This window comes from Tumebacillus algifaecis (genome assembly GCF_002243515.1).
Lineage (GTDB): Bacteria > Bacillota > Bacilli > Tumebacillales > Tumebacillaceae > Tumebacillus_A > Tumebacillus_A algifaecis.
In genome coordinates, this window is sequence record NZ_CP022657.1 from 1756505 (window position 1) to 1871344 (window position 114840).

Here is a 114840-nt window from a genome sequence, read left to right on the forward strand (position 1 = left end):
AAAGCGATGGATTTGCACGATATTGGGCGCGGCCGCGGTGGAGCGGTTGCAGCGCTGGAGCGGATCGAGGCTGAGGTGCTCTGGGTCGGGATTGACACCGACCACCTCTACCCGCCGCAGGAACAACGGATGTGGGCGGAGCGCCTGCGCCAATCTGGAAAACAGGTGACGTACTGCGAACTGAGTTCACCGTACGGTCACGATGCTTTTTTGGTAGAAGGTCAGCAGTTGAGCAAGTTCATAACAGATTTCTTACGCGAAACGGGAGGGAATTGACGATGATTCAAAAACAAGCACAAAAACAGGTAAAGGTCGGTTTGCTGGGATTAGGAACGGTTGGCGGTGGGGTGTATAAGACCCTTTTAAAAAACAGAGACACAATTCTGACCCGCACAGGCTGTACTGTGGAAGTGGTCAACGTCCTCGTCCGCGACCGTGGGAAAGAGCGTGGCTTTGCGATCGATCCAAGCGTGCTGACCCTTGAACCGCAGGAACTGCTCAGCGACGAGCAGATCGACATTTATATTGAAGTAATCGGTGGCTTGCATCCGGCCAAGGAGATCATCGAACAGGCGTTGAACAGCAAGCGACATGTGATCACCGCCAACAAAGAACTGATGGCGAAACACGGAGCGGAGCTGTTGCGATTAGCACATCAAAACGGAGTCCATCTGTTATTTGAAGCTAGTGTGGCAGGCGGCATTCCGGTGATCCACATGCTGCAAGGCTACCTCACCGCCAACCGTGTGCACGAGATCTCTGGAATTCTGAACGGCACGAGCAACTACATATTGACCGAGATGAGTAAAACGGGGCGCAGTTTCCCAGAGGTGCTGTCTGAAGCGCAGAGTTTGGGCTATGCTGAAGCGGACCCAACCTCCGATGTGGAAGGGTTTGATGCTGCGTACAAATTGGCGATCTTGACCAACCTCGCCTATGACACCTGCGTTGATGTCGCACAGATCGACCGCCAAGGGATCTCGGAGATCAGCGGGCACGACTTGAAGCTTGCCGAGCAATTGGGCTACACGGTGAAATTGATCGGCCATGCGCATGAGCAGGATGGAGCGCTGCGACTTTCGGTGCGCCCGAGCCTGCTTGCGGGGAGCCATCCGCTGGCTCGCGTCGATGATGTGTTCAACGCGGTCACACTGCGTGCCGATGTGGTCGGCGACTTGACGCTGATCGGCCGCGGTGCAGGGGAGTTCCCGACGGCGAGCGCTGTGATCGAAGACCTGACCACTCTGCTGACACAGGGCGAGAACATCCGCCGCCCGAACTGGGATCGCGTTCAGACAGCTGCCTCCCATGCTGAACCGAAGGTGGGCAACTTTTATCTGTCCTGTACGGGCTGTCCGACCCAGACCGATTCGATTGGCCAAGCGATTCAAGCAGGAATCACAACACTTGGCGGGATTCTCGCAGACTATCAATCGATCGAAACGACAGAGCGCCTGCACCAAGCGTGGCTCTTAGGAGGCGTAACAGAAGAGCAGGTGAACGCTTTGATTGAAAATGTCGCGCAAATCGCCCCAGAGCCGCCGATCACGCTCCTTTTGCGTGTTGAAGGAGAAATTAGCACAGGTGTAAAATGGGAGACAGAAGCTTCGGGACTCGAAAAAAATCCCCGCTATGCGTAAAAATTGGCCGAATCGCGCACCGTAAACACAGTGACTCTCAGAAATTGCTTCGAAACTTGTCGGATTTGACAGTTTCTTGACATTCCTTCTATTGAAACAGTACAATTTATGGTGCATTGATTCGGCCGCCCCTGCCCCTCCGGGAAATTGGACGGGACGGTCAAAGTAAAAAAAGGGGGCACCGTATCGCACTGTAAGGGGAGTTTGGAGAGTCGGGCATGTGAGAATCCGTGCATGCCACCAGAGAAAAAGCAACTGTGAATCAATCATTCACAGGTATCTTGGAAGGAGGATCGACACGTGGCCAACAAACAGGCTAGCCGAGAGTTTTTATTTCGCCGGTTGCACTCACTGCTCGGTGTAATTCCGGTCACTTTGTTCCTGATCATGCATCTGAGCATCAACTCGTTCGCCACTAAAGGCGAGCAAGCGTTCAATGACAAGGTGGGCGTACTGGAGAGCATTCCCTTTTTGCCGTTTATTGAATTCGTTTTCATCCTGCTGCCGTTGATCTATCACGGCGTCTACGGCATGTATGTCGCATACACATCTGGCTATAACGCATCGAAGTATTCCTGGGGCCGCAATGTAATGTTTACGTTGCAACGCATCACCGGGGTCTTCACTTTCATCTTTGTGATCTGGCACCTTTGGACGACCCGTTTTTCGGGCGACGCTCCGTCTTTTGACATGGTCGTACAGATCGTGACCAGCCCGGTTGGGTTCTGGTTTATGATCATCGGTACGGTAGCATCTGTGTTCCACTTGGCAAACGGCCTGTGGGGCTTCTTCATTCACTGGGGCATCACGGTTGGCCCGCGCGCGCAACGTGTTTCCGCGTATGTGCTGATGGGTCTGTTCGTCGTGCTGTCCGCAGTCGGCATCGCAGCACTGAATGCTTTCCAAGCAGCAGTAGCGTAAGTTAGCCTAAGGGAGGAAACGCAATGAGTAACCAACGTGTTGTGATCGTCGGCGGTGGCCTTGCGGGCCTGATGGCGACCATCAAGGTTTGCGAGGCCGGGATTCCGGTCGATCTGTTCTCGTTAGTACCTGTAAAACGTTCTCACTCCGTCTGTGCACAAGGCGGGATCAACGGCGCCGTCAACACCAAAGGTGAAGGCGACTCGCCGTGGGAACATTTTGATGACACCGTGTACGGTGGCGACTTCCTCGCCAACCAACCGCCGGTTAAAGCGATGTGTGACGCAGCGCCTGGCATCATCCATCTGATGGACCGCATGGGCGTTATGTTCAACCGCACTCCGGAAGGATTGCTCGACTTCCGCCGTTTTGGCGGTACCAAGCATAGCCGCACTGCATTTGCAGGCGCGACCACCGGTCAGCAGCTCTTGTATGCACTCGATGAGCAAGTGCGCCGCTTCGAATCCCAAGGTCTCGTACAAAAGTACGAAGGCTGGGAGTTCGTACAGGCTGTTGTCGATGAGGAAGGGGTCTGCCGCGGTATCGTGGCTCAAGACCTGCGCTCGATGGAGATCCAATCCTTCGTCGGTGATGCTGTCATCCTCGCGACAGGCGGCCCTGGACTTGTATTTGGCCGTTCTACCAACTCGATCATCAACACCGGTACCGCCGCTTCGGCTGTGTACCAACAAGGTGTAAAATATGCAAACGGTGAGTTCATCCAGATTCACCCGACGGCGATCCCAGGCGATGACAAACTGCGCCTGATGTCCGAGTCTGCGCGCGGTGAAGGTGGCCGCGTCTGGACGTACAAAGACGGTAAACCGTGGTACTTCCTCGAAGAAAAATACCCGGCATATGGCAACCTCGTGCCGCGCGACATCGCGACTCGCGAGATCTTCCACGTCTGCGTCGATCTCGGTCTTGGCATCGACGGCGAGAACATGGTATACCTCGACGTTTCTCACATTCCGAAAGAAACACTTGACGTCAAACTGGGCGGCATCATGGAAATCTACGAGAAATTTGCCGGCGATGACCCGCGCAAAGTCCCGATGAAGATCTTCCCGGCTGTTCACTACTCGATGGGCGGCATGTGGGTTGACTACAACCAGATGACCAACATTCCGGGGCTGTTTGCAGCGGGCGAGTGTGAGTACCAGTACCACGGAGCAAACCGTCTGGGCGCGAACTCGCTGCTCTCCGCGATCTTCGGCGGCATGGTGACCGGCCCGAATGCGGTTTCTTACATCAAAGGTCTCAAGAAAACGGCTGCAGATGTTGAGAAGTCTGTCTTTGAAACGGCTGCGAAGAAACAAGAGCAAAAATACGAGTCGATCCTCAAGATGGAAGGCACCGAGAACCCGTATGCGCTGCACCGTGAACTTGGCCAGTGGATGACCGATAACGTGACCGTTGTCCGTTATAACGACCGCTTGCAGAAGACCGATGAGAAGATTCAAGAACTGATGGAACGTTGGCATAACATCGGCATGGCTGACAAGTCGCGTTGGGAGAACATGATGGCACCGTTCACCCGTCAGTTGTGGAACATGCTCGAACTCGCTCGCGTCATGACCATCGGCGCGCTCAAACGCGATGAATCCCGCGGCGCGCACTACAAGCCTGACTTCCCGGATCGCAATGACGAGCAGTTCCTGAAAACCACAATTGCTGCTTGGACGCCAAACGGCCCGGAAATCAGCTATGATGAAGTCGATGTCTCGCTGATCGAGCCGCGTCTGCGCAACTACGCAGTCGATAAAAACTAAAACTGCGAGGAAAGGGGGAGACATCCATGAGCAAGAAAGAAATTCACGTGATTATCGAACGTCAAGATCGTACGGACAGCCAACCGTATACGCAGGAATTCACCATTCCGTACCGTCCGAACTTGAACGTGATCGCACTTCTGATGGAGATTCAGCGTAACCCGGTTGACAATTCAGGTAAACTGTCTGCACCGGTTGCATGGGAATCGAACTGTCTGGAAGAAATCTGTGGCGCCTGCATGATGGTCATCAACGGCAAGCCACGCCAAGCGTGCTCCGCGCTGGTGGATCAGCTCGAGCAGCCGATTCGCCTGAAGCCGGCGCGCACGTTCCCAGTCGTTCGTGACCTCGTCATCGACAGAAGCCGCATGTTCAAAGCTTTGCAAAAAGTGAAAGCATGGGTGCCGATCGACGGTACGTATGATCTCGGTCCGGGACCGCGCATGGCGGAACGTGATCGTCAATGGGCCTATGAGCTGTCCAAATGTTTCACGTGCGGCGCGTGCGTCGAGGCTTGCCCGAACGTGAACGAGCGTACCTCCTTTATCGGCCCGTTTGCAATTTCGCAGGTTCGTCTGTTCAATACGCATCCGACCGGCGAAATGCACAAAGAAGATCGTCTCGAAGCTTTGATGGGCGAAGGCGGTATTCATGAGTGCGGCAACTCGCAAAACTGCGTTCAGGTATGCCCGAAAGGCATTCCGTTGACCACGTCGATTGCAGCGATGAACGGTGCTGTCAACCGTCACGCGATCTCGTCTTGGCTGAAGCGCTAATCCAAAAAGACCACCTTCGAGGTGGTCTTTTTTTTTGCGTAAAAGAAGTCAGGGATTGTCGAAAATGCTCTTACAGTTTATAATAATGAAAATTAGAAACGTTAAAATTTGGAACGAATGCATATCGAGACAACAAAAGGGGAGATTGTTTCATGCACGGACAGATCATTGTACCGTTTCTGGAATCGGCACAGCAAGTGCTGCAAATGATGACCACTGTCGCATTGACTCCGGGAACGGTTGCGACCGCAGCCCCAGACTTACATTCGCAGCACGTATGGATTCTCATCGACCTAAAAGGCGATGTTGAGGGACAAGTTGCTTTTGGATTAGCACCGGAAATGGCGATGAAGATTGCTTCGGCGATGATGGGCGGATTCGAACTGAGCCAATTTGACGAGATGAGTCAGAGCGCCGTAGCGGAGTTGGCCAACATGATCAGCGGGAATGCGTGCATTCAGCTGTCAAACAACGGGATGTCGATCGATATCACTCCGCCGCAGGTACAGATGGGAGAGTCGCTCGTACAACCGATGCAAGAAATCGCATACGCAGTTCCGCTCGAATTGCAAGAATTAGGCATTCTTGAAATCAAATTATTGATCGCATAGGTGGCTGTTCGTTTCACCAATCGACCCTTTTTTGTATAGGATAGTTCGAGAACAATGGCAATTAACTCACCCAATCCCTAGACCTTGTATTCATGACCCGAGCAAGGAGGGATCGAGAGTGACAGCGGGCAAGGACGCACGAGGAAAATCCCTACTTACCACCCGTGAACGTGAAGTATTTGAACTGCTGGTTCAGGACAAGACGACGAAAGACATCGCGGAGAAGTTGTTCATCAGCGAGAAAACGGTACGCAACCACATTTCGAACGTCATGAAAAAGCTCAACGTCAAAGGTCGTTCGCAAGCGGTGGTTGAGTTGGTACGACTCGGAGAACTGCAAATCTGACGCTCTCTGAATTATTTTTGACACCCTGCTCATCGAGTGAGCAGGGTCTTTTGTTTGTCTTGGAGAATAGAACGTTGGGTATTATATCAGGACGGAGTGATCGTTTGAGCAAGCTCTATCTAGTTCGTCATGCCCAAGTCAAACTTGAGGCGCAAGTCCCGGCACAGGATTGGAATTTGTCTGCGGAAGGGGTGCTTTCCGCCCAACAACTAGCTCGGGAAGAGGGATGGGACGGGGTGGTCGCGATCTGGCATTCGCCTGAGCGGAAAGCATGGGCGACTGCCGTGCAGATCGCCGCACATACTGGACTTCCGCTCCGCATGCATGAGGGATTGCGCGAAGTGGAGTTCAAAACGGGCATTCTCCAGCCCGATCAATTTCAGGCGCGTGTCGGGGCTTATTTTCAAGGGGAAGAGGACCCAGCTTTTGAACGATACGAACTGGCAGAAGCGCGCATCGTCGGCGCGGTGCGCGAGATTGTGGCGTTATCGCAGGACCAAGATGTGGTGATTGTCACTCATGGGCGAATCTTGATGGTGCTTTACTCCTATCTGTTCGGACGACGACTAGGACCTGAGGAGTGGAAGTCGATCGGCTTGCCCGATCTGTCGGTGATCGATACGAAAACATGGAAGGTGGAGCGAGGATTCTTATGCAACGTTTCAAACTGATTCCAGCTGTGCATCTCTTTTTTGTGCAAGAGGGGCAGGTGCTGTTGCTACGGCGCGCGAACACGGGTTACGAGGATGGCAACTACAGCGTGGTGGCTGGACATCTTGATGGGTACGAATCGGTCATTCAAGCCGCGATTCGTGAGGCGCGCGAAGAGGCGGGGGTGGAAATCGATCCGGCTGACGTGCAGATGGTCGGGGTGATGCATCGTTTGTCGAACGATGAACGGGTCGATTTTTTTGTCGAAATTGTTCGTTGGACGGGTGAGATTTGGAATCGGGAGCCAAATAAATGTGATGACTTGCGTTGGTTTGCATGGGACGCATTGCCAGATAATCTCATTCCCTATGTGCGCAGAGCTTTGGACAACTATCGGCAGGGGAGATGGTTTGACAGCGTAGGATTTGAGCAAGTGGAGTAATTGATACACGACTTGGAAACGAAGCTTTTGAACTGCCCGACTTTAGGGGGCCTAGGACTGGTTGGGTGATCCGAATTTTTTGCACCTTCACAGGAACGGGAGCAATGGGGCTAAATACCCGATATGGTCCGCTGTCGAATCTTGCGGTACCCCCTTCTGTTCAAACGGCGTGGACAGGCTTTCAAAAGGCGTTGAAGCCGCTTGGGTGGCAAGTCCGCGCTGTTCGATCTGCATCGCCCGATCCAAGACACCTAAGTTTGCCTGCGCGCCGAATCTCTTCTCTCGGCCAGACGGTGGTGCGCGGCTCCGTTAAGGAACAATGAATACTGGCGGAAATGCTTTGCACAAGCGGTGTCTTCCCTTTTTGCAAGCACACCAATAACGCCTGTCCTCAGGTGGAAGCGGTGTGCTTTTTTGCATGCAAGTTCGGAGATGCGCATTGACGAACATGTAAATACCAGATACGCTAAATCAAGAAACATATGGAATATTCATTATTTTAAAATGTTAGGATAAACGACATGTAGCCAGAACAAGCGGGAGGTACCGTATGAGTAAAGCATCGATCTTTGCACCGCTAAAACATCGTCCTTATCGGATGCTGTTTACGGGGCAGCTTTTTTCAGATCTTGGGGCTTGGCTGGACTTACTTGCCTTGGGCATCCTGGTCGCCTATACGTGGGGGCTCGGCGCGTTCGAACTGGCCGCGCTGACGATCACGATCGGTATTCCATGGGTGCTGATCGGTCCTTTTGCTGCGGTGTGGGCGGACCGTCTGCCGCGCAAAGGACTGATGATCTTCTGTGACTTGGTCCGAATTTTCGTCGTGTTGGGCTTTGTGATCGCTCCCAACTTGTATGTGTTGCTAGTGTTGGTTTTTTTGAAAGAGACGTTCTCGGCGCTGTTTGATCCTGCACGGCAAGGGGCGATCCGAACGCTGGTGCCAGAGGAGGTGCTACTGCAAGCCAGTTCGCTGTCCCAGCTGTCCTTAAATGCGACGAAAGTGCTCGCTCCTGTGCTTGGCGGAATCATCATCGCCGTCTATTCACCGTCGTTTGTGTTTCTGTTAGAAGCGGTGTTGTTCCTCTTCTCGATCTTTTTCATCATGCGTCTACCGCATTTGCCCAAGCCGTCTGCTGATCGTAAGGACGGTGGTGAGCATGACAGGCAAGAAAAGTCTGCTTTTTGGCAGCAATTTAAGGAAGGGCTGCGCTTTATCGGGGAAAATCGAATTCTGCTAACTGCGATCTCGCTGATGGCGGTTCGTTTTTTCTTGATCTTTCTCTATGATGGTCTGCTCGTCTTGTGGGGGAAAGAGGTTGGAATGGGCGAAGCGTATTTTGGCATCTTTCTCGGTGCGGTCGGGCTTGGTACGGTGATCGGGACGCTGCTTGTCGGTCAATGGAGCTTTTGGAGCAACAGGCCGATCCAGATGATGGCGATCACCGGTGCGCTCAGTGGGTTCGGCATCCTCACGCTTGCCTTGGGTTCCTTTCAACTGATCCCCGGCAATGCGATTCTTTGGACATCGATCTTTTTCCTGCTCGGTTGTATCGGGGCTGGCGCGGCCGTTCCATATGGCTATGTTCTGCAAAAGGAAACACCGTCCGACATCATCGGGCGGGTCACAGGTTCGGCCAACGCGATTTCCAACTTTGCCATGTTTGTCGCCCCGGCACTGGGCGCCGTCGTAGCCGAATGGATCGGTACAGGTGGTGTCTTTGCTATCGCAGGCACAGGCACGGTGCTGACCGGGATGGTCGCGATGATTGCGGTGCGCGGCTTGGAAATGACAAAGGGGCAGGCCGAATCAAAGGCGCGCTCCCTTTAAAGGCAAGAGATCGCGGGAAGGAAGTGAGCCGATGTTGGTCAAATGGATGATCTGCACGGTGGAACCAGAGCAAAGAGACGCCTTCTCGCAGGCGCAAGAATCATGGTCACAACTGCATGGCGTGGCAGGATTTTGCGGGCAGGTGGGCGGTTGGAAAGTGGAGGAAGGAGACGTGACAGCTCGCATTGTCGGCCTGTGGTGTGATGAAGCGGCCTACCAGACGTTTATGGATGAGGTGCACGACCTCATCACGGAAGGTAGCGCACAAGGCAAGACGTACACCTCAATACAAGTCAGGCTGGAAGAAATCCACGAAGCGCAACTTCCAGCGCGGCTTCGTTCCTGGATTGAGGGAGTGGCATCCGTTTCACAATGGACGGTGCGTTCCAGCGTGGCGAGATGGGATACGCTGATGCTTCTTGGCTCAAACTAACCTCGTCATTTTAGAGGAAAGGGTGAGCCGATCGGTGGAAGAACATGAGTATCGTTCCTATGTTATCGACTCCATTCGCGATTATAAAATGGGGTTGAGTCATTTTTCGGAGCAACTGCCCGATGTGGGCCGCAAATTTATGGAGTTTACCGCAGCATGCTTTCAGGACGGTGCTGTCTCCGAGAAAAACAAACACCTGATCGCGCTTGGCATCGCCGTCAGCGCGCAGGATGAGACTTGCATCATGTATCATACGCACGCCGCGCTGGCAACAGGCGCCTCTGAACAGGAAGTTCTAGAGACGATCGGCGTCTGCGGCGCGTTTGGCGGCGGTGCTGCCATGTCACAGGGCGTGACGCTGGTGCAACATGTGATCGATGTTTACAATGAGCCACAGCATTGATTGCCAGCTCCTCGGAGAAAGTGCCGGGGAGCTTTTTCGTTTAAAGCTCGTTGCCAAAATGCGCAGCTGAACATAGTAGGTTTCCGTGGTACATCGAAGTATAACGAAGTAGATCGAATGAATCGTGATCTGGTCGTACGCATGCAGGAGGTCTGCACAGCTTACAAAACGGCGAACTGCTCGAATCTGTATAAACGAAACATGCGCAGATAAGTGTGCGCAAGGATGCAATTCGAGGTGGACGAACTTTCTTCATGGCGCACGGCGCAGATCATTTGCCGATCGCTTGCGGGCTGAGGGAGGGGTTATGTCACTTTGCTTTTTACTTAATTATTCGTCTATTTATCTGACTACAATTCCAATTCTCTTTCAGGGTTTTATTTCTTCTCTCATTATGATAAAATGGTAGGCAGTTGTTTCCACGGGAGGATCGATAAATGCCACAGCAAAAGATCCATGCAGATCTCGTTCGCGAGATTGAGCTGTTGCTGCGTCAGATTTCTAAGGAAGTCAGACGCAAAGGACGCGGGATTCTGTCCGATTTTAATATCACGCCGCCGCAGTTTGATGCGCTGGTCTACCTGCACGAATTCGGCGACTTGACGATCGGCGAACTCAGTTCCAAGCTTCATTTGGCGTACAGCACCACGACCGACCTTGTGGACCGAATGGAACGCAACAATCTGGTTGAACGGGTTCGCGACAAGAGTGACCGTCGCGTCGTTCGCTTGCATATGATGGAGAAAGGTCGCGATCTGATCGAGCGCGTGGTTGCCAAGCGCCGAGAACATTTGGGGAATGCATTGCAATTTGTGCATGCAGAAGACTTGCAGCCACTTGTTGTATCGCTTAAAGAAATCTATACTCATATCAGCGATTGACCATAGCAGTCTAGCGTTTTCCAGATGTATGAACTGGAGAACGCTTTTTCTTTTCTGGTTGCGCTGCCAAAGATGAAAGGAAGATTTACGTGACTTCAAAACAGCCGATCGGCTTGCTTGATTCCGGATTTGGCGGACTGACAGTAGCGTCGGAGGTCCTGCGGCAGTTGCCACAGGAAGACATCATCTATGTCGGAGATAATTTACGTTGTCCGTACGGCTCCAGGCAGCCGTCAGAAGTGAAGAGATACCTGTTTCAAATCATGGACGTGTTGGCCGAACAAGATGTGAAGATGATCATCATCGCCTGCAATACGGCGACGGCTGCCGGACTTGATGAAGCCCGCACTCGCTACAGCATCCCGGTGCTCGGTGTCATCTCACCGGGCAGTCGCGCTGCGATTTCAGCGACGCAGACGGAGCGCATCGGAGTGATCGGCACCGATGTGACGATCACGAGCGACTCCTACCGCCGTGAGATCCATCGGATCAACCCGCGTCTGTATGTAGTCAATCAGGCGTGTCCGCCGTTTGTGCAATTGGTCGAAGAGGATCGCACCGATACGGAGGAAGCGCACCAGATCGTTGCCCGTTTTCTCAATCCCTTGCAAGACGAGCAGATCGACACGCTGATCCTCGGTTGTACGCACTACCCACTGTTGGCACCCGTCATCGGTGAGGTGATGGGCGACAAGATCAAACTGATCTCATCTGCGGAAGAGACAGCTCGAGAAGCGAGTACGATTTTGCAGGTCAAACACCTGCTCAATGATGACAACCCGGTGCCGCAGCATCGCTTTTTGACGACGGGTGATCCCGACTATTTCCGCAAGGTCGGCTCCCGGTGGCTGAAGCGCGAGATCGAGGTGACAGGAATCACGCTCCTCCCTTGATTTCAATGGACAAAATACAAGCATATCTCCTCCAAGGGCTCGTATACATGTAACAAGAATCCAAATTGGAGGAGGACAAAAGAAACATGCGAACACGCACAAAATGGGCGGTAGTCGGTGTCCTCGCAGTGACGATCGCTGCGGCTACCGGTTGTTCGGCAACGCCTGAGAAAACGTCGAGCAAAGGGGCAGCGCAGCAGACTGGACAACAAGTTGAAACGCTCATGCCGACCACGGTATACGTAGCCGATCAAAACGGGTTCGTCATTCCTTTTAACATCAAGATGGAACAGACCAAACAGGTGGCACAGGCCACCTTGCAGCACATGATTGCGGGAGGGGTGGGCGAAGCATCGCTCGTCGGTACGGGCTTTCGCAACTTGCTGCCCGAAGGCTCGCAGATTCGCGGCATCTCGGTCAACGATGGTGTGGCCAAAGTGGACTTCACCAAAGAAGTGAACGCGCTGAAAAACGGGGAAGACGAGCAGGCGATGGTAGATGCGGTGGTCTGGAGCCTGACGGGATTGGAAAACATCAACAAGGTGCAGTTCATGGTCGAAGGCCATATCCAAAACACCTTGAAAAATGGTACTCCGGTCGGTGACCCGATCTCCCGCGCCAACGGCATCAATCTGCAGATGACCTCAAACCTCTCGCCATCGCAGACCACGGCGCTCACGTTGTACTTTGAAGGCAAGAGCAACGATGCGAATTTCGCTTATCTCGTCCCGGTCACACGAATGGTGCCGAAGCAAGCGGAACAAAACATGATCGAACTGACGATGGCCGAATTGGCAAAAGGGCCGAACACCGCAGCTCTGGAGCCAGTGATCTCACCCGATCTCAAGCTGTCCAAGTCGGACGTGAAAGATAAAGTCGCGACGCTCGATTTTGCTTCCGAACTGGCGGCAAAAGGTGTCAATCCAAATCGATTGGTCAACACGATCGCGCTATCGGTCGCAGCGAATGCGGCGGTGGACAAAGTCAAGTTCACAGTCGGTGAGAAAGCGCCGACAAGCGATGGTCTCGATCTGAGTCAGCCAGTGCTGATTCCCCAGACGATCAACGAGCAAAAACTGTGATGCGCCTGCCCAACACTAACGGATTGTTGTCTTCCGTTAGTTTTTTTCTGTAAAAGTTTGGGGTAGTGGAATCGGCAAATTAAGGTTATGCTATCAGAGTATCTTATGGGAACAAGGGGAGGTCTTCAAGGATGCGAGTGGACGGACGTCAAGCGAATGAAACCCGCACGATTACGATTGAACGCAATTACATCAAACATGCTGAAGGATCGGTACTGATCTCGGTCGGCGATACGAAAGTAATTTGCACGGCGACAGTCGAGGACAAAGTTCCGCCGTTTTTGCGCAACTCGGGGACGGGTTGGATCACAGCAGAATACGGGATGCTGCCGCGTTCGACCGGAACCCGCAACCAACGCGAGTCTTCACGCGGTAAGGTCGGCGGGCGCACGATGGAGATTCAGCGGTTGATCGGACGGGCTCTGCGCGCAGTCGTCAATCTGAAAGCACTTGGCGAAAAAACGTTGTGGCTCGACTGTGACGTGATCCAAGCGGACGGTGGAACGCGCACAGCGTCGATCACAGGCGCCTTTGTCGCGTTGGCCGACGCCCTGTATAAGCAGGTGGAAAAAGGGTCGCTCAATCAATTGCCGATCACCGATTTTCTGGCGGCCGTCTCGGTGGGAATCGTTAGTAACCAAGCGGTGCTCGATCTCAACTATCAGGAGGATTCGGCTGCTGAAGTGGACATGAATATCGTGATGACTGGGGCTGGCCGTTTCGTAGAACTGCAAGGCACCGGTGAAGAAGCGACCTTCTCGATGGACGAACTGCATCAGATGCTCGACTTAGGCAAGATCGGAAACGAAAATTGGATCGCGCTGCAAAAAGAAGTTCTGGGACCGGAAATTTCGAATTTGATCGCGAAAAACGCGCTGCAAAACGCCTAGGCGCTCTATACATAGGAGAGGTATCGGAGGTCGGGAGATGGAACAGATTCAAACCAAGTTGCTGCTGGCCACGAAGAATCAAGGCAAAGTAAAAGAGATTCAGCATTTTTTTGCCGAACTTGGCTGGCATGTCGAAGCGGTGCCGCAAACGGCTCCCGATGTCACAGAGGATCAGGAGACGTTTGCAGGGAATGCGATCAAGAAGGCGGAGGAGATGGCCAGAGCGTTCCATATGCCAGCGCTGGCTGATGATTCCGGTTTGGAGGTCGATGCCCTGCAAGGACGGCCAGGCGTCTATTCGGCACGTTATGCGGGGGAGCACGCGTCCGATCAGCAAAACAATGAGAAACTGTGTGCCGAACTCGCTTCGATAAGCGATGGGGAGCGGACGGCGCGCTTCGTCTCGGCGATCGCACTGGCAAGACCGGGGCAGGAGACGCTGGTCGCTTTCGGAACGCTCGAAGGCTACATCTTGACGGAAGGGCGAGGGACGGGGGGGTTCGGTTATGACCCGCTGTTCTTGTTGCCTGAGAGGGACAAGACGTTGGCAGAGCTGACAATCGAAGAAAAGAATGGCATCTCGCATCGAGCAAAGGCTCTTACGAGCATGATCGAGATGCTGAAGATGGAAGACCGGCAGTCATGAACAGATCGTTGCGCGTTCTGATCATCTCCGACTCGCACGGTCGCACCGATCGCATCGGCCAGGTGATCCAGCGCGTACAGGAGCAGGTGGGCGGCTATGACCTGCTCCTGCACGCTGGAGATCATGCGGAAGATGTGCTAAACGGAGACTTTGATCGCGCAGTCGCCGTGAGTGGCAACTGTGATCCGGCCGGTTGCGAAGCGGAAGAGAAGAAGCTCGACCTGCTTGGCGTGCCGACGCTGCTTTTGCATGGGCATACTGTGCATGTGAAGACTTCGCCTTTGCAGCTCGGGTATAAAGCGGCCGAGCACGGGGTACAGCTTGCCGTGTTTGGGCATACGCACACGCCCGTCCTGTTTCAGGAAGGAGGCTGTGTGTTTCTCAATCCAGGCAGCTTGTCCTACCCGCGCGGCTATACAGAATGCACTTATGCGCTGTTGCTCTTGACCGAGCGGGCAGACGGGATTGATGCCGACTTTTCTTTCTACACGCTCGACGGTTTCCGCATTCCCGCCTTTGATCTGTCGCACGTCTTTTCGGGATGAGCAGACCGCTGTGCGCATATGCGTCGGCGGTCTGTATCGTTCCGCAATTTTCCTCGCGTAAGCTGTTGACTTTGCGTTTTGTTCTGTTGTATACTAACTCTCGTCGCCTTGATCGCGACCTTCTTCTTACAATCATGCGCGGGTGTAGTTCAATGGTAGAACTCCAGCCTTCCAAGCTGGTCGCGTGGGTTCGATTCCCATCACCCGCTCCATCATGTCTCAGTAGCTCAGTTGGATAGAGCAACCGCCTTCTAAGCGGTCGGTCGGGGGTTCGAATCCCTCCTGGGACGCCATCATGGCGGCCGTGGCGAAGTGGTTAACGCACCAGATTGTGGCTCTGGCATTCGGGGGTTCGATTCCCCTCGGTCGCCCCATAAAATTTCTAGAAAATAGGCACCTCCATCCTGTAGATGGGGGTGTTTTTGTGTTTGAACTTATCTCCATTTGTGATATAATGTAGTGGTTGTGTCGATCTACACTATCTACATGCGTGGACAAGCCACAGTATTACATACAAGGCAGTCTTTTCCGCATTGGTTGATTCAAGGGAGGATTCGCAGATGGCAGTAGCAATTAAGACTTGGGAAAAAATAGAGAAAAACGTAGGTGTTCTTGAATTCGAGGTTGGCGTTGAAGAAGTTAACTCCGCACTCGATAAAGCATTCCAAAAAGCAGCGAAAACGGTAGCAGTTCCGGGCTTCCGCAAAGGCAAAGTGCCGCGCCAGATCTTCGAAAACCGCTTTGGCGTTGAGGTATTATATCAAGACGCACTGGACATCCTGTTACCGGAAGCATACACGGCAGCAGTTAATGAAGCGAACATCACTCCGGTTGATCGTCCGGAGATCGATGTTGTTCAATTCGGCAAAAACGAGACCGCTGTGATCAAAGCGACCATCACCGTCAAGCCGGAAGTTGAACTGGGCGCTTATAAAGGTCTGACCGTTGAGAAGAAAGACTTTACCGTAACGGCTGAAGCGATCGATGCTGAACTTGCGAACCTGCAAGGTTCCCACGCTGAGATCGTCGTTGCAGAAGAGGGCGTTGCTGTTGAAACTGGCGATCTCGTTATCATCGACTTCAAAGGCTTTGTAAACGGCGAAGCATTTGAAGGCGGCGAAGCGGACAACTACCAGCTCGAAATCGGCTCCAACACGTTCATCCCGGGCTTTGAAGATCAAATCATCGGCATGAAAAAAGGGGAAGAAAAAGAAGTCAACGTCAACTTCCCGGAGCAATATCATGTAGCAACTCTCGCAGGCCAACCGGCTGTATTCAAGGTGACCCTGAACGAAACGAAGCGCAAGCAATTGCCGGCGCTCGATGACGAGTTTGTCAAGGACATCTCCGAGTTCAACACCCTTGACGAATTGAAGGCAGACATCGAGAATAAACTCAAAGAAAAAGCGGAGCAAGATGCGAAATTGTACGTCGAGGAAGCTGTGATCTCCCAAGCGGTTGAGAACGCAACCATCGAAATTCCGGAAGCGATGATCGACAACGAGATCGAATTCCTGATGAACGATTTCAAACAACGCCTGCAACAGCAAGGCATCCCGTTTGATGCGTATGTTCAATTCACCGGCGCTTCTACTGAGAGCCTGAAAGACGAGTTCCGCGGTCAAGCGGTCAACCGTGTTCGCACAGGTCTGGTACTGGAAGCAGTAACAGCTGCAGAAGGAATCGAAGCGACTGAGGGCGAAATCAATACAGAACTGGAAAACATCGCAGCTTCCGCAAAAATGGAAGTTGAGCGCGTGAAAAGCATTCTCGAAGCGCGTGATCCGGGTCTGTCCAACCTGCACAACGATATCAAAACTCGCAAGACGATCGCAGTCCTCGTTGAGTCTGCGAAAGTTGAGTAGTTCCCACATAACAAAGTTCCAATACGATCTGGAAGAGACAAGGCACTTGCATAAGGTGCCTTGTTTTTCCAAAATACATAATGCGAGTCAAAGATGGCAGTTGTCAGGTTGTCGCGGGCACTTAACGTAGGGGAGGGTTATGATGTTCAAATTCAATGATGACAAAGGACAACTGAAATGTTCGTTCTGCGGCAAGACACAAGACCAAGTTCGTAAACTGGTCGCAGGGCCAGGTGTTTATATTTGTGATGAGTGCATTGAGCTCTGCAACGAGATCGTGGAAGAGGAGCTCGGGGAAGAAGAAGAGTTTGAGATGAAGGACATTCCGAAGCCGGGTGAGATTCGGAATATCCTCGATCAGTACGTCATCGGTCAGGATCAGGCGAAAAAAGCGCTCGCGGTTGCTGTATATAACCACTACAAGCGGATCAATTCGCAAACGAAGAACGAAGAGGTCGAACTGTCCAAGTCGAACATTCTGCTGATCGGTCCGACCGGGAGCGGTAAAACGCTGCTCGCTCAAACGCTGGCTCGCATCCTGAACGTTCCGTTTGCGATTGCGGACGCTACCTCGCTTACCGAAGCGGGTTATGTTGGTGAAGACGTGGAAAACGTGTTGCTCCGCCTGATTCAAGCGGCCGACTACGATGTGGAAAAAGCTCAGAAGGGCATCATCTACATCGACGAGATCGACAAGATCGCTCGCAAGTCGGAGAACCCGTCGATCACTCGTGACGTCTCGGGTGAAGGTGTTCAGCAGGCATTGCTGAAAATCTTGGAAGGCACGACAGCAAGCGTACCGCCGCAAGGGGGCCGCAAGCATCCGCACCAAGAATTTATCCAGATCGACACGAAAGACATCATGTTCATCTGCGGCGGTGCGTTTGACGGCATGGAGTCGATCATCAAGCGCCGTATGGGTGAGAAGGTGATCGGTTTTGGTCAAGATGGACAGAAGAAGGATGAGCGTGAGTTCGTTCTTTCCAAACTGATGCCGGAAGATTTGCAGCGTTACGGGCTGATTCCGGAATTTGTCGGTCGTCTGCCAGTATTGACTGCGCTCGAACCGCTCGACATCGAGGCGCTGAAGCGCATTCTGACTGAGCCGAAGAACGCGATCGTCAAGCAATACAACCGTCTCTTGCAGATGGATAACGTTGACTTGGAGTTCACCGAAGAAGCACTGGAAGAGATCGCCAAAGAAGCGATCAAGCGCAAGACCGGTGCGCGGGGGTTGCGCGCGATCATCGAATCGACGATGCTCGACGTGATGTTTGAACTTCCGTCGCGTGACGATGTGGTGAAATGTGTGATCACCCAAGAAGCGATCACTGAAGGCAAGACACCGACCTTGGTCACCCAAGGCGACAAAAGCAAACAGGAAGAACCGGCCTAGGCCATTCTGATGCAAAGAACCGATTCCATCATCTGGAGTCGGTTCTTTTTCATTTGGACAAAGGTTTTACTTCGCTTTTCTGAGGACATACTAAATCCAATGCGATGGAACGTGACAGGAAGAGGGGGTAAGCAAGCGATGAGTTTCACAATGATCCTGAGTCTGGTGCAAGTGTTTTTTGCTGTCGTCATCGGACTTTATTTTTGGAATCAGTTAAAAGCTCAGCAAAACAACCGCTCCGCCATCGAGAGCGAGTCCAAAAAAGAGCTGGAGAAACTCCGGAAGATGCGGGCGATCGCACTGACCGAACCGCTCGCGGAGAAAACGCGTCCAGCCAAGTTTGAAGAGATCGTAGGCCAAGCTGATGGGATCAAAGCATTGCGCGCCGCACTTTGCGGCCCGAATCCGCAGCATGTCATCATCTACGGACCGCCTGGCGTCGGCAAGACGGCAGCTGCGCGTCTCGTGCTTTCCGAAGCGAAGAAAAACGGGGTATCGCCGTTTGGAAAAGAAGCCAAGTTTATCGAATTGGATGCTACCACCGCCCGTTTCGATGAGCGGGGCATCGCCGACCCATTGATCGGTTCTGTACATGACCCGATCTACCAAGGTGCAGGCGCGATGGGTATGGCCGGGATTCCGCAGCCCAAACCGGGCGCTGTCACCAAAGCGCACGGCGGTATGCTGTTTATCGACGAGATCGGTGAACTCCACCCGATCCAACTAAATAAGCTGTTAAAAGTACTCGAAGACCGCAAAGTGTTTCTGGAGAGCGCGTATTACTCTTCGGAAGATAACCAGATCCCAAGCCATATTCACGACATTTTCCAAAACGGCCTGCCTGCAGACTTTCGCATGATCGGTGCAACCACTCGAACGGCGGATGAAATCCCTCCTGCGATTCGCTCGCGCTGCGTGGAAATTTTTTTCCGAGCGTTAAAACCGGATGAGATCATGTCGATCGTGCAGACGGCTGCCGAAAAGATTCAGTTTGAGATTGAGGAGGGAGCGGTGCAAACGATTGCCAAATACGCCACCAATGGCCGAGAAGCGGTCAATGTGGTGCAAACATCGGCGGGCATCGCGCTTGGAGAATCGCGCAAGAGCATCCTGACTGCCGATGTCGAGTGGGTGATCAACTGTTCACAGATCTCACCGCGCCCAGAAAAGCAGGTGCCTGACCTGCCGCAGATCGGGTTTGTCAACGGTCTTGCCGTCTACGGGCCGAACATGGGGATGCTGTTGGAGATCGAGGTGACAGCAGCCAAGTCCTCCGAACGGGGAAAAGGTACGATCAACATCACTGGAGTCGTCGAGGAGGAGCAAACCAACGGCGGTGCACGCAGCACCCGTCGTAAGTCGATGGCGAAAGGATCGGTTGAAAACGTGATGACCGTCTTGCGCCGCACGATGGACGTCGATCCGCTCGACTATGACCTCCACGTCAATTTCCCAGGTGGGATTCCGGTCGACGGCCCATCAGCGGGGGTGACGATGGCGACGGCGATCTATTCGGCGATCAAAGGCATCGCCGTAGACAACCGGATAGCGATGACCGGAGAAGTGTCGATTCGCGGCTTCGTCAAACCGATCGGCGGTGTGATTGCCAAGATTGAGGCGGCCAAGCAGGCCGGGGCAACCCGCGTGGTGATTCCTAAAGACAATTGGCAAGATATTTTCAAAACGTTCGAAGGTGTCGAGATCATTCCTGTCGAGCGGATCGAGCAGGTGATCGATCTGTCTTTGGTGCTGGAAGAAGGACCGGAAAAGAGCGCCCTGTCGGCAAGCGCTCCTGCCAATATGCTCACCGTGCCTTCAGTTAACCTGTCAAACGGAATGACATAAGCGATGCAACATGCATAGCAGGGGAGATTCATAAACTCCCCGCTTTTGCATGTTTAGACAAGTGGGTCTACTTTTTAATGGTCAGGATTAGACAAACAACATGGCATACGGTACAATTGGCATACTAGCAAGAAGCAGGTTCTTTTTTCTTTTCATGTCATGGAGGTGAACACGATGGGAATCAGTACAAAGCGCACACTTCCTTTGTTGCCGCTACGCGGACTTATCGTCTACCCCACAATGGTCATGCACTTTGACGTGGGGCGCGATGTATCGGTCAAAGCTGTGGAGCGGGCGATGGTTGGCGAAAATCTGATCCTCCTCGTCTCGCAGGTTGAAACACATATTGATGACCCAGAGCCGGAAGATCTGTTCGATGTTGGCACAGTAGCGAAGGTCAAACAGATGCTCAAGTTGCCCAACGGCACGATGCGCGTCATCGTAGAAGGCTTGAACCGAGCAAAGGTTACAGGCTATGTCGAGACCGACGATTGCTATGTCGTCGAAGTGGAGGAGCTGCCGGAGCCGGCCGATAACGACCCGGAGACGGAAGCGCTGATGCGTGCAGTCCTGCATCAGTTTGAACAATATATCAAGATCTCCAAGAAGATCACCCAAGAGACGCTGGCTGCGGTTACCGATATTGACGAGCCAGGGCGATTGGGCGATGCGATTGCGTCGCACTTGACGCTCAAGATCACCGACAAACAGGAAATTCTTGAAGCGGTCGATGTGAAAGAGCGTTTGGAGCGGCTTTTGAAAATTCTCTCCGATGAGCGTGAAGTGCTGGAATTGGAGCGCAAGATCAACCAGCGCGTTCGCAAGCAGATGGAGAAAACGCAGAAGGAATATTACCTGCGCGAACAGATGAAGGCGATCCAGAAAGAACTGGGCGACAAAGAAGGCCGCGGCGGCGAAGCAGAAGAGCTGCGCGAGCTGGCAGCCAAGAAGAACTTGCCTGAAGAAGTGCGCGAGAAGGTTGAAAAAGAGATCGACCGTCTGGAAAAAATGCCGACCACGTCTGCAGAAGGCGGCGTGATCCGCACTTATATCGACTGGATTTTGGCCCTGCCCTGGACCGAGGAAGGGGAAGAAGATATCGACATCTTGCGCGCCGAAGAGATTCTCGATGAGGAGCATTACGGCCTTGAGAAGATCAAAGAGCGCATCCTCGAATACCTCGCCGTGCAAAAGCTGGTCAAAAAACTCAAAGGCCCGATCCTTTGCCTCGCCGGACCTCCCGGTGTCGGGAAAACGTCGTTGGCACGCTCGATCGCCAAAGCCTTAAATCGCAAATTTGTCCGGATGTCGCTTGGCGGCGTACGCGATGAAGCGGAAATCCGCGGCCATCGCAGAACGTATGTCGGTGCGATGCCAGGTCGTGTGATCCAAGGCATGAAAACGGCAGGCGAGAACAACCCGCTGTTCCTGCTCGACGAGATTGACAAGATGACATCCGATTTCCGTGGCGATCCGTCTTCCGCACTGTTGGAAGTGCTCGACCCGGAGCAAAACAACACGTTTAGCGATCATTACATAGAAATGCCGTACGACTTATCCAAGGTCATGTTCATCACAACGGCTAACGTGTTGCATAACATTCCCCAGCCTTTGATGGATCGGATGGAAGTGATTTCGCTATCCGGTTACACCGAAGTGGAGAAATTGCACATCGTCAAGAATCACCTGCTGCGTAAACAGTTGGAAAATCACGGACTGACTCCTGAGCAGGTGGAGATTACCGATGACACGATCTATGGAGTGATCCGCGGCTATACCCGTGAGGCTGGTGTGCGCAGCTTGGAGCGTCAGATCGCTTCGCTATGCCGTAAAGCTGCGAAACAGATCGTGTCGGGGGAAGCGGAACATGTGACGATCACGCCAGAGAACTTGCCAGATTATCTCGGCGGTGCTCGATTCCGTCATGGCCTGGCCGAAAAAGAGGATCAGATCGGCGTTGTGACCGGATTGGCGTGGACAGCAGTCGGCGGCGAAACGCTGTCGATCGAAGCGACCACCTATCCTGGCAAAGGCAAGCTGACTTTGACCGGCCAGCTCGGCGATGTGATGAAAGAGTCGGCATCAGCAGCCTTCTCCTACATCCGCTCGCGTTCGGAATCGCTTGGTGTCGATCCGAATTTCCTTGAGAAAAATGACATCCACCTGCACATCCCGGAAGGTGCGATCCCTAAAGATGGTCCTTCTGCCGGTATCTCGATGTGCACGGCGCTCGTTTCGCAAATGACAGGTGTTCCGGTCTCTCGCGAAGTGGCGATGACAGGTGAGATCACTTTGCGCGGTCATGTTTTGCCGATCGGCGGAGTCAAGGAAAAGTGCATGGCTGCACATCGCGCAGGAATCAAGAAAGTGCTCCTGCCATTTGAGAACAAAAAAGACATTGAAGACATTCCGGAAACGGTCCGTGCAGAGCTGCAGATCGTGATCGTGGAACATATGGATGAAGTGTTGAAAGAAGCGTTGGTGCCTAACAAATGATGATTCGGGAAGCAAAATTCATTATTTCCGCTGTAAAACCACACCAATATCCGGAAGGTGACCTGCCCGAAATTGCGCTGGCAGGTCGCTCCAATGTTGGGAAATCTTCGTTGATCAATCGGCTGTTGCATCGCCGTGGATTGGCGCGCACCTCGGGGACCCCGGGCAAGACGCAGCAGTTGAACTATTACTTGCTCAATGAAGACATGTACTTAGTAGACTTGCCCGGCTACGGATTTGCCAAAGTGCCAAAGGATGTCAAAGCCCAGTGGGGCAAGATGATTGGTACGTACCTCGACCAGCGGGAGAATTTAAAGCTGGTCATGCAGCTGATCGACATACGTCACGCGCCTTCGAAAGAAGACGTAGAGATGTATCAGTATTTGGCTCACTACGCTCGTCCGCATGCGATCATCGTCACGAAAGCAGACAAAGTTGCACGCGGGCAATACCAGAAACACATCAAGGTCATTCGCGAAACGCTGAATGTCCTACCTGGCACGCCGATCATTCTCACTTCGGCTGACAGCGGACTTGGCAAACAAGAAGTCTGGGATCTGGTCGCCAAGCACATTGGCGTTGAAGAAATCATCGCACCCTCCGGTTGAGCACCGGGGGGTTTTTTGTTGCCCGCAAGATTTTTTTGAAAAAGTGAAGGGTATTGTGATAGGTCGTCGTCTATATGGACAAACGGAAGAATACGGAGGGGTGCAGAGATGAAACTGCATAAAAGTTGGGGCTATGCGCTGATCGTTTTCGGCCTGGTCTTGATGACCGGTGCGGTGGGTAGGTTGCTTCATCTCGATGACGGTCTGGCCGCACATGTGGGACAGCATTACATCGAAGACTCGGTGCAGCTTGGTCAAGACATGGAGCAGTTCGGTGAAGAGATGGATCGGTTTGGCCGGAGCATGGAACAGTTGGCCGAGGGCTATCACGACGGGCACCTGATTACCGATACGGGTGAAGAAACGTTCGAACTGGCCAACATCAAGAAGATTCGCTTGGAGAACAACGTAGGTCAGATCAAAGTGACTGCTGACGCCAAGGCTACCAAAGCAACGCTGAAATTTATCAAAAAGCTGAACACGAACGAAGCAAAGTCTGAGGCAGAAGCGAAGCTCAAGCAGGTAGCGATCGATGTCAACACAACCGACGGCGAAATCCTTCATGTGCAGGCTAGTCAATACTACTCCAACTCTTGGATGAAGCAGTTTCGCGTCGATTATGAGTTGATCGTGCCGCCGACGATGGCGATTGAGCTGAATACGAAAGTTAGCGATATCACCACCGTCGGGATGCTTAGCGATCTGAGCGTAGAAGCAAACGTTGCCAAGATCGACATCGACGGCTTTAAAGGAAAGTTGAGCGTCAAGAACAACACGGGCGCGATCTCGATTAAAGGTGGTCAGGAGATCAAGGAAGTGGAGGTCAGCTCCAACGTAGGTGCGTTGACTCTGCAACTGCCGGAGAAAGCGAATCTGAATGTCGATGCGAAGACGAACGTCGGTGCTCTCGACTCCGAGTTTCAACTGAACGAGCGTCGGATCGGTCCGAGCAAGTCGGTGCAAGGAAAGATTGGCAGCGGCGGAGGGCAGGTGACGTTGAGCACCAATACTGGCGCGATCTCAATTGTGAAACAAAAGTAGAACCAAAACATGGCCGACCCAAAAAGACACCTCTTACGTCCTAAGCGTAAGAGGTGTCTTTTTGTCCTACTTCTTCCTGTCCGCCACCCAACTCTGCGATCAGCATGCCACCTAAGATGCACAGACATCCGATCACCTGCAAGGTGCCAAGTCGGTCCCCCGCCCACAGATACCCAGTCAAGGCAGCAAATACTGGCTCCATCGCAAAAATCAAAGCGGTGCGTGTCGGTGTGGTAAATTTCTGGAATTGATTTTGCGCCACAAAAGCGAAGGCGGTGGCGATTACCGAGCAGATCAACAGCGCAGAGAAAACGGTGAGATCGAACAGCACGTCCGCACTGAATGATGCGCTTACATCTTCGAACAAAAAGCCGCCGATCATGTTGAACAAGCCACAGGACAAAATCTGTACAAATGCAAATGGAAGCGCATGAAAACGTGTTGTATATTTGCCGATACATATAATGTGTAGCCCATAGCAGATGGCACAGAAAAAGACGAGGAGATCGCCCAAGTTGACCTGAAACTGGGTGAGCGACAGGAACGCTAAGCCGATCGTCGCCACGATCACGCCGATTACGGCATTGCGCTTTAAACGTTGGCGCAGAAACCAATAGGCAAAAATAGGCACCATCACCACCGACAGCCCGGTGATAAATCCGGCGTTGGACGCCGTGGTGTAGAGCAGACCAAACGTTTGCAGCGCATACCCGCCGAAGAGCAGCAAGCCAATCCAAGAGCCCACCACCCACAGTTGTTTGGTCATCCCCTTGACGGTGTCACGGAAAAACAGCACCATGATCAGCCCTAAGATCAAGGCGGCAAACAAAAAACGCACGCCTAGGAAGGTGAACGGCGGCATTTTGTCCACCGCTTCTTTGACCAAGACAAAGGTGGCTCCCCAGGAAAATGTTACCCCGAGCAGCACGAGGTCGGCCGCTACGTTTTTTCTCATCGATGTTGTACCCTCCAGGTTGTCCAGACTTGAGAAATTTCGATACTCAAAATATACAGACTCATTCTTCCATAGGAGGCTTGCCCCGTCAATAGTGAAAAGCAGGAGGTGCATGTGCCGCACCTCCTGCTTTTAGTTGCGCCATTTCAACGAGCGTTTTTCGAAATAGGATACAGCGTGGTACATGATCGTCGAGACGATCACGATCACGAACAAGGCTAGCATGACGAGGGTGAGGTTGAACACTTGGAACCCGTAGATGATCAGGTAGCCAAGCCCAGCCTTAGCGACGAGAAATTCGCCGACGATCACGCCGACCCAAGACAGTCCGACATTCACTTTGAGTGTGGACAAAATCGTTGGCAGTGCCGCTGGAAAGACGACCTTTTGAAACACCTGCCAGCGCGTTCCGCCAAACGACCGCACCAACTTGATCATGTTCGAATCGACATCTCGAAACGCGGTGTAGACGACAATCGTTGTGATTACCACGGAGATTGCCAGCGCCATCATCACGATGGAGAGGAATCCTTGCCCAAAGGCCACGATAAAAATGGGGCCGAGCGCTACTTTCGGCATCGAGTTAAAGATGACGAGATAGGGGTCGAAAATCCGTGCCAGCAGCGGCGAGGCCCAGATGACGACGGCGAGCAATGTGCCTGCCGCAGTGCCGAGCAGGAAGCCGACGACCGTCTCCCAAACGGTGATCCACGTGTGATGGAGAAGCGTCCCATCGCTGAGCATGGACAAGAGCTGTGTCCAGACTTTAGATGGTTGGGAGAATAGAAAGGCATTGACCATTCCTTGGCGAGCGCCAAGTTCCCAAAACAGGAGTAAGGCGATCGCGATCAAGAGTTGGACGCTGACGATCACAATCGAGGTCAGCCGTTTTTTGCGTAGAAAGGCCGCATGGTCAGGAGTCTTCGCGCCACGGGTCAAGAGGTTAGTCCGCATCTTGCAAATCCCTCCAGACTTGTCGAAACAGTGCATGGAATTCGGGGTGTTCCCGCGCTGCAAACGGGGAAAGATCGCGAATCTCTTCGGGGATCGGATACACGCTTTTGATCGTGCCCGGATTTTTGCTCATCACGAACACGCGGTCGCACATGGCGATCGCTTCGCCCAAGTCGTGTGTGACGAGGACTCCAGTCAGCCGTTTTTCCTTGAGCGTGCTTTGGATCAGTTCTTCGAGCTGCAATTTGATCTGATAGTCGAGCGCCGAAAACGGCTCGTCGAGCAAGATCACTTGTGGGTTCGCCGTCAGCGTCCGCACGAGCGCCACGCGCTGTCGCATACCGCCGGAGAGTTGGTGCGGGTGCTGATCGGCCGCATGAGCGAGACCCATCTCGTGGAGCAAACGGAGCGCCTGCTCCATGTTTGCTTTGGTCTTTTTGCCTTGAATCTCCAAGCCGAGCAGGATGTTGTCGTGGATCGTGCGCCAGGGTAGCAAGTAGTCCTGTTGTAACATGTAGCCAACGTCGGGGGAGGGACTATGCACCAGCTCTGCGAAGACGCGCACCTCTCCTTGCGTGGGCAAGAGCAGTCCTGCGATCAGCGAGAGGATCGTGCTCTTGCCGCAGCCGCTCGGACCGACCAATCCGATCAGTTCGCCTTCCTCGACTAGAAACTCGATCCCTCGAAGCGCAAGCGTTTCACCAGCAACGGTGATATATTTCTGACCCACCCCCGCAAATGAGATCGCTGTCAATTGCTGCTCACCTCCGTGGATGTATAAAATTTGGAAAAACAGAGAAGATAGTAGGGAAACCCATATTTCTCCTCTCCTTTTCTTGATAGCCTCTTCTTTCTATAGAAGAGGCTCTTTTTTACAACTTCTTACTGTGTGAGCGGGCTCCTATTTTGCCTTCGCTTTTTTTGCGAAAGTGGTGTTGACCAGCTCTTCGTACTTGACGTCCGCTTTCAATTCGCCCGCGTCTTTCATGATCGCTTTCATGTTGTCAAATTCCTCTTGGTCGATCAGCGGGTCTTTGGCCCAGCCGTCCGTCGCTTGGTAGCGTTTGACGACAGCGGTCAGAATTTCGGGAGCGACACCCTCAAAATAAGGGGCGATGACCGCGGCGACCAGCTCAGGCTGGGAAGCGTGGACGAAGTTTTGTGCTTTTTGAACGGCGTTGGTGAACTTTTGGATGGTCGCCGGAGCGGACTTGATCGTGCTGGATTTGGTCATGTATACCGTATAGGGTAGTTTGCCAGAATCTTCACCAAAGGCGGCGACAACATGGCCTTGCCCCGCTTTTTCCAAAATCGCCCCGCTTGGTTCGAACGCTTGCAAGAAATCCCCGGTTCCAGACGAGAAGGCGGTCGCCTGATTGTCGAAGCTGATGTTTTGGATGATGTTGACGTCGGTGAACGGCTGCAGGCCATTTTTCTTCTGGACGTATTCGGACACCATCTCCGGCATCGAGCCTTTGCGCGAACCGATCAAACTTTTGCCTTTGAGCATCGACCAGTCCCACTTGTCAATTTTGGTTCTGGCGATCACAAAGGAACCGTCGCGCTGAGTGACCTGTGCGAAGTTGACGACAGGGTCGGTCGCACCTTGCTGTTGCACGTAGACGGTCGTCTCGGCGCCAATCAGTGCGATGTCCGCTTGGTCGGCCAAAAGGCGAGTCATCGCTTTGTCACCGCCCCAGGCGGTATCCAGTTGGATGTCGAGCCCTTCTTCTTTGAAGTAGCCTTTTTCGATCGCCACATATTGCGGCGCGTAGAAGATCGAGCGAATGACTTCTGACACGCGAACGGTTTGTAATGCTTCGTTCGAGCTGTCTTTGTTCGGGCTACAAGCTGTCAAAGTGAGCGCGGCCGTCAAAATGCCAAGCGTAGCAAACTGACTCCATTTTTTCATCGCTGTCTATGACCTCCTTGATCATGAAGTTGATAGCCAGTGTATGTATGGGCGTCTGTCTTGGTGCATGAGGCGGCTATGATGTCGAAGCGGTCAAAAAGATGTCATATTTCGTCCGTGAGTTGTACGGACGCTATGATATAATGAAAATGTTTGCAGTGGACGGAGCTAATTGTACGAAGGCATGCGGCTTTTGAGATAGATAAGGGAGTGAGAGAGAATGTACATCATGGTCGTGGGGCTGAATTTCCGGTCGGCTCCTGTCGAGATTCGCGAGCGGTTCGCCCTCCCGGCCGTAGGTCTGGAGGAAGCGATCTCACGTCTGAAGCGAAGCGGCCGAATTTCAGAAGTCGTGTTGGTCTCGACCTGCAACCGCACTGAGGTGTATGCTGTGGCGGAAGAACGGATCAACGGACAAGATGAGATTTATTCTTTTTTGAGCGAAATGTCAGGTGTGTCGCGCCAAGCTTTTTTGCCGCACTTGTACCAGTATGGAGAAATCGATGCGGTGCGCCATCTGTTTCGCGTCGTCTCCGGTCTTGATTCGATGGTGCTCGGCGAGACACAAATTTTGGGACAAGTTCGGCAGGCCTTCCTGTTTGCGCAGAAAGAGCAGGCGACCGGGACGATTTTTAACTATTTGTTCCGCCGGGCCGTCACGGTGGCGAAACGTGCGCACTCGGAGACGAAGATCGGGGAGAATGCCGTTTCGGTTTCGTATGCGGCGGTTGAGCTTGCTAAGAAAATTTTTGAATCGCTCGATCATAAGACGGTGCTGGTCATCGGTGCTGGTAAGATGAGCGAATTGACGGCTAAACATTTGAACGCAAACGGTGCAACCAAAGTGTTGGTGGTAAACCGGACCTATGACCGTGCGAAAGAACTGGCCGATAAGTTCCAAGGAAAGGCGCTCGATCTTAATTCGCTCGATCTAGCGTTGAAAGAAGCGGATATCGTCGTTTCCTCCACCGGGGCAGAAGGCTATGTGGTGACCAAAGAGCATGTGCAGGCGACGATGAAACACCGCCGTCACCGACCGCTGTTCTTAATCGATATTGCCGTTCCGCGCGATTTGGACCCGGAGATGAGCAAGATCGACAACGTGTTTCTTTATGATATTGACGACCTGGAAGGGGTCATCAAAATCAATATGCGAGAGCGCCAAAAGGAAGCAGAAAAGGTTGGCGAGATCATCGGTGAGGAGCTGGGGACGTTTAAAATGTGGATGAACCAACAGGAAGCGATTCCGTTGATTCATAAGCTGCGTGAGAAAGCGCAAGCGGCACAAGCGAACCTGATGCACAATCTGCTCAACAAAATGCCGAACCTCTCCGAAAAAGAAGTGCACACGGTCAACAAACTGACCAATGCGATGGTCAACCAGCTCCTCCATGAGCCGATGAAGCAAGTCAAAGAAATGGCTGGCGAGCGCGATGCCGACCTGTATCTGGAAGCGTTCACACGCATCTTCGGTCTGGAGGACGAGCAAAACGAGCAACGAAAAACAAATCAGGGCGAAGTGCGGCAGATGACGACCGTCATCGCGGCGGCAACCCGGCAGATCGAACAGTCCCGCCAAGAGGAAGCTGCATCGTCAGGGGCCAAACGCTCGCTTCTCTCCCGCTTAGGCTCGCGATGAGGCAGACTGGTTGTCCGTTTAGTAGCAAGAATTCAGGAAGGTCGGTGTCATAGAATCAGGCTGGCAAGAAGGAGGTGTTCATCATGCCAAAAAGTCTGTTGATGTATGATCTGATGGTCTTTATTTACGCGGCTGTCGTCGTGTTGTATTTTTTTGATTTTCTCGCACATCGTCGGACGCTCAACCGCATCGCGTTTGGTCTGTTGGCGGCTGTGTGGGGGTTGCAAACTTCGTTTTTCTTGACCAGAATGACGGAGGTAGGCTATGTGCCTTTGGTGACATCTTTTGAGACGACCTTGTTCTTTTCATGGCTGTTGATCTCGTTTTCGCTTGTCATCAACTATTTTTATAAAATTGATCTATTCGCATTTTTTACAAATGTCATCGGTTTTGCGATGGTCGTTTTCGATCTCTTCACCAGAGACGGTGCGGCGCGAGTCGGGGAAAACTTGCAAGGGGATCTGCTCGTCTTGCATATCACGCTCTCCTTCTTGAGCTACGCGGCTTTTTCCATCTCGTTCATCTTCTCGACGATGTATTTGATTCAGTCGAAAATGCTCAAAGAAAAACGCTGGAACAACCTGTTTCGCCGGATGCCTGCACTCGACCAATTGGATGCGTTTACGTACCGTTTGATCGTCGTCGGGTTCCCATTGCTTTTGGTGGGGATGATCCTCGGGGTCAACTGGTACTATGTTAAATTTGGCACGATCTTGATCCTTGACGCCAAGCCGATCGTCTCGGTCATTCTGCTGGGGCTATACGTCGCATGGCTCTACCTGCGCAACGCGAGCGGTTGGTCGGGACGCAAATTGGCATGGTGGAACGTCTGCTCCTTCGGACTTGTCATCATCAACTACCTATTCGTCGGCACCTATTTTTCCGACTTTCACAGCTGGTAGGGGGACAGATGCATGAGTCGGATGTATGGAGCCTTTATACAGCTTACGGGACGCAGGTGTCTCGTGGTCGGAGGTGGCCCGGTGGCGGAGCGCAAGATCACCGGGCTGCTCGATTCTGAGGCCGAGGTGACGATGATCGCGCCGCGTGCGACCTCTTCTTTAGTGAAAATGGCGGAGAATGGTACAATAAGATGGGAGGCTCGTCCGTTTCAAGCGGGTGATACTGCTCCGTTCTTCCTGATCATCGCTGCAACCGCTTCGCGAGAGGTGAACGCCCAGGTGTTCGCAGAAGGGGAGACGCATGGTCGGCTGGTCAATGTGGTCAACGACCCGAAACTCGGCAATTTTACCGTTCCGGCATTGCTCAGGCGCGGGTCGCTAACGGTAGGAATTTCGACTTCGGGAGCTGCACCGGTCGTCGCCAAGAAGCTGCGCGAGGATCTGGAAGCGTATTGGGGGCCGGGGATTGAGCTGTTTGTGGAGTGGGTGTCGGAGGCCCGCAGGCGCATCGCGGCAGAAGTGCCGGAGGAAGCGCAGCGGACCGAACTGTTGCGAAGATTGACCAATTCAGAACTGTTGCAACTGCTGCGCGAAGGCAGACAGCTGGAAGCTGAGCAGTTGCTGAAACGCATAATGGGGGGACGCGGAGGATGAAGCGTATTGTAGTCGGGACTCGAAAAAGTCCGCTGGCGCTGACCCAGACCGAAATGGTGATGGCCAAGTTGCAGGAGCATCACACAGGTCTTGAGATCGGCATGGAAAAGATCGTGACCAAAGGGGACCGCATTCTCGATGTCACACTGTCCAAAGTGGGCGGCAAAGGGCTGTTCATTAAAGAGATCGAGCAGGCGATGTATGAAAAGAAGATCGACTTTGCCGTGCATTCGCTCAAAGACATGCCGACCGAGATGCCGGAAGGGTTGATGCTCGCTGCGATCACCGAGCGCGAAGACCCGCGCGATGTGGTGATCACCAGAAACGGCAGCACATTTGCCGACCTGCCGATCGGGGCGCGCGTGGGGACTTCGTCTTTGCGCCGTGCAGCCCAACTGCTCAATGCCCGTCCGGACATCGAAATCGTCTCGGTGCGCGGGAACATCAACACCCGCATTGCGAAATTGGAAGAGCTTCAGCTCGATGCGATCGTGCTGGCGGCGGCCGGGCTCGAACGAATGGGCTGGGCGGAGAAAATTTCGGAGCGTTTATCGACCGAACTGTGCATCCCGGCAGTAGGACAAGGGGCGCTGGCGATTCAGTGCCGTTCGGAAGATGAGGAGATTCGCGAGATTCTGTCCGTGCTGGACGATGTGAACACCCGCCGCACCGTCACGGCTGAGCGCACTGTGCTCGGACGTCTCAACGGCGGCTGCCAGATTCCGATCGGCGCTTTTGCAGAGCTAGAAGGCGGCGAGTTGAAACTGACCGGAATCGTTGGCTCAGCCGACGGCTTGACCCTGCTCAAAGAAACGGCGACTGGCACCGATCCGATGGCGCTTGGTCATGCGGTTGCAGAGCGCTTGATCGAAAAAGGGGCTGGCGAGATTTTGGCGAAAGTGCGCGAGGAAATCTCGCAGTGAGTGGATTGATCGCACAGCCTTTGGACGGCAAGCGCATCGTCGTCACGCGCTCCCGCAGTCAGGCGAGCGAGTTGAGCCGGATGATCGAGCAACTGGGAGGCACCGCCTTCGAGTTCCCGGTGATCCACACCGACTGGCCGGAGGACCTGGGGCCGCTCGATAAGGCGCTGACCAAGCTTGGCGAGTACGACTGGATCATTCTGACCAGCGTGACGGGTGTTGAAAAGTTTTTTGCGCGCATGAAACAATTGAAGCAGGAATTGCGACCCGATGCACACACCCGTTTTGCTGCTGTCGGTAGCAAAACGGGTGCCGCGCTTGAAAAGCAAGGTGTGACAGTCGCAGTCACAGCTGAGGAATTTGTTGCTGAAGGGCTGTTGCGCGCACTTGAAGAGCAGGTGGGGCCTGGTGACAAACTGTTGTTTCCACGGGCCAACATCGCTCGCAAAATGATGCCCGATGCCCTGCGTGCCAAAGGGTGTGAAGTGACGGAGGTCGATGCGTATCAGACGCTTGCCGTCACCGATGAAGTCGAGACTTTGCTTCGGTTGTTGCAGGATCAGGAGATTCACGCGGTCACTTTCACATCGTCCTCAACGGTGAACAACTTTCTTGCCGCGCTGAAAGGGCAGGACGTTCGGCCACTGCTCGCTGGCGTCGTGCTGGCAGCGATTGGACCGATAACGAAACAGACGGCAGAAGGACACGGGTTGACGATCGATGTGATGGCCGATACATATACGATTCCAGGGCTGGTCGAGGCGCTTGGCCGCTTTTTTGCAACCAGTCGGTAGGGGGACTTACAGATGAACCACTTAGAATTTCAACGTCACCGCCGCTTGCGCAGTTCGGCTGGGATTCGGGCGATGGTGCGCGAGAACCACGTTTCGGTCAACGACCTGATCCATCCGCTCTTCGTGGTCGAAGGCAACAACGTCAAACACGAAATTCCGTCGATGCCGGGCGTGTTCCATTTCTCGCTCGACAATTTCCGGCGCGAAGTGAACAAAGTGTCTGAACTTGGCATTCCGTCGATCATCCTGTTTGGCGTGCCCGATCACAAAGATGAATGCTCCTCTCAAGCCTATGCAGAAGAGGGCATCGTGCAAAAGGCGATTCGGGTGGCCAAAGAAGAGAACCCGAACCTTGTGATCACCACCGACGTCTGCCTCTGCCAGTACAACCCTGCTGGGCATTGCGGCATCGTGGAGAACGGTGAGATCCTCAACGATCCGTCGCTCGAATTGATCGCCAAAACGGCGCTGTCCCACGCTCAGGCTGGTGCAGACATCGTCGCACCGTCCGACATGATGGATGGGCGCATTGCTGCGATTCGCCACACTTTAGATCAAAACGGGTATCTCAACGTTCCGGTCATCTCCTATGCGGTGAAATATGCGTCCGCCTACTATGGACCGTTTCGCGAAGCAGCGCACTCCACTCCGGCCTTTGGCGACCGTAAAACCTATCAGATGGACCCGGCCAATTCGCGGGAAGCGATGCGCGAGGCTGAATCTGATGTGCGGGAAGGTGCAGACATGCTGATGGTCAAGCCGGCGCTTTCGTACATGGATGTGATCCGTCAACTGCGTGACCGCTGGGACCTGCCAATTGTGGCCTACAACGTGTCGGCCGAATATGCGATGGTCAAAGCGGCTGCACAAAACGGCTGGATCGACGAGCGCGCGCTGGTGATGGAGACGATGACCGGCTTTAAGCGCGCCGGGGCAGACCTGATTCTGACCTATTTTTCCAAAGACATTGCAGGTTATCTGAAAGAAGGCTATTGATCCCCGGAGGTGTCCCGATGCATAAAGGCTATGAACGTTCCCAAGCAGCATTTGCAGAAGCAAAAAAGATCATCCCGGGCGGTGTGAACTCCCCAGTTCGCGCCTTTCGCGGTGTTAAAGGTGATCCGGTGTTCATCGAGCGCGGTGCTGGCTCGAAAATGGTGGACATCGACGGAAATGAATACATCGATTACTGCCTGTCCTGGGGGCCGTTGATCCTGGGTCACGCTCACCCGGACGTCATCAAGGCGGTGCAGGAGATGGCGACAAAAGGCACGTCGTTTGGCGCACCGACCGAGTTGGAGACGGAGATGGCGCAACTGGTCACCGAAATCGTGCCCTCGATCGAAGTGGTGCGCATGGTAAACTCCGGCACGGAAGCGACCATGTCGGCGCTGCGTCTGGCACGCGGTTACACCAAGCGCAACAAGATCGTCAAGTTTGAGGGCTGTTACCACGGCCATGCTGACTCTCTGTTGATCAAAGCGGGCTCCGGCGTGGCGACGCTCGCACTGCCCGACTCGCCTGGCGTCCCGGAGTCGGTCGCGTCCAACACGCTGACCGTCCCGTTTAACGATGTGGACAGCTTGAAGCTGGCATTCGAAAAATACGGGGATGACATCGCAGCTGTGATCTTGGAACCGATCGCAGGCAATATGGGCTGTGTGTTGCCGCAAGCAGGTTATCTGGAAGCGGTACGTGCGATCACCACGCAATATGGTGCTTTGCTGATCTTTGACGAAGTGATGACCGGTTTTCGTGCTGCGTATGGCGGTGTGCAGGCGTTGTACAACATCGAGCCTGACCTGACCACGCTCGGCAAAGTGATCGGTGGCGGCCTTCCGGTCGGCGCGTACGGCGGGAAGCGTGAAATTATGGAGATGATAGCTCCGGCAGGTCCGATCTATCAAGCGGGCACATTGTCCGGCAACCCGCTGGCGATGATCGCAGGCTTGGTGACGCTGAAAAAGCTTGGCGAACCGGGCGCCTATCAGCGTCTGGAGTCGATGGGTAAGCGTCTCGTCGAAGGCTTCCTCGCGACGGGGCAAGAGCTCGGCATTCCTGTGACCGGCAGCTATGTTGGCGGAATGATGGGCACGTTCTTCTCTGAGCAACAGGTTGTCGATTACGACACGGCGAAACAATGCAACTTGGATCGCTATGCCAAATATTTCCATGAAATGCTCAAGCGCGGCGTCTATCTTGCGCCTTCGCAACTGGAGGCAGGTTTCCTGTCGCTGGTTCATTCGGATGAAGATATCGACCGCACGCTGGAAGCGTCTCGCGAGTCGATGAAGCAATTGTAAAGAACGATCGCGCCGCCTGTTCACTTTGCTGAACAGGTGGCGTGCTTTTTTCCTAACGAGGAGGGAACCAATTGAGCACCAGAGAATCAACAGCTATGCAACAGCCTCGCGGGGCTCTGATGTGGCTGCAAAGTTTGCAGTGGATGGTATTTTTCTTAGCGAATACGATCGCCGTGCCGATCGTCGTAGGTGCCGCCTTTGATCTGCCAGCGGCAGATATCTCGTCATTCGTTCAAAGGATGCTGTTGGCGACGGGGATCGCGACATTGATTCAAATCTTTGTCGGCCATCGCTTGCCACTGATCGAAGGGTCGGCTGGTATGTGGTGGGCGCTCTTTTTGATCATGGGCGCAATGGCAGTGCCAGGTGAAAAGGGTCTGGTCCTGCAACAATTGGAGATGGGTTTGATGGTCTCTGGGGTGGTGCTCATCATCTTGAGCCTGCTTCCGATCATAGGCAGGGTGCGGGAGCTGTTTACACCGATTGTCACAGGTGTCTATCTCGTGCTGCTCTGTCTCTCGCTAAGCGGCCCTTTCTTTAAAGGGATGCTCGGCGTGTCTCGGTTTGGTCAGATCGATTGGCGTTTGGCATTGCTCTCCTTGCTGGTCATCGTCACTGTACTGACGATCTCACTAAAAGCCAAAGGGATTCTGCGCAGCATGGGGCCGTTACTCGGGATCATGCTAGGCTGGATTTTGTTTACGCTGATCGGCTTTGGTGAGAAAGAAGCGTTGGCCGATGCTGGAGCGTCGTGGTTTGCATTTCCGGAGTTCTTCGCATGGGGGGAGCCAGTGTGGGATTTTGGCGTGGTGCTGACTTCGGTGCTGACCGGGGTGGTCTTGATTTCCAATGTGATTGCGTCCATCGTTGTGATCGGCAACACGCTGGGCATTGAACCGGATGCGGCAACCTATCGCAGAGGTGTGTTTGGCAATGGGGTCAGTTCGTTGATGTCGGGCCCGTTTTCGATTGTTGGACTGGTGCCGCTCTCGGTGTCGGCCGGATTTATGATGACCACAGGACTGCGGGCACGCATGCCCTTTGTGCTCGGTGCTGTGTTGGTCGCGGCGAGTGGACTGTTTCCGATCGTGGGGCAATTTTTCGCAACGTTGCCATACGAAGTGGCCTATGCTGCGCTGTTTACACCGTTTTGTCAGATGATCGGTTTTGGTGTGCGCGACCTGATGGGGGTGGAAGGAAACAACCGCAACCTGCTCGTGATCGGAATTTCGATCATGGTCGGTGTCGGTGTGATGTTTCTGCCGCCGGACAGTTTAAGCTCGCTGGCACCGTGGCTGCGCAACATCGTCGCCAACGGCCTGTTGGTTGGGCTGATCGTCTGCTTGCTACTGGAGCATGCCATCTTTCGAAAAGGAAAAAGCGACTCCTAGGGGAGCCGCTTTTTTGTTACTTAAATCAGGGTACACACGAATCCGCAAGAATCACCGTTTGTTGAAGTACGGATCAGTGAAGGAGCATCAGTTTGCAATACTTGCACATCAAGATCGAAGATCTCTTCCATTAAGAATACCCTCCTTTCCTAGGTAATTAGTAATTTTATATAATAAAGTATAATTCATAGTAGAATTTTTGTCAAATGAAATATTTGTTTTATAAAAAAGAATCGACTAGTAAAATAGAGCCGCTTCTTTTTGTTACTTAGTATTCATCCAGGTGGCAGATGAATGCGCAAGAACCAACTGCTGTACGGGCTGTGATTGCTTAGGTGGTCACATGCAACACTTGTACATCAAGATCAAAGATCTGTCCCATTTTGTCAGATGATCGGCTTTGGTGTGCGCGACCTGATGGGGGTGGAAGGAAACAACCGCAACCTGCTCGTGATCGGAATTTCGATCATGGTCGGTGTCGGTATGATGTTTCTTCCGCCGGACAGTTTAGGCTCGCTGGCACCGTGGTTGCGCAACATCGTCGCCAACGGCCTGTTGGTTGGGCTGATCGTCTGTTTGCTGCTGGAGCATGTCATCTTTCGAAAAGGAAAAAGCGACTCCTAAAGGAGCCGCTTTCTTGTTTCTTAAACCAGGGTACACGCGAAACCGCAGGAATCAGCTCTTGATGAAGATGTAGTAACGATCGGTGCAAGAGCAGAAGTTTGCAATACTTGGACGTCAAGATCGAAGATCTCTTCCATGATGAATTCCCTCCTTTCCTGTGGTAATTAGTATATTTATATAATAAAGTATAATTCACATTAGTGTTTTTGTCAAATATAAGCTAGGTTTGATAAAAAAGAAGCGACTCGTAAAATAGAGCCGCTTCTTTTTGTTACTTAGTATTCATCCAATGTCGCAGACGAATGCGCAAGAACCAACTGCTGTACGGGCTGCGATTGCTTCGGTGGTTACTTCCAACACTTGTACATCAAGATCAAAGATCTTTTCCATTATGATTACCCTCCTTTCCAGTGAATCAGCTGTAAACGAGTCTTGAAAAAAGCGACTCCTGAAATGGAGTCTCTTCTTTTTGTTACCTAGTGATCAAATCATCCATGTCGCACACGAATGCGCAAGAACCAACTGCTGTACGTGCTGCGATTGCTTCGGTGGTTACTTCCAACACCTGTACATCAAGATCAAAGATCTTTTCCATTATGAATACCCTCCTTTCCAGTGAATTAGCTGTAAGCTAGTTTTGAAAAAAAGCGACTCCTAAAATAGAGTCGCTTTTTTGTTACTTATTTCAAGAGATCTTCCGGGTAGCACACGAATGCGCAAGAACCAACTGCTGTACGTGCTGCGATTGCTTCGGTGGTTACTTCCAACACCTGTACATCAAGATCAAAGATCTTTTCCATTATGAATACCCTCCTTTCCAGTGAATTAGCTGTAAGCTAGTTTTGAAAAAAAGCGACTCCTAAAATAGAGTCGCTTTTTTGTTACTTATTTCAAGAGATCTTCCGGGTAGCACACGAATGCGCAAGAACCAACTGCTGTCATGTGTCCTGCGATTGCTTCGGTGGTTACTTCCAACACCTGTACATCAAGATCAAAGATCTTTTCCATTATGAATACCCTCCTTTCCAGTGAACCAGCTGCAAACTAGTCTTGATCAAAAAGCGACTCCGAAAATAGAGTCGCTTTTATTGTTACTTATTTTCAGCATCCGCGTAGCACACGAATGCGCAAGAACCAACTGCTGTACGGGGTCCGATTACTTTAACGTTTGCTTGCACCACTTGCACATCAAGATCAAAGTTCTGTTCCATTACAAATTACCTCCTTTCCAGTGACTCGGCTGTAAACCAGTCTTGATAAAAAAACGACTTCTAAAATAGAGTCGCTTTGTTGTTACTTATTTTACAACAGCATCCGGGTAGCACACGAATGCGCAAGAACCAACTGCTGTCATGGGTCCGATTACTTTGAGGTTTGCTTGCAACACTTGCACATCGAGATCAAAGTTCTGTTCCATTACGAATTACCTCCTTTCCTATGGTAATTAGTGTATTTATGTAATAAAGTATAATTCATATTAGAAATTCTGTCAACTGCAAGCTAGGCTTGAAAAAAAGAGAAACGACTCCTTAAATAGAGTCGCTTCATCAAGTGCTTACTATGGCTTTTTCCAGTCTTTTTTGAATTTTTCCGGATTTCTGTTCACTTCCAGCAACTTTTTGAAAATGGTCAGGAAGATGAACACGAACAGTGCGCCAACAAAACCGTAGACTGCAAAAACGGCGGCATAGTTGAGCAAGCCAGCTTCGAACGGTCCAGCAAATCCACCCCAGATCAAGCCGAGCCCGAGGTACGAATAGAGGAACGTCACGATCATGGCCCACCACATCGAGCGGCGGGTCTGCATGACGAGCGTGACGATGGCACCGAGCAGCAGGATCGTTCCCGGATTGACGAGCGCCACTTTCACGGTCGTATACGAAGCTGGTAAATTTTCGAGCGTCCCGGTGTTCCGATAACCAAACGGGACGAAAAACACCGGAATCAAGGAAAGGAAGAGCAGAATCAATAGTTTTTTCTTCATACCGTAACTGTCACCTCATCCATCATCTTATCACAGCTGTGACTCCAGACTCTTCAACAATTGTGCGAAATCGTCAGGATACGGAGCTTCGATCTCCAACGGCTCGCCTGTGATCGGATGGAGGAATCGCAAAAAGCGGGCATGCAGCGCTTGCCTGCATATTCGCTCGTTCGTTCCACCATACAAGGTGTCCCCGAGCAGCGGATGGCCAAGCCATGAAAAATGGACGCGGATCTGATGGGTTCGCCCAGTGTGCAAGCTCGCCTTGAGCAAGGTAGTGTCAGGGAAACGCCGGAGCACCGCATATTCGGTTTGGGCGGGCTTGCCCGTCTTCGATACTCGACGACGTGTCGGGTGATTGCGGTCGCGTCCGATCGGCTGATCGATCAGCCCTTTGTTGGTTGTAACTACTCCATGGGTCAGCGCATGGTATTCGCGCGAAATGCTACGCTCGTTAAGCATGGCATCGAGCAGCTTGTGAGCGATTGCATGCTTGGGGAACAAGATCGCCCCGGACGTCTCCTGATCTAACCGATGCAACACTCGGCACCGCGTGGCTAAACCCTGCATTTGGTAATGAAAGGCGAGGGCATTGAGCAACGTATCGCTTTCATTCGCCGCATTGGGGTGTACTTTCATCCCGGCCGCCTTGTTCAAGATGAGCAGGTGGTCATCCTCATACAGCACGTCGAGCATGTCCAGCGAGGGCTCGAACTCAAACGCTTCTTCGGGAAACATGACACAGCGCACGCGATCTCCCGCATGGACGATCGTCTCCTGCGTCGCAAACTCCTTACCAAGCAATATCGCCTTGGTGCGCTGCAGTTCCAAGATCACGTTTTGCGGAAGTCCGGCCGTTCCCTGCAACAGTGAGCCGACCGTCCATCCCTCCTGTTTTTTGGTGACGCGCATCTCCAACCATGGTCCGTTCTTTTCGAAATGCATAGGAATGACACCGTCTTTCTTGATCGATAAAACATGTTCTATTTTACCAGAGGCGAGCCTTTCCGCAAAATTTGGGCTTGGGAGCGGGTGACCGCCTACGCTTAACCGGCGTACATTGTGGTGGGCAACGAAATTAGACGCTCAGAGCAAGCGCGATGATGAGAGGAGCAGGAATAAACATGTCTTGTAAAACGAAGATCAAGAAGCTGAAAATTGCATTGGTACTAGATGAAGAGGCACGCTGCAAACTTCGCGAGATGCTCGCAGGGAACTGCGATACGTTGTACCTCGATGAAGTGTGTTTTGAACATCTGTGCATCGAGAAAATGAAAAACGATTGTCTGAAAATTGGAGACATCGAGTTGAAGCACGGTAAAATCGAGTGTCTGAAGATGGAAGTCATCGATCCGAGCTGCTGCTAGCGGTCGAGCGGGTGGGAGACGTATCGATACGGGGGACGGAAAGGTCGAAGCCGAATGCGGTTTCGGCCTTTTTGGCGTATGATAGAGGTAGAAGGAGGGGAGAGGCATGAAAGAACTTCAGCCACTTCACGTCATTTATGATGGACATTGCGCGATTTGCCGCGCTTCGATAAAGAAGATTCAAGGAAGGTTTGGTGATCGGGTGCGTCCCGTCGATTTTCGTATCTTATCGCCGGAACAGATTCACCCTGAACTGAACGAACTGCGCTGCAAGGCGCAGATGCACGTACTGGCCGACGGTCGCCTTTATGGCGGGGCGGCGGCGATGGTGCGGATCTTAAAACTCCACCGAGGGCTGCGTTTGGTCGTCTGGCTCTATCATGTGCCGCCATTGGGCTGGTTGAGCGAGCAAATGTATTCGCTGGTCGCTCGCAACCGTTTTCGCCTCTCGAAGTGGTTTGGTAATGACCTACCCGAATGCACCGATGCCTGTTCGATTCCTCAAAAGGACTAGTGTTTGGTCCTCAAAAGGACTAGTGTTTGGTCCTCAAAAGGACTAGTGTTTGGGCCGCAGCAAGCGGTAGCGCCGACCGCGGATCGTGATCGACACGAACAAATCGTCGCCTGCCTCCAGCGTTTGTTGGATCGTGGGGACGGTTTGTTGAAAAAAATACCACGGCAGCGGCAGGCCATCCTGCTCGATCAAGTGTAAAAATTGAGGCAGTTCATCTTGCAAAAGATAGCCGTAGCGAAGCCCTGTTTTCGGTTGGATCGGGTGATCGAACAGATAGCGTCCGTGCGTGAAGTAGTTCCAGTATTCGCGCAGCAAACTTTTTTTCGGCAGTTTGCGCCACACGTCATGGTAGTCGATCTGATAGTCTTTGTCATCAAATAGATTTTGATAGGACGGCAACACCTGTACGACCTTGGTGAGGGCATCGTTATACTGCTCGTCGCCAAACGCTTCATGATAGAGCAGGCCGTCCCGTAAGATCGCTTGCACGACCGTGTAGAGGTCGGTGTTGCGGTGCAGTAAAAGCTGCGCCTTTTTCAGCAGCAATCGGTCATTCGATCCGATCGCCTCATACAGCTCGCCAATTCGAAACGAATAGTAATAGATACTCATAGTTGTCCCCCTCCCCGTCCACAGCGCTTCGGCTTAGTATCGTCCAAAAGCGTAGGGACGAAACGGGTTGCCTAGCCGTTTCCTTCACCATTCTGCCACTGCCTACATAGGCTGACTGTGAACTGTCAGTGGTTGAGGAGGGAACACAACGTTGGCAAAAGAAAAAGAGTTGACATATGGACTGGAAGAGTTCGCCCCCGGCATCGATCTGGAGGATGCTTACGGGTTGAAGATTCTCGATGTCAAAGCGGTGCGCGCCGTTGTGAAAGTCGAAACGGACCGCGGTACTTTTGCTTTGAAAAAAGTGAGTCACAAGCCGGAGAAATTGCAGTTTATGTATGAAGCGCAGGAGCATCTCTGGAACAATGGATTCCAAAAATTGCCGCGCTTTGTGAAGACACAAGATGGCCGTCCATTTCTGGAACTGAAAGACGGTCTGATCTTCCTCAACAATTGGATCGACGGCAAAGAGAGCAACGTCAATGACACGGAACAATTGATCCAGATCGTGCGTCTGCAGGCCGATTTGCATCGCGCATCGCGTGGCTTCACTCCGAGCGTCGAAGCGCACATCAAAACGCGTTGGGCCGGATGGATCGAACGGTATGAAGGACAAATGGACGACATCGAAAGCATCTATCTGCGCTTTAAGGACCAAGAGCCGCAAAATGAGCTGGAAGCGACTTTCAAAGCGACGATCGAACCGATGCGTGACATGGCAAAGACGGGGGTCGCTCTGCTCAAAGCGTCACCGTATCTGGATGTCCTGCGCCGGGAGCGGAACTTGCGCGGTTTTGTGCACGGCGATTTCACGTATCACAATTTCATTCGCACACCGGACGGCGACATGCAGGTGATCGATTTTGACTATTGCTCCCATGAGTTGAGAGTCCATGATTTTGCCCGCTTTATGCGCAAGATGCTGCGTCGGACCGACTGGTCGGTGGAGATGGGCAATCTGATTCTCAACACCTACCACGAAATCGATCCGCTGTATGAAGATGAATTGCAGGTGCTGCGGGCCGTACTGTTCTTCCCACAACGCTACTGGCGGGCGGTGGAGCGAGGCTTCCTCTCCCATCGTTATACCCCAGAAGGTTCGATCAAGAAAATGCGGCAGGAAGTTGCTCGGCTGGACAACTGGCAGCGTTATCTTGACGACTTTCCGACCCGACTCTAAGCCGCAAGAGGGGGAGCCGTGATGGACGAATTGACAACCTCGCAAGTGCTCGACCTCTGCGGGTTCGCTCCCGATGTGCTCAGTTTGTACGAGGTGGAAGTCAAAAAGGCACAACCTGTGCGCAAAGTGGTGCGCTTCACGGCGCCACAGGGCGAGTACGCGTTGAAAAAATTCAACCTGTCTGCTGAGGAACTGCGCTTTTCGCTGGCGGCGATGGAACATGTCAAAGAAAAAGGATTTCCGGTACCGGGAGTGCTCAAGTCGCGCGAAGGTGAGCTTTTTGTGGAGCGGGACGGGGCGAAGTATTTTGTGATGGAATGGTTGGAAGGGCGGGAGAGCAAGTACGCTCATGTGCTTGATCTCGCCCTCGCCGCCCGTGGACTCGCTCGCTTTCATCTGGCAGCACAAGGGTTTGAACCGCCCTTTTGTGCAGGCAAAGTGCAGTGGGGCACTTGGATGGGACATTTTTTGGAACGGATTGAAGAAATGCGCGATTGGACGGTGTTGGCCGAACAGGGCGGGTCGGTGTTCGACCGCATGTTCGCCGAGCAGGTCGCATATTGTATCCAAGAAGCGTCGCGGTCTGTGGAGCTGCTTTTGTCGTCGCGCTATGAGGAGATCACCAAGTTGGAGTGGGGGCTGAAAGGTTTTTGCCACCACGACTACGCGCATCATAACGTGCTGATCACAGCCGATAAAAACATCTCCCTGATCGATTTCGACTACGCATTGTGCGACATCCGGGCTCATGATTTGGCATCGCTTTTGCTGCGCAATATGAAAAGTGTCAAATGGGACAGTCGAACGGCGTATTTTATCATCAAATCGTATTTTGAAGAAGTCCGGCCGCATGACGGAGAAGAGCGTTTGCTGCACGCGATGATGCGGTTTCCACAGGATTTCTATGAAGCAGGTTACTTCCATTATGTCACCAAAAATCGACCTCCCGATCACTTGGAGGGCAAGTTGCGCAAGTGGTCGGAGCAAAGGGAGCGCCGCGAGCGCTTCCTGAACGAATTTGAAACGGGCGCCCGCTATGTGCTGAAATACGGAAAGATCAGGTAGTACGCTGCATGAAGGGGTGACAGGATGAAAATTGGTCTGGACGCGCGCGGTGCCATCTGGTATCGAGGAACGGGGATCGGCACCTATACGTACCAACTGATCAAAAATCTGTACGTGCATGACAAAGAGAACGAGTACCGATTTTTCTGGCCTGGCGACGAGTATAAAAATCTCGACCCGACAGCCGATGCGGTGTTCAATTCGATTGAGCGGAGCAAAGATAAATTTTGGGAAGAAGTACATGTGCCGATGAGCGTCGAGCAGGAAAAGATCGACATCTACCATGTACCGCAAAACGGTATTGGACTGCCGATGACAAAAGGGTGTCTAAATGTAGTGACGGTACACGATCTGATTCCGTACATCTACCCGGAAACGGTCGGGAAGGGGTATCTGAAGATTTTCCTACAAGAGATGCCGCGCATCATGGAGCAGTCCGATCTGGTCATCACCGTTTCTGAACATTCGAAGCGTGATATCCAGCGCATCTTCCAAGTGCCAGACGAGAAGATCGCTGTGACATATGAAGCGCCGGAAAGCGTCTATCGTCCGATCGAAAAGGATGTGGCGAAGCAGTTTGTCAAAGAGCGCTTTGGCATCGACCGCCCGTACGTGGTTTATCTTGGAGGGTTCTCTCCACGCAAGAATGTCAAAGGGCTGATCAACGCCTTTTATGAGATTCAAGATCAGATCCCGAAAGAGTATGCACTGGTGCTAGTCGGCAAAGAAGCGCGCGACTTTGACGACACGGTAATGTTGGTCGAGGCGCTTCGACTGAAGGATCGCGTGATCTTCACTGGGTTTGCCGCAGTGCCAGAATTGCCGTATCTGTACAACGCGGCCGACCTTTGTGTGTATCCTTCTTTCTATGAAGGCTTCGGTCTGCCGCCGCTGGAAGCGATGGCCTGCGGCGTGCCGACGATCACGTCGAATACCTCTTCGATTCCCGAGGTGACGGGGGAGGCGGCGCTTTTGGTCAACCCGCACGACATGTATGCGTTGGCGGAGCAGATCAAGCAGGTCCTGACCACGCCGCACCTGAGCGCAGAGCTGAGCCAAAAAGGGCTGGCCCAAGCAGCGAAGTTCACGTGGGAGCGCTGTGCAAGGGAGACGCTGACCGCCTACGAACAACTGTATACGCGCACAAAATCAGCAACTCTCTAAAGGCACCCGACTCGGGTGCCTTTTTCATAAGTCATAATCGTACAGGCATTCTCATAAATTGAGAGTGTCGTACTATGATCGAACGAATGAAGGAGGGAACTTGTAGTGAGCGATGCGGAAATGATTCCATCGATTCGCATTCATGTAGATCAGCAGCTGAACGTGGACGCTGTGAGTGGTTCTGAAGACGTGGAAGATGCGACCCTGGCGACAGAAATTACCGGGTTTGATGTAGAGGATGATGCGTATGTCTTAAAAGGAGCTTTGTCGTTTACTGGATTTTTACGGCAGGAAGATACTGCTGCCCTTGCGGAAGCGATTCCTGACGTTTTAGATGATCGCGACGTCTTTGAAGCTGGCGACGATGTGCCGGAGGCGCACGTACTGCCGCTGCACCATCGCCTGCCTTTCGTGCTACAAGTGCCTGTGGCCGCACAGCAGGACTATCAACGTCAGCACGGCATCTTGGATGTCAATCCACGAATCGGAACGTGGAATGCGCATGTGTTGGGCGAAGGTACGCTCCATTTGCGCGCAGAGCTGATCATTCATGGTTTGTCAGGCGGGGAAGGATATGTGTTCCGCTGTGGTACACAGGAGGAAGGCGTTTCGGCGCAAAAACTCGATCAATTGCTCGACAGCGATGAAACACGCCATTATGAAGCGCCGAAAGCAGAAGGAGATGAAGAGTTTGAACCTCCATTTGCACCGGTGTGGACTTTGGAGCAGGCGGCGCGTCATGCTGAAGCGGACACGCTGGAGCCGTATGGCAGCGAAGAGGATGAGTGGGTGATTGAGTCTCCGGTCGGCACAGCAGCAGAGCAACAAGAAGCGTTGGGGCAGGAGGAGTTGTATCGCCAAGAAGAGGAGGATCATGACATCGTTTTCACGCCCGACCCGAGCCTCGTCTTTCCGATGCCGGAGCCGATCAGCGATTGGTCGCGTCAGTCTGAAACGGGTGAACTGTCGGTGGAAACGGGTCAGACGCCAGCGCAACCCGCCCAAACGCTCAGTCATGATGCAGAGATACGGCGCGCACCCTATCGGTTCGATTCACCGCCACCGATCAGCTTCGGCTTCGATCAGACGCCAGGCAGCAATCCGTTCACGCCGCCAGAACCAGATTTTTACGGTCGTCAACTCTTCCGGCCACAGGAAGTGAATCCATCGTTTCACAGTGAACACCGACCTTTACAGGTTGAACAGACGCATCAGGAGGCAGAGCTTGGGGAAGCGCTAGAATCGGATGTTGAGGATGAGAACGCTTTTATTTTGGAAGAGGTGCGCAATGAAGGCGAAGCTGTGGAGATGACAGGCGAAGAAGATCTGCTGCCCGTGGAAGCGCTGGACGAGACAGAAGTGTTGGAAGCGAGAGAAGTGGTAGAAGAGGCAGAATCGTTCGAAGCGACCGAAGTGGTGGAAATGGTCGACTCAGTGCCGGTGGAGCGTGAGGAAGCCCTTCCCCCTCTTGAAGAAGGGGAGAGCAGACCGTTTGAAGCGGAATATCAGTTTGAAGATGAAGTGTCCGCGACGCCGCCGCTGATGCAGGAGCCAAAGCAGTTCATTACGATTGGGCCCAAGCTGTCGGTCAATTCCAAGCAGGGCGAAAAACTTCAAGAAGTTTCTCCGATTAAGTTGTCCACACTGCTTGGCGATTCTCGTGCGCCTGTCGGGGAGAGTTCGTCATCTGCTCGTACGCCACAGGTAGGAAGCCATAGCGAATCCAGTAGCCACTCGCCAAGTCATTCACCTAGTCACACACCTAGTCACACACCTAGTCATTCTCATAGCCATTCATCTAGTCACACACCTAGCCGTTCTCATAGCCATTCATCGAGCCACGCTCCTAGCCATTCGCACAGTCACTCCCATGGCGACTCGTATAGCCAAGCCTATCAGAAAGCGGAAAGCTATGCACATGCGCTCCATGAGTCTTCCGTGCGCCCTGAGGAATCGTATGTGCCCGTGCATACGAAATCGCGGGAGGAGGATTCCTTCTGGAGCGGTGTGCTGACCAGTCATGAAGACAAGAAAGTGACGATGAAGTTTAAGATCGTGCAGGTGGAAGATTCGCTAAAAGGTTTGGCTGATCGATACAACACGTCGGTCAGCGACCTGCTGCGCGCAAACAATTTGCAAGACCAAGTCTTGGATGTCGGGCAAATTCTCTACATTCCTGCCGCGAGACGCTAAAGACACAGAAACAGGCTGACGTTCTTGTCCGCCTGTTTTTTCGTCTACTCCTTGGTTCGTACGCATACGCTTGAATCAAGAGTCAAGGGAGGGGAGACGTATGCAAAGCGAACAATTGGACGTGATTCTCGAAGCGGTGCTGCCCCGCTACGGACTGGGTGACACGGGAGTTTTACCGCTCGATGAGCACACGTTGTTAGTGGATACAGAAGATCGCGGAGTTAAACGACTGCGCATAGAGCGCGATGGGGCCAAAGTTGAGCTCCGTCACGCGTTGTGGGAGCATCTGGCCAAGCAAGGGTACCGCCGCGTACCGCGTCACATTCGCACGTTGTATGGGGATGCGCTCGTCCGGCAAGGTGAGTTGATCTATACGCTGAGCGATGACTGGGAAGGGCGGACGCCCGACCTCTTTCCGCTCGATATGCGGCTGTGTGGCCGCAACTTAGCCAAACTGCATCAGGCTGGAAAAGGGTTGCAACTGGAAGGTGGCTTAGAGCTTCCCAATCGACATGGTACGTGGATCGATCGCTTTGCCAAAGCGGGCGATGAATTACAGGGGCGCTTTCGAGCTTGGTCTGAACTCGGTCAGAAAAATTTGTTGCAGGAACGCTTTTTGACGCACTACGAGTGGATCGCCGAACAGATCGACCGGGCGGTGGCCGGGCTGGTGGCCGGAAAGTACAAAGAACTCGCTCGGCGCTCAGAAGCAGCGTCCGAATTTGCCGTCGGGGACTATCGCTTGAGCGACGTGCGCATCGATGCGGAAGGGCGCATCGCCACCTTGCACATCGACGATGCGATCGCCGACCTGCCGCTCTATGATGCGGCCAAGTTTGCACACGGCCTCTTGGAGCGTGGTGAGCAGGAGATGGCGCGCGTGTTTCTCGATGCTTATGGCGAAGCGGCAGAGATGACACAGCAGGAAGTGATCGTGCTCGACTCCTATCTGGCTTTCCCGCATGCTGCGTACCGCCATCTGTCGCAGTTCCACCGCTTCAAACGAGGTGCAGACGTGTTTGCTGAGCGGCTGGATAGCGCTGTCATCTCTGGACAGACCAGGCGGCCGATGGTGTACGGGGCGGACGGTGTTCAATGGTTGTAAGGCGGTGCAACTCGTAAGGAGAGGAGGTCGATCGACATGCTGTATGCGGTGATCTTGGCTGGCGGGGTGGGCAGCCGTTTTTGGCCGAAAAGTTCGTCTGCCAACCCAAAGCAATTTTTGCAAATCTTTGGGGACAAGAGTTTGCTGCAGACCACAGCGAGCCGCGTTCGTCCTTTGATCCGACAAGATTGCATCTATGTGGTGACGAACGACCGCTATTTTGACAAGATCCGGGAACAGTTGCCAGAACTTCCTCCCGAGAATCTGATCATCGAGCCGGAAGCGCGGGAGACGGCAGCCGGCATCGGGCTAGCTGCCGTTCGGCTGGCACGGCGCGACCCGCAGGCGGTGATGGCCGTTTTGCCATCCGACCACTTCATCGGCTCTGAGCAGGATTTCCGCCGCTGTCTTTCTTGGGCGGCCGAGTTTGCGCGCAATCATAAAATGCTGGTTACGTTTGGCATCCGTCCGACAGAGCCGAAGACAGGATATGGCTACATCAAAATGGATCGCCTGCTCGTCAACGATAACGGGCGGCGGGCCTACCACGTCGCAGAGTTTACGGAGAAGCCAGATTTTGAGCGGGCCTTGCGCTTTTTGCAGTCGGGGAAATACCTGTGGAACTCGGGAATGTTCGTCTGGCGCGTTCAGGAGGTGTTGCACGCCTACCGTCGCTATATGCCCGAGATGTATCAGCAGCTTGCACACCTCTATGAAATCTTAGGTACTCCAGACGAAAAGGAGCAGTTTCGCGAAACGTACGGCAAGATGGAGAAGTTGTCGGTCGATTACGCGATCATGGAAAAAGCGGACAATGTCGCCGTGATTCCGGCCGATTTTGCATGGGACGATGTGGGCTCGTGGCGGTCGGTCGAACGATTTTTAAGCCAAGACAATGCGGGCAATATTGTCAACGGTCTGCATGTAGGGATCGACACGTCGCGCTCGATCATCGAAAGCGAAGAGTTGCTGATCGCGACGATCGGGGTGCGCGACCTGTTGATCGTGCAGGCAGACCGAGCGATCTTGGTTGCCGACAAGGAGCGCGATCAGGAGATCAAAGAGCTGGTCAGACGGATTGAAAAACGAAACTTGAACGAGTTTCTGTAAGGGGGAGGCAAGTGAGATGGGGAAGAAAAAAGAGGAAAAAGAGCTACAGGAGCTGTTTGATGCATTTGGTGCCGATCCGGAAGTGTTGCGCGAGTGGGATCTGGCGGTGGAGAAGATCAAGCAGGTGCGCGGCGTGCTGCGCCTGAAAACGCAAGCCGGCTACAGAGCGCTGAAGAAAGTGAACCTGTCAGAAGCGCGTGTGCGCTTCGTACAGGAGGCGATCGACCATTTGGCAGGCAGAGGTTTTCCAAACGTGCCGCGCTTTATCCGCACCAAGTATGGCGACCCGTATGTGGTGCACCCGAGTGGGATCTATTATTTGACCGATTGGGTGCCGGGGAAGGAAGCCGATTTGAAAAAGGCGAAAAACGTGTTCCTCGCCGCTGAGACGCTCGCCAAACTGCACAATGCAGGGGCAGGCTTTGCAGGCGGTCGGTTCGGGCAGGAGACCCGTGAGGATTTTTCGGCGAGTTGGGGGACGTATTTGGCAAAGCTTTCGAGCTATGATGCGAGCTTGGAGGAGCGTCGCGAACAGACGGCGATGGATGAGTCCTATCGCTCCCACCGACTTGAACTGACCCAGATGATCGAACATGCGACCGAGCAGCTCGCCAACACGCCCTATCCGCAGATCTTGGAGTGGGCGCGGGAGCACAAGACGCTCTGTCATGGATCATTTTCGCGACAGAATCTGATCGTCGAGAAGGAGCGCATGACGGTGATTGATTTTGATCATTGTCACTATGGACATCCGGTGCATGATCTGGGCGCGCTGTTGACCCGTTATATGCCACGATACCAGTGGGATACAACGATCGGCTTTTCGATCCTCGATGTTTACCGCGGGGTGCGAGAGGTCAGCGCGGAGGAGATGACGGTGCTGGCGGCATACCTTTCCTTCCCACAGCGCACGTTGGAAGTGGTCGAGGCCTATTTTGAACGCACGCGCGATTGGGATGGCGGACGTTTTGCGAACCGTTTCCGCAAGCAGTTGGCGCTAGATGAAGGGCGGGAGATGTTCGTGCAGGATTTGATCGCCCGCTATGGACTGAATCTGTCGGCGCCTTCGTTTGCCCCGCATTTGGAAGGCTTAGAATCGTACGATGAGTTGGATGGAATGGAGTCGTCGTCGGTGGAAACTCGCGAAGACGGTTGGGAAGCGCAACATGTAGTGGAAAAATCGGAACAGGTCTCGGTGGAAGTGGAGGAAGAGGCGCCAGAAGTCTCGCTGGTCAGCCATGAGGATGAATATGATGATCATGCGAATGAAGAGGAAAGCAGCAGTGGGACGAAGTTGCGCTACACGGTGCCGCGCGTCAAGCAACGCAAACCGCAAAAGCCAGGGCCTTGGCGTCCGAATCGTTAATGTTACAGTTGCCGTCGATTCGAGGATCGGCGGCAATCTTCTGCCTCGATCTTGAATGATCCGCTTGCAGGAGGGATGATCTGTCTAGGATTTGTGAGGGGATCGAGGACAAGCTCATAGATGATTTGCCACCAGCATAGACCTGTTCCAGCGATCAAAGCGTTCCTCAGCTTTCGCGTGTTGTACCACTAGTAAAGCGGGGAAATAAAGCTGTTGATCTATTAAGGTCAGCGGCTTTCGTTTATACTGGAGGGTAATGTAGTGAAAGGGGCGGATCATTCGATGGATTTACAAACGGTGATGGCAAGACTGGAAGCGATGGGAACCGAGCAGGCCCGCAAAACGTACTTGCGGCATGGGGTTGGCGAGAATGCCTTCGGAGTTTCATTTGCCAACATGAAGGTGCTGGCCAAGGAGATCAAGAAGAATCAAGACCTAGCAGAGCAACTGTGGGAGACTGGGAATTATGAAGCTTGCAGCATGGCGACTTTGATTGCCGACCCGAAAAAGATCAGCATCGAGACGCTGAATTCGTGGGCGTGGAGTTTGAAGACCTATGCGCTGAGCGATTTGCTGACGACCAACCTTGCCAGCAAGACTCAGTTCGCACAGCAGTTGATGGAAATGTGGATCGGGGAAGAGGATGCAGAGCCTGTTGGTCGTGCGGGCTGGCAGATGCTAAGCTTGCTTGCGACAGGTAAAAAAGAGGTGCCCGATGAGCTGTTCCAACCCTATTTGACGATCATCGAGGAGCGTATTCATCAGAGCAAAAACCGGATAAAGGAAGCGATGAACGGGACCCTGATCGCCATTGGCGGTCGAAATGAAGCTTTAGAAGCACGGGCCATTCCGATCGCGCAAAGAATAGGCATCGTAGAGATCGACCACGGTGATACAGCTTGCAAAACACCAGATGCGATCGAGTACATCAAGAAAATGAGAGAACGCAAGAAGGCCAAGGCTTAAACTGAGTCTATGTCCCGCCACCTTTGCTGCTCGTTCAAGTCATGATGGCTCAGCGGGACGAGGTCGTGGATGTATCACCCGATCTGTACTTGCAGGATCGATCGAACAGAGGATGGCTGTGCGTACGGCTTTTTTGGCGTTCTTCTTAGCATCGCAACGCCTGGGATCGGGTACAGTATGCAGAGTTGGATCGAGCAAGCAACGTGTAGCAGGTGCGATGTCCTGTGGTGACGACGTGTTACGAAATGGTGGAAGGTGAATGCGCACAGTGACCAAAGTAACGGTGATTTGCTACTCATTTCCCGGGAAATAGGTCATATGAACTATGTAAAACGAACGAGTCAAAAACACACCCACTGACCACCGTTCCGCATATTGCACGTTTCGCAGATCAGATTTTAGTAAAAGTACATCAAAATGAATGATGGACTTGAGGCGTGGTGGCTGGATATGCTGACTTATGATGTCTGAAGAAACCATAAGCCATTCACATCCTCATGCCTTATGTAGAAAGGGCGTTTCTTTTTCTTACAAGGCAAGGCAGGAGGCCGTGAAGGAAAACGCCACAAAGCACACCTGATGAAGAGTATTAGTCTCCATAGATCACGCAAAGAGCGCTTCCCGATTACGATACGGGAAGCGCTCTTTGCATCATTCGGCTCCATTTTGTTGACAGTTCGACGGAGCTTTGACTACAGCCCAGTCATGTTTTTTACAAACAGGGTACTTGACTTAGATCACTCGCTTCGCACCAATGTACTTGGCGCCCCAATAGGACGGGTCGTTAACTTTGGCGATGCTTACACCTTTGGACGAAGTAGCAGAAATGAACTCTCCGTTCCCGGTGTAGATCCCAACATGTCCGACAACGCCTTTTTTATTCAGCGAGAAGAAGACGAGATCACCCGGTTTCAAACTGCTCTTGGCGATCGGTTGTCCGGTGTTGTACTGTTCACCCGAAACACGCGGCAAAGACATGCCGTTCTTGGCGAACACATACTGCGTCAACCCCGAGCAGTCAAACCCTTTTGGTGTCATCCCACCCCAAACATAGGGGGTGCCCATATAGGATTTAGCCGTTTTGATGATCTTTTCGCTCATCGGCACATAGACCGGAGCCAGCGCCTGATGAGTTCTTCCATCGGTTGCGACGATCGCCGACAGTGTCGGTTGATGCCAAGTCACTTTCGCGTTCAGCGCTTCGGTGGCGAAGCGGATCGGCACAAATGTCCGCTCTTGCTTCAGGACCGGAACTGTATCCATCAGTTCTGTTTTCCCGTTGATGACGATATGGCGGTCTCCCGTCTTCAATTTGACAGTCGTAGCACCATTGGTCATCGTCACTGTCACCTGTTGTCCATCTGACTTCCAATCAACCTGATAGCCCATCGATTCGGTCAAAAAGCGAATCGGTACTTGCACCCGATCTGCTCCATCCAGATACGGTTTTACATCTGGAAAGGTGACCAACTTGTCATTGAGCTGCACGTTGTAATTGGGAGCACTGGAAGCCTCCGCTTCACCATTAACTTGACACAATATTCCAACAAAAGCAAAAACACTGATGGCCAGCTTCGCACGCCACGATTTCATCGTTGCAAATACCCTCCTCCTGCGCCTCCGAGGTTAGTTGACGGGTTCGGGAAGAGGATTTCCCTTGCTCTAAAAATCGGTAGAACATTCACCCCAAAGTAATGCGTCCCCCGTACTCATCGCATCAGTTATATCGACAAGATTCGGCATAGTATGCATTCATGCTATCATGCGACTTTGCGAGGAACAAGGCGGGAATCACTGGTAATGATGCGGAGACCCCTGCGCAGCAATGCGGGTGCAGGCTGGTGACACGATCGCTTGACCCTGCATGAGCAACAGAACGCCACCCTCAGCAGCAAGGGTGGCGTTGTTCCTTACGTCCCAATAAACATCGCGACCATGATCAAGAACAGCAGCAAGAGTAAAAAGACATCGAGCACATTTGGGAAAAAAAGTGCTCGGAGGAAGACGAGCGCGATGGCACCACCTAGCAGGAACTTGACGGTGCGCAGCAGGTAGTAGAACATCTGACAAACCTCCGTTTCCAAATCCTTTCCTTGACAGTGTATGTGCTTCCGCCTGCCATTCGTGCGCAGTTCGTGACAAAAGCCCAAGGCCCTGCATAGTCTACAAGACATGTAAAGCTGGCAGGAGGGACGGTCATTATGGAAATCCGTTTTGGAACGGAAGGTTGGCGCGGTCAGATCGCCGACACTTTTACAATCAGCAATGCTCGATTGGTTTGTCAGGCCATCGCTGACGAACTGCACGCCAGGCAAACTGCCGAACTGGGGATGGTCATCGGTTATGACACGAGGTTTCTCTCTGATAAATTTGCGCGGGAATGTGCGCAAGTGCTCGCCGCCAACGGCATTGCTGTCTATTTGCTCGATACGGTCACACCGACACCACTGCTTTCCTTCGCTGTGCGCTACCTCGGCGCAGCAGGCGGGCTGATGGTCACGGCGAGCCACAATCCGGCCGAGTGGAACGGGCTGAAATGGAAGGGTCCACACGCCGGACCTGTCAAGGAGAGCGACATCGTTCAGATGGCGGCGCGGGTCGGAAAGTCAGCGGTGCAAAGCATGTCTTTTGACTCGGCTAGACGTGCCAGGTTGATCCGCTTGACCAATCTGGATGAGCCCTATTTTTCTCAATTGTTTCGCTTCTTGGCCCCGTTCAATAGCAAAAAGCGCAAAATTCACGTCGTCGTCGATGCGATGCATGGTGCGGCGGGAAACTATTTTGCCAGAGCACTCGAGGAACTGGGCTGTCAGGTCACGCCTTTGCGCACCAAACCTGATCCGACGTTTGGCGGTGTCAACCCGGAACCGATCAAACAGAACCTCGTTTTGCTGAAGGAGAAAGTTCTGGAAGTCCACGCCGATCTCGGTCTGGCCACAGATGGTGACGGAGATCGACTAGGGGCGGTCGATGCCCGCGGGACGTTTGTGTCACCGCAGATATTGTTCACCTTGCTCACCTTGCATCTGTTGCGTGAACGCCAATGGTCAGGGGCGGTGGTGCGAACGTTTTCTACCACCCAGATGATCGACAAGGTGGCTCGACTGCATGGTGTCGCACTGCGCGAAGTGCCGATCGGCTTTAAGTATATCTGCGATCTGATGCAGACGGAGGATGTGCTGCTTGGCGGCGAGGAGAGCGGTGGAATCGGGATTGTGCGCCACATGCCTGAGCGGGACGGCATCTTCTCGGGAATGCTTCTGCTCGAACATCTGCTCACGTCCGATCAAAAGTTGAGCGAAGCGGTGGAGAGCCTGATGGTTCTGATCGGTCCTCATGCCTACGAGCGGGTCGATCTTCCAGTGGCCGCGAAGAAAAAGGAGCAACTGCTCAAATCGCTGCGGACGAAGCCGCGCACGTTTGCAGGCTTCGCGGTAAAAGAGGTGCAGACCCTTGATGGCATCAAGTATCGCTTGAGCGGTGGCGGATGGATCTTGTTTCGGCCAAGTGGCACAGAACCGCTGCTTCGCGTCTATGCTGAGGCGCAAGATCAGGCCGATGTCAAAAAGCTGATCGAGGCCGCTCGGCTATTGATCGAGCAAGGGAAAGCGGTCCTCAAAGATCGCTAAACGAGGTCCAAAGGTGGTGCGACCGTGCCACCTTTGGATTTTTTTGGCGTTCTCACCCAATACTAGCAGGAAAGACTTGGGGAACGGGGGACTGCTGCATGTTCAGTTCGGCAGAGATTTTTTTCAATTTGATATGGTTCGCACTGTTGCTGCTTGGTACAATGATTACGGTTTCAATTTTACGAAAACGCGACCCGTTTGATGATGGACCTTCTGTTGATGATGAGACGGAAGAGGTGTAGGCGATGTGGCAGCGTATCCGGTGGGCGTGGCGCAATTTGTGGCGCAAACCTCTGCGCAGTACACTTTTGCTGACCTCGACAGCGATCACGGCGGCGATCTTGTTTCTGAGCTACTTTTTCCTGATGTCGGTAGAGCGCAGTCTGACCGCAAGTGAGGCGCGTTTTGGGGCAGATGTGATGGTCGTGCCGAAGCATTATGGACAAGTAGCAGAGCAGGTGATGATCACAGGTGTGGTGAGCCCGTTTTATATGCCCGGTTCGGTGCTGTCAAAGCTGAGGGAGATTCCGGAGATTCAAGCGATGACGCCACAGCTTTATCTCGAGACCTTTTCGGGCGCGTGTTGTCAGGTCGAAGGTAAGTTTCCTGTTGTAGCATTCGATCCGCAGACCGATTTTACGCTGAAGGGATATCTCAGCGGTGTCGGGAGGGAACTGTCGTCAGATAAAGTGATCGTCGGTAGTGAGGCTGGCGGGAAGAACGCGATCTATCACCTGCAGTATAAAGCTTATCAGGAGCGGCTCAAGCTGTTCGGGCATGAGTTCGAACTGGCGCGCGTGCTGTTTCCGACTGGCACGGGAGCGGACAAGACGATCTATATGACGCTTGAGGCGGCTGGCAAACTGCGGGAGGCTGGTGGCAACGGGCTGAATTTTCCTCGGGACAGCGTGTCGGTGGTATTGTTGAAAACCGCCCCAGGCGATGAGGAGTTCGTTAAGCGTCAGGTCGAGCGCACGATTCCGGAAGCTTCGGCGGTGACGGGTAGCAAACTGCGGGAGACGATCGAGCGCCAGTTGCTCCCTCTTCGGTTGCTGTCCTATTCGATGATCGGTGTGGTGCTGTTGATGGCGGCGATGCAAGGGATGACGCTTTTTTCAGCGCTGGTTAATGAGCGAATGCGTGAGATCGGCATGTTTCGGGCGCTCGGGGCTACGAAGTGGGCGGTGTATCGCGCGTTGCTGACCGAATCTCTGCTGGCAAGTGTGGTCGGTGGAACGCTGGGTGTCTTTTTGGTCGCGGCGTTGCTCGCAGACAATCAGGCGGTGATCGCAAAGACGTTTCAATTGCCACTCTTGTTTCCGACCTTCTTGTCGTCTATCGCACTTGCAACAGGGGTCGTTGTGCTTACCGCGATGATTGGAATGCTGGCGGCGGCGGTGCCGATTCGCTCGATTTTGCGACAGAATCCATATGACGCGATTCGGGAGGGCGAGTAGGATGCTGAAACTGACTGGCGTGAAGAAGACCTACAAGAGCCCGCACGGTGTTGTTCGTGCCTTGCGGGGCGTGGATCTGGAAGTTGCGGATGGCGACTTTGTCGCCGTGATGGGACCTTCGGGCAGTGGGAAATCAACGCTGTTGTCGATGATCGGACTGCTGAGCGCTCCGACAAAAGGGTCGGTTCTGATCGGGGGACGGGAGACGAGCGGACTTGGCGAACGGGAGCGGACGAAGCTCCGGTCGAAGGAGATCGGCTTTGTTTTTCAATTTCCAAGTCTTGTTTCCACGCTCAATGTGCGAGAGAATGTAGTATTGCCAAAAATGTTGGCAGGTGCCGTCAGCGACGCAGATCAAAAGCGAGCCGAACAATTGCTCAAGTTGGTCGGGTTGGACGCTCGCGGGGAAGATCGGTCGTACATGCTGAGCGGGGGCGAACAGCGGCGCGTGGCGTTAGCACGGGCGCTGATGAACGATCCAGCGCTGCTTTTGGCCGATGAGCCGACCGGAGCGCTGGACGATGAGACCGCGGCGGAGATGATGGAACTGTTACATAAGGCCAACGCCACGGGCAAGACGGTGGTGATGGTCACGCATGACAAGGCGATGGCCAAGCGGGCCCATCGCCTGGTACAGATTCGGGATGGAGTGATGGTAGAGTGAAAGGTATGAATTGGCGTTTTTTATTGATTACTTCGGGGGTGCTGGGTCTTCTGTCCGGTTTGCTTCCGGTCTTTTTGGGCGATGAGTATCTGTTTACGACCCTGCCGATCGCGATGATGTTCTCGTCGTTTTTCATCGTGCCGCGCGTCAAGGAACGTAAACTGCCCAGCGCGATTTTTGTCACCCTGTTGACCGCTGTGATCGCAATCGTTGTCTTCTTTATCTATCAGTTTGCGACACGAGATACGGCGCTTGCAACGGCCAACCTGAAGACGGCGCTGACCAACCTGCCGCTGACCGTCTTAATCATTTCGCTGGCAGGCTCGTTTGTTTTCGTCAAGACGAATGAATGGACGGAGAAGAAGCGCGCACAGTTCGAAGCGAAGGCACAAGCCAAAGCGGCCGAAAAGGGAAAAGGCAAAAGCCAAAACGACAGCAAGGGCAAACTGCGCAGTTTCCGTGGACAAAAGACATACGTGCCACATGCGACGAAAAAGCGTTATCGCAACACCAAGAAGAAAAAATAATGGCATTCAGCTTTGACAAAAAGTGTCTTTGTTGTATACTATGAATCAAACAACTTGACAAAGTGAATGGCTTAGATGGGAAAGAGTAGGTTTTGAAAGCCTTCAGAGAGGGTGGCTGATACGCTGTGAGGCCGCCTAGGCAGAAGAAGCTGAACGTCGTCCCGGAGTCGTCTGTCCGAACGCGCGATTTGGCGTGTCCAGTAGGGCTGACCGGTGAATCCGTTATCTTCCCAAGCGCGCAGGACGGCTGTCTTGCGAACTAAAGGTGGTACCGCGGAAGCAACGTCTCTTTCGTCCTTTTTTCAAGGATGAAAGGGACTTTTTTTATTTTGGATCAGGAGGTCTAGAGATGGAAGAGAAAAATATCCCGAAAGTGTATGATCCCAAGGCGGTAGAAGACCGCTTGTACAAATGGTGGATCGAGAAAGACCTGTTCAAAGCAAACAGCGAGCCGGACAAAGAGCCGTACGCGATCGTCATCCCGCCGCCGAACGTAACGGGTGTGTTGCACATGGGCCATGCGCTCGACTTCACGTTGCAAGACGTGCTGATCCGCCGCAAGCGCATGCAAGGTTTTGACGCGCTGTGGCTGCCAGGCTCCGACCATGCGGGCATTGCGACCCAAGCAAAAGTAGAGGGGATGTTGCGCGAAGAAGGCACTTCTCGCCACGACCTTGGCCGTGAAAAGTTTCTTGAAGTCGTGTGGGAGTGGAAAGAGAAATACGCAGCGACGATTCGCAATCAGTGGAGCAAGATGGGCTTCTCGCTCGACTACTCCCGTGAGCGCTTCACGATGGACGAAGGGCTGTCCAAAGCGGTTCGTCTCGTTTTTGTAAAGCTGTATGAAAAAGGGCTGATCTATCGCGGCAAACGCATCATTAACTGGGACCCGGCTGCACGCACTGCTCTCTCCGACATCGAGGTGGAGTACAAAGATGTGCAGGGCGCGCTGTATCACATGCGTTACCCGCTCAAAGACGGAAGCGGCGAGATCGTCGTGGCGACCACCCGTCCTGAGACGATGCTCGGCGATACGGCTGTTGCTGTCCACCCGAGCGATGAGCGCTACCAGCACATGATCGGCAAAATGCTCGACCACCCGATCACCGGCCGCGAGATTCCGATCGTTGCCGATGAGTATGTGGACAAGGAGTTCGGCACTGGTTGCGTGAAGATCACGCCGGCGCACGACCCGAACGACTTTGAGATCGGCCTGCGCCACGATTTGGAACAGATCATCGTGATGGATGAAGGCGGTCAGATGAACGACAAGGCTGGCCCATACGCAGGTCTTGACCGATTTGACTGCCGCAAAAAGATCGTCGCTGACCTGCAAGAGTCGGGCGTGATGTTCAAGATCGAGGAGCACATGCATTCCGTCGGTCACTCCGAGCGATCTGGGGCGGTTGTCGAGCCGTTCCTGTCCACGCAATGGTTTGTGAAAATGCAACCGTTGGCAGATGAAGCGATCGAGCTGCAAAAATCGGAGGACAAAGTGCGCTTCGTTCCCGATCGTTTCGAGCGCACCTACCTGCATTGGATCGAAAACATCCGCGACTGGTGTATCTCGCGCCAACTGTGGTGGGGTCACCGCATCCCGGCTTGGTATTGCGACCACTGTGGTGAGACGATCGTCTCGATGGAAGAGCCGACCGCGTGCAGCAAGTGCAGCCATGACAAGTTGCGTCAGGATGACGATGTGCTCGATACTTGGTTCTCCTCTGGCCTGTGGCCGTTCTCCACGATGGGCTGGCCGGATGAGACGGAAGACCTGAAGCGCTACTATCCGGGCAACGTTTTGGTAACTGGGTATGACATCATCTTCTTCTGGGTTGCGCGGATGATCTTTACGGCGCTTGAGTTCACCGATCGCAAACCGTTCCAGGATGTCTTGATCCACGGTCTGATCCGCGACGCTGAAGGCCGCAAGATGTCGAAGTCGCTCGGCAACGGTGTTGACCCGCTCGAAGTGATCGAAAAATATGGTGCGGACGCTCTGCGCTTCATGCTGATGACCAATGCATCTCCGGGCAATGACCTCCGTTTCTTCTGGGAAAAAGTCGAGTCGGCCCGCAACTTTGCCAACAAGATTTGGAACGCCTCGCGCTTCGTCGAGATGAACCTCGGTGACGACTTCAATTATCAAGGACTTGACGGTGCGACCGATCTCGGCACGGCCGACAAATGGATTTTGCACCGTTTGAATGAGACGGTTCAAGAAGTGAACACGCGCCTTGAGAACTATGATTTCGGCGGCGCAGGTTCGGCGATCTACGAATTCCTGTGGAATGAATACTGCGATTGGTACATCGAGCTTGCGAAGATGCCGCTCAACGGCGAAGCGGAAGCGGCGAAGAACACGACGAAGAACGTGCTGATCTACGCGCTCGACCAAGCGCTTCGTCTACTCCATCCGTTCATGCCGTACCTGACCGAAGAGATTTGGCAGCACTTGCCGGTCCATGCGGAAGGCGAGTCGATCATGAAGGCGACCTACCCCGCCTACGCAAGCGATCTGGCAGACGCAACAGCCGAAAAAGAGATGAATCTCTTGATCGACCTGATCCGTTCTGTGCGCAACACCCGTGCCGAGATGAACGTACCGCCGTCCCGCCCGATCACGTTGCTGATCAAGGCGAAAGATGTGGAGACAGAAAGCATCTTGAACCGCGGCGAATCATACATCCGTCGTTTCTGTAACCCGGATGAACTGGTGATCGGCACCAGCATCGCAGCACCTGAAAAAGCGATTTCTAACGTGGTCACCGGGGCTGAGTTGTTCATGCCGCTGGCCGGTCTGATCGATCTTGATGCTGAGATTTCTCGTCTGCAAAAGGAAGAGAAGAAGCTGGACGGTGAAGTGGAGCGCATCGAGAAAAAGCTGAACAACCAAGGTTTCGTGGCCAAAGCTCCGGCAGATGTGATCGAAACCGAAAAGGCCAAACTGGCCGACTACGAAGAGAAGCGCGAAAAAGTACGCGCCCGCATTGCTGAATTGCGCGGCTAAAGGAGTACCATATACGTGTCAGCGATCGAATGGATCCACAGCTTTGACCGTTTTGACGGGAAGGGCGGAATCAAGCCAGGTTTAGAGCGGATGGTGGCGATGCTCGACCTGGTGGGCCGCCCGCACGACCGTCTCAAATTTTTGCATGTCGCTGGTACGAACGGGAAAGGTTCGACCTGTTCGTATCTCGCTGCCATGCTGCAGGCAGCAGGATATAAAGTAGGACTGTACACTTCCCCCTATCTTATTCAGTTCCATGATCGAATGACCGTCGGCGGTGTTAACATTAGTGACGCTGAATTGGAACAGATTGTGGCACAGCTTCGTCCGGTCGTCGAGCAGGTGGCGGCGACGGAGGCGGGCCGACCAACCGAGTTCGAAGTGCTGAGCGTGGTATCGATCCTGCATTATGCACAGCAAGAGGTGGATTTTGTCGTGTGGGAGACAGGGCTTGGCGGGCGGTTGGATTCGACTAATGTGGTCACGCCGCTGCTTTCCTTGATCACCAATGTTGGGATGGATCATCAGGTGATTCTTGGTGACAAATTGGAACAGATTGCAGCTGAGAAGGCTGGCATCATCAAACCGGGTGTGCCCGTATTGACTACCGCTCAAGGTGTGGCACTCGCCGTGATTGAGCAGACTGCCCAAGCAACCGGGTCGGACTGCTTGCAATCTGGTCAGGATTTTTCTGCGCAGCGCACGTCATTTGGATGGGATGGGCAGACGTTCGATTGGCAAGGGTTTGGTCATACGCTGGACCATTTGCGAATCAAGATGCTCGGCGCGCATCAGATTGTCAATGCATCGCTTGCGGTGGCCGCTTGCATGCAGCTTCAGGAGATGGGATATGTGATCTCCGAGTCGAGCATGCGCGAGGGGCTCTTGCATACCGCATGGGCTGGAAGGTTGGAAGTGGTGGCGCACAAACCGTTGACGGTGCTCGACGGTGCGCACAACCCGGAAGGCGCACAAGCGCTCGGTACGGCACTACGGGAACTGTTGCCAGAGCAAAAAGTGGTGCTGATCGTAGGCGTGATGGCAGATAAGGCGATTCCAGAGGTTTTGGCACCACTGGTGCCTTTGGCGTCGCATGTGGTCGTCACACGTGCGAACATGCCGCGCTCAGCTCTTGTGGACGAGATGGCGCAGATGATTTATCAACTTGACCCCCAGCTGTCCGTTTCGACGTCACAGTCGGTGGAGGAAGCGTTTCAATTGGCACGGGGTCAGGTGCTGGAAGCGGACGGTGTTATCGTTTGCACCGGCTCTCTGTACATGATTTCGGAAGCGCGCGCTTTGTTCTTTCATTAAATAGAAGCAAATGGCTGCAAGGACCCCGGAAACGGGGTCCTTCTTTCATGGGCTGATCAGGAGGGGGAAAGCATGAAGATCGGGGAGCATTTGCATCTTGCTGTGACGATGGGGGCGTCCGACCTGCATTTGACGGTGGGAGCACCGCCGATGTTTCGCGTGGATGGTGAGTTGCGCCCGCTGGCGGGCAGGGAGCGATTGAGCGCAGAAGACACGTATGTTTTCGTACATGAACTGGTGAGTCAGCAGATGCTGGAGAATTTGATGGCGCGAGGCGAGTGCGATTTTTCCTATGAAATGTCGGAGGGGCAACGCTTTCGGATGCAAGTGTTTAAACGAAGGGGAGCTTTGGCGCTGGCGATTCGAGTCATACCCAAGCGTGTGCCGTCAGCAGCAGAGATCGGGTTGAGTGCGGATTTGTTATCGTTTGTGGAACGAAGACAGGGTTTGTTTTTGGTCACGGGGCCGACGGGAAGTGGGAAATCGACGACGCTGGCATGTTTGTTGGCGGAGATCAATCGGCGTTATCGGCGGCGCATCATTACGCTCGAAGATCCGATCGAGTACCTTCATGAACATGAGCAGAGTTTGATCGATCAGCGAGAGGTGGGACGAGATACGCTGTCTTTTGCCGAGGGGTTGCGTGCGGCGCTCAGGCAGGACCCCGATGTGATCATGGTAGGAGAGATGCGAGATTTAGAGACGGTCGCGACGGCGATCACGGCGGCGGAGACTGGACACTTGGTGCTGGCGACTCTGCATACCTCGGATGCACCGCAAACAATCGACCGTATCCTCGATGTTTTTCCAGCGGAGGGACAACGCCAGATTCGAACTCAGTTGGCATCGGTGTTACTCGGAATCGTATCACAGCGACTGGTGCCAAGCGCGCGAGGCAAAGGGCGCACCGCAGTCCAAGAGATACTGGTCAACACTCCTGCTGTCGCCAATCTGATCCGCACCGAAAAAGCGCACCAACTTCGCACGGCCATGCAGACGGGCAAGGCGCATGGCATGCAAACATTTGAAATGCACATACAAGAATTGTTGAGCAACGGTGCGATAAAGAAAGAAACGGTCCATGCGTATTTACAAGACTTGCAGGGATGAAAGGGAGCAGAAGGAGCAACAAGGAGCAACAAGGAGTCAGAAAAACGTGTGGGACAGGCGGCGTGTGAGGTGCAACTTCATGCAGGGAAAAGGAAGTGATCCGGATGGGCATGGTGAAGCTTTGGGAGGGTAGACAGCGAGGCTATCAATGGTTGGGAGCAGCTCTGGCCGCAGTCGTGATGCCTGTCGTGATCTATCAAGGAGGGATGGCGAGGGAGACAGTTGTTGTTGGCACACTCTTTTTGTTGCTCGTCGTGCTGACCGTTACCGATCTGAAATCGATGCTGATGCCAAATCGGATCGTGTTTCCAGCATTCGGGGTGCTCCTGGTGTTACGTTTTGCACTGCAACCGGAGTTATGGCGCGAGGCGCTTGCCGGGCTCGTGGTCGGCGGGCTGATTTTGACTTTGCTAGGGCTATGCTCAAACGGAATGGGGGGCGGAGACGTAAAAGTGTTCGCTTTGATCGGGCTGGTAGTAGGGGTCAAAGGTGTGCTGTTCGCTATTTTTTACTCCAGTCTGTACGGTACGTTGATCGGTCTGCCGCTTCGGTGGACTGGGCGCATCAAACCCCGTCAGCACATCCCGTTTGGCCCGTTTATTTTGCTCGGGACGTTAACCGCTTGGGCGTGCGGTGACAGGATCTGGCACTGGTATTTGATGCAGCTGAGCTAACGGGAAGCCACCTTGTCCAAATTTTCTTGGTTCTTGTCAATATAAAATCGGCATAATCTGTCTAGGTATCTCCGTGCCAGAGTAAAAGAAACGGTGAATCTGTCTAATCGCGACAATATTCAGTTTTTTCCAGTTCTGCCCATTGCCAGATCTGATCACACAGGTTATACTGTATCCAGTTCTTGTCCGCGTGAAAATGGGGGTAGTTTCCAGCTGGGAAATTACAAAAAAAAGAGGTGGTTGAGTGCAAAAGGTCAACCGAAAGTCTGTCTACTGCTTATCGGCAGGGGCCATCGCACTGCTTTTGGGGGGCGTGGTAACTGCAACGTCAACTTACAAGACGATAACTTTGGATGTTGACGGTCAAAAGCAGGAAATCTCCGGATTCCAATTGGGGTCGGTAGGAGAACTGTTGCGCGAACAAGGCGTAGCGGTCGAAACAGGAGACTTGGTGCAACCTGCAACTTCAGACGCACTTGCAGAAGGAACAATAATCACAGTCAAACACGCAAAATCTGTTCAAATACAGGATGGCACCAAAGAGTTGGTCAGTGTGAAAACGCAGGCTGGCACAATCGAAGAACTGATTAAAGAACTTTCTATTAAGCTGAATACGACTGATAAGACCAGTTTGGCGCTTAGTACCTCGATTGAAAACGGACAAAAGCTAACGATTACACGCAGAACGGAAGAAGTACAAATCGCAGAAGAAACGATACCTTTTCAGACCGAACGCCAGCCAGATGCCGACATGTACACGGGCACTGAGAAAGTGCTGACATCCGGTGTGGAAGGGAAAGCCAAGATCACAACGAAAATTGTGTTCGAAAATGGCAAAGAAGTCGATCGCAAGGAAGATCGCACCGTTGTAAACGACCCGGTGAATCAGGTGGTCACCTATGGGACGCAACAGCGTCCGATCGTAGTGGCTAGCCGTAGTGGAGCCAATCTAACGGCGTCCAAAGTGCTCACCATGGCTGCTTCCGCATACTCGATGCCGGGTGGGCGCACTGCAACAGGCGGTTCTGCAGGTCAGGGGACGATTGCGGTAGATCCTAGCGTGATTCCGCTTGGTACGAAAATGTATATCGAGGGATATGGTTACGGGGTTGCAAGCGATGTTGGCGGTGCAATCAAAGGCAACCGCATCGATCTTCATTTTGATACTCGCGAACAGGCACTACAGTTTGGCCGTCGTGCCGTACAGGTTTATATCTTGAACTGATCTTCTTATCATGTTGGACGCCAAAAGATGCTGTTAGGTTTCAGACCTAACGGCATCTTTTTTTATTTTTATGCAATTTTTCTTTGTCATAGCAAATGAGTCCTGCTCATAGACTCTAGCAACTAGACTCGGAGTTTGCAAAGGAGCGGTGAGCATGGATCAATCACAAGTGACGATCAATATCAAAAGCAAAACGGCAAGCACTCCTACCTCCTCAACAAGATACCCTTCGCGCTTGCGTAGAGGGCTGAAAAACCGCAAGGGCAAGGACAAGGACAAGGGGCAGATCGTCTTTCCGTTGCTCCTTGCGACACTGACAGGCATTTTGCTTGGCGTTTGTCTCCTACTGTTGTTCAAGGGACAAACGACAGCTGGCGACGTATCTGCAACGTCAACCGATGCAACAAACACGACACGAAATGGACAGATGACAGACGTGAGCGGAGAGGCGGACTTGCCGGGAGTCTCTTTATACGCGATGCAGATTGGGGTATTCAAAGACCGCGCTCGCGCCGAAGCGTTACAAAAAGCGGTCTCCGAACAGGGAGTGGGCACGGTGATTCGCGGAACTGATCAGTTTCAGGTGTTCACCGCAGTCGTGACTGACAAGGCGGCAGGTGCCAAGATCGAGGCGAAACTGAAGGAACTAGGAATTCAACATTATCCCAAAGAGTTCATTATTCCGGCCCGAAGCGGCAAAATGGAGGGGCTCACAGAGGCTGACGCAAAAAAGATGGCGGATGGTCTCGACCACGCATTACAACTGGCAGCTGCTGTCATGCCGCTGGCGATCGAAGAGGCGCCCGACGCGGCCAAGGCGTCTGCACTTCAATCGGAACTCACCAAATTTGACGAAGATCTGAAAACGTGGCAGAGCATGTTGACCAAAGCGAACCGCAGTGAAGAAAAGGCACTCGTTGAAAAAATGCACAGTTCGCTGGCAGAAGCAGTACGGGCAGCGCAGGGACAAAAGGGAATGTTCGCCATTCAAGTCAAATTGACCGCCTTTTATCTCGGCTATGAATCTTTGCTTACCAACTTGCTCAAAAGTGAGTAGACAAAGCGCAAGCCATCCCTTTACAATAGGGGTAATCTCATACGGATAAGGGCAAACTTGTCGAAAGGCAAGGACGCAAAGCCATGGGTCTTCGGATGGTTATTCACCGTCACAGATCGCCAGGCTGCAGGAGGCAGACCTTTTCTGCCACGCACTCTGTTGCTGAATTCAGTACCGGGCTGACTGCGCCTTTTCCGTTTTTGGAGAGGGCGTTTTTTATTCACAACAAGGAGTGTTTTCCAGATGATAAAAATGATGCGTAACCTCTCGTCCTTTTGTCTTGCAGTCTCGCTGGTCATAGGTGTGGCGACTGTCAACGTTGCGTGTGCACAAACGGCACCGCTCACCATGCAAAAGCCAAGCGCTCTGACCGGCATTCATTCGTATACAATCTATTATGGCGAGCCGAAGCCCGCCGCATTGGAAAAGCTGACCGCGTTTGACCTCGTCGTGATTGAACCGCGTCTTTGGACCAATGCTCAAGTTGACGTTCTGAAAGCGAAAGGGGTCAAGGTGCTCGGCTACCTGAGCGTGCTGGAGCAGTATAAGGACTCAGCATTGCTCAAAAAAGCAACGGAAGCAGACTACTTGATGATCGATGGCAAGCGCGATTTTCGAACGAATTGGGAATCGTGGTCGATGGATATCAACAGCGAACATTACCAGCAATTGCTGATCGACGAGTATCGCAGCCATGTTCTTGCCAAAGATTTGAACGGTGTGTTTCTCGACACGATGGGCAACACCGATGATCAGATCTGGCCTGTTGGCATCTCGAACCGCCAGCGTGATGGGGCGGTCCAGTTTGTCGCCTCGTTGCGTTCCTTATTCCCCGATCAGGCGATTGTACAAAATTGGGGCTTGACCGAACTAAAAGACCGCACTGCTCCTTATATCGATGGGATTCTCTGGGAAGATTTCAATCCGTCGGTTGTAAGCAAAGACGAGTGGAGTCAGAACCGGATGAAGGAACTTACCGTTTTGCAGCAAAAACACGGGCTGACCGTATTCACTGTCGAAATCGGATTGACCGGCAAGCAAAAGAGCAGTTTTCAGCAGCTCAATCACAAGCTTGGCTATATTGGACAAGTGATTAAGAAAAGCTATGATGAACTCTAATTGATGAAACGGTAAAGTATGGTACGATAAGAGCATCTTAGGTAAATGACAAAAGGAGTTGCCCGTTTCATGACAGCATATCGTATTGAAAAAGATCTCCTCGGTACAAAGGATGTACCGATCGATGCATATTACGGCATCCAAACGCTTCGTGCCGTTGAAAACTTCCCGATTACCGGCATTCCGCCGCATGTGGAAATGATCCGTGCGCTGGCCGCTGTCAAAAAGGCGGCGGCGCTGGCGAACGTGGAAGTCGGCGGGCTCAAGAAAAACATCGGAGAAGCGATCGCCAAAGCCAGTGATGAAGTGCTCGCCGGTCAATTTCATGATCAGTTTATCGTTGACTCCATCCAGGGTGGTGCTGGGACTTCGATGAACATGAATGCGAATGAAGTGATCGCCAACCGCGCCATCGAGTTGCTAGGCGGTCAGAAGGGCGAATATCTGCATTGTTCGCCAAACACGCACGTCAACATGGCGCAATCGACCAACGACGTGTTCCCGACGGCGATTCGCATCGCTTCACTCAACCTGGCGCAGGGCGTTGTCGTGGAGTTGGACAAGCTGCGTCTGGCGCTAGTTGAAAAATCGCAGGAATTCGATCAGGTGATCAAGATGGGGCGTACCCATTTGCAGGATGCTGTGCCGATTCGTCTCGGACAGGAATTTTCCGCCTATGCGAAGGTGATCACCCGCGACTTTGAACGGGTCACGCGTTCGCTCGACAACCTGCGCGAGATCAACATGGGTGCTACGGCTGTAGGCACAGGCCTCAACGCCGATCCGCGCTATATCGTCAACGTGGCCGAACATCTTCGTGTGATCACTGGACTTGACCTCAAACGGGCAGATGACTTGGTGGACGCAACGCAAAATACGGATGCTTATACAGAAGTATCCGGCGCCTTGAAGATCTGCGCGGTCAACCTGTCTAAGATGTGCAATGACATCCGTCTGATGGCATCGGGTCCGCGAACTGGATTGGGCGAACTTAACTTGCCGCCGCGTCAGCCTGGCTCTTCGATCATGCCTGGCAAGGTCAACCCGGTCATGGCTGAAGTGGTCAACCAAGTCGCTTTCCAGATCATCGGCAATGACCACACGATCTCGCTCGCTTCGGAAGCGGGCCAGCTTGAACTGAACGTGATGGAGCCGGTGCTCGTCTTCAATCTGCTGCAATCGCTTTCCATCTTGCAAAATGCGCTGCGAGTCTTCCGCGAACGCCTGATCGAAGGTCTGACCGCCAATGTTGAGCGGTGCCGCCAATTGGTGGAAATGAGCGTGGGCGTTGTCACCGCGATCAACCCGCACGTTGGCTACGAGACGGCAACGATGGTGGCAAAAGAGGCGATTCAGACAGGGCGTTCTGTTCGCGAAATCTGCTTAGAGCGGGGCATTCTTACGGAAGAGGAACTTGACGTGATCTTAAATCCGTTTGAGATGACTTCGCCTGGAATCGCAGGTAGTAAACTGTTGTTTGGCGAATAAACCAACTAGAAAGATCCGCCTGGTAGAGGCGGGTTTTTCTTTGTCAAAATCGTGTCAACTTCTGTCGCCGTTCTGTTCTGGACAGTCAACAAGATAAAGAGTATATTATCATGGACATAGCTTTTCTTTTTCCAGGACAGACTAAAATAATCCAGAGTAGCCAGATACGGTGATTCTATCGGTTTCTTGGAAAAAGAACATGGAGGCGAAGGGCCGCTATGCAGGAAAAGCTGTTAGTGCTGGCATCCGGATCACCGCGCAGGAAAGAGCTTCTGGCGGGTCTGGGATTGTCATTTGAAGTGAAAGTGAGCGAAGTGGACGAAACTTTCGAATTGGGTCTCGACCCGACGGAAATCGTTCAAGAGCTGGCGTACAAAAAGGCCAAGGCAGTTGCGAATTCTTTATCTCATGGGCTCGTACTCGGAGCTGACACCATCGTAGTGAGCGAAGGGGTCATCCTTGGTAAGCCGGTAGATGTCGAAGATGCAAAAAGAATGTTGTCCAAGTTGTCCGGACGAGCGCATATGGTATACACAGGGATCGCATTGGTGGAAGCTGGCGGCGGGATGGAAATTCGCGACGTGAGCGCCACAAAAGTGGTGATGAAAGAATTGTCGCCGGAGTTGATCTCGGGCTATGTCGCTACTGGCGACCCGATGGACAAGGCGGGCTCCTACGGCATTCAAGGAGCTGCATCCGCTTTCATTCCAGAGATTCAAGGGGACTATTTTAACGTGGTCGGTTTGCCCGTTTCTTTGGTTGCGGACCATTTGGCACGTTTCGGGTTTGAACTCTTCACAGCTAAAAAAGGCGGGTGACAAGCATGAGCGCATCGATACATGCTCACCGACCTGTGCTGGTGCGGGAGATCCCAAAAGAGGATCGTCCGCGCGAACGTATGATGCTTCAGGGGGCGGAAGCGCTCAGCAATGCGGAGTTGCTCGCAATCTTGCTGCGCACAGGCACCCGCGGCTACTCGGCGGTAGATTTGGCCGAGCAGATCCTGAAGCGCCTTGGCGGCATCCGAAACTTGATTGACGCTGACCTGCATGAGTTGACCGCACTGCCTGGGATTGGGTATGCCAAAGCTACTGAGCTAAAGGCAGCCATTGAGATCGGACGTCGTGTCTCCCGTGTGAGAAACGAAGCGCGCCCGACTTTCGAAACGCCCGCAGAAGCGGCAGACTACATGATGGATCGCTTGCGATTTCACCTGAAAGAGCATTTTGTCGTGCTCCATTTGGACACGAAAAACCGCTTGATCGGGGAAGAGATCGTGTCGATCGGGTCCTTGAACTCCTCGATCGCTCATCCGCGCGAAATTTTCAAGACTGCGCTTAAAAAAAGCGCCGCTTCGATCATTTGCCTGCACAACCATCCTAGCGGTGACCCAACGCCAAGCTTTGATGATGTGAAAGTGACCCGTCGTTTGGTGGAAGCCGGACAGATTTTGGGTATTGAATTGCTCGACCACATCATCATCGGCGAAAATTGCTACATAAGCATGCAGGAAAAAGGATGGCTGTAAGACTAGGCACATCCTATGCTCATGCTGTATAATAATCAGTCGTTAACATAACTTGTCCCCTCAGGTTTTGGGAAGGAGTAATTACAATGTTTAACAAATTTTCACGAGATATGGGTATTGATCTAGGCACAGCCAATACCCTCGTATATGTAAAAGGCAAAGGGATTGTCATTCGAGAACCGTCTGTAGTTGCAACCCGTAGCGATACCGGAGAGATCAAAGCGGTCGGCGAAGAGGCGAAACAAATGATCGGCCGTACTCCGAGCAATATTCGTGCGGAACGCCCGATGAAAGATGGTGTGATTGCAGACTTTGAAACGACGGCGACGATGCTCCGCCATTTCATTCGTCAGGCGACCGCCAAAAACAAGGGCTTATTTTTTTCTCCGCCGCGCGTGGTCATCTGCGTCCCGTCCGGAATTACCGCTGTTGAAAGACGCGCTGTTGAAGATGCGGCCCGCGAAGCGGGTGGACGTGATCCTCAGGTGATCGAAGAGCCGATGGCAGCTGCGATCGGTGCAGGTCTTCCGGTTGGCGAACCGACAGGCAGCATGGTGGTTGATATCGGCGGTGGCACCACAGAAGTTGCGATCATTTCCTTGGGTGGTATCGTCACCTCTCGTTCGATCCGTGTGGCGGGCGATGAGATGGACGAAGCGATCATCCAATACATCAAGAAGGCGTACAACTTGATGATCGGGGAGCGCACTGCTGAAGAGTTGAAAATGACGATCGGTTCTGCCATTCCATCCGACAAAGAAGAGACGATCGATGTGCGAGGCCGCGACCTCGTCACAGGTTTGCCGAAAACGCTGACTATCACGGCGACCGAAATTGCGGAGGCGCTGGCAGATACGGTCAATTCAATCGTTGAAGCGGTGAAGATCACGCTTGAGAAGTCTCCGCCAGAACTGGCTGCAGACATCATGGATCGCGGCATCGTGTTGACCGGTGGCGGCGCGCTGTTGCGCAACCTTGACCGTCTGCTCTCCCGCGAGACTGGCATGCCTGTCCTCGTGGCGGAGAACCCGCTTGACTGTGTGGCGATTGGTACCGGCAAGTCTCTTGAATACAGCCATCTCTTCAAGAGCAACGACACCAAAAAGCGGCGTGTCCGCTAAATACTGCCCTATCAGGCGTTACAAAAGGAAGTGGGTAACGGGTGACCCGATTTTTTACTAGCAAGAGAATGATGGCGCTTCTCGCCAGTATCATCTTGCTTGCCGCTTTGGTTGGACTGACGTTGCGGGAGCGGGAGAAACCGACGTGGCCGGAAGCTTTCCTCATCGACGCGTTTGGCTGGGTACAGGGCGTCATCTACGCCCCTGTTCACCACATTGCCGATTTCTTTGAGGAAATTCAGAACATCAAATCGCTGTATGAGGAAAACGCCAAGCTCAAGTCTAACTTGAATGACTATTCTTCGATGGCGATTCAGGTTGAAGTGTTGCAAAGGGAGAACAAAAAGCTCAAAGATGACCTGTATAAGTTGAAAGACATCTCAGGGCAATTTGATTTGGTGTCTGCCAACGTAGTCGGTCGCAGCCCGTCCTCTTGGAACAAAGAGATCACCATCGATGTCGGCACCAAGGACGGCGTGGAGAAGGACATGGCGGTCATCACCGCCAACAAAGGTCTGGTCGGCCGCGTCTATGAAGTGACGCCGTACCACTCCAAGGTAGTGCTCCTCACGGACAAAGAGCGGATGGGTATTTCGGCCAAGGTGCTGAACAACGACGAGAAAAACATCGCCTACGGGATTGTCAGTGGTGCTACAAACGACCTGTCGCACACCGACAAAGTTCGAGTGGAGATGACGGGCATCACGCTTGACACCAAGGTGGAAAAAGGCCAGAATGTCGTCACTTCCGGTCTCGCTTACACGCTCTTTCCGGCCAACTTGTACATCGGAAAGGTCGCGAGCGTGACCGAAGATAAGCTGGGTCTGACGCAGACGGCCGAACTCGAGCCGGCAGCAAGCCTTGGCAGTCTCGAATTTCTCTATGTAGTGAAAAAAAGCAAGGCTGAAGCAGGTAGGTGAGAAGATGCATCCTTTGTTGATTCTCCTTACGATGATGGTAGGGCTGGTCATCCAGTCCACCGTCCTGCAGGTGCAGCCGTTCTCTTTTATCGCACCGAACCTCATTGTAGTGCTTTTGTTATACGTCAGCATGATGCGCGGGTCGATCACCGCTTTGTACACAGGGCTTTTGATCGGATTGATCCAAGATATTTTGTTCGGCTCCTATTTGGGGCTTTATGCGTACACGTATGCAACGGTCGGCTATTTTGCCGGCATGACCTTCCGCTCGTACTTGTCACGCCAACTGGTCATGGTCATCCTGATTATGCTTGGATACAGCTTCCTCGCCGAACTGTCTGCTTATGGACTCAGCCGTCTATTTGGCTACGCGCATGTAGACTTGATGGCGGCAGTCACGCATACGCTGCGCATCATGATCTGGAACGGAATCTTTGCCTTGTTGCTGTATGTGCCGTCAGTCAAACTGCTTGCGACGGAGCGCAGTCGTAATCTGGCAGAAGAATCGTTGTAATTGTCTAATCAGCCACGTTGGTACGGCGAAACGTCAAGTTTGCGCTGCCCTTCGTGGCTCTTTTCGCTGAACGAGAGGGAGAGGGGGAAACGTTGTCGTGACGAACCAAGATAAAGAAAAGTTGACCGGCACTTCCAAACGAATGAGCTTGCTGTTCGTCATCATCTTCTTTGCGCTTGCTGTGTTGATTTTCCGACTTAGTTTCGTGCAACTCTCGCAAGGGGAAACTTTTTTGGCGAGCGCGGAGACGAACCGCTATATCGAGTTGTCGATTCCGGCACCGCGAGGTAGCATTTTGGACCGGGATCGGGTGGAACTTGTCGGGAATAAGCCTGCTTTTACGATCACTTATCAGATCCTGAGTGGAGTCGGCCAGAATCCGATGGATCTGATCGGCGAACTCTATGAGATTTTTGAAATGACACCAGAGGAAATGTACGCGAAGATGGACCCGCAGGCGGAAAAGTACAGTCGCACGATCGCCCGTAAAATCATTTCCGATGCCAAACCGCAGCAGGTGGCCTATGTTCGGGAACATGCCAATGAACTGCCGGGCATCAACGTGGTCGTCGAGCCAATTCGCAACTACCGTTTCAATAATTCGGCCGCTCACATTCTCGGCTATCTGAACAACATCGACGGAGAGGAATGGCCAAGCTACAAAGAAAAAGGCTACCAACAAAATGAAATCGTAGGTTGGGCAGGTGTGGAGAAGCAGTACGAGGACTATTTGCACGGTAAAAACGGCAAGTTGAAAGTGGAGGTCAATCGCTACTATCAGCCGTTGGAAGACAAGCGCACTGAAGAACCGGTCAAGGGACATGACCTCGTTTTAACGATCGATAAAGATTTGCAAGTTGCGACCGAAGAGGCATTGAAAGTACAACTCACCGAATTGAAGCGCAACGTTTCGACGGTCGAACATGGTGCAGCGATCGCGATGAACCCGAAAACGGGTGAAATTTTGTCGATGGCAAGCTTCCCCGATTTCGATCCGAATCTGTATATTAAAGGTTTCAGCACCAAGGAATACAACGAGATGATCCTGCCCGGGATTATGAACCGCGCGATTCAGCAGACCTATCAGCCAGGTTCGACGGTGAAGATGTCCACCGTCCTGATCGGATTGAAGGAAGGCATGATCACCCCGAGCTCGGGTATCTACGATTCGGGTGCGATTCAAGTTGGCTGGACGATCGATGGGAAACCGAACATGATCTCCTCTTGGCAAGCATTGGGCTATGTCGATCCGGTGAAAGCGCTCGCCGTTTCCTCGAACGTCTACATGATCGACATTTTCAAACGCTACGGGAAATACAACGACTACATGAGCAACGCTGAAGTCAACACGTTCCTCAGCAATTACCTGCCGAACTCGATGAAAAAGATTTTGGCCTACCATGCTGAATTTGGCACCGGGAAGGTGAAAACTGGAGTGGACCTGCCGTATGAAGTAGCAGGTTCGGTGACAGAAGAGAAAAATGCGGGGGACTTGGCGTTTTCGGCGATCGGGCAGTCGGAGCACTACACGCTGATGCAGTTGGCGCAATACGTTTCAACAATTGCCAACGACGGTAAGCGAATGGAGCCGCATGTGGTCAGCGAAATTATTGGACCAGGTAACGAAACGGTCCAGAAAATCGAGCCGAAACTGCTCAATCAAATATCGTTCACACAGGATCAGATCAAACTTGTCCAGCGCGGGATGCGCGATGTTATCGCACAACCGTACGGAACGTTTTACTCGGTGCTGCATAACTTCCGCTATCCGGTGGCAGGTAAGACCGGGACGGCGGAGACGGGGCGCGGCACAGAGAACTCCCTCTTTGTCGGATATGCGCCGTATGACAATCCTGAGGTGGCGATTGCGATCATCATTCCGGATAACAAAAAGAACTCCCACTCCTACGATAGCGTCGGTCCAATTGCGCAAAAAATGTTCGATGCCTACTTCACGCTGAAAGAGCAGAAACAACTGACGTTGAGTGAAGGAAATTAAGATTTTTTCACGAATAAGTTACGAGGCAATGCGAGTGTTTTTAACAGGAGGACCGGCATGGGACATCAAACGGGGTGTGAAACGCTACGAACCAGAACGCCCGTGACGATCAAAGGGATTCGTGATGGACTGGTCTTCATCTTACATGATGAGAGTTCTATGGAGGAGATCCTAGACGATCTGGAGGAGAAGGTGAACGGCACCCACCGACAACTGTTGACCGGGCCGATCGTCAAAGTCACCGTTCAGACCGGGGCACGTAAATTCTCCGTCGAACAGGAAGAGAAGATTCGAAAAAAGCTATCCAGTCACGGCAATCTGATCATCCAAGAGTTTCAATCGGCCTTGGATGCGATGTTACAGGTACAAAAGCCGTCGCAGCGTATCTGTTACGGCACGGTCCGGTCAGGACAGGTGATCGACCATGACGGCGATGTGGTGATCATTGGGGACATCAATCCGGGCGGCCAAGTGCTGGCGACCGGCGATATTTTTGTGATGGGCACTCTGCGCGGCATGGCGCATGCCGGATGCAAAGGCAACGAAGACGCGATCATCGCAGCCGTATTCTTTCAGCCGTCACAGTTGCGGATCCATGATGTGATCTCCCGTGCGCCAGATTCCGGTGAAACGCAGCCCTTGGAGACGGAAATGGAGTTCGCCTACTTGCGTGAACGTCAAATGGCGGTCGATAAACTCAGCCATCTATATAGTATTAGGGCCCGTGATTTTTAGAGGAGGGAACTAAGAGTGGGAGAGGCAATTGTAGTTACATCGGGTAAAGGGGGCGTGGGAAAGACCACGACCTCCGCGAACATCGGTACAGCCTTGGCGCTGTCGGGCAAAAAAGTATGCATGGTCGATACGGACATCGGCCTGCGCAATCTTGACGTTGTCATGGGTCTTGAGAACCGCATTATTTTTGACCTCGTCGATGTTGTCACCAAACAATGCCGCCTCGAGCAAGCGTTGATCAAAGATAAGCGATTTGACCATTTGTATCTGTTGCCTGCTTCTCAGACCAAGGACAAGTCATCTTTGACGCCTGAATCGGTCAAAGTGGTCGTCGAAGCTTTGAAAGAGCAGTATGACTTTGTGATCATCGACTGCCCAGCGGGCATTGAGCAAGGCTTTAAAATCGCAATTTCCGGAGCGGACAAAGCGATTGTCGTCACCAATCCGGAAGCGGCAGCAGTACGGGATGCTGACCGTGTGATTGGGCTCTTGGAAGCGGCCAAGCTCAATCAGCCCAAACTGGTGGTCAATCGGATTCGAGCGCACATGGTCGAGGACGGTTCGATGCTTGATCTTGACCAGATCGTTTCATTGCTCGCGATCGACCTGCTCGGCGTCGTGCCGGATGATGACGGTGTGATCAAAGGTTCGAACACCGGAGAGCCGGTTGTGATGAACCCGGCTGCAAAGGCAGGGATGGCCTACCGGAACATCGCCCGCCGCATTCTGGGCGATTCGGTGCCGCTGATGAATCTGCAAGATCAGGTCGGTTTCTTCGGCAAAGTCAAGCGGATGATGGGCCTTGGAAAATAAGAAGATGCTTCGTACAAAAAGCGAGACCGCCCTTGGGCAGTCTCGCTTTTTCGACCTCATAAACGTCTCGGCGCACTCATATGATGAGAGAGAACATCATGTGGACGAGGGGGTAATCGAGGATGATCAGATGGGATTTTTGGAAGAAAAAAAAGCGATACGATGAGATCGAAACGCTGCCTTGGCGTCAAGGATATGATACCACTCGGCCTTCGCTGTTTTCGGCTGGCGATGACGATTGGGATGTCACGACGGCCAAGCCGGAATTTTCAGCACACCCAAGCAACAATCCGCGCAGCTATGAAGATTTTTTACGTGCTCGCGGACACCATGCTAAAGCGTATGAGACAGGCGGAGCAACATATGGCAGTTATAACGGTGGGCGGAGGATTTATGGTGATGCGGACGAGCCGGGGGTGTCTGGACATCGAGCGATGCAAGCGTTGGGGGCGGTCGCATTGACCGTCGTGCTCTACTTCACGTTTCAAAGCGAAGGGCCGATTGCCCAAAAAGTGCAGGCGTTCGCAGTGGGGGCGATGAGCGAAGATACCGATCTGAGCGCCATTTCTGCGTGGTGGCAACAAAAGGTATCGGATAATTTGGCCCTGCCAGCGAGTACTACACCGCAGGGGCAGGTTTTACAGTTTGAGCTGCCGGTGCAAGGTACGATCAAAATCCCTTATGACGGCGCGGAGCAGCAAGGTGTGACCTTTCAGACCGAACTTGGTGCGGAAGTGAAAGCTGCGGCGAAAGGTATCGTGGAAAAGGTGGAGAAAGAGGGCAGTGAAGATTTTACGGTCACCGTTTCACATGGTACGGCAGGCAAGACGATATATCGCCACCTCGTCACCGTCAATGTCAAGCAAGATGCGTGGCTAGAAACGAGCCAAAAAATCGGAACCTTGTCCCAAAAAGGTGAGCACGGGCAAATGTTTTTCGCCTTTCAGGTGGAGGATAAATTCCTGAATCCAGCCGATATTCTGAAGCTTCCTGTCACCGATTAGTTCGCAGGTGAAGGAAATGAAACTGCAAGTATTTTGGCCGTTTGGTATGAAAGTCCGTATTCACCCGCTCTTCTTGCTTTTGGTGGTCGCAGCATGCGCATCCGGTTTGATCGTGGAGATGCTCGTGCTGTTTACTATCGTGTTGATCCACGAGTTGGGACACGTGTTTGTTGCCACCTCTTACGGCTATAAAATAAGGGAGATGGCAATCCTGCCGTTTGGCGGAGTTGCCAAGCTTGAGCATGGCGCGATGGGGTGGAATCCTAAACATGAGGTGGCCATCGCCATCGCAGGGCCGCTCAACAATCTGCTGATGATTCTGGTCGCCGTCCTGCTGCAGGCGATAGGTGTCTGGTCGGAGTGGCTGACCGTATTTTTTATCAAAGGCAATCTGATGATCGGCTTTTTCAATCTGCTGCCCGCTTTGCCGCTCGATGGAGGGCGGATTTTGCGCGCTGCTGCTTCCCGAGAGCGGGGGTATCGTGCAGCAACGGAGGTGTCGATTCGTATGGCCTTTGGGATCGCAGCGCTATTGATCGTCGTAGGTTTGGTCTCGCTTTGGGTTGGCTATTTGAATATCGGCATGTTGGCGCTCGGTGCCTTTTTGCTGCTGTCTGCGTGGGAGCTTCGCAAGCAAATGCGCGTTGACTTGATTCGCTTTCTCGATGCGAAGCGGCGGGAGAAGCGCCATGAGCCTCAGCAGGTGCGGTCGCTGGTCGTGCCAGAAACGATGCAGGTGCGGCAAGTGATCGAACGATTCGCCCCTGACGCCTATCACCTGATCTACGTGCTCGATCAACAAAAAAATATCATCGTTGTTTTAGCCGAAGATGATTTGGTGCATAGTGTCTTTGAAGAGAATGGTATGCGGCTGACCCTTCGCCAGTTGGCGGAGCGTCGAAAACGATCGGCTTGACAAAGCAGAAGAGGAAATTAGTGTGTGCTGTCGAAGAATAAGCCTTTAAAAGCAACAATGGCGAAAGGGAGGGTGTGCAGATGCGCAAACAAATTCTTGTATCGACAGACCATCGTGAATTGCGCGTGGCCATCCTAGAAGACGGCCGCACCGTGGAGTATTACTTGGAGCGAAGTCACGGGGGAGGCGTCGTTGGCAATATCTATAAAGGCCGCGTTGCCAATGTCCTACCGGGCATGCAGGCGGCATTTGTGGATATTGGGATTGAGAAGAACGCTTTTCTCTACATAGATGATGCGCTTTCGCTCTTGCCAGGTGAAGCGCCTCCGGAACACAAACCGAAGATCAATGAATTGCTCCGCGAAGGACAAGAGATCATCGTACAGGTCAACAAAGAGGCGGTCGGGAGCAAAGGAGCTAGGGTGACGACCAATTTGTCACTGCCTGGCCGCATTTTGGTGATGATGCCAGATGCGCCTTATGTCGGTGTATCGCGCCGGATCGAAAATGAGGCGGAGCGCAATCGAATCAAGGAGATCGCTGAGCGAATTCGTGATGAAAACACGGGCGTCATCGTGCGCACAGCGGCGGAAGGCGCGGAAGAAGCGGTGTTTGCAAGCGATTATACGTTTTTGAAAGCGCAGTGGCAGCGCGTGCAGAAGCAGTCGAAAACGGTGAAAGTACCGGGTGTCGTCTACCGCGATCTCGATTTGCTCAGCCGCTCTGTGCGCGACTTTTTTACAGATGATGTGGACGAGTTCCTCGTCGATACGGCAGAGGCTTACGAGACCGTGCGGGAACTGTTGCAATTCGGCTCTCAGCATCTTCTGGAACGAGTCAAATTGTATCATGGCAAAGAGAATCTGTTCACGGCGCATCGTATCGATCAGGATTTAGAAAAGGCGCTGAAGCGCAAAGTATGGCTCAAGTCGGGCGGTTTCATGGTGATCGACCAAACGGAAGCTTTGACTGCGATCGACATCAACACGGGCAAGTTCGTCGGCACGACTTCGCTTGAAGAGACTGTGTTGAAGACCAACCTAGAGGCCGCTCGCGAATTGGTGCGCCAGATCCGCCTGCGCGATCTGGGCGGCATCATCATCATCGACTTTATCGACATGCGCGACCCGGCGAACAAGCAGTTGGTGCTGGAGGAGTTAGAAGCCCAATTGAAAAAAGACCGCACCCGCGCTCATGTGCTCGGCATGACGCAGCTCGGCCTGATCGAGATGACGCGAAAAAAAGTGCGTCAGTCGCTCGACGAAGTGTTGATGCGTCCCTGTCACTTTTGTGAAGGGAAAGGGAAAGTGTTTGCGGAGGAGACGATGGCGGCGCGGATCGAACGTGAACTGCTCGACTACCTCGCCGAGCAGGAGCACGCAGCCGTTTTGATCGAATCTCATCCATTGGTGGCGGCACAATTGATCGGACCTGGCGGGCAGAATTTGCAGCGCTTGGAGCGGGAGACGAGAAAGCGCATCTTCATCAAAGGGCGCGAGAGCTTGCATATCGCCGAGCACCGCATTTCGTGGGCGGGAACGGTTGCTGAGGTGGAAATGAAGGCATTGCCCGTGCAGATCGGACAAGTCCTCGAAGTGAAGATTGACGAGCCACATGCCCACAATCCTCGCGACGGCATCGCTCGCCTTGAAGGCTACGTGCTCGATGTGCAAAGCGCGGGCATGCATGTGGGCGACACGATGCTGGTCAAAGTCGGGCAAGTGTTTCGGACCTATGCGAAAGCGACTTTGGTGCATAGACCTAGCTAAATACGTTCGTTGACACCGCGTTGCTACCTATGATAGTATACTTTAGTAGCGTGATGTTCTGTAGTTTTATAGTTCGTGCACGCTGTAACCACGTAGCCCGGGTTCTAAACGTCTTCGTGACTACCTAGGGATAGTGAGTCTGAGTAATAGGAGGTGCACATATGTACGCAATCGTGAAAACTGGTGGTAAGCAGTACAAAGTAGCAGAAGGTGACGTGATCTTCGTTGAAAAGCTCGACGTTGAGGGCGAAGCTGTTACTTTTGACGAAGTTCTTCTCGTTTCCAAAGAAGGCAGCGTAGTAGTAGGTTCCCCGGCTGTAGCTGGCGCAACCGTTTCTGCGAAAGTCCTGAAACATGGTAAAGCGAAGAAAATCATCGTTTACAAGTACAAGTCTAAGAAAAACTACCGTCGTAAGCAAGGTCATCGTCAACCGTATACCCAAGTACAAATCGAAAAGATCAACGCGTAATCTCGCATGATCCGCTCGGTCATTTGGCGTGACGATCAACGCAGGATTTCCAAGTTTTCTGTTCGTGGACATGCAGGCGCAGCCGACCGCGGTTATGATATCGTGTGTGCTGCCGTCTCGATATTGGTCACGAATGCGATCAACTCGTCGGAGCATTTGCTTGGCGTAGTCATCGCAACGGATGACGAGATCGCCTCTGGTGATGTCGTGTGCGAGGTGCCTGCTTTGAGTGGCGTGGAGAACGAAAGACTCCAATTGCTTATGGAATCCATGGTGTATGGAATTCGTCAAGTCTCGGAAGCGTATCCGGACTTTGTGAAATTTACCGAGAAGTCCCGATAAGGGCAAACTCCACAGTATCGGAGGTGGAACGAATGATTAAATTGAATCTTCAGTTGTTTGCGTCTAAGAAGGGGGTAGGTTCCTCCAAAAACGGACGTGACTCCCATTCGAAGCGTCTGGGCGTTAAGCGCGCAGATGGTCAAGTGGTTTCCGCAGGTTCCATCTTGGTTCGCCAACGCGGCACCAAGATCTACCCGGGACTGAACGTTGGTAAAGGCGGCGACGATACGTTGTTTGCGAAAGTTGAGGGCCGTGTTGCTTTTGAGCGCATGGGTCGCGACAAGAAGAAAGTCAGCGTATATCCGGTCGTTGTAGCAGAAGCTATTGAAGCGTAAGAGCTTTTGCGATAAGCGATTCTCCCTCGCGGAGAGTCGCTTTTTTTAATAGCTCACATCACAGGAATTTCTTTCCGGTTGTCGAAGTGTATGAAGCAACCTTGTGACTATGGTGAAGAAAGGAAATAAGTATGGACCTAAACCTTTCGGAGCAACCTAAAGAACTGGAAATTCGTCGTTTGATGGAAGACAGCTTAGACGTGTTACGTATCTATCGGCATGATCTGATGAATCAGGTGCAGTTGATTCACGCCTATTCTCAGATGAAAAAATTTGATCGACTGCAAATTCCGATCCAAAGTTTGATTGCCGAAGCACAGCGTCACACCGAACTGTCGGCCCTAGCCAGCCCGATGATCTCGTATGTGGTGCTGACGCGCGACATATGCTACCAGATGTTGCAATTGCATGCTACCTATGAACAACTGGAAATACCTTCTCTAAAAGCGGAACAGCAGGCCGCTCTCCTACTGCTCGATCTGCTCGATCTGGTCGGCAAGCATTCGATGAACCTGCTCGAACCTTTACGGATGGATGTATGGATTGTATCTTTCGGTCAAGGCTATGAGATAGGATGGTTCCTTGATGATACACATGCTTGTGACCTCGATTTTTCTGCGTGGTCGAAGCGATGGGGAGAGTCTAGTAGTACGTTTCAACAGCTTCAGGAGGAGGACGGAATCGAATATTCGATTCGCTTTCAAGTGCAGGAATAGACTGAGGTGACACTAATGTTTGTAGATACCGCGAGAGTTTACGTAAAAGGCGGAGACGGTGGCAATGGCATCGTTTCGTTCCGTCGTGAGAAATACGTTCCAGAAGGTGGCCCGGCCGGTGGAGATGGTGGCAATGGCGGGGATGTGGTGCTGGTGGTCGATGAAGGGCTTCGCACCCTCCTCGACTTTAAATATAAGCGCCACTTCAAGGCGGAGCGCGGTGAATATGGCAAGACGAGCAACAAGCACGGCTCCAGTGCGGATGACATGTACATAAAAGTTCCGCCAGGCACGGTGATCACCGATGCGGACACCAATGAATTTTTGGGTGAATTGATCGAACATGGTCAAAAGCTCATCGTAGCCAGAGGTGGACGGGGTGGACGCGGGAACACCCGTTTTGCCACGATGTACAACAAAGCACCAGAAATCGCAGAAAAGGGCGAACCGGGCCAAGAGCGTTACATCAACTTGGAATTGAAGCTGCTGGCAGACGTTGGCCTCGTCGGTTTGCCGAGCGTCGGCAAATCGACCTTGATCTCCTCCGTCTCGGCCGCAAAGCCGAAGATTGCGGCTTACCATTTCACAACGATCACCCCAAATCTGGGTGTAGTTGATGCAGGTGAGGGTCGGAACTTCGTGATGGCCGACTTGCCTGGTCTGATCGAAGGGGCCAGCCAAGGGAGCGGTCTCGGACATCAATTTCTGCGCCATATCGAACGTACCCGTGTCATCGTCCATGTGCTGGACATTGGCGGTACGGAAGGGCGCGACCCGTATGAAGACTTTGTGACGATCAACCGCGAGCTTGAGTTGTACAACGATCGACTGGCCGCTCGGCCTATGCTGATCGCCGCGAATAAGATGGACGTTCCGGAAGCGGAGGACAACTTGAAAAAGTTTCGTGAGCAGGTCGGTGATCAATACCCGATCTTCCCGATTTCCGGTGTGACGCGCGAAGGACTGAAAGAATTGGTCTATGCGGTTGCCGACGCCCTCGAGACAGCTCCACCGATCGAGGCACAGCTAGAAGAAGTCGAAGAGACGGCTGACCGTAAAATCTACCGTCTGGAAGATGATTCGGACAAATTCTGGATCACGCGCGACAACGATGCTTATGTGGTCAATGGCGAGTGGATCGAAAAGCTGTGTGTGATGACCAACTTCACCCAGTACGATTCGGTGAAACGCTTCCAGCGCATCATGAAACAAAAAGGTGTCGATTCAGCCCTGCGGAAAAAAGGCGCCCAAGAAGGGGATACGATTCGGATCGGCGAGTACGAATTTGATTTTGCCGAGTAGTCTGGTATGTTGAACGTTTCGGACCTGATCGTTGAACAGACCATCGCTGATCTAGAACGCCTTTTACCGCTCGAAGGGGTCGGGCTGTGGAGCGGAACGGCACAGGATGTGCAGCACTGGTTGCCGCTATGCAATGTGGCGACCGATCCGCACATCGGCTATCTTGTCGATCCGCAAGAGTGGTTGGACGCACTGGCGATGACGAAAGCGCAAGGATTGGTGCCGTTGGCACTGGTACACTCCCACCCGACAGCAGAAGCAGCTCCTTCCATTCGGGACCGATTGGAATGGATGTACCCTGAACTGTGGTGTGTGATCGTCTCGTTTCAAAACGATCGGCCGCACTGGGAGGCTTATCTGATGCAACGTCAAACAAACAGGACGGCTCCTTGTTGAGCCGTCCTGTTTGTTTCTTGCGATATGATCGTTTTGTCCATCTATTTGGTTATCAGGCGAATGGCAACGATGATCAGCACGATCGATAGAATGCGCAAAATGAGTTGGGCTGGCAGTTTTGGAGCGATTTTCGCGCCGACCAGACCACCGATAAAGGCACCCGGTGCTAAGAAGAGCACCATCCACCAATTGATGTTGTCGAGATACCAGTGTGTGCCAGTACCAATGATGGCGGACAAAAAGATCGTAAACATCGAGGTGGCCGTCGCGATGTGCGGAGGGAAAGCGAACAGAATCGCCATCATCGGGACAAGGATGCTACCACCGCCGATGCCAAGCAAACTGGAGATGAAACCGACGATAAACGAAATGCCAACACCGAGCGGACGGTGGTAGGAATATTCAAACTCCGTTCCCGATGCATCGACGAACTTACGATGCACAGTCGGTTCCAACGGCAGTCGAACCGGATTTTTCGGCTTGAAGACAAGAAAAAGAGAGATGAAGATCAGGAAACAACCAAATCCGACAAAAAACGTTTTGCTGCTCAATCCGTCTGCGATAAACGCCCCGATGATCGAACCGGGGATGCTGGCCGTGGCAAACGAAAGGCCGGCCGCAAAGTCGATCCGTTTTTGTTTCGCGTATGTAAGGGTGCTGGAAATCGAGTTAAAAAACAAGACTGCCATCGACGTGCCGACAATGTGCGCAGGCACCATCGTGTACAAAAAGGAAATCACGGGCACAACGACAAATCCCCCGCCAAGTCCCACGATCGAACCGGTCACCCCCGCCAAAACACCGGTGAAAAACAAAAGGATTGCATCGATCATGATTGTGAGAAAACACCTCCTGTAGCATGTGATGAAATGGTACTGGTTACATTGTACCTCAAGCGCATGCTTCTTCCCACAAGAACGACATGACTCCACCTTGCGTTGTCTAGGTTGTTCGATTCCCCACCGACATTTACCACCATTCGTTATCATCGGGGTGATCGGGCGGCTCGACCGGATCGGCAAACCAACGCCGCTCTACAGTAATCCAAGCCAACAGGATGATCAATGCGATCCACAAGCCATCAACTAGTATGCGTATCTCATCACCCGCTTTCCATTCAATCCTCTCTAGTGTAATCCGTTTGTAGTTCGGACATGTACGTAGAGCGGACAACATGAAATCTAGATTCTCTGTGTTTGAGAGGACAAGTGATTGTGTAAGATCTGCACTTCTACGGCTGGCCCTGCCTCCCGCGAAATTGATCATCAGGGGCAAGTCCTCTCTTCTGACCTGAAAATGATCGTTACAGATTCGGTCAAAAGTTGACAGAAAGCTGTTACAATTAGGTCACGATGCTATGGAAGGAGAAGGGAGTGCGCACAATGAACAAACAAATCCTATATCCCGCGCCCTTGCAAAAAGGTGGACGAATTGTGGTGACAGCGCCGTCATCAGGAATTACGCGCGATTGGCAGCCGTACATGGAGCAAGCGCAACGCAACGTAGAGGCGTCCGATTATGAAGTGTTGATCAGTGACATGGTGTGGAGCAATAGACAGCTGACCTCTGCTCCGAAAGAGGAACGAGCTGAAGAGATGCAACGCTTTTTGCTAGATCCTGAGGTGCAGGCGATCATTCCGGTGTGGGGCGGGGAGTTTTTGTTCGAAATTTTGCCCCTGCTCGATTGGGAGCGCCTTCGCGCTGCAGATCCGAAATGGGTGCTCGGCTATTCGGACTTGACGACCTTTTGTTTCGTCCATACGCTGATGACCGGGCATGCTTCGGCACATGGTAATAATTTCTTCGACCTTGGCACAACCCCGTGGGATGACCTGACGCGGCGCTGGGTTGATGTGCTGTCCACAGAAGCGGGTGGCACGATCAGGCAGAGATCGTCCGAGCGTTATCAAAAACATTGGTCACGCAAAAATCCGTGGGACCCGTTTGCTTTGACTGAACAGACAGTATGGAAACGTCTCGGGTATGAGCAACAACCGGAGGCGGAGCTGGAATTCACTGGTCGTTTGCTTGGTGGATGTTGGGAGATCTTGCGGTCGCTGGTCGGCACGAAGCACGCGCCAGTTCAGCAGTTTGTCAGGGATTATTGTCAGGAGGACGGAGTGATCTGGTATCTGGAAAGCTCGGAAATCAACGCTGCTGAAATGTATCGCAGCTTATGGCAGATGAAGGATGCTGGTTGGTTCGAGGGGGCGAAAGGGATTTTGATTGGCCGTGCTCATGGCAATATCGACGTCGCCGATTTTCTCTTGCAGGATGCGTTGCATCGAGCTATCGACGAGCTCAACATTCCGGTGGTCTATGACGTTGACATCGGGCATAAGCCACCGCAGTTGATTCTGGTCAACGGCGCATTTGCCCGCGTCCGGGTACAACATGGAAAAGGAACGTTGGAGATGGAATATCGATAAGTCGGTTGTGCGATGTGTAAGCCGATCTGTGTAGGCTGTGTCTGCATACGGTGTAGCAAACATAGCGGAGTTCCACGCGATCGCGATCAACTGGCTCAGCAATGCAGGCAGTACGATTCACGATGCATAGCTGATGTGTTGAGAACACGAAACGAATGAGATGGAGAACATAAATAGTCTGTCAGAAAACAGTGGGGCTGTATGACCGATGCAGTCTCCGTTTGCTCAAAGTGAGGTCGTGTGAAATGACAACAGTTCTTCTTACAGCAGGAGTTTTTGCCACACTCGTTCTTGGAGATGTGCTTTTCGAGACGTTATTTCCGAAGATCAATCAGGCAAGGTTGCGAACGACAAGGTTGAAAGCAGGTCAGGAACTAAAGATTTTGCATGTGTCCGATCTGCATAATATGCGGCTTCACGACCGTTTTTTAGAGCGTGTAAAAGCGACAAAACCTGATCTGATCGCGATCACAGGTGATCTGGTGAACGGGCAAGAAGCCAGTTTCGACCGGGTCTATCGAATGATCGAAAAATTGCGGGAAGCCTGCCGGAATCTGTATTTCGTGTCGGGCAATAACGATTGGGAGCATCGGCGGTATCGAGAAATGGCGGATGAACTGCGTAAGCGGGGAGTAACGGTACTAGGCAATGAGCATGCTGTGCTAACGATTCGAGACATGACGCTCAACATCGTGGGTGTGGACGACCCGCACACGAATCGAGACCGATTGAGCCTTGCCTTTGCGGGCATGACGAATGAGCGACAGTTTACACTGCTGTTGGCACATGATCCGATGATCATCCGAAACGAGCAGGCGTTTCAAGCAGACTTGATCTTGTCAGGACATACACATGGGGGACAGATTCGCTTTCCGGTGGTGGGAGCGTTGGTGGCGCCAGGACAGGGGTATTTTCCGAAGTACGACAAGGGGATGTTTCACTTGCAACGGGGAACGGCCTTATACATCGACAGTGGATTAGGGACGAGTAGAATTCCGATCCGCTTTCTCAATCGGAGTCAGGTGAGCGTGTTGACGGTGAAAGGTGAATAACTGAAGGGGTGAGAGCAGGTAGGTGTTACCGTGGCTCTTACCCTTTTCTTTTTGGGTGTGGGGATTCCTGCCGCTCGTACGAAAAAATTTCAAATACAGCGTTCTTATTGCCTGAGCAAGTTCAGATTATGTGAATATTAAATGACGAATTGTCATTTTATAAATAAAATTATTTTCAGAAAAACACTTTATTCACATGGCGAGGTAGTGGTAAAACAGTTGTCATGGATGCGCATCCGCAATCTTGACAAAAGGAGCCACACAAAAAATGAACCACGATTATGACGTTTCGGCAGACCGGTTAGAGCATCTGCTCGGCTTGGCTTACACAGAAGGGGCGAGCGATGTACACATCGAACCCGGGATAGATGGAGGCTGCCAAGTGCGGGTGCGAGTGAACGGGAAGCTGGAGCATTGGGAAGCTTTGGAGGGGACGTTGGAACAAACGGTTTCCAGACTAAAGCTAAAGGCGCGCATGGATATTGCAGAAAAACGATTGCCGCAGGATGGGAGTTTTCAAATGCGGCTGACAGAAGGCGAGGTGTTTGACGTCAGAGTCTCATCTCTCCCAACCGTGCATGGCGAAAAAGTTGCGCTACGACTTTTGCAAAATCAGGCCAGACACAGGCTGGATGAGTTAGGTTTTGATCAGAAGCAGCGCAGGTTGTTTAACTCGTGGATCGAATCGCGCCACGGGATGGTGTTGGTCACAGGGCCGACCGGATCGGGCAAGACGACAACGCTCTATGCGGCGATGTTGCAGCGCCAAGATGCAGGCTTAAACTTGTCCACGCTAGAAAATCCGGTCGAAGTGAAACTCCCCGGCATCAATCAGGTGGAAATTCAACCGCGAACCGGATTGTCTTTTGGTGTGGCTTTACGTTCGGTGCTGCGCCAAGATCCGGATGTGCTGATGATCGGGGAAATTCGCGATGAAGAGTCGGCTGAGGTAGCAGCACGCGCATCGCTCACCGGGCATTTGGTGCTGACTTCCCTGCACAGCGAAAGCGCCGTTTTGGCACTGCTGCGGCTGATCGATCTAGGTGTGCCGCCGCAAATGGTGGCAACGGCGATTCGCGGCGTGGTCGGTCAGCGGCTTGTGGAGACGAAAGAAGGACGGAAAGCGGTATTCGAATGCCTGCCGATGACCGAATCGATCCGCCAAGCGTTGTACCGCCACGCAGACGCGCGGGAGTTGACCTCGCTTGCGAAAAAAGACAGGATTCGTCTGTTGCCCGATGTGCTTAGCGAGTGGTTGGACAGAGGCGCTGTGGACGAGGAGACGTACGACCGAATCATCGGAGAACGAGGGTTGTCGTGAGCAGGCGCTTTGACATAGATGCTTGGGGTGAACCAGTCTTGCGGTTGGCTTGGCTTTTGAAGGGAGGTGTACCCCGAATCATTGGAGAACGAAAGATGGCATGGGCAGGCGTTTGGACGTTGGCGCTTGGGGTGTATTGGCAGGGAGGTTGGCCCGGCTTTTGGAGGGTGGTGTCCCCCTGCTTGAAGCGCTCGCATTTCTGGCTGGACGCTACAAGGGCAAAGAGCAAACTTGGCTTGCGGAGGTACAGACACAGCTGAAGGCTGGGCACACATTGTCACAAACGCTGAAGAGAGGAGAGGCACCACTGATGGTGCAGGCGCTTGTTGAAGTTGGTGAGCATGGTGGAGATCTGGCCGGAAGTTTGTTTCGCTCGGCCGACTATTGCGCTGAGCAGGTGAAGTGGCGGCGTGAACGTCGGCAGGCGATGCTCTATCCGCTGTTAGTCGGCGTTGTGCTGATCTGTCTGTCTTTGTTTTTGTTCACGGTGGTCGTACCACGCTTCGCAGGTCTATACGCAGGTATGGGATTGGAAGTGCACGGGACGACTCGGATGCTATTCGGCTTGAGTGAACTGTATCCCGCTTTGCTCAGCGGTGTACTGGCGGTAAGTTGTGCGGTGATGTGGATGGTCAGAAAGAAAGGAACGGGCACTTTTTCCGTCTTGCAACTGCTTCGGAAGGTGCCTTTTCTGCGCCGTCTGCTGATCGTGGAGCGCACGCATGAGTGGGTGGCAACGCTTGGGTTGCTCCTCGATGGCGGCGTACCGCTGTTGCAGGCGTTGCACGTGCAGGAGCGACTTCCGCTACGCGAGGAAACTCGAAACGCCTGTGTACGGATTCGTGAAAAAGTTCTGCTGGGCACTTCGCTCGGGGAAGCGTTGCACGGAGAAATGCTGGATGCGGCACTGCCTTTGGCGATCCAGGTGGCAGAAGTGACAGGAGATCTGTCTCGAGCCTTGCTCGCGGTCGAGCGCGATTTAGCCGAGCAGCGCAAACGGATGATCGGACTGCTAGTCAAAGCGATCGAGCCGCTGTTACTGCTTGTGGCAGGACTGCTTGTCGGGCTGGTGGCGCTGTTGATGATGTGGCCGATGCTCGATCTGATTCGGGCAATCTAACAATTTCATAGCGAGAGGATGAGGTTCGATGCGAAAATGGTTGACGCTTTGGCGCGGACAGCAAGGTTTTACCTTGATTGAATTGGCGGTGGTGGTGTTTGTCATCTCCGTACTGATCGCGATCGCCTTACCGAATTTGCGCGGTACAGGGGAAAAAGCACAAAGGGTTACCTGTGAAGGCAATCAGCGTCTGTTGCGGGCCCAGCTTGAGAACTTCTATCTGATCGAAAACAGCTATCCGAACGGATTGTCCGATGTGGAGCGATTGAAACAGATGGTCGATCGGGGCTATCTGCAAAGCTTACCGTCTTGCCCAGGGGGAGGAACCTATGCGATCACCGTCGCGCCGGATGGAAAAAGTGCGGAAGTCAATTGTCCGGTACATGGAGCGCTTGGCCAATGAAAAGCTTATGGAGCAGTCAGTCAGGATATACGCTGCTCGAACTGCTGCTCGTCCTCTCCATTCTAGGGGTGATGTTCTCCTTGCTCATGCCCGCCGTAAACAAGCTGTACCTGCGCTTAGAACTGGATGTGGCAAGCCGAAGCCTCTTAGCAGATCTGCGCGACTCGCAACGATCGGCCTGGGTGCACGGGGATGAGCATGAGGTGCGGTTTACAAGGTTCACGCCCCGCTACACATTATGGGAGTCGGGAGTGTTTCGAGGGCAAAAACACTTGCCGGAGCGGGTTAACTATCGACTTGGGTACATCGAATCCTCCGTCAGTACTCTGCTCTTTGGTCCGACTCGGACAGGTGGGAGCGGCGGTATCCGCCTGATCAATGGAGCAGGTCAACAAACGGAAGTAAAAATCTACCCGATCACAGGCCACATCGTCTATGAGGGGATCACGCCATGATCATGGTGCGTAATGAAAAGGGTTTTACGCTGATCGAGTCGCTTTGCGCTGTCGTGATCACCTCGATGACCATTCTGATCGCATCGGGACTATGGCAAGCCTGCATTGCGCAGGAGCGACAATCTGCCATGTATTTCGCAGTGTCGAGGCAGGCTGTGTCCGATATGGAACGCCTGCGGGCGGAGCAAAGTGTGATGCCAGGGGAAGAGGTGAGAGATTTGGAAGTAGATGGGATGAGAATTCTTTCGCACCGCACGATTGTGCAGGAAGCCGACCTATTTCAAGTCACCTTGACGTTCACTTGGCAAGAAGGAGGAAGAACACATGAGCAAACGTGGGCGACGCTTCATCGCTGACGAGCGGGGTGTGACCTTACTGGAACTGGTTCTGTCGCTCGCGGTCACAGGACTCCTGCTCCCTGTGTTCGCTGCGTGGATGACCGCCATGATCGCTCAATGGCAACAAGTGAGCGAGCGTATCGAGGTCCGCCAAACAAACGCAGTTTTGCTTCACCGAATCGGTGCTGAAGTGCGGGAAGGCAGCAGCTTTTTGCCGCAGCGAAACGGCTTGGTGTTTCTCAACAAGGCGGGTCGTCTGATCCGCTATCAACTCTCGAGCGGTGGGCTGCTCCTTCGCGATGAAGAGGGAGTTGGTGCCACCGTCATCGGCTCCCATCTCGCAGAGTGCCGATTTAGCACCGATCAAGAAGGCCGTGTGCTAACCGTCCATCTCGGTGCGATCAGCCAGTCGTGGGTGGGTAGGGGAAACCGATGAAACTCTTTCTTCCCGTCACACTGCTTCTTGTAACCATTCTGCTCCTTGGCACTCAACTCGCGCTGACGACACAAGATTTTCGCATGACCACCGAACTCTACCGCTCCGACCAAGCTTATTATCTCGCGGAAGCTGCGCTCCTCGTTGGACAATCCCACCTGCAACAAGACCCGTCATGGCGCGGAGAACGCATGCAGATCCGGTTGGGTGCAGGCGTTTGTTCCTACCGCATCTACGAGCAGGCAGGGGTAGTACAAATCGAGGCGACAGGCGAAATTGGCAAAGTGAAGACCGTCCAAAAAAAGCAAGCCGAACCAACTTCGCAAACGCATTGAACCCCATGAGTCTCATGGGGTTCTTCTAGCAGGATGAAAGTTCTAGTCCTCGATTGGGTCTACAAAAGTTGTTCGCGGCTCTTCAGTCAGCATTCCTGTGGTGTTGATCGCACTCGGATTGTAGTACGCCACTTGGTCGATCGTATAGCCATATGCGGTCACCGAACCGTCACTGTGTAAAACTGCCGATGCTTCATCGCCATCCACAACCACCCAAAAGCCAGCTAATGTACCGCTGTAGGTGTAGAGAGTCAGGTCATTTTTGTCACGGATTTGCACGTAGTCATACGTTTGTTCCGTTTCAAAACGAGAGAAGTGCAGGCCGACTTTTTGTGCTCCAGGCTTTCGATAGGTGTGCTGATAGCGGTTATTATAGTTGACTGGGTATGGATGCGGTGTGTCCATTTGGAGGGTCTCATAGAACCATTTGTTGGTCGTCGTCGTTGGGAACGTCGCCTTCAGCGTGTAGACAGAAGTGGCGCTGTGTGCCCCGTTATAACCGACAACTTTAATATAGTAGGAGGCACCAGCCAGCCCGTTAAACATCACCGTCTCTGGTGCATTGCCGCGATTGGTCGATTGCCCGATCAGATTCGAATTGGCATCATATACAGCAAGATCGTAGTCGAACGCCATGTTGTTCATCAAAACGGTCACGCTACCTGCCGTGCTCGGGGTGAACTTGAACCAATCGACATCGTCGGCCGATGTGATCCGTCCATTGTAGGTGGTATCGGAGATCACCGGCTCGTATGCCGTTTCCAGAGTGTTGTTCGGTTCAAATGGGTCGCCGAGCGAATCATTCACGCCCACGCTCTCCCACGCATTCACGACAGCAGTCACTTCTGGGGAACTCGCTCCGTACAGATCGATCGCAGCTTGGCGAGTCGCATTGCGCGCATCGATGAACAGCGATTTAGGGGTTAAATATTGGGTCAGTGCCCGGTACCACACTTTGCCCGCCTTGTGTTGAGTGATGCCTGGCGCGGTGACAAAGTTGTAGAATGCTTTGTTGGGAATGCCAGAGTTGGTATGGACACCACCGTTGTCAGCCGACGTGTACACATAATTGGACATGTGATCAGGTTGGTCGAACAGGCTGGGATTGGCCAGTGATCGCATCGCGTCACCTGCGATGGTTGGCGTATAGATCGAATCTCCGATCAGCCAGTTGTTGTTCGGCTTATTTTCGATCAATTCCCCGAACACGTCGGAGAATGACTCATTCAAAGATCCCGGCTGGTCTTGATAGATCAGCCCGGCCGTCTTTGCGGTGACTGCGTGGGTCAACTCGTGGGCGACAACATCGAGAGCCCCAGAGAAAGCGAGATAGTTGGTGCCGTCACCGTCTCCGTAAACCATCTGTGTACCGTTCCAAAATGCATTGTTGTAGTTCGTACTGTAGTGAACAGACGACTTGATCGTCGCCCCTTTGTTATCGAACGAGTTGCGACCATGTACCGAATAATAGTAGTCGTACACCAGCCCCGCATAAAAATGGGCATCGACGGCCGATTTGTCGGTCCAGATGTTGTCTGTACTCGAGATCAGCGTTCCGGGCAGTGACAGGCTGTGAGCTGTCGAGTAAGTCTCGATTTTTCCGCCCATAGCAAACATGGGCTTGCTCAGGTCGCTCATGAAATAGAGCCCTGTCGCAGATTCGATGTTCAATGATTTGGTATCATCCAAAACGCCGATCCCCGTGCCGATCACAGACGCAGTTTGCAATTTAGAGATCGTGTTTAGAATCGAACCGTCATGTGCGTCGATCAGCAGATCTGCATAGACCGGAGTATCGTCGAACGCCGAAAGGGTCACCAGATAGGCCAGATGGTAGTTGCTGGGGCTCGCTTCATACACGGTTAATGTGGACTCTTGCACATCGAACACTGCTGTTTCGCTCAGTTTGAGCGACTTTTTTGCAACGGATAGCGCATCAGCTTTGGAGAGTGTAGGTTTAACATTGACGCCCTTGGTTTTTAGCAGCGGATCATAGTAGCCGTTGACAGAGGTCACGGCACCAGTTGTATTGGTATGCACGATCAACTCGTTGCCAAAGACGGGGACACCTCGGTGTGTTTGACGAAATTTAAACGCTTTACCATGCTGATCGGTGATCTGATCGAACAGCATCATTTCCATTCTGGCAGACTCGATCTGGAACAGGTCACGGTTTTCTTCCAGGACAGAAATCGCATCGGTTGACGTGCGCACTTCTCGTGAAGACAGCCTGCCAGACACAAAGTTTGGGATGTTCTTTTCGGTGTTCCAAGAAATTTTGTCATTCTTTTTTGAATTTTCATATCGAGAGAAATTTGCGAAATCTTGCATCTCGGCCGCTTTTGATGGAAGTGTTTGTGCCGCAGAGACCGGAACGGAACTCAGCGCAGCCATGGACAACACGAGGGCGGACGCAATGGAAAGGGTTGAAATCTGGTTCTCTTTCATTAAATGGCAACCTCTCTTAATTTGGTTTATTTCATTGGTTGACCATATAATAGCACCAGACTGGCGCTCATGTAAATGACAAAAATTAATTTATTGTCCATATTCATTAATAGATGATCAATGGTATGTTTTGCAACTCTGTATTCTCCATAACTTTACTTTTGTCCTGAGGAGATTTTAGCTAAAAGTATCGAAATAAGAAAAGCGTCCTCCGCTGGGACGCTTGATCGTATGTACTGATTTTTGATTTGAGGAGGATGCTGTCAAATATAGGAGCAGTTGCACAGGTCGTTTACCGTACGCGAACTTGTGAAGGGCGACGAGGCATGGCTTGGAGATTGACGAAGTTGAACTGCAACGACTTACACCCTCGAGTTGCGTTGCACGGCCAGTTTTTCCGCATGTTCTTCGGAACTGCCTACTTGAAACCGAGAGAAAGGGCAGACATGGAGAATGAAGAAGTTGAACTGCAACGACTTACACCCTCGAGTTGCGTTGCACGGCCAGTTTTTCCGCATGTTCTTCGGTACTGCCTACTTGCAACCGAGAGGCAGGTTAGACATGGTGTTTGACGACGCTGAACTACAACGCCTAACCCCCTCGAGTTGCATTGCTCGGCCAGTTTTCCACATGCTCTTCGCCTCTGCCTACTTGCAAACGAGAAGCAGAGCAGCATTGCTATTATCCCCATTCAATCGAATGCAACAAACAAGCCCCAGTGTCGCCCTGGAGCTTGTTCGGCACTGCCTTATTTTCCTTTGGATGCTTCAGCGTGCGTTTGCAATTCGGCTTGTTTGATAGCTTCGCGCTCTTCTTTCTTTTTCATATATTTTTCTACGTACGGCCACCAGAGGCCGGGCACGCTCAAATATAGCGCGATAACGACTGCAACAATGTGCCAGACCCAGTCCCAAATTGTCGCTCCGCCCATCCAGTACAGAAAGCTTTCCCACATGGTGCATAGCTCCTTTACGATCAACTGTCTTGATTATGTTACAATGACGCCTTCATTGTAACATAGTGCAGCTTGATTCCGAGCCATGTCGCTGAGCTAATTATTACGAAACACGTAATTTTTTCATGACATGCTGTGACGGTAGCTCGTTTTATTACGTCATATTATGATGAGTCCAAAAGATTGTGACAAGGAGCGAATAATATGGAGAGGCGACTCTTTCTGATCGGGTTTATGGGCACGGGCAAAACGACGATCGGGCATGCTTTGGCCGAAGAGCTGCAGTTTGCGCTCTATGACAGTGATCGGGAGATCGTGTCGCGGGAGGGCATGGAGATTTCGGAACTGTTTGCCGAAAAAGGCGAAGCGTACTTTCGGCGCAAAGAATGCGAAATGCTGGCCGAATTGTCACACTGTCAGGATGCGGTGATCACCACCGGAGGCGGGGCCGTGCTGAGTTCGGCCAACCGCGAACTGATGAGCAAGAGCGGCTATGTGATCGCGCTCACCGCATCGGTCGATGAGATCGCAATCCGTGTGGAACAGGATCGCAACCGCCCGCTTTTGCAAAGCCAGGGCGAGTTGCGCACACGAATTAGGGAGATGATCGAACAGCGCAAGGGTTACTATGATTTTGCGAATTTAACGGTGGACACGACTGGTCGCTCCATAGAGTCGATCAAGACCGAAATCATGCAAAATCTGTCTAGTTCTTCGCGTTGACGAGCAGAATGAAAGAGACTACACTTTAATAGTTCTGCTACAAACAAAGTGATTTTTATCGTCTTTTATACGGAAAGCGAGGTTTTACATAGATGTGTGGCATCGTGGGAATGTACAACAAAACCGGGCGTGGGGTTGACGAACAGGTACTCGAGCGGATGCATGCTCAAATCGTACACCGTGGTCCGGATGATTCGGGCGTTCACTTCGACGGGCCGGTCGGGCTCGGGTTTCGCCGCTTGTCGATCATCGACTTAGAAGGCGGGCACCAGCCGATGCCGAATGAAGATGGAACGGTCTGGATCTCATTTAATGGTGAGATTTACAACTTCCAAGAGCTTCGCAAATGGCTTCTGGAGCGAGGTCATCAGTTCCAGACCGAATGTGACACTGAGGTCATCGTTCACCTGTATGAAGAAAAAGGCGTTGACTGCGTGAAAGAGTTACGCGGCATGTTCGCCTTTGCGATCTATGATACGAAAAATGATCTGGTGATGATTGCACGCGACCATTTTGGGATCAAGCCGTGCTATTATACGGAAACGGCCGACTCGATCGCTTGGGGCTCTGAGATCAAATCATTGCTCGAAGTGCCTGGTGTCGCGCGCGAAGTCAATCCGGAGTCGTTCTGGAACTATTTGACCTTCCAGTACGCTCCAGACCCGCTGACGATGTTTAAGGGCATTCACAAATTGCCGGCTGCCCACTATATGGTGATCAAAGGTGGCAAGATCAAGATTGAGCGTTATTGGGACCTCTCCTTTGAACCGGAAGATCGTCCGCTGTCCTATTACATCGAAGGCACTCAGGAGATCCTGCGCAACTCCGTAAAAGCACACATGAACTCCGATGTGCCGCGCGGCGCGTTTCTCTCTTCTGGCGTTGACTCTTCGACCATCGTCTCCCTGCTCAAAGAACTGGAGCAAGTCAAGACGTTTACCGTTGGATTCGAAGGGGCGGGTGGGCAGTCGGAAGTCGGCTATGCCCGTGAGACGGCGAACATTTTAGGCACCGAACATCGCGACACGATCATCACGGCCAAAGAATATCTCGATGTCTTGCCGCGCCTGATGTTCCACCAAGACGAACCGATCGCCGACCCGTCTGCGATCGCCCTCTATTTTGTTGCTGAGCTGGCCAGCCGCTATGTCACCGTGGTCTTGTCTGGCGAAGGCGCGGACGAAGTGTTTGGCGGCTACACGATCTATCGGGAGCCCTTGTCTTTGAAAATGTTCGATTATCTGCCGATGTCGATGCGCCGCACGTTAGGATCGCTGGCCGAGAAGTTCCCAGAAGGCATGAAAGGTCGTTCCTTCTTCATGCGCGGCGGCAAGACGCTTCCTGAGCGCTTCGTCGGTAACGCATTCATCTTCGGTGAGCAGATGAAAGAGGAATTCGTGCGGATGAATCCTGAAGCGATGGGTCTTCGTCGCTATCTGGACATCACTCAACCGTACTATGACCGTGCGGCAGGCTATGATGATGTGACGAAGATGCAGTATCTCGATTTCCATACTTGGTTGCCAGGCGACATTTTGATGAAGGCAGACAAGATGACGATGGCCAATTCGTTGGAGCTTCGCGTCCCGTTTCTCGATAAAGAAGTGTTTGAATTTGCCGCTAAAATCCCGGCGCACTATCGCACGATGAACGGTACGACCAAATATGTGCTGCGGGAAGCGGTACGCGATATTCTACCCAAAGAAGTCGCAGAACGTCCGAAGTTGGGCTTCCCAGTGCCGACTCGTCACTGGTTGAAAAAAGAGCACTATCAGTGGGCACGTGAACTGATCGATGCGAGCCCGATCGATCATTTGATCAACAAGCAGTATGTGATGCAGATGTTGGAAGACCATAAAAATGGCGTTCGTGACAACGCGCGCAAAGTCTGGACGATCCTCGTCTTCATGATGTGGCACCAGATTTATGTCGAGCGTTCCGTGACGATCGCCCCGCAAGTACCGCCAACTGTCAAAACGCGCCGCGAGCACAACGCGCCGCTGGTGGCGAATTAAGCGCTTCGCGCAACTCCACAGGCCCTCTGTTCTGGCAGAGGGTCTTTTTGTGGAGATAGACTATTAAATAGTTCGTAATTTCTATAGAATAGAAATGAAAGTTAAATTCGAGGAGGGTTCGAACTTGAGTTCCAAGCGTCGCCGCTTTTTCCTGGTCGCCGAGGACATTATGCCAGAAGCGATGATCAAAACGGTACAAGTCAAAGACATGCTGGCCCGCGGCGAGGCAAACACCGTGCATGATGCGGTCAATCTGGCCGGCTTATCGCGATCCGCTTTTTATAAATATCGGGATCTTGTTTTTCTCTATGAAGAGGAAGGGCAAGGAAGATTGATCACCTTATCCCTGATTCTGGAGCATCGGCAAGGGGTGCTGTCAGCCGTGCTCAATTCAATTGCCAAACAAGGCGGCAACATCATCACGATCAACCAAGGGATTCCGATGAGCCAAGCTGCCCACTTGACGATGACCGTCGAAGTGCAGCATTTGACCAACTCGGTGGACGAACTGCTCGAAAGTTTAGAAGCGCTACTTGGCGTGCGGAAAGCAGAAGTGGTCGGGTACGCCTAATCTGTCAGATTTCGTATCTTGAGGAGGCGCTTGACCTCATGGTACTCTAAATCGTATATGCACATCGATCATATTCATCAGAAGACCTGAGAGGAGGGTATGCAATGGAGCACATCGGTTCGGCAATGGGCATTGCCGCGCGATTGAAAGGGCAGTTCGACTATTCGCCCGACTATTTTCGGGAACGGCTGCCGCTTTTGAGATCGTTTGATGTGAACGATCAAACGATCAAGCGAGGCGCGATCCTTTTGCTCGATTTGATCAAACAGGAGCGGATCTGCGGCAACTGCCAAGGCTACGACAAGTGTGGGAAAGAAGGCGACTCCAAAGGCCTGTACGACTATCTTGACCTGTATCAGGATCAGTTGACCGTTCGCACCGGCCCTTGCAACCCCTTTTTAAAACATATTGAAATGCGGGAAGCGTCGAGCCTGCGTGAGTTTTCTGAAAAGACGTTTACCGATAAAGAGTATCGCTTTGAAAATTTCCCGCAGGAACAGGCCCGCAAACACCCGGAGCTGTATGCGGCGGCGATGGAGTTCGCCAGTGGATACGACCATCGCCGCAATCCGCTGGAACAGGCGGCCGCTTTTAAAGGGCTTTATATCTTTGGATCTCCGGGTGTTGGGAAAACGCACCTGATGCTGGCCATCTGTAACATGCTTGATGATCGGCAGGTTCCGAACATCTTTGTGCGCGCCGACACCATTTTTGACAAACTTCGCGGTATGGCGGCAAGCGGGCAGGACATGGAAGCGGTGCTGGAAAAATACTGCACCGTTCCGGTGCTAGCGATCGACGAATTTGCACAGGAGCGTGCGAATGAGTTTACGCTCGACAAGATGTTTCGGATCATCAACCATCGTTTTTCCAATCGGTTGCCGACCTTGTTTACGTCGAACTACGAGCCGCCCGCCGTTTACAAAACATTTTACGATTCGACCAAAACGGTCGATGCGATGATTTCGCGCATCGTGCAAATGACGCGCATCGGTCGTTTGACAGGCAAAGATGCAAGGCTGAGCCAAGTTGAATTTTTAGATGCTTGAGGAGGACTGAACAGGTCCTCCTCTTTTCTATACATGACATACATAGAGAAACGCGGAGCTACTCATACTAGCAGGTAAGAGGTGAGGATCATTTGAACAAGTGGCTGCGCAACTTGAGCACACGATCTCTCCTAACCGTGCTGATAGTAAGCGTGAGCGCTGTGGCATCTGCCGAAACTGTGCTGGAACAGCCCCCTGTGACGCAAGAGACCAAGGCCGAACTGACTGAGCTTCGCGGACAATTGGGTTCGATCAAACAAAAGGAGCACCATATTCGCCAACTCAATCACCAGATGCGAGACAACCGCTATGAACTGCGCCAATTGCTACACGATGGGGGAGACAAAGGGCTTCACGCGCAAGTAGAGCAAGAATTGCAAAGCTTTCATAAGCGCTTGAACAGCGCCTATGTCCTGCACAAACAGGGAGAAGCATTGAAAAAGAAAATCCAGGCCGCCCGTAGCGAGCGCGATCTGAAACGATTGCGGACACTGACAGGGGAACTCGAGCGATTGAAGGGCAAACAGCTCGAACTGCTGCGAATGGCTCATCAAGACTTGAAAGGCGTCTTAGAAAGAGTAAGAAAGCACGTCCGCTAGAGAAAACAGAAGAAATTGCCAGATTGGTGAACCTATTGTTGTCGTTTTGTTGCGTTTGATAACGAAAACTACAAAAAACCGATATTTCTTTTTGGAACGAATGTGCTATACTAATCGTGGCAATAGCCCATTAAATGATCCTATTTACACATTTGGGGGAAAAAACGAATGTTCAAAAAGACTTTTGCAGTTGGTATGACTTTGGCTTTGGCAGCAACCATCGTTGGTTGTGGCACCGATGAAAAAGAAAAAGGCGGCGAAGCAGCGAAGGCCGAAAAAGATCCGGAGAAACTGACAGTAGGCTTCATTCCGTCCCAAAACGCGGAAAACCTGTCGGCAAAAGCAAAGCCGCTGGGCGACCTGCTCTCCAAAGAGCTGGGAATTCCGGTAGAAGTACAAGTTACCACCAACTTCAACGGTCTGGTTGAAGGTATGGCAGCGAAGAAAGTAGACGTTGGCTTCCTGAACCCGATCAACTACGTATTTGCACATGACAAGAAGAAAGCAGTTAAAGTCCTGCTGCAAACTGAGCGTAACGGTTCGCCGTCCTATCGTGCCATGTTCGTAAAACGTGCTGATGACACGACCCTGAACAAAGTTGAAGATGTAAAAGGTAAGAAAGTAGCGTTTGTTGACGCAGCTTCCGCAGCTGGTTACATCTACCCGGCTGTTATGCTGAAAGGTGTCAACATCAACCCGGAAACCGACGTAAAAGCAACCCTCGCTGGCGGTCACGACAAAGCGCTGATGGCGCTGGTACGCGGTGACGTTGACGTTGCGACCGTATTCGAAGACGCTCGTACCGTTATCACCAAAGAAGTTCCGGATGCAACCACCAAGCTCGTACCGTTCGCATACTCCGAGCCGATCCCGAACGACACCGTTTCGATCCGCAACGGTTTCTCCGATGAGTTCAACAAAAAAGTTCAAGACGCGTTCATCGCGATCATGAAAACTGACGAAGGTAAAAAGATCGGTAAAGAGATCTACTCCTTCGACAACCTCGTGGTTTCCGACGACAAGAACTTTGACCCGGTTCGTAAAGCGATCGAAGTTATGGGCCTCGAACCGAAGTAAGTTATATAAACGACAACAAACGACTCTCCTCACGGAGGGTCGTTTTTTTTGTCAAAAAATTTATCAGAACGCCCGACAGGTTTTAACAAACATTGCATGCCAGACTCGTTACTCTAAAAGCAGAGGCACCGAACCAGGCACCATCTGCCAAAGGAGTGAAGACCATGGGCCAGAAAATCCGCACCATCACGATGCTGATGATCCTGTTTGCGACTAGCTCCGCCATATCCACTCTCGCAGAAGCACCTGTAACCGCGACGCAACCTGCACAACAGCGACAAAAAGATCTGAACATACGCACCCCGCAGCTTTCCGAAGCCCCCGACATTACCGCTCTCTTGCAGCGCGTTGCCAAACTCAGCGAATTTTCCGGATGGCAAGGCGCCACTGCTCAGTTTGTGCGTGTGCTTCACAACACAGTGGGTCGGCAAAACGCCTTGCTCTATCACATCCAAAGCGATGGTCAGCCAGCCGGTTATGTCGTCACGACGCCCGATGGGCAGCGCCTGTTCGAATTTGGGCGTCAACAAGCCCGGATGCCGCCTGAAGAAGTGGAAAGCCAATTGTTAGAAAGTGGATATCTTTACGCTGGACCGATGCTGCACCTTGTCTATTACGGGCATGACCACGACGGGGCAACCCTCGACCTTTACAATCTGCTGACCGGGGAGACCCTCCCTTGGGGAGAAGTGAGAAGCAAAGTTCCGGTCATGGACGTTGCTCAAACATCACCAATTCTGGCGGAGTATGATGTTGCAAGCTCCACATCGACCGAAAGCGATGCGCTCTATGCCACGGGCCGATTCGGGCAGTTCCAACTACAGGCGGCCAATCAAAAAGGCGTCTACCCGCTACAGACCTATGCAGCAGGAGACACCTTTTCAGCACCGTCCTACATCGTCTATGACGCCATACCGGGCAAATTATACGTCACCTTGCAAGTGACAAAAGTTGTGGCGCTTGAGAGTGGGCGATATGTAAAAGTTCAGGACCCCTTTGCTCAGGATCGCGCGGCGGTCTACATCGACAGCCGATTTCCGGTGAACGTGTTCCTGACCGAGTCGTCTGCCACATACACCCAGCCAAAATGAAACGGTTCGATCTGCACGCGTGGAGCGCAGCGCCATCTTAGCTCAGCGACCCGCAGTTCCCGTTCGGCTGCGTACAGCGCAGCCTTTTTCTCTTGTTCAACAGCCGTTTTGGACTCATCGGCATGGAGCAGTCCGAGCGACTCATAATAGGTTTCCAACTGCTCCAATTCTTGGGCCAGATGTGCCTCCGCTTGCTCAGCCCACGAATGATCCAGCCTTTCGATCTGCTCGGTCAAGCTCGCTTTCAATCGTCGATACCCTTCCGCTAGTGACAGTTGGACAGGCTGAAGCATGGCGGCAGCAGGGGGGGTCTCTCGAAAGGGGAGATTGGCAAGGCGAGCATCAAATTCTGGCACCACCTCACCTGTGCCGAGATGAACGCCATACGATACGATCTCATCACGCCTGCGATCGGCAATATAGGACAGCTTAAATGTTGTCATCAAATAGGGAGCGAGTGGCTTCGCGTTCACCAGTTGATAGGCTTTTGTCACGCGACCGCGTTTTTGCGTTGACTCGATGATCTTATTCAGTCGAAAACTCCCGAGCGTCACAAACTCCATGCGCTCAACACCCTCGATGACCAGATCCGGATCGAACGCTAAAGAGAGCACCGAATTGGGCACCTCCTGACCTATCGCCTCTACATACATCCAGTAATAGGGACGATCGGTTAACTCCTTGTCCACATCCCGTGGCAGTTCGACCTGTAAGAAGTTGACCTGATCCACTAAAATTGTAGCTCCGACCGCTTGGAAATAGCGCCGGCAAAAATCTTGAATCTCCTGCTGATTCTCCACAAAAACCCTCCTTTCCGCCGCTGCTGCCATCGAGTTTCGCTAGCTGTCCGCAGCGATCAACAGTGCCAGTGCGCTACATCTTGACCGAAGCTTCCTTCAACTTCTCGCCCAATTCCTCATATTTTGCCTGCAACTCGTCCTGCGAGGCGCCATTAACCAACAAATCCATCATGTCATGATCAAACTGTCGCCCCACTTTTAAATTGCCTAGGATCAGATCCAACTCGCCGATCACCAGTTCGAACATCGTGATCTTTTCATTGAGCAATCCGACAATATGCTCCTCGATCGTTCCTCTGGTCGATAGATTGTAGACGTTGACGTCATTCGTCTGTCCCAACCGATGCACCCGTCCAATCCGTTGTTCGACCCGCATGGGGTTCCAGGGTAAGTCAAAGTTGATCACATGATGACAAAACTGCAAATTGATCCCCTCACCGCCTGCTTCTGTCGCAACGAGCACCTGAAATCGATTTTTAAACAACTCGGTCATCCAATCCTTTTTACTCTTCTTAAACCCGCCGCGAAACATCACAGCTTTGATTCCGTTTTGCTGCAACATGTATAAAATAAAATCCTGAGTGGCTCTGTACTCTGTAAAAATGATCACCTTATCATCGATTTGCTTCAACAGTTCAATGCATTTATTGACCTTGGTATAGGCTGGGATACTTTCGGCCAACTCATACAGATGCTGGACGCGATCTTTGATCTCATGCGGGGTCTTCTCGCTTTCTTTCATCCCTTTCAACGAGACGAGCGCAGCATATGGCGACGAGCAGATCTGACGTTGCAGATTGATCAACTGCAACACGTTACCTTTGCCTTCCTCGCGCAGTGCCGTATACTGCTCCTTGATAAAAGCACTCACGCTGTCGTACAATTCTCGCTCATCGGGTGACAAGTCGAGCATGATCGACTCGACAATCCGTTTGGTAAACTGTACGCCGCCTTCCGAACGTTTATTGCGAATCATCACTTCGGACAACGCTTCCTTCAGTTCAGTGCGGTTTTTGGGGAGGCGTTTATTCTCCACAAATGTGCTCGAATATTCGGTTGAAGAGCCTAACTGTCCAGGTTTGAGCAAAGTGATCAAGTTATACAATTCTTTCATATCATTCTGCACCGGAGTGGCCGTCAGCAACAAAAGATACTTTTTGCGGAGCGTATTGATCAGCTCCCAATTTTTCGATTTGCGGTTCTTCAGCTTATGTGCCTCATCGACGATCACGAGGTCCCAATCCTGAGCCAGTACGATCTCCCGATGCGCATCGCGCTTCGCTGTATCGATCGAAGAGACGACAATCTCATAATCGGTCCAACTGTACGTGTTCTTTTGCGCCCAAGCTTGAATGTTAAACTTGGTGCTCAACTCCCGTACCCACTGAATCACCAAAGAAGAAGGCACCAAGATCAGCACCTTCTTCACCAACCCCCGAATCAGATACTCCTTCAAAATCAACCCGGCCTCGATCGTTTTGCCAAGCCCGACCTCATCGGCTAAGATCGCCCGGCCATGCAGTTCATTGAGCACCTTTTTCGCCGTCTCGATCTGATGGGGGAAAGGTGTGATCAAAGGCAGTTGTTGCATGCAGATCAACTGATCAAAATTGGGCACGACACGCGTTCTTTCCGCCTCAAGCGCCAGACGGAACAACTCCCACGAATCCCACTCCCCATCTTTCTCACGCTCGAACAGCTGATCGGCCACACTCTCTTGCCAGTCCAATTTTGGCATGAAGCGAGACTTCTCCAAGCGACTCACCTCCGTCATCTACTTGTACGGATAGTATGACCACAAAAGGGGAAAATTTTTCGAGAGACGGTTCCAAATGGGTGAGATTATGATATGATGTAAGCGTAACCAAACAATAATTGCGAATGATCGTCGGTGGGAGAGAGCACAATGTTCGTTTTTTCGGAATCGAACCTCCTGTGACGCCGAAGGAGCAAGCAGCATCCCGCCCAAGGGTGTGTGCGAATCTCTCAGGCAAACGTACCGCCGCGGGACGCAACTCTGGAGAGAGCCGAGCTTTCGGCCACCCAAGGTGTAAAACTCTCAGGTAAAGTGTACAGAGGAGACCGGGCCTAACAGGCATACGTGTCTCCTTTTTTGATCGCTACATACAAGCAATAGGGGGTATTTTGGTGGAGAATTTGAAAAAAACACCTTTGTTCGAAGTGTACCCGAACTACAACGGCAAAATTATCGATTTTGGCGGCTGGGCGTTGCCCGTTCAGTATTCTGGCATCTTGGACGAACATGAAGCGGTGCGTAACCGCGCAGGCTTGTTCGACGTGTCGCACATGGGCGAACTGATCGTCACAGGCACGGACGCGCTGGCAAACATCCAAAAGTGGATCACCAATGACGCTTCCAAATTGGCGGACGGCCAAGCGATTTACTCCCCGATGTGCTATGAAAACGGCGGCGTTGTCGATGATCTGCTCGTCTACAAAAAGGGTGATCACAACTATCTGATCGTCGTCAATGCATCGAACATCGAAAAAGACTTCGCTTGGGTGCAAGAGCACGCATTTGGCGATGTCTCCATCCACAATGCTTCGGACGAAACGGCTCAACTCGCGCTGCAAGGACCGCTCGCTGAACAAGTGTTGCAAAAGATGACCGATGCGGACCTCTCGCAGATCAAATACTTTTGGTTTCTTGACAACGTTGATGTCGCAGGCATCAAATGCCTCGTCTCTCGCACGGGCTATACAGGGGAAGACGGGTTTGAACTGTACTGTGCAGCAACTGATGTCGCCAAGCTCTGGGACTCGATCCTTGCGACCGGCAAAGAGGACGGCGTGTTACCGATCGGACTTGGTGCTCGCGACACGCTGCGCTTTGAAGCGCGTCTCCCGCTCTACGGCCAAGAGATCACCGAGAACATCTCGCCGCTCGAATCGGGCCTTGGCTTCTTCGTGAAATTGGACAAAGGCGATTTTATCGGTCGTGAAGTGTTGGCGAAACAAAAAGAAGAAGGTGTCAAGCGCAAACTGGTCGGCTTCGAGATGACCGAGCGCGGCATCCCGCGCACGCATTATGAAGTGCAAGTTGACGGCGTGAAAATCGGGGAAGTCACCACGGGCACGATGGGACCGACTGTCAAGAAAAACATCGGTCTGGCGCTGATCGACGTCCAGTATGCGACGATCGGACAAGAGCTCGACATCATCATCCGCAATAAGCCTGTCAAAGGTGTCATCATCAAAACGCCGTTCTACAAGCGTCAGAAGTAAAAGGGAGGCCAACCTGAGTGAATAAATTCAGTTACATTCCGAACACGGAAGCTGACCGCAAGCAAATGCTCGACTTTCTGGGCGTCGAAAAAGTAGAAGACCTGTTCAACGACATCCCGGAGCGTGCTCGCCTCGGACGCGCGCTGAACATCCCCAAAGAGCTGTCTGAAGTCGAACTGTATCGTTATTTTAACGAACTTGCTTCCAAAAACAAGAACCTCGAAGAGCACATCAACTTCCTCGGTGCAGGCGCCTATCAGCATCACATTCCGGCAGTTGTCGATTCGATCATCGGCCGTTCCGAGTTCTTTACCTCCTACACCCCGTACCAGCCGGAAATCTCGCAAGGGATGTTGCAGGCGATCTTCGAATACCAGACGATCGTCTGCGAATTGACCGGCATGGACGTTTCGAACGCTTCGATGTACGACGGCCCGACCGCCTTTGGCGAAGCGGCGTTCATCGCCTGTGCGGCAACGCGCAGAAGCAAAGTGATCGTCGCGCGCTCGGTCAACCCGGAGTATCGTGAAGTTCTGGCGACTTACTCCTATGGTCAAAACATCGAAGTGGTGGAAGTTGGCATCGAGAATGGCCTCATCGACCTGAACGATCTCGAGGCGAAGCTCGATGATACGGTTGCTGGCGTGTTTGTTCAATATCCGAACTTCTTCGGTAGCATCGAAGACCTGAAAGTGATCGGCGAAATGGCACACAGCAAAAAAGCGCTGTTCATCGTTTCTGTCAACCCGATCGCGATGGGTGTGCTCGAAGCGCCGGGCAACTTTGACGCAGACATCGTCGTCGGAGAAGGTCAGTCGATGGGCAACCGCATCTCCTTTGGTGGCCCGTACCTCGGCCTTCTGGCTGTTAAAAAAGATCAAGTGCGCCGCATCCCGGGCCGTGTTGTCGGACAAACGACCGACTTGGATGGCCGCCGTGCGTTCGTGCTGACTCTGCAAGCGCGCGAACAGCACATTCGCCGCGAAAAAGCGTCCTCCAACATTTGCTCCAACCAAGCGCTCAACGCACTGGCTGCGACGGTGTACGCTACCTACATGGGCAAGCACGGTTTCCAAGAAGTCGCACGTCTCAACCTGCAAAAAGCGCATTATGCATTTAAGCGTCTGACTGCGATTCCGAAAGTGAAAGCACTCTTTGAAAACACGCCGTTCTTCAACGAGTTCGCGATCCAGATCGAAGGCGATGTGGCCGAAGTAAACAAACAGCTGCTCGAAAGCAAGATCGTCGGCGGCTACGACCTTGGCACGACCTATCCGGAGTTCAAAGGTGCGATGCTGATCGCCGTGACCGAGCTGCGCACGAAAGAAGACATTGATCTGTTGGCCGAAAGACTGGAGGCGATCCTGTAATGCGTCAAGAGAAAGATAAAGCGTTGATTTTTGAACTGAGTCAAGCGGGCCGCATCTCCTACAGCTTGCCGGATCTTGATGTGCCGGAAGAGCCGATCGAGAACTTGCTTCCGAAACAATACATCCGCAGCACTCCGGCCGCTTTGCCGGAAGTGGCAGAACTGGACTTGGTGCGTCACTTCACCGAGCTCTCCAAGCGCAACCACGGGGTCGATGACGGCTTCTATCCGCTCGGTTCCTGTACGATGAAATACAACCCGAAACGCAACGAAAAGGCGGCAGCGATCACCGGCTTGGCACAGATTCACCCGCTGCAGCCGCAAGAGCAGGTGCAAGGCGCTCTCGAACTGATGTACAAGTTGCAGAGCGAGCTTGCTGAAATCACTGGCATGGACGAAGTGTCACTGCAACCGGCAGCAGGCGCACACGGCGAGTGGACCGGCTTGATGATGATTCGCGCCTACCATGAGTCGCGTGGCGAGAAGCGCACCACCGTCATCGTGCCAGACTCTGCGCACGGTACCAACCCGGCGTCGGCGACCGTTGCTGGCTATCGCACCGTCACCGTCAAGTCGAACGAAAACGGCGGTGTTGACCTCGAAGCGCTGAAGCAGGTGGTCAATGAGGACACGGCAGCTCTGATGCTGACCAACCCGTCTACGCTCGGACTGTTCGAAGACCAGATCATCGAGATTTCCGAAATCGTGCACGAAGCTGGCGGCATGCTCTATTATGACGGCGCGAACGCCAATGCGATCTTGGGTTATGCGCGTCCGGGCGACATGGGCTTTGACGTGGTTCACTTGAACTTGCACAAAACGTTCACCACTCCGCACGGCGGCGGTGGCCCAGGCTCCGGTCCGGTCGGCGTGAAAAAAGAGTTGATTCCTTTCCTGCCGAAACCGCGCGTGGAGCAAGCAGCAGATGGCTCTTATGTACTGAACTGGGATCGCCCGCAGTCGATCGGCAAAGTCAAAGGTTTCTGGGGGAACTTTGGCATCAACGTGCGTGCGTACTCTTACATCCGCACGATGGGTCCGGAAGGCTTGAAGCGTGTCACCGAAGATGCGGTGCTGAACGCCAACTACATGATGCGTCGTCTGCAGCCGCACTTCGAACTGCCGTATGATCGCGTCTGCAAGCATGAGTTCGTCCTCTCTGGCCGCAAGCTGAAAAAAGAGTACGGAGTCAAAACGCTCGACCTGGCCAAGCGCCTGCTCGACTTCGGTGTCCATCCGCCGACGATCTACTTCCCGTTGAACGTGGAAGAAGCGATCATGATCGAGCCGACCGAAACTGAGAATCTGCAAACGCTCGACTCCTTCTGCGATCTGATGATCCAAATTTCCAAAGAAGCAGAGGAAAACGCAGACCTCATCAAAAACGCACCGTACAACACGAAAGTCAATCGCCTGGACGAAACGACAGCCGCACGCAACCCGGTACTCCGTTTCAACTTCGAAGGGTAAGCGAAAAGGGAGTGCCTTGCGGCACTCCCTTTGCAATCCCTTGTGAACCCTATCCGTCCAGATGGGCGGTACAGCCAATCTCGATGATCTGCCAGCTCCCGTCCGCCTCGCGAAAGACGCGGGTGATGCTGGTATTGCCTAATTTGTTGACACCAGACCCGTGCAGGCCGGCGGAGATGGCGTTGAGAAAGGCGTTGAGAAAGGCGTTGATCGTGCCGCCGTGAGAGACGATGACCACATGTTCGCCCAGGTGATGGTCTGCGATCTTGTCTATCGCTTGGTGTGCGCGGTCGCGAAGAGCTACAAATGATTCGACACCTGCGACATCATATGTGTGATCGCCGTTCCAAAATTCTGGGTAGTGGCGCAAGATTTCCTCGCGGGTCAGTCCTTCGACCTCGCCGAAATGACGCTCGCGCAGGTCTTCAGCAACATGATGGGGCACTTGCGAGCGGCTGGCGATCGTTTCGGCCGTTTTGTGGGCACGCTGTAAATGGCTGGAGTAGAGGGCGTGGAACTGTTCGGCAGACAGGCGTTTGGCGACCGCCTCCGCTTGTGCGAGCCCGATTTCAGACAGCGGGATGTCTTGTGAGCCCTGCAGCCTCATCTCACGGTTCCAGATCGTCTCTCCGTGGCGAACGAGCGTCAACCGTACTAGCTGGTTCATGATGTCACCTCGCAATCCAATTTTCTTCAGTATACCATTTCGCGGGCTCAACTGTTCAATGGCCGATTTTCGTGATAAAATGATTCTTGGACTTTTTGGGAGGTTATCCCTTTGGCGAAAATACTGGTTTTGCATGGACCTAACCTCAATCTTCTCGGCACTCGGGAGCCCGATGTGTACGGGCGGACGACATTGTCTCAGATCAACCGAGACTTGGCGCTGTTGGCCGATCGGTTTGGTGTGGAGTTGGAGAGCTTTCAATCCAACCACGAAGGAGCACTGATCGACCGCTTGCAGGCGTCTGTCGGCAATACGGACGGGATCATTTTCAATCCGGCTGCCTACACGCATACCAGCATCGCCATCCGCGATTGTCTGTCGGCGATCATGATCCCGACAATCGAAGTGCATCTGTCCAACATCCATGCACGAGAGGAGTTCCGTCATCGCTCGATGATCGCTCCGGTCGTCATGGGACAGATCAGCGGCTTAGGCGCGCTCGGCTACACGCTGGCTTTCCATGCGTTGCTTGAAGATTTTGCCAAAAGAGGTTTGTTATCTGCTGAGTAGGCAACTTAGAATAAGGGGGAGATTCTGTGGAACAACGTCTGATCCGTTTGCGTGAAGCGATGACTGCACAGGGCTTGGAAGCGATGCTCATCCTGAAAAAGGAGAACCGTTTTTACATCTCCGGCTTTACCGGTTCGACGGGCTACTTGCTCGTCACGCATGATGAAGCAATTCTGCTCACCGACTTCCGTTATACCGAGCAAGCGACCGAGCAATGCCCGCATTGCCGAGTGGTGGAAGCGAAAGAGCTCCTCGAGTCTCTGAAAAGTGAACTGGCAGCGAAGAAGCTGACCAAGCTGGCGTTTGAAAAGGACTTTGTCAACTACGGTCTGTACGAAACGCTGCGCAATAAGCTTGACGGTGTCACGCTCGAGCCGGCCAGCGATCTTGTTGAGTCAATTCGCATGTTCAAAGACGAGAGTGAACTTGTGATCATGCGCAAAGCTGCTCAGATCGCAGATCAAACGTTCTCGCACATCTTGGGTGTTCTGCGCCCAGGTATCTCCGAGATCGATGTTGCGCTCGAACTGGAGTTCCACATGCGCAAACTTGGCGCAAAGTGCTCCTCGTTCGACATCATCGTAGCTTCGGGGACTCGCTCCTCCTTGCCGCATGGCGTGGCCAGCGAGAAAATTCTCGAAGCGGGCGATTTAGTGACGATGGATTTTGGTGCATACTATCAAGGGTACTGCTCCGACCTCACGCGTACTGTTGTTTTGGGTCAACCGAACGACAAGCAGCGTGAGATCTATGACATCGTCCTGAAATCCCAACTCTTCACGCTCGAGAACATCAAAGTGGGCATGACCGGCATTGAAGCGGACGCGCTGGCACGCGACATCATCACAGAGCATGGTTACGGCGACAACTTCGGTCACTCGCTCGGACATGGTCTGGGCACTGTAGTCCACGAAATGCCGAGCCTGTCTGTTCGCGGCAACATCGTGCTCGAGCCGGGCATGGTCGTGACGGTCGAACCGGGCATCTACATCCCGAACTTCGGTGGCGTGCGCATCGAAGATGACATCGTGATGCAGGAAGGCGGCATTGAGATCCTCACCTCTTCCACCAAGGAACTCCTGATCATCGGGTAGTAAACAAGAAACATCTGTAACCATATAGGAGGCATTTTTCATGATTTCTTCGAACGATTTTCGTCCAGGCGTAACGATTGAGTATGATGGCGGCCTTTGGCGCGTTGTCGAGTTTATGCACGTTAAACCGGGCAAAGGCGCAGCTTTCGTCCGCACCAAGCTGAAGAACATCCGCACCGGTGCGGTTCGTGAGATGACGTTCCGCGCAGGCGAAAAGGTTCCGCGTGCACGCGTTGAAACTCGCAAAATGCAATACCTCTACAACGACGGTGAACTCTACACGTTCATGGACAATGAGACGTATGAGCAATTGGGAGTTCCGGCGAACATGCTGGAAGATGAAATGAAATATCTGCTGGAGAACATGGAATGTGCGGTCATGATCTACGAAGGTCAAGCGATCGGCGTCGAACTGCCGAACACGGTAGTGCTTGAAGTGGCAGAAACCGAACCGGGCATCAAAGGCGACACTGCACAAGGCGGTTCCAAAAACGCTGTCATGCAAACGGGTGCTGTGGTGCAAGTTCCGCTGTTCATCGAAGTCGGTGAGAAACTGATCATCGACACTCGTAACGGCGCATACGTGTCCCGTGCATAACGAATAGCTTGTCCAAAACAAAAAGGTGCGTCCTGGTAGAGGGACGCGCCTTTTTGTTTTGGTGATACCTTGTCCCGCGCGTGCATATCTTCGAGTAGTGGATGTTTGCAGATGAGGAGGCAAGGTGATGTTTTCGTATCTTCGCGATCATATTCTGATCGGAATGGCCGGACTAAGGCTGCTCTCCGGGATGATTGAGGTGACGGTTGCCATCCTGATGTTTTACTTCGGCAGCGTCCAGAAAGCGGTGCAACTAAACGCAGCTCTTGCCTTAGTAGGGCCAACCGTATTGATTTTAGTGACGTCGCTCGGTCTGATCGGTCTGGCTGACAGGTTGGAATTTTGGCGCATGGTCGTTGTGATGTGTGGTGTGGGACTGATTCTTTGGGGCGTTCGCGGTTAATTCGTGGCAAGGTTGGTCAAACTAGCGTGTGGATGGAAATATTAGCGTAGCGACGCTTTATAGCCGCGAAGGAGGATCGAGTCACTTGAACCAAATCAAAGAACGATTGGCTTATCTGAAAGGTTTGGCAGAAGGATTGAACGTAGGGCAAAGCACTCCGGAAGGCCGCGTGCTTGTCGGTATCATGGAAGTCATGAATGAGATGGCTCGCTCTCTTGATCGCTTGACGATGATGCAGGATCAATTGGAAGAGTACATCGAAGCGGTCGATGATGACCTCGGAGATTTGGAAGATCACGTATTTGGCGAGAGTCTTGAGGAAGATGATTTCGAATATGACGAGGATCTTGAGCTGGATGACGACACCGCCATCGAATATTTGGAGATGATTTGCCCAAACTGCGGGGAGACCGTGTTTGTGGATGAAGATGTATTTAAAGGTGATGAAATTATCGAAGTGCTCTGCCCGGAATGTCAAGAGACCGTTTTGGTCAATGACAACACGGGCGAGGATGAAGTGACTACAGACTTGTAGCCTTGCTTAAAGTGTGGAAAAAGAGCCCCTGTCCTTGTGCGAGGACAGGGGTTTCGCTATGCCCTTGAGAAGAGGGCGGAGGGGAGCGTGTTTTTCTTTTTGTGGAAGAAGCTGAGAAGGAGTATGATGCAGAGCAGAAAAATGATGAGGAACGCGACGATCCATTTGGTAATTGTGGAGACGAGGTCAGACATGTACCGTCCCTCCTTGGTTTTGTCTTCTCCATTGGTAGTAGATGCAGGTGCAGGAAAGGTTGACTCGTACATGTGTGGAACTTACGAAAAAGATAGGCGGAATAAAATTTAATATATATTTCAGTAAAACTATTGTACATATTGGAATTATTATGGTATGATTTTTCTGAAAATAAAAACAAGGAGGGAAATTACAATGCATGAAAATGGTTTCGTGAATGCAAATGAAATGACTCGTGAAGCGATGTTTGAACTCGATGTTGAAGTGACATCGGTTCAAGCGACGGCTGAGCGCAACACATGGATTACTGGTGCGAGCTGCCTGTACCCGCCGAAGTAATTGTCATCGTTTGGAAGAGATCTGACCTGCTCACAGGTCGGGTCTTTTTTTATTACACCTTTTCAGACGGAACATGTTTCGCGTACAATTATTACGTGTATCGAAAGAACTAATAGGATTATTTTTGAAAGGACGGGGTGTTTATGCAAACGGTTGCCAAGGCAAACGTGAAGTCCACTCCAACCGGCACGATGTACCGGATTTTGTTTGCGATCAGCTTCGTCCATCTGCTCAATGACTCGATGCAGGCGGTGATCCCGGCGATCTATCCGATTTTGCAGCAATCGATGGCGCTGACCTTTACGCAAGTCGGATTGATCTCGTTTGCGCTGAACATGACCTCTTCGGTGTTGCAGCCGGTCGTGGGCTATTGGTCGGACAAACGGCCTAAGCCGTTTTTGTTGCCGTTTGGGATGGGGCTCAGTTTGATCGGGATGCTCGGTCTGGCATTTGCGCCAAACTATGTGCTGATTTTGTGTGCAGTTCTGTTTATCGGACTCGGGTCGGCCGTGTTCCATCCAGAAGGCTCGAAAGTAGCTTATCTGGCGGCCGGAACGAGACGAGGCTTTGCACAGTCTGTGTATCAGGTCGGCGGCAACACGGGGAGTTCGCTGGCTCCGCTGATGACCGCTTTGATCTTTGTGCCGCTAGGGCAGTTTGGCGCAGTCTGGTTCACCTCATTTGCGGCGATCGCAATTTGTGTGCTCCTGTTTGTGTCATCCTGGTACACGCGGGAACTGGCGGCACAGCCCTTGCAACGCAAGTCAAAAGGGGAGCGTAAGTCTGGAGCGCTGAAAAAGCAGATCACGACTGCGATCGTGCTGTTGGTGTTTTTGGTGTTTGCGAGATCGTGGTATTCGTCCGGTCTGGCCAACTACTACCAGTTTTATTTGATCGAAAATTATGGTTTGTCGATATCGAAAGCACAGGTGTTCATCTTCTTGTATATGATCGCAGGTGTCATCGGCACGTTTATCGGGGGACCGCTTGGAGACCGTTTTGGCAAGCGCAAGATGATCTTCTTTTCGATGATTGGAGCGGCACCGTTCGCGTTGCTGTTGCCACACGTTGGTTTGGCGTTGGCGTATCCGCTGTTGTTTGTGATCGGCGTGATCTTATCGACCAGTTGGTCGGTGACGGTGGTGTATGCTCAAGAGTTGATTCCAGGCAAAGTGGGAACGGTGTCTGGGCTGATCGTTGGTCTTGCTTTTGGCCTTGGTGCAATCGGTTCGATCGCACTCGGAAAACTGTCAGACGTGCAGGGGCTCAACTTTACGATGCTCTTCTGCTCCGTG

Annotated in this window: 118 protein-coding genes, 3 tRNA genes, 4 riboswitches and 2 other annotated features (2 of these 127 only partly in view); of the genes, 101 read left to right on the top strand and 20 right to left on the bottom strand. The window is 52.6% G+C overall.

The genetic code is table 11. The annotated features are described in order from the left end of the window. The 9 genes from metX to CIG75_RS07770 all read left to right on the top strand — a co-directional run. Positions 1–276: the 3' end of a homoserine O-acetyltransferase MetX gene (gene metX, locus CIG75_RS07730; RefSeq protein ID WP_094236131.1), read on the top strand. It extends 714 nt beyond the left edge of the window; only the last 276 of its 990 coding nucleotides appear in the window; the start codon falls outside the window, past its left edge; its stop codon occupies positions 274–276. Between the two features lie 2 nt (positions 277–278). Further along, positions 279–1640 (top strand): homoserine dehydrogenase, encoded by a 1362-nt coding sequence (locus tag CIG75_RS07735; RefSeq protein WP_094236132.1) that lies wholly within the window; start codon positions 279–281, stop codon positions 1638–1640. 300 nt (positions 1641–1940) lie between these two features. Beyond that, positions 1941–2561 (top strand): succinate dehydrogenase cytochrome b558 subunit, encoded by a 621-nt coding sequence (locus tag CIG75_RS07740; RefSeq protein ID WP_094236133.1) that lies wholly within the window; start codon positions 1941–1943, stop codon positions 2559–2561. A 23-nt stretch (positions 2562–2584) separates the two neighbouring features. Beyond that, positions 2585–4333, top strand: a complete 1749-nt coding sequence (gene sdhA / locus CIG75_RS07745; protein WP_094236134.1) for a succinate dehydrogenase flavoprotein subunit — start codon at positions 2585–2587, stop codon at positions 4331–4333. A 26-nt stretch (positions 4334–4359) separates the two neighbouring features. After that, positions 4360–5109 carry a succinate dehydrogenase iron-sulfur subunit gene (gene sdhB / locus CIG75_RS07750; RefSeq protein WP_094236135.1) on the top strand — a complete coding sequence of 250 codons (750 nt, stop codon included), beginning with the start codon at positions 4360–4362 and terminating at the stop codon, positions 5107–5109. A gap of 152 nt (positions 5110–5261) precedes the next feature. Beyond that, positions 5262–5720 (top strand): chemotaxis protein CheX, encoded by a 459-nt coding sequence (locus CIG75_RS07755; RefSeq protein ID WP_094236136.1) that lies wholly within the window; start codon positions 5262–5264, stop codon positions 5718–5720. A 118-nt stretch (positions 5721–5838) separates the two neighbouring features. Beyond that, the gene (locus tag CIG75_RS07760) at positions 5839–6066 is read left to right on the top strand and encodes a helix-turn-helix domain-containing protein (protein WP_087458694.1); all 228 of its coding nucleotides are present in this window, start codon (positions 5839–5841) and stop codon (positions 6064–6066) included. A gap of 104 nt (positions 6067–6170) precedes the next feature. After that, positions 6171–6737, top strand: a complete 567-nt coding sequence (locus CIG75_RS07765) for a histidine phosphatase family protein (protein WP_157729445.1) — start codon at positions 6171–6173, stop codon at positions 6735–6737. Then, positions 6719–7159 (top strand): NUDIX hydrolase, encoded by a 441-nt coding sequence (locus CIG75_RS07770; protein ID WP_094236138.1) that lies wholly within the window; start codon positions 6719–6721, stop codon positions 7157–7159. The genes CIG75_RS07765 and CIG75_RS07770 overlap by 19 nt, the downstream gene beginning before the upstream one ends. Positions 7160–7246: 87 nt before the next feature. Here CIG75_RS07770 and CIG75_RS20665 read toward each other — a convergent pair whose 3' ends face one another. After that, on the bottom strand, positions 7247–7393 hold the full coding sequence (locus CIG75_RS20665; RefSeq protein WP_157729446.1) for a hypothetical protein: 147 nt from the start codon (positions 7391–7393) through the stop codon (positions 7247–7249). A gap of 316 nt (positions 7394–7709) precedes the next feature. Between CIG75_RS20665 and CIG75_RS07775 the strand changes: the two genes are divergently transcribed. The 18 genes from CIG75_RS07775 (at position 7710) to CIG75_RS07860 (ending at position 24014) form a co-directional block, all read left to right on the top strand. Next, entirely contained in the window at positions 7710–8990 is a 1281-nt protein-coding gene (locus CIG75_RS07775; RefSeq protein WP_094236139.1) for an MFS transporter, read from the top strand. Between the two features lie 31 nt (positions 8991–9021). Beyond that, positions 9022–9423, top strand: a complete 402-nt coding sequence (locus CIG75_RS07780) for a DUF4937 domain-containing protein (RefSeq protein WP_094236140.1) — start codon at positions 9022–9024, stop codon at positions 9421–9423. A gap of 34 nt (positions 9424–9457) precedes the next feature. Continuing rightward, positions 9458–9826 (top strand): carboxymuconolactone decarboxylase family protein, encoded by a 369-nt coding sequence (locus CIG75_RS07785; protein ID WP_407701276.1) that lies wholly within the window; start codon positions 9458–9460, stop codon positions 9824–9826. Between the two features lie 437 nt (positions 9827–10263). Continuing rightward, entirely contained in the window at positions 10264–10707 is a 444-nt protein-coding gene (locus tag CIG75_RS07790; RefSeq protein WP_094236141.1) for a MarR family winged helix-turn-helix transcriptional regulator, read from the top strand. 89 nt (positions 10708–10796) lie between these two features. Next, entirely contained in the window at positions 10797–11600 is an 804-nt protein-coding gene (gene racE, locus CIG75_RS07795; RefSeq protein ID WP_094236142.1) for a glutamate racemase, read from the top strand. 86 nt (positions 11601–11686) lie between these two features. Then, a complete protein-coding gene (locus CIG75_RS07800; protein WP_094236143.1) occupies positions 11687–12682 on the top strand; it encodes a GerMN domain-containing protein in 996 nt (331 codons plus the stop codon). Between the two features lie 131 nt (positions 12683–12813). After that, positions 12814–13572: a ribonuclease PH gene (gene rph, locus CIG75_RS07805; protein ID WP_094236144.1), complete on the top strand. Its 759-nt coding sequence runs from the start codon at positions 12814–12816 to the stop codon at positions 13570–13572. Between the two features lie 37 nt (positions 13573–13609). Continuing rightward, positions 13610–14218: an XTP/dITP diphosphatase gene (locus CIG75_RS07810; protein WP_094236145.1), complete on the top strand. Its 609-nt coding sequence runs from the start codon at positions 13610–13612 to the stop codon at positions 14216–14218. Further along, positions 14215–14763: a YfcE family phosphodiesterase gene (locus CIG75_RS07815; protein WP_094236146.1), complete on the top strand. Its 549-nt coding sequence runs from the start codon at positions 14215–14217 to the stop codon at positions 14761–14763. Before CIG75_RS07810 ends, CIG75_RS07815 begins: the two co-directional genes overlap by 4 nt. 138 nt (positions 14764–14901) lie before the next feature. Beyond that, positions 14902–14975: transfer RNA gene (locus tag CIG75_RS07820), tRNA-Gly, on the top strand. A gap of 4 nt (positions 14976–14979) precedes the next feature. Continuing rightward, positions 14980–15056 (top strand) — tRNA-Arg (locus tag CIG75_RS07825). A 5-nt stretch (positions 15057–15061) separates the two neighbouring features. Continuing rightward, positions 15062–15137: transfer RNA gene (locus CIG75_RS07830), tRNA-His, on the top strand. A gap of 186 nt (positions 15138–15323) precedes the next feature. Then, positions 15324–16628: a trigger factor gene (gene tig, locus CIG75_RS07835; protein ID WP_094236147.1), complete on the top strand. Its 1305-nt coding sequence runs from the start codon at positions 15324–15326 to the stop codon at positions 16626–16628. Between the two features lie 142 nt (positions 16629–16770). Continuing rightward, complete coding sequence (clpX, locus tag CIG75_RS07840) at positions 16771–18024, top strand: ATP-dependent protease ATP-binding subunit ClpX (RefSeq protein ID WP_094236148.1); 1254 nt, start codon at positions 16771–16773, stop codon at positions 18022–18024. Between the two features lie 138 nt (positions 18025–18162). Next, the gene (gene lonB, locus CIG75_RS07845) at positions 18163–19869 is read left to right on the top strand and encodes an ATP-dependent protease LonB (protein WP_094236149.1); all 1707 of its coding nucleotides are present in this window, start codon (positions 18163–18165) and stop codon (positions 19867–19869) included. 174 nt (positions 19870–20043) lie between these two features. Continuing rightward, positions 20044–22365, top strand: coding sequence for an endopeptidase La (gene lon, locus CIG75_RS07850; protein WP_094236150.1), 2322 nt, complete (start codon positions 20044–20046; stop codon positions 22363–22365). Next, positions 22362–22973, top strand: a complete 612-nt coding sequence (yihA, locus tag CIG75_RS07855; protein WP_094236151.1) for a ribosome biogenesis GTP-binding protein YihA/YsxC — start codon at positions 22362–22364, stop codon at positions 22971–22973. The genes lon and yihA overlap by 4 nt, the downstream gene beginning before the upstream one ends. A gap of 108 nt (positions 22974–23081) precedes the next feature. Beyond that, complete coding sequence (locus CIG75_RS07860; RefSeq protein WP_094236152.1) at positions 23082–24014, top strand: DUF4097 family beta strand repeat-containing protein; 933 nt, start codon at positions 23082–23084, stop codon at positions 24012–24014. A 40-nt stretch (positions 24015–24054) separates the two neighbouring features. On the opposite strand, the gene CIG75_RS07865 is transcribed toward CIG75_RS07860, so the two are convergent. The 4 genes from CIG75_RS07865 to CIG75_RS07880 form a co-directional block, all read right to left on the bottom strand. Beyond that, on the bottom strand, positions 24055–24969 hold the full coding sequence (locus tag CIG75_RS07865) for a DMT family transporter (RefSeq protein WP_094236153.1): 915 nt from the start codon (positions 24967–24969) through the stop codon (positions 24055–24057). A 132-nt stretch (positions 24970–25101) separates the two neighbouring features. Beyond that, positions 25102–25923, bottom strand: a complete 822-nt coding sequence (locus tag CIG75_RS07870) for an ABC transporter permease (RefSeq protein WP_094236154.1) — start codon at positions 25921–25923, stop codon at positions 25102–25104. Then, entirely contained in the window at positions 25913–26677 is a 765-nt protein-coding gene (locus CIG75_RS07875) for an ABC transporter ATP-binding protein (protein ID WP_094236155.1), read from the bottom strand. The genes CIG75_RS07870 and CIG75_RS07875 overlap by 11 nt, the downstream gene beginning before the upstream one ends. A gap of 147 nt (positions 26678–26824) precedes the next feature. After that, positions 26825–27835: an ABC transporter substrate-binding protein gene (locus CIG75_RS07880; protein ID WP_094236156.1), complete on the bottom strand. Its 1011-nt coding sequence runs from the start codon at positions 27833–27835 to the stop codon at positions 26825–26827. A gap of 220 nt (positions 27836–28055) precedes the next feature. Here CIG75_RS07880 and hemA point away from each other — a divergent pair, with 220 nt between their 5' ends. From hemA to CIG75_RS07925, 9 genes are all read left to right on the top strand, one after another. Beyond that, positions 28056–29474 carry a glutamyl-tRNA reductase gene (hemA, locus tag CIG75_RS07885; protein WP_094236157.1) on the top strand — a complete coding sequence of 473 codons (1419 nt, stop codon included), beginning with the start codon at positions 28056–28058 and terminating at the stop codon, positions 29472–29474. 83 nt (positions 29475–29557) lie between these two features. Then, the gene (locus CIG75_RS07890; protein WP_094236158.1) at positions 29558–30376 is read left to right on the top strand and encodes a cytochrome C assembly family protein; all 819 of its coding nucleotides are present in this window, start codon (positions 29558–29560) and stop codon (positions 30374–30376) included. 12 nt (positions 30377–30388) lie between these two features. Continuing rightward, a complete protein-coding gene (locus CIG75_RS07895) occupies positions 30389–31030 on the top strand; it encodes a precorrin-2 dehydrogenase/sirohydrochlorin ferrochelatase family protein (protein WP_094236159.1) in 642 nt (213 codons plus the stop codon). Further along, a complete protein-coding gene (gene hemC, locus CIG75_RS07900; protein WP_094236160.1) occupies positions 31027–31953 on the top strand; it encodes a hydroxymethylbilane synthase in 927 nt (308 codons plus the stop codon). Before CIG75_RS07895 ends, hemC begins: the two co-directional genes overlap by 4 nt. Then, a complete protein-coding gene (locus tag CIG75_RS07905) occupies positions 31950–32747 on the top strand; it encodes a uroporphyrinogen-III synthase (RefSeq protein ID WP_094236161.1) in 798 nt (265 codons plus the stop codon). The genes hemC and CIG75_RS07905 overlap by 4 nt, the downstream gene beginning before the upstream one ends. A 12-nt stretch (positions 32748–32759) precedes the next feature. Beyond that, a complete protein-coding gene (hemB, locus tag CIG75_RS07910; RefSeq protein WP_094236162.1) occupies positions 32760–33743 on the top strand; it encodes a porphobilinogen synthase in 984 nt (327 codons plus the stop codon). A gap of 17 nt (positions 33744–33760) precedes the next feature. Continuing rightward, a complete protein-coding gene (gene hemL / locus CIG75_RS07915) occupies positions 33761–35050 on the top strand; it encodes a glutamate-1-semialdehyde 2,1-aminomutase (protein ID WP_094236163.1) in 1290 nt (429 codons plus the stop codon). Positions 35051–35121: 71 nt separating this feature from the next. Next, entirely contained in the window at positions 35122–36441 is a 1320-nt protein-coding gene (locus CIG75_RS07920; protein ID WP_157729447.1) for a purine/pyrimidine permease, read from the top strand. A gap of 327 nt (positions 36442–36768) precedes the next feature. Next, positions 36769–37065, top strand: coding sequence for a purine/pyrimidine permease (locus CIG75_RS07925; protein WP_265415068.1), 297 nt, complete (start codon positions 36769–36771; stop codon positions 37063–37065). A 282-nt stretch (positions 37066–37347) separates the two neighbouring features. Here CIG75_RS07925 and CIG75_RS21000 read toward each other — a convergent pair whose 3' ends face one another. The 6 genes from CIG75_RS21000 to CIG75_RS07935 all read right to left on the bottom strand — a co-directional run bounded on the left by CIG75_RS21000 (position 37348) and on the right by CIG75_RS07935 (position 39994). Beyond that, positions 37348–37455 carry an FDLD family class I lanthipeptide gene (locus CIG75_RS21000; protein WP_193791334.1) on the bottom strand — a complete coding sequence of 36 codons (108 nt, stop codon included), beginning with the start codon at positions 37453–37455 and terminating at the stop codon, positions 37348–37350. Positions 37456–37537: 82 nt separating this feature from the next. Next, positions 37538–37660, bottom strand: a complete 123-nt coding sequence (locus CIG75_RS21005) for an FDLD family class I lanthipeptide (protein WP_193791335.1) — start codon at positions 37658–37660, stop codon at positions 37538–37540. 85 nt (positions 37661–37745) lie between these two features. Next, complete coding sequence (locus CIG75_RS21010; protein ID WP_193791336.1) at positions 37746–37865, bottom strand: FDLD family class I lanthipeptide; 120 nt, start codon at positions 37863–37865, stop codon at positions 37746–37748. Between the two features lie 85 nt (positions 37866–37950). Next, positions 37951–38073, bottom strand: coding sequence for an FDLD family class I lanthipeptide (locus CIG75_RS21015; protein ID WP_193791337.1), 123 nt, complete (start codon positions 38071–38073; stop codon positions 37951–37953). Positions 38074–38623: 550 nt separating this feature from the next. Then, a complete protein-coding gene (locus tag CIG75_RS07930; RefSeq protein ID WP_094236166.1) occupies positions 38624–39049 on the bottom strand; it encodes a hypothetical protein in 426 nt (141 codons plus the stop codon). Between the two features lie 30 nt (positions 39050–39079). After that, a complete protein-coding gene (locus CIG75_RS07935) occupies positions 39080–39994 on the bottom strand; it encodes an RluA family pseudouridine synthase (protein WP_094236167.1) in 915 nt (304 codons plus the stop codon). 179 nt (positions 39995–40173) lie between these two features. Between CIG75_RS07935 and CIG75_RS07940 the strand changes: the two genes are divergently transcribed. Then, positions 40174–40416, top strand: coding sequence for a hypothetical protein (locus CIG75_RS07940; RefSeq protein ID WP_094236168.1), 243 nt, complete (start codon positions 40174–40176; stop codon positions 40414–40416). A gap of 106 nt (positions 40417–40522) precedes the next feature. Continuing rightward, a complete protein-coding gene (locus CIG75_RS07945; protein ID WP_094236169.1) occupies positions 40523–40930 on the top strand; it encodes a thiol-disulfide oxidoreductase DCC family protein in 408 nt (135 codons plus the stop codon). Positions 40931–40972: 42 nt separating this feature from the next. On the opposite strand, the gene CIG75_RS07950 is transcribed toward CIG75_RS07945, so the two are convergent. Further along, on the bottom strand, positions 40973–41542 hold the full coding sequence (locus tag CIG75_RS07950) for a hypothetical protein (protein ID WP_094236170.1): 570 nt from the start codon (positions 41540–41542) through the stop codon (positions 40973–40975). 151 nt (positions 41543–41693) lie between these two features. Here CIG75_RS07950 and CIG75_RS07955 point away from each other — a divergent pair, with 151 nt between their 5' ends. From CIG75_RS07955 to CIG75_RS07990, 8 genes are all read left to right on the top strand, one after another. Then, positions 41694–42722, top strand: a complete 1029-nt coding sequence (locus CIG75_RS07955; RefSeq protein WP_094236171.1) for a CotS family spore coat protein — start codon at positions 41694–41696, stop codon at positions 42720–42722. 21 nt (positions 42723–42743) lie between these two features. Beyond that, entirely contained in the window at positions 42744–43787 is a 1044-nt protein-coding gene (locus CIG75_RS07960) for a CotS family spore coat protein (RefSeq protein WP_094236172.1), read from the top strand. Positions 43788–43811: 24 nt separating this feature from the next. Then, positions 43812–44951 (top strand): glycosyltransferase family 4 protein, encoded by a 1140-nt coding sequence (locus CIG75_RS07965; RefSeq protein ID WP_094236173.1) that lies wholly within the window; start codon positions 43812–43814, stop codon positions 44949–44951. A 105-nt stretch (positions 44952–45056) separates the two neighbouring features. Further along, the gene (locus CIG75_RS07970) at positions 45057–47144 is read left to right on the top strand and encodes a LysM peptidoglycan-binding domain-containing protein (protein WP_094236174.1); all 2088 of its coding nucleotides are present in this window, start codon (positions 45057–45059) and stop codon (positions 47142–47144) included. 100 nt (positions 47145–47244) lie between these two features. After that, positions 47245–48249, top strand: a complete 1005-nt coding sequence (locus CIG75_RS07975) for an aminoglycoside phosphotransferase/kinase family protein (RefSeq protein WP_094236175.1) — start codon at positions 47245–47247, stop codon at positions 48247–48249. Between the two features lie 36 nt (positions 48250–48285). Further along, a complete protein-coding gene (locus CIG75_RS07980) occupies positions 48286–49359 on the top strand; it encodes a mannose-1-phosphate guanylyltransferase (protein WP_094236176.1) in 1074 nt (357 codons plus the stop codon). A 16-nt stretch (positions 49360–49375) separates the two neighbouring features. Beyond that, positions 49376–50725, top strand: a complete 1350-nt coding sequence (locus tag CIG75_RS07985; protein WP_094236177.1) for a CotS family spore coat protein — start codon at positions 49376–49378, stop codon at positions 50723–50725. Positions 50726–51007: 282 nt separating this feature from the next. Beyond that, on the top strand, positions 51008–51691 hold the full coding sequence (locus tag CIG75_RS07990; protein WP_094238373.1) for a DNA alkylation repair protein: 684 nt from the start codon (positions 51008–51010) through the stop codon (positions 51689–51691). 732 nt (positions 51692–52423) lie between these two features. Here the strand turns inward: CIG75_RS07990 and CIG75_RS21195 are convergent. Continuing rightward, positions 52424–53284: a C40 family peptidase gene (locus CIG75_RS21195; protein ID WP_227874382.1), complete on the bottom strand. Its 861-nt coding sequence runs from the start codon at positions 53282–53284 to the stop codon at positions 52424–52426. Positions 53285–53291: 7 nt separating this feature from the next. Next, positions 53292–53443, bottom strand: a riboswitch (cyclic di-AMP (ydaO/yuaA leader). A 158-nt stretch (positions 53444–53601) separates the two neighbouring features. Beyond that, complete coding sequence (locus CIG75_RS20935; RefSeq protein WP_172844430.1) at positions 53602–53754, bottom strand: hypothetical protein; 153 nt, start codon at positions 53752–53754, stop codon at positions 53602–53604. 138 nt (positions 53755–53892) lie between these two features. On the opposite strand from CIG75_RS20935, the gene CIG75_RS08000 reads away from it, so the two are divergent. From CIG75_RS08000 to CIG75_RS08140, 29 genes are all read left to right on the top strand, one after another. After that, positions 53893–55320, top strand: a complete 1428-nt coding sequence (locus CIG75_RS08000) for a phosphohexomutase domain-containing protein (protein ID WP_094236178.1) — start codon at positions 53893–53895, stop codon at positions 55318–55320. Positions 55321–55565: 245 nt separating this feature from the next. Next, complete coding sequence (locus tag CIG75_RS08005; protein ID WP_094236179.1) at positions 55566–56777, top strand: ABC transporter permease; 1212 nt, start codon at positions 55566–55568, stop codon at positions 56775–56777. A 1-nt stretch (position 56778) separates the two neighbouring features. After that, on the top strand, positions 56779–57441 hold the full coding sequence (locus CIG75_RS08010) for an ABC transporter ATP-binding protein (protein WP_094236180.1): 663 nt from the start codon (positions 56779–56781) through the stop codon (positions 57439–57441). A 5-nt stretch (positions 57442–57446) separates the two neighbouring features. Then, on the top strand, positions 57447–57968 hold the full coding sequence (locus CIG75_RS08015; protein WP_157729449.1) for a hypothetical protein: 522 nt from the start codon (positions 57447–57449) through the stop codon (positions 57966–57968). 63 nt (positions 57969–58031) lie between these two features. Beyond that, positions 58032–58270: a binding site (T-box leader), on the top strand. A 47-nt stretch (positions 58271–58317) separates the two neighbouring features. After that, positions 58318–60975, top strand: coding sequence for a valine--tRNA ligase (locus tag CIG75_RS08020; RefSeq protein WP_094236182.1), 2658 nt, complete (start codon positions 58318–58320; stop codon positions 60973–60975). Between the two features lie 15 nt (positions 60976–60990). Beyond that, complete coding sequence (locus tag CIG75_RS08025; RefSeq protein WP_094236183.1) at positions 60991–62289, top strand: bifunctional folylpolyglutamate synthase/dihydrofolate synthase; 1299 nt, start codon at positions 60991–60993, stop codon at positions 62287–62289. A 72-nt stretch (positions 62290–62361) separates the two neighbouring features. Then, a complete protein-coding gene (locus tag CIG75_RS08030; protein ID WP_094236184.1) occupies positions 62362–63399 on the top strand; it encodes a type IV pilus twitching motility protein PilT in 1038 nt (345 codons plus the stop codon). A 104-nt stretch (positions 63400–63503) separates the two neighbouring features. Continuing rightward, positions 63504–64073 (top strand): prepilin peptidase, encoded by a 570-nt coding sequence (locus CIG75_RS08035; protein ID WP_094236185.1) that lies wholly within the window; start codon positions 63504–63506, stop codon positions 64071–64073. A gap of 244 nt (positions 64074–64317) precedes the next feature. Next, positions 64318–65298 (top strand): resuscitation-promoting factor, encoded by a 981-nt coding sequence (locus tag CIG75_RS08040; protein ID WP_094236186.1) that lies wholly within the window; start codon positions 64318–64320, stop codon positions 65296–65298. Positions 65299–65452: 154 nt separating this feature from the next. Then, on the top strand, positions 65453–66355 hold the full coding sequence (locus CIG75_RS08045) for an SPOR domain-containing protein (protein ID WP_094236187.1): 903 nt from the start codon (positions 65453–65455) through the stop codon (positions 66353–66355). 40 nt (positions 66356–66395) lie between these two features. Next, positions 66396–66487, top strand: a riboswitch (cyclic di-GMP riboswitch). A 111-nt stretch (positions 66488–66598) separates the two neighbouring features. Next, a complete protein-coding gene (locus CIG75_RS08050) occupies positions 66599–67474 on the top strand; it encodes a glycoside hydrolase family 191 protein (protein WP_094236188.1) in 876 nt (291 codons plus the stop codon). Positions 67475–67543: 69 nt separating this feature from the next. Then, complete coding sequence (gene aspA, locus CIG75_RS08055; protein ID WP_094236189.1) at positions 67544–68962, top strand: aspartate ammonia-lyase; 1419 nt, start codon at positions 67544–67546, stop codon at positions 68960–68962. A 218-nt stretch (positions 68963–69180) separates the two neighbouring features. Then, complete coding sequence (locus CIG75_RS08060) at positions 69181–69780, top strand: Maf family protein (protein ID WP_094236190.1); 600 nt, start codon at positions 69181–69183, stop codon at positions 69778–69780. A 5-nt stretch (positions 69781–69785) separates the two neighbouring features. Further along, a complete protein-coding gene (gene radC, locus CIG75_RS08065; RefSeq protein ID WP_094236191.1) occupies positions 69786–70490 on the top strand; it encodes a RadC family protein in 705 nt (234 codons plus the stop codon). A gap of 86 nt (positions 70491–70576) precedes the next feature. Continuing rightward, positions 70577–71611 (top strand): rod shape-determining protein, encoded by a 1035-nt coding sequence (locus CIG75_RS08070; protein ID WP_094236192.1) that lies wholly within the window; start codon positions 70577–70579, stop codon positions 71609–71611. A 41-nt stretch (positions 71612–71652) separates the two neighbouring features. Beyond that, positions 71653–72531 carry a rod shape-determining protein MreC gene (gene mreC, locus CIG75_RS08075; protein WP_157729450.1) on the top strand — a complete coding sequence of 293 codons (879 nt, stop codon included), beginning with the start codon at positions 71653–71655 and terminating at the stop codon, positions 72529–72531. A 4-nt stretch (positions 72532–72535) separates the two neighbouring features. Continuing rightward, on the top strand, positions 72536–73045 hold the full coding sequence (gene mreD, locus CIG75_RS08080) for a rod shape-determining protein MreD (RefSeq protein WP_094236194.1): 510 nt from the start codon (positions 72536–72538) through the stop codon (positions 73043–73045). Positions 73046–73142: 97 nt separating this feature from the next. Next, a complete protein-coding gene (locus CIG75_RS08085; RefSeq protein ID WP_094236195.1) occupies positions 73143–75044 on the top strand; it encodes a peptidoglycan D,D-transpeptidase FtsI family protein in 1902 nt (633 codons plus the stop codon). Positions 75045–75101: 57 nt separating this feature from the next. Beyond that, complete coding sequence (locus tag CIG75_RS08090) at positions 75102–75779, top strand: septum site-determining protein MinC (RefSeq protein WP_094236196.1); 678 nt, start codon at positions 75102–75104, stop codon at positions 75777–75779. Positions 75780–75794: 15 nt separating this feature from the next. Then, positions 75795–76592 (top strand): septum site-determining protein MinD, encoded by a 798-nt coding sequence (minD, locus tag CIG75_RS08095; protein ID WP_094236197.1) that lies wholly within the window; start codon positions 75795–75797, stop codon positions 76590–76592. 122 nt (positions 76593–76714) lie between these two features. Beyond that, positions 76715–77596: a M23 family metallopeptidase gene (locus CIG75_RS08100; protein WP_094236198.1), complete on the top strand. Its 882-nt coding sequence runs from the start codon at positions 76715–76717 to the stop codon at positions 77594–77596. Positions 77597–77612: 16 nt separating this feature from the next. Then, positions 77613–78512, top strand: coding sequence for a M50 family metallopeptidase (locus tag CIG75_RS08105; RefSeq protein ID WP_094236199.1), 900 nt, complete (start codon positions 77613–77615; stop codon positions 78510–78512). 80 nt (positions 78513–78592) lie between these two features. Next, a complete protein-coding gene (locus CIG75_RS08110; RefSeq protein WP_094236200.1) occupies positions 78593–80281 on the top strand; it encodes an Rne/Rng family ribonuclease in 1689 nt (562 codons plus the stop codon). Positions 80282–80357: 76 nt separating this feature from the next. Beyond that, positions 80358–80432, top strand: a sequence feature (ribosomal protein L21 leader region). 10 nt (positions 80433–80442) lie between these two features. Beyond that, positions 80443–80751 (top strand): 50S ribosomal protein L21, encoded by a 309-nt coding sequence (gene rplU / locus CIG75_RS08115; RefSeq protein WP_094236201.1) that lies wholly within the window; start codon positions 80443–80445, stop codon positions 80749–80751. A 6-nt stretch (positions 80752–80757) separates the two neighbouring features. Next, a complete protein-coding gene (locus tag CIG75_RS08120) occupies positions 80758–81093 on the top strand; it encodes a ribosomal-processing cysteine protease Prp (protein ID WP_094236202.1) in 336 nt (111 codons plus the stop codon). A 32-nt stretch (positions 81094–81125) separates the two neighbouring features. Then, on the top strand, positions 81126–81428 hold the full coding sequence (gene rpmA, locus CIG75_RS08125) for a 50S ribosomal protein L27 (RefSeq protein ID WP_094236203.1): 303 nt from the start codon (positions 81126–81128) through the stop codon (positions 81426–81428). 131 nt (positions 81429–81559) lie between these two features. After that, positions 81560–82144 (top strand): Spo0B domain-containing protein, encoded by a 585-nt coding sequence (locus tag CIG75_RS08130; RefSeq protein WP_094236204.1) that lies wholly within the window; start codon positions 81560–81562, stop codon positions 82142–82144. A gap of 15 nt (positions 82145–82159) precedes the next feature. Beyond that, positions 82160–83446 carry a GTPase ObgE gene (gene obgE, locus CIG75_RS08135; RefSeq protein ID WP_094236205.1) on the top strand — a complete coding sequence of 429 codons (1287 nt, stop codon included), beginning with the start codon at positions 82160–82162 and terminating at the stop codon, positions 83444–83446. A 6-nt stretch (positions 83447–83452) separates the two neighbouring features. After that, entirely contained in the window at positions 83453–83842 is a 390-nt protein-coding gene (locus CIG75_RS08140) for a M67 family metallopeptidase (protein WP_094236206.1), read from the top strand. A gap of 41 nt (positions 83843–83883) precedes the next feature. Here the strand turns inward: CIG75_RS08140 and CIG75_RS08145 are convergent, their stop codons facing one another. Beyond that, the gene (locus tag CIG75_RS08145) at positions 83884–84675 is read right to left on the bottom strand and encodes a sulfite exporter TauE/SafE family protein (protein WP_094236207.1); all 792 of its coding nucleotides are present in this window, start codon (positions 84673–84675) and stop codon (positions 83884–83886) included. A 549-nt stretch (positions 84676–85224) separates the two neighbouring features. Here CIG75_RS08145 and CIG75_RS08155 point away from each other — a divergent pair. The 9 genes from CIG75_RS08155 to CIG75_RS08195 all read left to right on the top strand — a co-directional run bounded on the left by CIG75_RS08155 (position 85225) and on the right by CIG75_RS08195 (position 91731). Next, positions 85225–86271 (top strand): S66 family peptidase, encoded by a 1047-nt coding sequence (locus CIG75_RS08155; protein WP_094236209.1) that lies wholly within the window; start codon positions 85225–85227, stop codon positions 86269–86271. Positions 86272–86516: 245 nt separating this feature from the next. Further along, on the top strand, positions 86517–87323 hold the full coding sequence (locus CIG75_RS08160; protein ID WP_094236210.1) for a metallophosphoesterase: 807 nt from the start codon (positions 86517–86519) through the stop codon (positions 87321–87323). Between the two features lie 268 nt (positions 87324–87591). Beyond that, entirely contained in the window at positions 87592–88644 is a 1053-nt protein-coding gene (locus CIG75_RS08165) for a GspE/PulE family protein (RefSeq protein ID WP_094236211.1), read from the top strand. Positions 88645–88744: 100 nt separating this feature from the next. Next, a complete protein-coding gene (locus CIG75_RS08170; RefSeq protein WP_094236212.1) occupies positions 88745–89764 on the top strand; it encodes a type II secretion system F family protein in 1020 nt (339 codons plus the stop codon). 28 nt (positions 89765–89792) lie between these two features. Next, entirely contained in the window at positions 89793–90167 is a 375-nt protein-coding gene (locus tag CIG75_RS08175; protein ID WP_094236213.1) for a competence type IV pilus major pilin ComGC, read from the top strand. Beyond that, positions 90164–90622 carry a prepilin-type N-terminal cleavage/methylation domain-containing protein gene (locus CIG75_RS08180; protein ID WP_094236214.1) on the top strand — a complete coding sequence of 153 codons (459 nt, stop codon included), beginning with the start codon at positions 90164–90166 and terminating at the stop codon, positions 90620–90622. The genes CIG75_RS08175 and CIG75_RS08180 overlap by 4 nt, the downstream gene beginning before the upstream one ends. Beyond that, positions 90619–90978, top strand: a complete 360-nt coding sequence (locus CIG75_RS08185) for a type II secretion system protein (protein WP_094236215.1) — start codon at positions 90619–90621, stop codon at positions 90976–90978. The genes CIG75_RS08180 and CIG75_RS08185 overlap by 4 nt, the downstream gene beginning before the upstream one ends. Continuing rightward, the gene (locus CIG75_RS08190; protein WP_094236216.1) at positions 90947–91396 is read left to right on the top strand and encodes a PulJ/GspJ family protein; all 450 of its coding nucleotides are present in this window, start codon (positions 90947–90949) and stop codon (positions 91394–91396) included. The genes CIG75_RS08185 and CIG75_RS08190 overlap by 32 nt, the downstream gene beginning before the upstream one ends. Continuing rightward, on the top strand, positions 91393–91731 hold the full coding sequence (locus CIG75_RS08195; protein WP_094236217.1) for a hypothetical protein: 339 nt from the start codon (positions 91393–91395) through the stop codon (positions 91729–91731). The genes CIG75_RS08190 and CIG75_RS08195 overlap by 4 nt, the downstream gene beginning before the upstream one ends. Before the next feature lie 42 nt (positions 91732–91773). Here CIG75_RS08195 and CIG75_RS08200 read toward each other — a convergent pair whose 3' ends face one another. After that, positions 91774–94179 (bottom strand): M4 family metallopeptidase, encoded by a 2406-nt coding sequence (locus CIG75_RS08200; RefSeq protein WP_094236218.1) that lies wholly within the window; start codon positions 94177–94179, stop codon positions 91774–91776. A 748-nt stretch (positions 94180–94927) separates the two neighbouring features. After that, on the bottom strand, positions 94928–95134 hold the full coding sequence (locus tag CIG75_RS08205) for a hypothetical protein (RefSeq protein ID WP_094236219.1): 207 nt from the start codon (positions 95132–95134) through the stop codon (positions 94928–94930). Between the two features lie 204 nt (positions 95135–95338). On the opposite strand from CIG75_RS08205, the gene CIG75_RS08210 reads away from it, so the two are divergent. From CIG75_RS08210 to CIG75_RS08240, 7 genes are all read left to right on the top strand, one after another. Then, positions 95339–95857, top strand: a complete 519-nt coding sequence (locus CIG75_RS08210) for a shikimate kinase (RefSeq protein WP_094236220.1) — start codon at positions 95339–95341, stop codon at positions 95855–95857. Between the two features lie 92 nt (positions 95858–95949). Further along, positions 95950–97872: an asparagine synthase (glutamine-hydrolyzing) gene (gene asnB / locus CIG75_RS08215; RefSeq protein WP_094236221.1), complete on the top strand. Its 1923-nt coding sequence runs from the start codon at positions 95950–95952 to the stop codon at positions 97870–97872. A 124-nt stretch (positions 97873–97996) separates the two neighbouring features. Continuing rightward, on the top strand, positions 97997–98443 hold the full coding sequence (locus CIG75_RS08220) for an ACT domain-containing protein (RefSeq protein ID WP_227874383.1): 447 nt from the start codon (positions 97997–97999) through the stop codon (positions 98441–98443). A gap of 104 nt (positions 98444–98547) precedes the next feature. Continuing rightward, positions 98548–99492, top strand: coding sequence for an AFG1/ZapE family ATPase (zapE, locus tag CIG75_RS08225; protein ID WP_094236223.1), 945 nt, complete (start codon positions 98548–98550; stop codon positions 99490–99492). Between the two features lie 92 nt (positions 99493–99584). Beyond that, positions 99585–100091, top strand: a complete 507-nt coding sequence (locus tag CIG75_RS08230; protein WP_094236224.1) for a hypothetical protein — start codon at positions 99585–99587, stop codon at positions 100089–100091. Between the two features lie 168 nt (positions 100092–100259). Next, the gene (locus CIG75_RS08235; RefSeq protein WP_094236225.1) at positions 100260–101168 is read left to right on the top strand and encodes a phosphate/phosphite/phosphonate ABC transporter substrate-binding protein; all 909 of its coding nucleotides are present in this window, start codon (positions 100260–100262) and stop codon (positions 101166–101168) included. 164 nt (positions 101169–101332) lie between these two features. Beyond that, complete coding sequence (locus tag CIG75_RS08240; protein ID WP_094236226.1) at positions 101333–102259, top strand: hypothetical protein; 927 nt, start codon at positions 101333–101335, stop codon at positions 102257–102259. On the opposite strand, the gene CIG75_RS08245 is transcribed toward CIG75_RS08240, so the two are convergent. Then, on the bottom strand, positions 102187–103059 hold the full coding sequence (locus CIG75_RS08245; RefSeq protein ID WP_157729451.1) for a YqhG family protein: 873 nt from the start codon (positions 103057–103059) through the stop codon (positions 102187–102189). The genes CIG75_RS08240 and CIG75_RS08245 overlap by 73 nt on opposite strands. Before the next feature lie 73 nt (positions 103060–103132). Continuing rightward, the gene (locus CIG75_RS08250) at positions 103133–104815 is read right to left on the bottom strand and encodes a DEAD/DEAH box helicase (protein ID WP_227874384.1); all 1683 of its coding nucleotides are present in this window, start codon (positions 104813–104815) and stop codon (positions 103133–103135) included. A 126-nt stretch (positions 104816–104941) separates the two neighbouring features. Then, positions 104942–105071, top strand: a riboswitch (glycine riboswitch). A 3-nt stretch (positions 105072–105074) separates the two neighbouring features. Continuing rightward, positions 105075–105137: riboswitch (glycine riboswitch) on the top strand. A gap of 70 nt (positions 105138–105207) precedes the next feature. Here CIG75_RS08250 and gcvT point away from each other — a divergent pair. From gcvT to gcvPB, 3 genes are read left to right on the top strand one after another with little or no spacing between them, the layout of a single operon-like run. Next, positions 105208–106305, top strand: a complete 1098-nt coding sequence (gene gcvT / locus CIG75_RS08255; protein WP_094236229.1) for a glycine cleavage system aminomethyltransferase GcvT — start codon at positions 105208–105210, stop codon at positions 106303–106305. Positions 106306–106322: 17 nt separating this feature from the next. Further along, positions 106323–107675, top strand: a complete 1353-nt coding sequence (gene gcvPA / locus CIG75_RS08260) for an aminomethyl-transferring glycine dehydrogenase subunit GcvPA (RefSeq protein ID WP_094236230.1) — start codon at positions 106323–106325, stop codon at positions 107673–107675. Next, a complete protein-coding gene (gene gcvPB / locus CIG75_RS08265) occupies positions 107675–109144 on the top strand; it encodes an aminomethyl-transferring glycine dehydrogenase subunit GcvPB (RefSeq protein WP_094236231.1) in 1470 nt (489 codons plus the stop codon). The genes gcvPA and gcvPB overlap by 1 nt, the downstream gene beginning before the upstream one ends. 49 nt (positions 109145–109193) lie before the next feature. Here gcvPB and CIG75_RS08270 read toward each other — a convergent pair whose 3' ends face one another. Further along, the gene (locus tag CIG75_RS08270; protein WP_157729452.1) at positions 109194–109811 is read right to left on the bottom strand and encodes a histidine phosphatase family protein; all 618 of its coding nucleotides are present in this window, start codon (positions 109809–109811) and stop codon (positions 109194–109196) included. Positions 109812–109922: 111 nt separating this feature from the next. Here CIG75_RS08270 and aroQ point away from each other — a divergent pair, with 111 nt between their 5' ends. From aroQ to CIG75_RS08300, 7 genes are all read left to right on the top strand, one after another. Next, the gene (aroQ, locus tag CIG75_RS08275; protein WP_094236233.1) at positions 109923–110381 is read left to right on the top strand and encodes a type II 3-dehydroquinate dehydratase; all 459 of its coding nucleotides are present in this window, start codon (positions 109923–109925) and stop codon (positions 110379–110381) included. Positions 110382–110407: 26 nt separating this feature from the next. Continuing rightward, positions 110408–111475, top strand: a complete 1068-nt coding sequence (locus tag CIG75_RS08280; RefSeq protein ID WP_094236234.1) for a M24 family metallopeptidase — start codon at positions 110408–110410, stop codon at positions 111473–111475. A 40-nt stretch (positions 111476–111515) separates the two neighbouring features. Then, the gene (gene efp, locus CIG75_RS08285; protein WP_094236235.1) at positions 111516–112073 is read left to right on the top strand and encodes an elongation factor P; all 558 of its coding nucleotides are present in this window, start codon (positions 111516–111518) and stop codon (positions 112071–112073) included. Between the two features lie 127 nt (positions 112074–112200). Further along, complete coding sequence (locus CIG75_RS08290) at positions 112201–112476, top strand: YqhV family protein (RefSeq protein WP_094236236.1); 276 nt, start codon at positions 112201–112203, stop codon at positions 112474–112476. Between the two features lie 85 nt (positions 112477–112561). Further along, a complete protein-coding gene (locus CIG75_RS08295; protein ID WP_094236237.1) occupies positions 112562–113011 on the top strand; it encodes a CD1247 N-terminal domain-containing protein in 450 nt (149 codons plus the stop codon). Between the two features lie 390 nt (positions 113012–113401). Continuing rightward, positions 113402–113545, top strand: coding sequence for a hypothetical protein (locus CIG75_RS20670; RefSeq protein WP_157729453.1), 144 nt, complete (start codon positions 113402–113404; stop codon positions 113543–113545). A 143-nt stretch (positions 113546–113688) separates the two neighbouring features. Next, positions 113689–114840, top strand: partial view of an MFS transporter gene (locus CIG75_RS08300; RefSeq protein WP_094236238.1) — the 5' portion only. The gene runs 75 nt beyond the window's last position; only the first 1152 of its 1227 coding nucleotides appear in the window; its start codon is at positions 113689–113691; its stop codon lies beyond the right edge, outside the window.

Excerpts from the sequence above, each read along its gene's own strand:
- CIG75_RS07735 (WP_094236132.1), top strand. The coding sequence starts at position 279 with ATGATTCAAAAACAAGCACAAAAACAGGTAAAGGTCGGTTTGCTGGGA.
- sdhA (WP_094236134.1), top strand. The coding sequence starts at position 2,585 with ATGAGTAACCAACGTGTTGTGATCGTCGGCGGTGGCCTTGCGGGCCTG.
- sdhB (WP_094236135.1), top strand. The coding sequence starts at position 4,360 with ATGAGCAAGAAAGAAATTCACGTGATTATCGAACGTCAAGATCGTACG.
- CIG75_RS07755 (WP_094236136.1), top strand. The coding sequence starts at position 5,262 with ATGCACGGACAGATCATTGTACCGTTTCTGGAATCGGCACAGCAAGTG.
- CIG75_RS07770 (WP_094236138.1), top strand. The coding sequence starts at position 6,719 with ATGCAACGTTTCAAACTGATTCCAGCTGTGCATCTCTTTTTTGTGCAA.
- CIG75_RS20665 (WP_157729446.1), bottom strand. The coding sequence starts at position 7,393 with ATGCAGATCGAACAGCGCGGACTTGCCACCCAAGCGGCTTCAACGCCT.
- CIG75_RS07775 (WP_094236139.1), top strand. The coding sequence starts at position 7,710 with ATGAGTAAAGCATCGATCTTTGCACCGCTAAAACATCGTCCTTATCGG.
- CIG75_RS07780 (WP_094236140.1), top strand. The coding sequence starts at position 9,022 with ATGTTGGTCAAATGGATGATCTGCACGGTGGAACCAGAGCAAAGAGAC.
- CIG75_RS07790 (WP_094236141.1), top strand. The coding sequence starts at position 10,264 with ATGCCACAGCAAAAGATCCATGCAGATCTCGTTCGCGAGATTGAGCTG.
- CIG75_RS07800 (WP_094236143.1), top strand. The coding sequence starts at position 11,687 with ATGCGAACACGCACAAAATGGGCGGTAGTCGGTGTCCTCGCAGTGACG.
- rph (WP_094236144.1), top strand. The coding sequence starts at position 12,814 with ATGCGAGTGGACGGACGTCAAGCGAATGAAACCCGCACGATTACGATT.
- CIG75_RS07810 (WP_094236145.1), top strand. The coding sequence starts at position 13,610 with ATGGAACAGATTCAAACCAAGTTGCTGCTGGCCACGAAGAATCAAGGC.
- CIG75_RS07815 (WP_094236146.1), top strand. The coding sequence starts at position 14,215 with ATGAACAGATCGTTGCGCGTTCTGATCATCTCCGACTCGCACGGTCGC.
- tig (WP_094236147.1), top strand. The coding sequence starts at position 15,324 with ATGGCAGTAGCAATTAAGACTTGGGAAAAAATAGAGAAAAACGTAGGT.
- clpX (WP_094236148.1), top strand. The coding sequence starts at position 16,771 with ATGTTCAAATTCAATGATGACAAAGGACAACTGAAATGTTCGTTCTGC.
- lonB (WP_094236149.1), top strand. The coding sequence starts at position 18,163 with ATGAGTTTCACAATGATCCTGAGTCTGGTGCAAGTGTTTTTTGCTGTC.
- lon (WP_094236150.1), top strand. The coding sequence starts at position 20,044 with ATGGGAATCAGTACAAAGCGCACACTTCCTTTGTTGCCGCTACGCGGA.
- yihA (WP_094236151.1), top strand. The coding sequence starts at position 22,362 with ATGATGATTCGGGAAGCAAAATTCATTATTTCCGCTGTAAAACCACAC.
- CIG75_RS07860 (WP_094236152.1), top strand. The coding sequence starts at position 23,082 with ATGAAACTGCATAAAAGTTGGGGCTATGCGCTGATCGTTTTCGGCCTG.
- CIG75_RS07865 (WP_094236153.1), bottom strand. The coding sequence starts at position 24,969 with ATGAGAAAAAACGTAGCGGCCGACCTCGTGCTGCTCGGGGTAACATTT.
- CIG75_RS07870 (WP_094236154.1), bottom strand. The coding sequence starts at position 25,923 with ATGCGGACTAACCTCTTGACCCGTGGCGCGAAGACTCCTGACCATGCG.
- CIG75_RS07880 (WP_094236156.1), bottom strand. The coding sequence starts at position 27,835 with ATGAAAAAATGGAGTCAGTTTGCTACGCTTGGCATTTTGACGGCCGCG.
- hemA (WP_094236157.1), top strand. The coding sequence starts at position 28,056 with ATGTACATCATGGTCGTGGGGCTGAATTTCCGGTCGGCTCCTGTCGAG.
- CIG75_RS07890 (WP_094236158.1), top strand. The coding sequence starts at position 29,558 with ATGCCAAAAAGTCTGTTGATGTATGATCTGATGGTCTTTATTTACGCG.
- CIG75_RS07895 (WP_094236159.1), top strand. The coding sequence starts at position 30,389 with ATGAGTCGGATGTATGGAGCCTTTATACAGCTTACGGGACGCAGGTGT.
- hemC (WP_094236160.1), top strand. The coding sequence starts at position 31,027 with ATGAAGCGTATTGTAGTCGGGACTCGAAAAAGTCCGCTGGCGCTGACC.
- hemB (WP_094236162.1), top strand. The coding sequence starts at position 32,760 with ATGAACCACTTAGAATTTCAACGTCACCGCCGCTTGCGCAGTTCGGCT.
- hemL (WP_094236163.1), top strand. The coding sequence starts at position 33,761 with ATGCATAAAGGCTATGAACGTTCCCAAGCAGCATTTGCAGAAGCAAAA.
- CIG75_RS21000 (WP_193791334.1), bottom strand. The coding sequence starts at position 37,455 with ATGGAAAAGATCTTTGATCTTGATGTACAAGTGTTGGAAGTAACCACC.
- CIG75_RS21005 (WP_193791335.1), bottom strand. The coding sequence starts at position 37,660 with ATGGAAAAGATCTTTGATCTTGATGTACAGGTGTTGGAAGTAACCACC.
- CIG75_RS21010 (WP_193791336.1), bottom strand. The coding sequence starts at position 37,865 with ATGGAAAAGATCTTTGATCTTGATGTACAGGTGTTGGAAGTAACCACC.
- CIG75_RS21015 (WP_193791337.1), bottom strand. The coding sequence starts at position 38,073 with ATGGAAAAGATCTTTGATCTTGATGTACAGGTGTTGGAAGTAACCACC.
- CIG75_RS07930 (WP_094236166.1), bottom strand. The coding sequence starts at position 39,049 with ATGAAGAAAAAACTATTGATTCTGCTCTTCCTTTCCTTGATTCCGGTG.
- CIG75_RS07935 (WP_094236167.1), bottom strand. The coding sequence starts at position 39,994 with ATGCATTTCGAAAAGAACGGACCATGGTTGGAGATGCGCGTCACCAAA.
- CIG75_RS07940 (WP_094236168.1), top strand. The coding sequence starts at position 40,174 with ATGTCTTGTAAAACGAAGATCAAGAAGCTGAAAATTGCATTGGTACTA.
- CIG75_RS07945 (WP_094236169.1), top strand. The coding sequence starts at position 40,523 with ATGAAAGAACTTCAGCCACTTCACGTCATTTATGATGGACATTGCGCG.
- CIG75_RS07950 (WP_094236170.1), bottom strand. The coding sequence starts at position 41,542 with ATGAGTATCTATTACTATTCGTTTCGAATTGGCGAGCTGTATGAGGCG.
- CIG75_RS07960 (WP_094236172.1), top strand. The coding sequence starts at position 42,744 with ATGGACGAATTGACAACCTCGCAAGTGCTCGACCTCTGCGGGTTCGCT.
- CIG75_RS07965 (WP_094236173.1), top strand. The coding sequence starts at position 43,812 with ATGAAAATTGGTCTGGACGCGCGCGGTGCCATCTGGTATCGAGGAACG.
- CIG75_RS07975 (WP_094236175.1), top strand. The coding sequence starts at position 47,245 with ATGCAAAGCGAACAATTGGACGTGATTCTCGAAGCGGTGCTGCCCCGC.
- CIG75_RS07980 (WP_094236176.1), top strand. The coding sequence starts at position 48,286 with ATGCTGTATGCGGTGATCTTGGCTGGCGGGGTGGGCAGCCGTTTTTGG.
- CIG75_RS07985 (WP_094236177.1), top strand. The coding sequence starts at position 49,376 with ATGGGGAAGAAAAAAGAGGAAAAAGAGCTACAGGAGCTGTTTGATGCA.
- CIG75_RS07990 (WP_094238373.1), top strand. The coding sequence starts at position 51,008 with ATGGATTTACAAACGGTGATGGCAAGACTGGAAGCGATGGGAACCGAG.
- CIG75_RS21195 (WP_227874382.1), bottom strand. The coding sequence starts at position 53,284 with ATGAAATCGTGGCGTGCGAAGCTGGCCATCAGTGTTTTTGCTTTTGTT.
- CIG75_RS20935 (WP_172844430.1), bottom strand. The coding sequence starts at position 53,754 with ATGTTCTACTACCTGCTGCGCACCGTCAAGTTCCTGCTAGGTGGTGCC.
- CIG75_RS08000 (WP_094236178.1), top strand. The coding sequence starts at position 53,893 with ATGGAAATCCGTTTTGGAACGGAAGGTTGGCGCGGTCAGATCGCCGAC.
- CIG75_RS08005 (WP_094236179.1), top strand. The coding sequence starts at position 55,566 with ATGTGGCAGCGTATCCGGTGGGCGTGGCGCAATTTGTGGCGCAAACCT.
- CIG75_RS08010 (WP_094236180.1), top strand. The coding sequence starts at position 56,779 with ATGCTGAAACTGACTGGCGTGAAGAAGACCTACAAGAGCCCGCACGGT.
- CIG75_RS08015 (WP_157729449.1), top strand. The coding sequence starts at position 57,447 with ATGAATTGGCGTTTTTTATTGATTACTTCGGGGGTGCTGGGTCTTCTG.
- CIG75_RS08020 (WP_094236182.1), top strand. The coding sequence starts at position 58,318 with ATGGAAGAGAAAAATATCCCGAAAGTGTATGATCCCAAGGCGGTAGAA.
- CIG75_RS08030 (WP_094236184.1), top strand. The coding sequence starts at position 62,362 with ATGAAGATCGGGGAGCATTTGCATCTTGCTGTGACGATGGGGGCGTCC.
- CIG75_RS08035 (WP_094236185.1), top strand. The coding sequence starts at position 63,504 with ATGGGCATGGTGAAGCTTTGGGAGGGTAGACAGCGAGGCTATCAATGG.
- CIG75_RS08045 (WP_094236187.1), top strand. The coding sequence starts at position 65,453 with ATGGATCAATCACAAGTGACGATCAATATCAAAAGCAAAACGGCAAGC.
- CIG75_RS08050 (WP_094236188.1), top strand. The coding sequence starts at position 66,599 with ATGATAAAAATGATGCGTAACCTCTCGTCCTTTTGTCTTGCAGTCTCG.
- aspA (WP_094236189.1), top strand. The coding sequence starts at position 67,544 with ATGACAGCATATCGTATTGAAAAAGATCTCCTCGGTACAAAGGATGTA.
- CIG75_RS08060 (WP_094236190.1), top strand. The coding sequence starts at position 69,181 with ATGCAGGAAAAGCTGTTAGTGCTGGCATCCGGATCACCGCGCAGGAAA.
- radC (WP_094236191.1), top strand. The coding sequence starts at position 69,786 with ATGAGCGCATCGATACATGCTCACCGACCTGTGCTGGTGCGGGAGATC.
- CIG75_RS08070 (WP_094236192.1), top strand. The coding sequence starts at position 70,577 with ATGTTTAACAAATTTTCACGAGATATGGGTATTGATCTAGGCACAGCC.
- mreD (WP_094236194.1), top strand. The coding sequence starts at position 72,536 with ATGCATCCTTTGTTGATTCTCCTTACGATGATGGTAGGGCTGGTCATC.
- CIG75_RS08090 (WP_094236196.1), top strand. The coding sequence starts at position 75,102 with ATGGGACATCAAACGGGGTGTGAAACGCTACGAACCAGAACGCCCGTG.
- CIG75_RS08100 (WP_094236198.1), top strand. The coding sequence starts at position 76,715 with ATGATCAGATGGGATTTTTGGAAGAAAAAAAAGCGATACGATGAGATC.
- CIG75_RS08105 (WP_094236199.1), top strand. The coding sequence starts at position 77,613 with ATGAAACTGCAAGTATTTTGGCCGTTTGGTATGAAAGTCCGTATTCAC.
- CIG75_RS08110 (WP_094236200.1), top strand. The coding sequence starts at position 78,593 with ATGCGCAAACAAATTCTTGTATCGACAGACCATCGTGAATTGCGCGTG.
- rplU (WP_094236201.1), top strand. The coding sequence starts at position 80,443 with ATGTACGCAATCGTGAAAACTGGTGGTAAGCAGTACAAAGTAGCAGAA.
- CIG75_RS08120 (WP_094236202.1), top strand. The coding sequence starts at position 80,758 with ATGATCCGCTCGGTCATTTGGCGTGACGATCAACGCAGGATTTCCAAG.
- rpmA (WP_094236203.1), top strand. The coding sequence starts at position 81,126 with ATGATTAAATTGAATCTTCAGTTGTTTGCGTCTAAGAAGGGGGTAGGT.
- CIG75_RS08130 (WP_094236204.1), top strand. The coding sequence starts at position 81,560 with ATGGACCTAAACCTTTCGGAGCAACCTAAAGAACTGGAAATTCGTCGT.
- obgE (WP_094236205.1), top strand. The coding sequence starts at position 82,160 with ATGTTTGTAGATACCGCGAGAGTTTACGTAAAAGGCGGAGACGGTGGC.
- CIG75_RS08140 (WP_094236206.1), top strand. The coding sequence starts at position 83,453 with ATGTTGAACGTTTCGGACCTGATCGTTGAACAGACCATCGCTGATCTA.
- CIG75_RS08145 (WP_094236207.1), bottom strand. The coding sequence starts at position 84,675 with ATGATCGATGCAATCCTTTTGTTTTTCACCGGTGTTTTGGCGGGGGTG.
- CIG75_RS08155 (WP_094236209.1), top strand. The coding sequence starts at position 85,225 with ATGAACAAACAAATCCTATATCCCGCGCCCTTGCAAAAAGGTGGACGA.
- CIG75_RS08160 (WP_094236210.1), top strand. The coding sequence starts at position 86,517 with ATGACAACAGTTCTTCTTACAGCAGGAGTTTTTGCCACACTCGTTCTT.
- CIG75_RS08165 (WP_094236211.1), top strand. The coding sequence starts at position 87,592 with ATGAACCACGATTATGACGTTTCGGCAGACCGGTTAGAGCATCTGCTC.
- CIG75_RS08170 (WP_094236212.1), top strand. The coding sequence starts at position 88,745 with ATGGGCAGGCGTTTGGACGTTGGCGCTTGGGGTGTATTGGCAGGGAGG.
- CIG75_RS08175 (WP_094236213.1), top strand. The coding sequence starts at position 89,793 with ATGCGAAAATGGTTGACGCTTTGGCGCGGACAGCAAGGTTTTACCTTG.
- CIG75_RS08180 (WP_094236214.1), top strand. The coding sequence starts at position 90,164 with ATGAAAAGCTTATGGAGCAGTCAGTCAGGATATACGCTGCTCGAACTG.
- CIG75_RS08185 (WP_094236215.1), top strand. The coding sequence starts at position 90,619 with ATGATCATGGTGCGTAATGAAAAGGGTTTTACGCTGATCGAGTCGCTT.
- CIG75_RS08190 (WP_094236216.1), top strand. The coding sequence starts at position 90,947 with ATGAGCAAACGTGGGCGACGCTTCATCGCTGACGAGCGGGGTGTGACC.
- CIG75_RS08195 (WP_094236217.1), top strand. The coding sequence starts at position 91,393 with ATGAAACTCTTTCTTCCCGTCACACTGCTTCTTGTAACCATTCTGCTC.
- CIG75_RS08200 (WP_094236218.1), bottom strand. The coding sequence starts at position 94,179 with ATGAAAGAGAACCAGATTTCAACCCTTTCCATTGCGTCCGCCCTCGTG.
- CIG75_RS08205 (WP_094236219.1), bottom strand. The coding sequence starts at position 95,134 with ATGTGGGAAAGCTTTCTGTACTGGATGGGCGGAGCGACAATTTGGGAC.
- CIG75_RS08210 (WP_094236220.1), top strand. The coding sequence starts at position 95,339 with ATGGAGAGGCGACTCTTTCTGATCGGGTTTATGGGCACGGGCAAAACG.
- asnB (WP_094236221.1), top strand. The coding sequence starts at position 95,950 with ATGTGTGGCATCGTGGGAATGTACAACAAAACCGGGCGTGGGGTTGAC.
- zapE (WP_094236223.1), top strand. The coding sequence starts at position 98,548 with ATGGAGCACATCGGTTCGGCAATGGGCATTGCCGCGCGATTGAAAGGG.
- CIG75_RS08235 (WP_094236225.1), top strand. The coding sequence starts at position 100,260 with ATGTTCAAAAAGACTTTTGCAGTTGGTATGACTTTGGCTTTGGCAGCA.
- CIG75_RS08240 (WP_094236226.1), top strand. The coding sequence starts at position 101,333 with ATGGGCCAGAAAATCCGCACCATCACGATGCTGATGATCCTGTTTGCG.
- gcvPB (WP_094236231.1), top strand. The coding sequence starts at position 107,675 with ATGCGTCAAGAGAAAGATAAAGCGTTGATTTTTGAACTGAGTCAAGCG.
- CIG75_RS08270 (WP_157729452.1), bottom strand. The coding sequence starts at position 109,811 with ATGAACCAGCTAGTACGGTTGACGCTCGTTCGCCACGGAGAGACGATC.
- efp (WP_094236235.1), top strand. The coding sequence starts at position 111,516 with ATGATTTCTTCGAACGATTTTCGTCCAGGCGTAACGATTGAGTATGAT.
- CIG75_RS08290 (WP_094236236.1), top strand. The coding sequence starts at position 112,201 with ATGTTTTCGTATCTTCGCGATCATATTCTGATCGGAATGGCCGGACTA.
- CIG75_RS20670 (WP_157729453.1), top strand. The coding sequence starts at position 113,402 with ATGCATGAAAATGGTTTCGTGAATGCAAATGAAATGACTCGTGAAGCG.